Annotated in this window: 67 protein-coding genes, 1 tRNA gene and 2 pseudogenes (2 of these 70 running past the window's edge); 42 read left to right on the top strand and 28 right to left on the bottom strand. The window is 75.0% G+C overall.

The annotated features are described in order from the left end of the window. Nucleotides 1-85, top strand: partial view of a TetR-like C-terminal domain-containing protein gene (locus tag ACPC54_RS09580; protein WP_498963024.1) — the 3' end only. Its footprint begins 533 nt before the window's first position; 85 of the gene's 618 nt are visible here — the last part of the coding sequence; its start codon lies beyond the left edge, outside the window; its stop codon occupies nucleotides 83-85. 386 nt (nucleotides 86-471) lie between these two features. Here ACPC54_RS09580 and ACPC54_RS09575 read toward each other — a convergent pair whose 3' ends face one another. Both ACPC54_RS09575 and ACPC54_RS09570 read right to left on the bottom strand, forming a co-directional pair. Next, nucleotides 472-1,458, bottom strand: coding sequence for a S66 peptidase family protein (locus tag ACPC54_RS09575; RefSeq protein ID WP_498963022.1), 987 nt, complete (start codon nucleotides 1,456-1,458; stop codon nucleotides 472-474). Nucleotides 1,459-1,525: 67 nt separating this feature from the next. Further along, nucleotides 1,526-2,437 (bottom strand): S41 family peptidase, encoded by a 912-nt coding sequence (locus ACPC54_RS09570; RefSeq protein WP_498963020.1) that lies wholly within the window; start codon nucleotides 2,435-2,437, stop codon nucleotides 1,526-1,528. Nucleotides 2,438-2,494: 57 nt separating this feature from the next. On the opposite strand from ACPC54_RS09570, the gene ACPC54_RS09565 reads away from it, so the two are divergent. From ACPC54_RS09565 to ACPC54_RS09550, 4 genes are all read left to right on the top strand, one after another. Beyond that, nucleotides 2,495-3,001, top strand: coding sequence for an ArsR/SmtB family transcription factor (locus ACPC54_RS09565; RefSeq protein WP_498963019.1), 507 nt, complete (start codon nucleotides 2,495-2,497; stop codon nucleotides 2,999-3,001). A gap of 59 nt (nucleotides 3,002-3,060) precedes the next feature. Beyond that, the gene (locus ACPC54_RS09560) at nucleotides 3,061-3,789 is read left to right on the top strand and encodes a hypothetical protein (RefSeq protein ID WP_498963018.1); all 729 of its coding nucleotides are present in this window, start codon (nucleotides 3,061-3,063) and stop codon (nucleotides 3,787-3,789) included. Next, the gene (locus ACPC54_RS09555) at nucleotides 3,786-4,175 is read left to right on the top strand and encodes a winged helix-turn-helix domain-containing protein (RefSeq protein WP_498963016.1); all 390 of its coding nucleotides are present in this window, start codon (nucleotides 3,786-3,788) and stop codon (nucleotides 4,173-4,175) included. The genes ACPC54_RS09560 and ACPC54_RS09555 overlap by 4 nt, the downstream gene beginning before the upstream one ends. Before the next feature lie 162 nt (nucleotides 4,176-4,337). Next, on the top strand, nucleotides 4,338-5,732 hold the full coding sequence (locus ACPC54_RS09550; protein WP_498963014.1) for a pyridoxal phosphate-dependent decarboxylase family protein: 1,395 nt from the start codon (nucleotides 4,338-4,340) through the stop codon (nucleotides 5,730-5,732). A gap of 19 nt (nucleotides 5,733-5,751) precedes the next feature. Here the strand turns inward: ACPC54_RS09550 and ACPC54_RS09545 are convergent, their stop codons facing one another. Beyond that, nucleotides 5,752-6,582 carry a hypothetical protein gene (locus tag ACPC54_RS09545; protein ID WP_498963012.1) on the bottom strand — a complete coding sequence of 277 codons (831 nt, stop codon included), beginning with the start codon at nucleotides 6,580-6,582 and terminating at the stop codon, nucleotides 5,752-5,754. Nucleotides 6,583-6,671: 89 nt separating this feature from the next. Beyond that, entirely contained in the window at nucleotides 6,672-7,205 is a 534-nt protein-coding gene (locus ACPC54_RS09540) for a hypothetical protein (protein ID WP_498963010.1), read from the bottom strand. Nucleotides 7,206-7,396: 191 nt separating this feature from the next. Between ACPC54_RS09540 and ACPC54_RS09535 the strand changes: the two genes are divergently transcribed. Then, complete coding sequence (locus tag ACPC54_RS09535) at nucleotides 7,397-8,431, top strand: winged helix-turn-helix domain-containing protein (protein WP_498963007.1); 1,035 nt, start codon at nucleotides 7,397-7,399, stop codon at nucleotides 8,429-8,431. 31 nt (nucleotides 8,432-8,462) lie between these two features. On the opposite strand, the gene ACPC54_RS09530 is transcribed toward ACPC54_RS09535, so the two are convergent. Both ACPC54_RS09530 and ACPC54_RS09525 read right to left on the bottom strand, forming a co-directional pair. Further along, nucleotides 8,463-8,996: a hypothetical protein gene (locus tag ACPC54_RS09530; protein ID WP_498963005.1), complete on the bottom strand. Its 534-nt coding sequence runs from the start codon at nucleotides 8,994-8,996 to the stop codon at nucleotides 8,463-8,465. Nucleotides 8,997-9,115: 119 nt separating this feature from the next. Next, nucleotides 9,116-9,189 (bottom strand) — tRNA-Met (locus ACPC54_RS09525). Nucleotides 9,190-9,856: 667 nt separating this feature from the next. Between ACPC54_RS09525 and ACPC54_RS09520 the strand changes: the two genes are divergently transcribed. From ACPC54_RS09520 to ACPC54_RS09460, 13 genes and pseudogenes are all read left to right on the top strand, one after another. Further along, nucleotides 9,857-10,648: an AfsR/SARP family transcriptional regulator gene (locus ACPC54_RS09520; protein ID WP_498963003.1), complete on the top strand. Its 792-nt coding sequence runs from the start codon at nucleotides 9,857-9,859 to the stop codon at nucleotides 10,646-10,648. A gap of 475 nt (nucleotides 10,649-11,123) precedes the next feature. Beyond that, nucleotides 11,124-18,815 carry an SDR family NAD(P)-dependent oxidoreductase gene (locus tag ACPC54_RS09515; protein ID WP_498963001.1) on the top strand — a complete coding sequence of 2,564 codons (7,692 nt, stop codon included), beginning with the start codon at nucleotides 11,124-11,126 and terminating at the stop codon, nucleotides 18,813-18,815. A 142-nt stretch (nucleotides 18,816-18,957) separates the two neighbouring features. After that, nucleotides 18,958-29,019: a type I polyketide synthase gene (locus ACPC54_RS09510; RefSeq protein ID WP_498962999.1), complete on the top strand. Its 10,062-nt coding sequence runs from the start codon at nucleotides 18,958-18,960 to the stop codon at nucleotides 29,017-29,019. A 71-nt stretch (nucleotides 29,020-29,090) separates the two neighbouring features. Beyond that, complete coding sequence (locus ACPC54_RS09505; RefSeq protein WP_498962997.1) at nucleotides 29,091-34,307, top strand: type I polyketide synthase; 5,217 nt, start codon at nucleotides 29,091-29,093, stop codon at nucleotides 34,305-34,307. Nucleotides 34,308-34,359: 52 nt separating this feature from the next. Next, nucleotides 34,360-36,924 (top strand): annotated as a pseudogene (locus tag ACPC54_RS09500) (type I polyketide synthase); the annotation flags it as partial. Nucleotides 36,925-36,972: 48 nt separating this feature from the next. Continuing rightward, entirely contained in the window at nucleotides 36,973-40,866 is a 3,894-nt protein-coding gene (locus tag ACPC54_RS09495; protein WP_498963216.1) for an SDR family NAD(P)-dependent oxidoreductase, read from the top strand. 26 nt (nucleotides 40,867-40,892) lie between these two features. Next, the gene (locus ACPC54_RS09490) at nucleotides 40,893-46,427 is read left to right on the top strand and encodes an SDR family NAD(P)-dependent oxidoreductase (protein ID WP_498962995.1); all 5,535 of its coding nucleotides are present in this window, start codon (nucleotides 40,893-40,895) and stop codon (nucleotides 46,425-46,427) included. Nucleotides 46,428-46,521: 94 nt separating this feature from the next. Beyond that, a pseudogene (locus ACPC54_RS09485) lies at nucleotides 46,522-53,463 on the top strand (type I polyketide synthase); the annotation flags it as partial. 116 nt (nucleotides 53,464-53,579) lie between these two features. Then, nucleotides 53,580-54,272: a class I SAM-dependent methyltransferase gene (locus ACPC54_RS09480; RefSeq protein ID WP_498962993.1), complete on the top strand. Its 693-nt coding sequence runs from the start codon at nucleotides 53,580-53,582 to the stop codon at nucleotides 54,270-54,272. Between the two features lie 53 nt (nucleotides 54,273-54,325). After that, entirely contained in the window at nucleotides 54,326-54,838 is a 513-nt protein-coding gene (locus ACPC54_RS09475) for an SRPBCC family protein (protein WP_498962991.1), read from the top strand. 57 nt (nucleotides 54,839-54,895) lie between these two features. Continuing rightward, nucleotides 54,896-56,737, top strand: coding sequence for an asparagine synthase (glutamine-hydrolyzing) (gene asnB / locus ACPC54_RS09470; protein ID WP_498962989.1), 1,842 nt, complete (start codon nucleotides 54,896-54,898; stop codon nucleotides 56,735-56,737). A gap of 13 nt (nucleotides 56,738-56,750) precedes the next feature. Then, the gene (gene ubiG / locus ACPC54_RS09465; RefSeq protein WP_498962987.1) at nucleotides 56,751-57,518 is read left to right on the top strand and encodes a bifunctional 2-polyprenyl-6-hydroxyphenol methylase/3-demethylubiquinol 3-O-methyltransferase UbiG; all 768 of its coding nucleotides are present in this window, start codon (nucleotides 56,751-56,753) and stop codon (nucleotides 57,516-57,518) included. A 1-nt stretch (nucleotide 57,519) separates the two neighbouring features. Then, a complete protein-coding gene (locus tag ACPC54_RS09460) occupies nucleotides 57,520-59,280 on the top strand; it encodes an FAD-dependent monooxygenase (RefSeq protein WP_498962985.1) in 1,761 nt (586 codons plus the stop codon). Nucleotides 59,281-59,349: 69 nt separating this feature from the next. On the opposite strand, the gene ACPC54_RS09455 is transcribed toward ACPC54_RS09460, so the two are convergent. Both ACPC54_RS09455 and ACPC54_RS09450 read right to left on the bottom strand, forming a co-directional pair. Further along, nucleotides 59,350-60,576 (bottom strand): S53 family peptidase, encoded by a 1,227-nt coding sequence (locus ACPC54_RS09455; RefSeq protein WP_498962983.1) that lies wholly within the window; start codon nucleotides 60,574-60,576, stop codon nucleotides 59,350-59,352. Between the two features lie 247 nt (nucleotides 60,577-60,823). Then, on the bottom strand, nucleotides 60,824-64,273 hold the full coding sequence (locus ACPC54_RS09450; protein WP_498962981.1) for a caspase family protein: 3,450 nt from the start codon (nucleotides 64,271-64,273) through the stop codon (nucleotides 60,824-60,826). Between the two features lie 308 nt (nucleotides 64,274-64,581). Here ACPC54_RS09450 and ACPC54_RS09445 point away from each other — a divergent pair, with 308 nt between their 5' ends. The 6 genes from ACPC54_RS09445 to ACPC54_RS09420 all read left to right on the top strand — a co-directional run bounded on the left by ACPC54_RS09445 (nucleotide 64,582) and on the right by ACPC54_RS09420 (nucleotide 69,070). Next, on the top strand, nucleotides 64,582-64,905 hold the full coding sequence (locus ACPC54_RS09445) for a hypothetical protein (protein ID WP_498962979.1): 324 nt from the start codon (nucleotides 64,582-64,584) through the stop codon (nucleotides 64,903-64,905). Between the two features lies 1 nt (nucleotide 64,906). Continuing rightward, nucleotides 64,907-65,419 (top strand): DUF6879 family protein, encoded by a 513-nt coding sequence (locus tag ACPC54_RS09440; RefSeq protein WP_498962977.1) that lies wholly within the window; start codon nucleotides 64,907-64,909, stop codon nucleotides 65,417-65,419. A gap of 9 nt (nucleotides 65,420-65,428) precedes the next feature. Then, nucleotides 65,429-66,277 carry a helix-turn-helix domain-containing protein gene (locus tag ACPC54_RS09435; RefSeq protein ID WP_498962975.1) on the top strand — a complete coding sequence of 283 codons (849 nt, stop codon included), beginning with the start codon at nucleotides 65,429-65,431 and terminating at the stop codon, nucleotides 66,275-66,277. A gap of 285 nt (nucleotides 66,278-66,562) precedes the next feature. Continuing rightward, a complete protein-coding gene (locus ACPC54_RS09430; protein WP_498962973.1) occupies nucleotides 66,563-66,739 on the top strand; it encodes a hypothetical protein in 177 nt (58 codons plus the stop codon). Between the two features lie 123 nt (nucleotides 66,740-66,862). Beyond that, nucleotides 66,863-67,789, top strand: coding sequence for a hypothetical protein (locus ACPC54_RS09425; RefSeq protein ID WP_498962971.1), 927 nt, complete (start codon nucleotides 66,863-66,865; stop codon nucleotides 67,787-67,789). A gap of 36 nt (nucleotides 67,790-67,825) precedes the next feature. Next, nucleotides 67,826-69,070 (top strand): tetratricopeptide repeat protein, encoded by a 1,245-nt coding sequence (locus tag ACPC54_RS09420; RefSeq protein WP_498962969.1) that lies wholly within the window; start codon nucleotides 67,826-67,828, stop codon nucleotides 69,068-69,070. A gap of 54 nt (nucleotides 69,071-69,124) precedes the next feature. Here the strand turns inward: ACPC54_RS09420 and ACPC54_RS09415 are convergent, their stop codons facing one another. The 3 genes from ACPC54_RS09415 to ACPC54_RS09405 form a co-directional block, all read right to left on the bottom strand. After that, nucleotides 69,125-73,237, bottom strand: coding sequence for a caspase family protein (locus ACPC54_RS09415; RefSeq protein ID WP_498962967.1), 4,113 nt, complete (start codon nucleotides 73,235-73,237; stop codon nucleotides 69,125-69,127). Beyond that, complete coding sequence (locus tag ACPC54_RS09410; protein ID WP_498962964.1) at nucleotides 73,234-73,572, bottom strand: Pepco domain-containing protein; 339 nt, start codon at nucleotides 73,570-73,572, stop codon at nucleotides 73,234-73,236. The genes ACPC54_RS09415 and ACPC54_RS09410 overlap by 4 nt, the downstream gene beginning before the upstream one ends. 248 nt (nucleotides 73,573-73,820) lie before the next feature. Further along, the gene (locus tag ACPC54_RS09405) at nucleotides 73,821-74,648 is read right to left on the bottom strand and encodes a ThuA domain-containing protein (protein ID WP_498962962.1); all 828 of its coding nucleotides are present in this window, start codon (nucleotides 74,646-74,648) and stop codon (nucleotides 73,821-73,823) included. A 160-nt stretch (nucleotides 74,649-74,808) separates the two neighbouring features. Between ACPC54_RS09405 and ACPC54_RS09400 the strand changes: the two genes are divergently transcribed. Together ACPC54_RS09400 and ACPC54_RS09395 are read left to right on the top strand one after the other, a co-directional pair. After that, nucleotides 74,809-75,459 carry a hypothetical protein gene (locus ACPC54_RS09400; RefSeq protein WP_498962961.1) on the top strand — a complete coding sequence of 217 codons (651 nt, stop codon included), beginning with the start codon at nucleotides 74,809-74,811 and terminating at the stop codon, nucleotides 75,457-75,459. Between the two features lie 98 nt (nucleotides 75,460-75,557). After that, complete coding sequence (locus ACPC54_RS09395; RefSeq protein WP_498962959.1) at nucleotides 75,558-76,736, top strand: aminotransferase class V-fold PLP-dependent enzyme; 1,179 nt, start codon at nucleotides 75,558-75,560, stop codon at nucleotides 76,734-76,736. Between the two features lie 18 nt (nucleotides 76,737-76,754). Here ACPC54_RS09395 and ACPC54_RS09390 read toward each other — a convergent pair whose 3' ends face one another. Then, nucleotides 76,755-77,453, bottom strand: coding sequence for an ArsR/SmtB family transcription factor (locus ACPC54_RS09390; protein WP_498962957.1), 699 nt, complete (start codon nucleotides 77,451-77,453; stop codon nucleotides 76,755-76,757). A 65-nt stretch (nucleotides 77,454-77,518) separates the two neighbouring features. Between ACPC54_RS09390 and ACPC54_RS09385 the strand changes: the two genes are divergently transcribed. Continuing rightward, complete coding sequence (locus tag ACPC54_RS09385) at nucleotides 77,519-78,814, top strand: hypothetical protein (protein ID WP_498962955.1); 1,296 nt, start codon at nucleotides 77,519-77,521, stop codon at nucleotides 78,812-78,814. Continuing rightward, entirely contained in the window at nucleotides 78,811-79,626 is an 816-nt protein-coding gene (locus ACPC54_RS09380) for an isocitrate lyase/PEP mutase family protein (RefSeq protein WP_498962953.1), read from the top strand. Before ACPC54_RS09385 ends, ACPC54_RS09380 begins: the two co-directional genes overlap by 4 nt. A gap of 138 nt (nucleotides 79,627-79,764) precedes the next feature. Here ACPC54_RS09380 and ACPC54_RS09375 read toward each other — a convergent pair whose 3' ends face one another. Further along, nucleotides 79,765-80,379: a hypothetical protein gene (locus tag ACPC54_RS09375; protein ID WP_498962951.1), complete on the bottom strand. Its 615-nt coding sequence runs from the start codon at nucleotides 80,377-80,379 to the stop codon at nucleotides 79,765-79,767. 160 nt (nucleotides 80,380-80,539) lie between these two features. On the opposite strand from ACPC54_RS09375, the gene ACPC54_RS09370 reads away from it, so the two are divergent. Next, nucleotides 80,540-81,286 (top strand): SUKH-4 family immunity protein, encoded by a 747-nt coding sequence (locus ACPC54_RS09370; RefSeq protein ID WP_498962949.1) that lies wholly within the window; start codon nucleotides 80,540-80,542, stop codon nucleotides 81,284-81,286. A gap of 58 nt (nucleotides 81,287-81,344) precedes the next feature. Here ACPC54_RS09370 and ACPC54_RS09365 read toward each other — a convergent pair whose 3' ends face one another. Then, nucleotides 81,345-81,509: a hypothetical protein gene (locus ACPC54_RS09365; RefSeq protein ID WP_498962947.1), complete on the bottom strand. Its 165-nt coding sequence runs from the start codon at nucleotides 81,507-81,509 to the stop codon at nucleotides 81,345-81,347. 253 nt (nucleotides 81,510-81,762) lie between these two features. Between ACPC54_RS09365 and ACPC54_RS09360 the strand changes: the two genes are divergently transcribed. Beyond that, nucleotides 81,763-85,254, top strand: coding sequence for a hypothetical protein (locus ACPC54_RS09360; protein ID WP_498962946.1), 3,492 nt, complete (start codon nucleotides 81,763-81,765; stop codon nucleotides 85,252-85,254). Here the strand turns inward: ACPC54_RS09360 and ACPC54_RS09355 are convergent. The 3 genes from ACPC54_RS09355 to ACPC54_RS09345 all read right to left on the bottom strand — a co-directional run bounded on the left by ACPC54_RS09355 (nucleotide 85,206) and on the right by ACPC54_RS09345 (nucleotide 91,492). Next, entirely contained in the window at nucleotides 85,206-89,651 is a 4,446-nt protein-coding gene (locus ACPC54_RS09355) for a caspase family protein (RefSeq protein WP_498962944.1), read from the bottom strand. The two genes, ACPC54_RS09360 and ACPC54_RS09355, sit on opposite strands and share 49 nt — an antisense overlap. Before the next feature lie 18 nt (nucleotides 89,652-89,669). Then, nucleotides 89,670-90,023, bottom strand: coding sequence for a Pepco domain-containing protein (locus ACPC54_RS09350; protein ID WP_498962942.1), 354 nt, complete (start codon nucleotides 90,021-90,023; stop codon nucleotides 89,670-89,672). Between the two features lie 284 nt (nucleotides 90,024-90,307). After that, nucleotides 90,308-91,492, bottom strand: a complete 1,185-nt coding sequence (locus ACPC54_RS09345) for an MFS transporter (protein ID WP_498962940.1) — start codon at nucleotides 91,490-91,492, stop codon at nucleotides 90,308-90,310. A 74-nt stretch (nucleotides 91,493-91,566) separates the two neighbouring features. On the opposite strand from ACPC54_RS09345, the gene ACPC54_RS09340 reads away from it, so the two are divergent. After that, nucleotides 91,567-92,136, top strand: a complete 570-nt coding sequence (locus tag ACPC54_RS09340) for a CGNR zinc finger domain-containing protein (RefSeq protein WP_498962938.1) — start codon at nucleotides 91,567-91,569, stop codon at nucleotides 92,134-92,136. Between the two features lie 133 nt (nucleotides 92,137-92,269). On the opposite strand, the gene ACPC54_RS09335 is transcribed toward ACPC54_RS09340, so the two are convergent. Continuing rightward, nucleotides 92,270-96,748 (bottom strand): caspase family protein, encoded by a 4,479-nt coding sequence (locus ACPC54_RS09335; protein WP_498962936.1) that lies wholly within the window; start codon nucleotides 96,746-96,748, stop codon nucleotides 92,270-92,272. A 230-nt stretch (nucleotides 96,749-96,978) separates the two neighbouring features. Beyond that, the gene (locus ACPC54_RS09330) at nucleotides 96,979-98,361 is read right to left on the bottom strand and encodes a HEAT repeat domain-containing protein (RefSeq protein ID WP_498962934.1); all 1,383 of its coding nucleotides are present in this window, start codon (nucleotides 98,359-98,361) and stop codon (nucleotides 96,979-96,981) included. A 106-nt stretch (nucleotides 98,362-98,467) separates the two neighbouring features. Here ACPC54_RS09330 and ACPC54_RS09325 point away from each other — a divergent pair, with 106 nt between their 5' ends. After that, complete coding sequence (locus tag ACPC54_RS09325; protein WP_498962932.1) at nucleotides 98,468-98,980, top strand: hypothetical protein; 513 nt, start codon at nucleotides 98,468-98,470, stop codon at nucleotides 98,978-98,980. Between the two features lie 21 nt (nucleotides 98,981-99,001). On the opposite strand, the gene ACPC54_RS09320 is transcribed toward ACPC54_RS09325, so the two are convergent. Next, a complete protein-coding gene (locus tag ACPC54_RS09320; protein ID WP_498962929.1) occupies nucleotides 99,002-99,460 on the bottom strand; it encodes a DUF6210 family protein in 459 nt (152 codons plus the stop codon). Between the two features lie 157 nt (nucleotides 99,461-99,617). Here ACPC54_RS09320 and ACPC54_RS09315 point away from each other — a divergent pair, with 157 nt between their 5' ends. Next, nucleotides 99,618-101,180: a hypothetical protein gene (locus tag ACPC54_RS09315; RefSeq protein ID WP_498962927.1), complete on the top strand. Its 1,563-nt coding sequence runs from the start codon at nucleotides 99,618-99,620 to the stop codon at nucleotides 101,178-101,180. Between the two features lie 4 nt (nucleotides 101,181-101,184). On the opposite strand, the gene ACPC54_RS09310 is transcribed toward ACPC54_RS09315, so the two are convergent. After that, nucleotides 101,185-102,120 (bottom strand): LysR family transcriptional regulator, encoded by a 936-nt coding sequence (locus tag ACPC54_RS09310; RefSeq protein WP_498962925.1) that lies wholly within the window; start codon nucleotides 102,118-102,120, stop codon nucleotides 101,185-101,187. A 138-nt stretch (nucleotides 102,121-102,258) separates the two neighbouring features. Here ACPC54_RS09310 and ACPC54_RS09305 point away from each other — a divergent pair, with 138 nt between their 5' ends. From ACPC54_RS09305 to ACPC54_RS09285, 5 genes are all read left to right on the top strand, one after another. Beyond that, entirely contained in the window at nucleotides 102,259-103,515 is a 1,257-nt protein-coding gene (locus tag ACPC54_RS09305) for an MFS transporter (RefSeq protein ID WP_498962923.1), read from the top strand. A gap of 61 nt (nucleotides 103,516-103,576) precedes the next feature. Further along, nucleotides 103,577-104,149 carry a cysteine hydrolase family protein gene (locus tag ACPC54_RS09300; protein WP_498962921.1) on the top strand — a complete coding sequence of 191 codons (573 nt, stop codon included), beginning with the start codon at nucleotides 103,577-103,579 and terminating at the stop codon, nucleotides 104,147-104,149. A gap of 149 nt (nucleotides 104,150-104,298) precedes the next feature. Continuing rightward, entirely contained in the window at nucleotides 104,299-104,745 is a 447-nt protein-coding gene (locus tag ACPC54_RS09295) for an SRPBCC family protein (RefSeq protein WP_498962919.1), read from the top strand. Beyond that, nucleotides 104,742-105,248 (top strand): EVE domain-containing protein, encoded by a 507-nt coding sequence (locus ACPC54_RS09290; protein WP_498962917.1) that lies wholly within the window; start codon nucleotides 104,742-104,744, stop codon nucleotides 105,246-105,248. The genes ACPC54_RS09295 and ACPC54_RS09290 overlap by 4 nt, the downstream gene beginning before the upstream one ends. After that, a complete protein-coding gene (locus ACPC54_RS09285) occupies nucleotides 105,245-105,709 on the top strand; it encodes a MarR family winged helix-turn-helix transcriptional regulator (RefSeq protein WP_498962915.1) in 465 nt (154 codons plus the stop codon). Before ACPC54_RS09290 ends, ACPC54_RS09285 begins: the two co-directional genes overlap by 4 nt. Here ACPC54_RS09285 and ACPC54_RS09280 read toward each other — a convergent pair. From ACPC54_RS09280 to ACPC54_RS09265, 4 genes are all read right to left on the bottom strand, one after another. Then, nucleotides 105,706-106,473, bottom strand: coding sequence for a DUF6193 family natural product biosynthesis protein (locus ACPC54_RS09280; protein WP_498962913.1), 768 nt, complete (start codon nucleotides 106,471-106,473; stop codon nucleotides 105,706-105,708). The genes ACPC54_RS09285 and ACPC54_RS09280 overlap by 4 nt on opposite strands. A gap of 14 nt (nucleotides 106,474-106,487) precedes the next feature. Continuing rightward, nucleotides 106,488-107,198, bottom strand: coding sequence for a hypothetical protein (locus tag ACPC54_RS09275; RefSeq protein ID WP_498962911.1), 711 nt, complete (start codon nucleotides 107,196-107,198; stop codon nucleotides 106,488-106,490). Between the two features lie 100 nt (nucleotides 107,199-107,298). Continuing rightward, nucleotides 107,299-107,916 carry a TOPRIM nucleotidyl transferase/hydrolase domain-containing protein gene (locus ACPC54_RS09270; RefSeq protein ID WP_498962909.1) on the bottom strand — a complete coding sequence of 206 codons (618 nt, stop codon included), beginning with the start codon at nucleotides 107,914-107,916 and terminating at the stop codon, nucleotides 107,299-107,301. Nucleotides 107,917-108,021: 105 nt separating this feature from the next. Continuing rightward, nucleotides 108,022-110,016, bottom strand: coding sequence for a heavy metal translocating P-type ATPase (locus ACPC54_RS09265; protein ID WP_498962907.1), 1,995 nt, complete (start codon nucleotides 110,014-110,016; stop codon nucleotides 108,022-108,024). A 99-nt stretch (nucleotides 110,017-110,115) separates the two neighbouring features. Between ACPC54_RS09265 and ACPC54_RS09260 the strand changes: the two genes are divergently transcribed. After that, nucleotides 110,116-110,499 carry an ArsR/SmtB family transcription factor gene (locus tag ACPC54_RS09260; RefSeq protein ID WP_498962905.1) on the top strand — a complete coding sequence of 128 codons (384 nt, stop codon included), beginning with the start codon at nucleotides 110,116-110,118 and terminating at the stop codon, nucleotides 110,497-110,499. Between the two features lie 18 nt (nucleotides 110,500-110,517). Here the strand turns inward: ACPC54_RS09260 and ACPC54_RS09255 are convergent, their stop codons facing one another. The 3 genes from ACPC54_RS09255 to ACPC54_RS09245 all read right to left on the bottom strand — a co-directional run bounded on the left by ACPC54_RS09255 (nucleotide 110,518) and on the right by ACPC54_RS09245 (nucleotide 114,945). Then, nucleotides 110,518-111,420 carry a hypothetical protein gene (locus ACPC54_RS09255; protein WP_498962903.1) on the bottom strand — a complete coding sequence of 301 codons (903 nt, stop codon included), beginning with the start codon at nucleotides 111,418-111,420 and terminating at the stop codon, nucleotides 110,518-110,520. 169 nt (nucleotides 111,421-111,589) lie between these two features. Beyond that, complete coding sequence (locus ACPC54_RS09250; protein WP_498962901.1) at nucleotides 111,590-114,391, bottom strand: SdrD B-like domain-containing protein; 2,802 nt, start codon at nucleotides 114,389-114,391, stop codon at nucleotides 111,590-111,592. A gap of 8 nt (nucleotides 114,392-114,399) precedes the next feature. Further along, nucleotides 114,400-114,945, bottom strand: coding sequence for a TetR family transcriptional regulator C-terminal domain-containing protein (locus ACPC54_RS09245; RefSeq protein ID WP_498962900.1), 546 nt, complete (start codon nucleotides 114,943-114,945; stop codon nucleotides 114,400-114,402). A 13-nt stretch (nucleotides 114,946-114,958) separates the two neighbouring features. Here ACPC54_RS09245 and ACPC54_RS09240 point away from each other — a divergent pair, with 13 nt between their 5' ends. Next, nucleotides 114,959-115,153 carry a zinc ribbon domain-containing protein gene (locus ACPC54_RS09240; RefSeq protein ID WP_498962898.1) on the top strand — a complete coding sequence of 65 codons (195 nt, stop codon included), beginning with the start codon at nucleotides 114,959-114,961 and terminating at the stop codon, nucleotides 115,151-115,153. A gap of 165 nt (nucleotides 115,154-115,318) precedes the next feature. Continuing rightward, a protein-coding gene (locus ACPC54_RS09235; protein ID WP_498962896.1) for a DUF1349 domain-containing protein crosses the window boundary here: on the top strand, nucleotides 115,319-115,343 show its 5' end (the start). The gene runs 575 nt beyond the window's last position; only the first 25 of its 600 coding nucleotides appear in the window; its start codon is at nucleotides 115,319-115,321; its stop codon lies beyond the right edge, outside the window.

Here is a 115,343-nt window from a genome sequence, read left to right as displayed (position 1 = left end):
CCGGTCCACGACCGCCGCCGTCCTCCGCGGCTGGGCAACACCCGCCGCCTTCCCGGGCCTTCACCACCCGGACCCGGCGCCCTGAGGCGCGAACTCCCAGCGGCAGCGGGAGGTTCGGGCCGTCGCGACCGACCTTCGCGCCGCTCCTGCGCACCCCCACCGACACCGCCCCCGCTCCCCTCGGGCCTCGGGAGAGCGGGGGCACACCGTCCTGCCTTTCAGCGGAAGGGCAGCGCCTGGGTGCACGCGGTGCAGCCCCACCGGCCGTCCATCGTCCGGCAGGTGGCGCCCGATCCACAGACCGGGCAGACACGGGCACTCGGCTCACCGTCCCGCACCAGCAGCGTACTGGGCACCGCGCTCGCGGGCAGTTTCCGACCGCGGAACGCCGGGCCCGGTTCGGCACCGACTGCGCCCGCATGTGGCACCGTCCCGGCAACCCGGCCCGGACGTTCGCTGCCCTGCGGTGCCCTACACCCCCTCCACCGCCGGGTCGAGGAGGGACAGCGTCCGCCGCTGGGCGTCGAGGGCGGTGCGGATGCCGAGGGGCAGGGGGAGGTTGGGGCCGGCGTGGCCGAAGTCGGCGTTGCCCAGGACGGGGATGTCGCGGTCGGCGAGGGCGTCGAGGACGATGTCGCGCAGGGTGGGGGACGTGCCGGGTTCGAGGCCGGTGATGTCGCGGGGGACGCCGACGACCATGCCGGCGATCCGGTCGAGGATGCCGCTGTGGCGCAGCACCTGCAGGTAGCTCCAGACGTGCGAGGCCAGGCCGCCCATCTCCTCCCAGAAGAGCACCGCGCCGTCGAAGCGTTCGAGTGGCAGCGCGTAGCGGGTCGCCTGGGCCAGCACGATGCGGTTGATCACCCCGCCGAGCAGGGGGCCTTCGGCGCGGCCGGGGCGCCAGCACTCCCAGGACGGGCCCGTGGGCAGCGCGCCGAGCGGCTCCGGGCGGGTCAGCAGCCTGGTGTAGAGGGCTTCGAGTTCCGCGCGGCGCGGCGCGGGTGCGGACTGCCAGTGGCCGCCGAAGCCGGGGACGGCCATGTCGGCGTGGAAGCCGACCAGGCCCGTGCGGGCGTGGAGCACCAGGTGCAGCAGTGAGATGTCGCTGTAGCCGAGGATCGGCTTGGGGTCGGCCGTGATCGCGTCGGTGTCGATCAGGTCGAGGTAGCCGAGCGCCGTCTGGCCGCCGTCGCTCGCGACGATCGCGCGCACCTCGGGGTCGCGGAGGAGGCCGTTGAGCTCCGCGGCGATCTCCGCCGGGGTGGCCGCGCTCCACCAGTGGCGGCGCCCCGCCCGCAGCAGCGGAGCCCGCCGCGCGCGGAATCCCATCCGTTCGAGCACCTCCACCGTCCGCTCGACGTTGGGCTCGTACTCGGCCGGCAGCGGGCCGGACAGCGCGGCGATCACGACGAGGTCTCCGGGCTTCAGGGCGCGCGGTCGCAGCAGGTGACTGGTCATGGCGTCAGTGTCGCGGGTGCCCCGGGGCCGGGGCACGCGAGTTTCGCCGGACGGCCGGGAGGCCGGCCTAGGCCAGGCGCGCCACGGCCAGGGTGTGGGCGCGGTCGAGTGCCGTGTCGGCCTCGCACGGGACGTCGGGCCGGACGCCGGTGCCCTCCCAGTTGCTGCCGGAGACCGGGCTGACCCCGCGGGCGACGGGCACGCTGAGTTCCAGGTGCGGGTGCACCGTCCAGCCGTCGCGCGGGTGGGCGCCGCCGCGGGTGGTCTCCCCGACGACCTGGGCGCGGCCGAGCTGCTGCAGGTCGTAGGCCAGCTCCTCGCCCGCGGAGAAGGTCTTTCCGCTGGTCAGCACGTAGACCGGCTTGGTGCCGCCGAAGCGGGCGCCCGGGACGAACGGGGGTGTCCAGGACTGCTCGGCGACCTGTCCCTGCCGCGAGAGCATGGTCATGAGGTGGGTGCGGCCGTCGAGCAGGTAGCCGCAGACGAAGGCGACCGTGCCGGGGTCGCCACCGGTGTTGCGGCGCAGGTCCAGGATGAGGGCGCGGGCGGGGGCCACCAGGGTGAGCGCGGCGGTCAGCGGCTGCGCCGCCCAGTCGATCGGGAACATCTTGGGCCCGATCTCCAGGACGGCGACGCCGCCGTCGAGGAGTTCCACCCGGGGGACGCCGCCCAGGGAGGCGTCGAAGTCCCGCCGCATCGAGGCGAGTACGGCCGAGCCGCGGTCGGTCGGCACCGGCATCTCGTGGTGGGTGAGGGCCAGGTGCTGGTCGCCGTTGACGGAGCGCAGGTCCGCGGTGACCTGTTCGGCCAACTCCTGGGCGGATTCGGCCCGGTAGGAGCCTTCGGCGCTGCGGCGGCGCAGCAGGTCGGCCAGTTCCCGGGCGGTGTCGGGGAAGACGTAGTGCTCGCGGACCAGGTCGGCGATCGACTCGACGACGGCGAGGGTGTCCAGCGCTGGGGACGAGGTGGTGGAAGTCATGGGAGGGAGTAGACCAGCGGCTTGCCAAAGCGTCAAACGTACTTAACGCTTGATCTGGTGAGCCACCAATCAGACGACAGCGTCCAGCAGATCACCACATCCCTGCAGCACACCGCACTCGCCCACCCCATGCGCCAACGCCTGCTCTTCGCCCTGAGCAGCCGGCCGTCGACGATCAGCCGGCTCGCCGCACAGCTGGGCGCGAACAAGGGCAGCGTCTCCCACCACCTCCGGGTGTTGTGCGAAGCGGGGCTGGTCCAGGACGCGGGCACGCGGCGGGTGCGCGGCGGCACCGAGAAGTACTACCGGCGGACGGCGGAGCGGCTCCTCGTCGACGAGCCGCGGGCCGAGGGCACGGCCGCGCTGTTCGGCGCCGTCGCCCAGGAGTTGGACCGCTCCCCCGCCGACCACGTCCTGACGCTGCGCCACCTCCGGCTCGGTCCGGCCAAGGCGGCGCGGCTGGCCGAGGCGCTGACCGCGCTGGTCGACGGGACGGAGGAGGATCCGGAGGGCGAGCCGGTGCACGGCCTGCTGGTGACGCTCTACCAGCAGGCCGGGGCGTAGCGCGGCCCGAGGCGTCGGACTCTCTTGCCACAACAGGTTTGTGATGCAAAGCTGACTGCATGACAGACGCATCGCTGCCCTCGCCGGGCACCCCTCGTGAAGTCCTCGCCGGATTAGGCGACTTGACCCGCAAGGTCCGGGCCGCGCAGCGCGGCACCTGGTTCCCGCTCCTGCTGCTGGGCGCGCTCACGCTGGGCGGGATCCTGGTCGGCCGGCTGACCTTCAAGGTCGAGACCGCGCCCTGCCCGGCGGGCGACGGCTGCACGCTGGTCAGCCAGGGCTCGCCGGTCTACTGGCCGGTCGGGCTCGCCCTGGCCTACGCCGCGACGGCCTCCTTCTACCTCCGCCGCTCCCGACGCCGCGGCGTCGGCACGCCGGTCCGGCCGTACGTCGTCACCGGGGTCGTCCTGGTCGGCCTCGTGGCCGCCACCACGCTCTGGACCGTGCGCGACGGGATGCCGCGGCCCGGCGGCCCGGTCGACTTCTGGGGCCTGCACCTCGACCCCGCCGCCGGGTCGACCGAGTTCCTCGAACGGCTCACCGGGGGCGCCGTGGCCGTCGGGCTGCCGCTGCTGGTGCTGTCCTGGGTGGAACGCAGCCCCGCCCTGGCGCTGCTCACCGCCGCGTATCTGGCCATCGAGCTGGCGCCGCTCCCCACCGGCTGGGCCGGGATCGCCGCCACCTCCCCCTGGTCGGCGCTCCCCCGGTTCGCCGTCCCGGGCGCGCTCCTGCTGTTCGGCGCGCTCGGCTTCGGCCTCGCCCAACGGCCCCGGCGGCGCGCCACGTGACGACCGATCAGCACGACCCGCACCCGGCCACCGGCCTGGACGACGTCGTCCACCAGCGCGTCCGCCTCGGCATCCTCACCGTCGCCCACCAGGCCCGCCGGGCCGAGTTCGGCTTCCTGCGCACGACGCTCGGCCTCACCGCCGGGAACCTCAGCCAGCACCTGGCCGTCCTGGAGAAGGCCGGACTGGTCGAGATCGAGAAGGGCTACGAGGGCAGGCGTGCCCGCACCTGGCTCTCCCTCACCCCGGCCGGCGACCGCGCCCTCCGCGACGAGGTCGCCCAGCTCAAGCGGCTCATCCACCAGATCGAGCAGGGCGGTTCGGGGCAGGACGGTGTCGAGTGGGGTGGTGTCGAGCAGGGCGGCTCCGCGCACACCACCCGGTGATCCGGCGGCCGTGACCGCCACCGGCCCGGACGCCCGGGAGCCCGTTCGTACCCGGGCGGGCTCCCCGGACGGCCGAGCAGGCCAATCCGATCGAATTGGCCTGGGACGGCGCGGCCGTACCCCGATAGCCTCGGAGGCACCAACGATCAACGGAGAACCCTCATGCACGCCGAACTCGCCGCCGACCTCGACCAGTTGCCCGCCCTGCTGGAGCAGACCCGGCAGCAGGCGGTCGGCTTCCTCGCCGGGCTCGCGGACCGGCCCGTGGTGCCGCGGCAGCCCGACCGGCCGACTCCGGAGGCGCTGAGCACGGCGGGCGGCGGCCTGCGGGCGGCGCTGGCGGAGTTCGCCGAGCGCTGGCAGCCACGGCTGTCGGCGAGTGCCGGGCCGCGCTACTTCGGGTTCGTCACCGGCGGCGCGACACCGGCCGCGCTGGCCGGGGACTGGCTGACGGCCACCGCCGACCAGAACTCCAACTCCTCGCTGGATCCGGCCGGCCAGGACCTGGAGCGGGAGGCGGTCGGCTGGCTGCGCGAGCTGTTCGGGCTCTCCGACGCGCACTCCGGCACCTTCGTCAGCGGCGCGACCATGTCCAACACCGTCGGCCTGGCGGTCGGCCGCGAGTGGCTGGGCGAGCGGCTCGGGGTGGACGTGGCCGAGGCGGGGGTCGGCGCGCTGGGCCGGGTGCGGGTGCTGTCCGGCAGTGCGCATTCCAGCGTGGCCAAGGCGCTCTCCGTGCTGGGCCTGGGCCGCTCCGCGCTGACCGCGGTCGGCACGCTGCCCGACCGGGAGGCGGTGGACCTGGCCGCGCTGGAGCGGGCCCTGGCCGAGGCCGGGGGCCCGTGCATCGTGGTGGCGAACGCGGGCACCGTGAACACCGTCGACTTCGACGACCTGCGCGCGATCGCGAGGCTCCGGGACCGGTACGGGTTCTGGCTGCACGTCGACGCCGCCTTCGGCGCCTTCGCCGCGCTGTCGCCGGAACACGCCGAGCTGGTGGCCGGCCTGGACTTGGCCGACTCGGTCTGCGTGGACCTGCACAAGTGGCTCAACGTGCCCTACGACAGCGCCGTCCAGTTCACCCGCCGCCGCGACCTGCAGGCGAAGGTCTTCCAGAACGCGGCCGCCTACCTCGGACCCCTGGGCGAGCACCCCGACCTGGTCCACCTCACCCCGGAGAACTCGCACCGGCTGCGCGCGCTGGCCGCCTGGTTCACCCTGCGCGCCTACGGCCGGGACGGCCACCGGGAGATCGTCGAGCGCTGCGTCACCGGCGCCCGGGCCCTCGGCGAGGCCGTCACGGCGACCGAGGGGCTGCGCCTGCTCGCGCCGGTCCGGCTGAACGTGGTCTGCTTCACCCTCGCCGCCGACCCGACGCCCGAACGCCTCGCCGCCCTCACCGCCGAGCTGTCCGGGGACGCCTTCCTCACCCCCACCCGCTACGCCGGCCTGCCCGCCCTGCGCGCGGCCTTCAGCAACTGGCGCACCACCGAGGCGGACGTGCGCCGCACCGCGGACGCCCTCGCCGCGGCGGTCCGGAAGCTGGAGACGGTCTGACCCGACGGGCGACAGCGGATCACCCCCGGCCCTCCGACCCGATCGGCCCGATCGGCCCGCTGGGCCCGTCCGGCGACGGCCCGAGGGCTTCCTCGGCGGCCCGGCGGCCGGCGACGCCGAAGATCAGCTCGTTGGAGTCCACCTCGTGCCACCGGGCGTCGTGCAGCCGGACCCGGAAGGCCCGGACCGGCCGCCGCCCGTCGCCGTGGGCGTAGAGCCCCTCCCGCAGGCCGCGTTCGAAGGCCTCGGCGTAGGGCGTCGGGAGGCGGTCGTCGGGGACGTCGAGGACGAACTCGAAGAGCTCGTCCGCGTCGGCGGGCAGCGGGGTGAACTCGGCGGTGGCGACGGCGTAGTGGCCGCACATCCAGGGCTTGACCAGCCGGACGTGCACGTCCCGGCCGGGGGCGGTCGCGTCTTCCGCCCGCCGCCCGGTGAGCGGCAGGGTGACCAGTCGGCGCGGTCCGGTGCCCTCGGCGACGGACTCGTCGAACTCGTACACCGCCGCCTCCCCGGCCGCCGCGAAGCCCGCCGCCGTCGACTCCCCCGCCCGCCAGTGGGCCCGGCGCAGCCGCACCCGCAGCGCCCAGGGCAGCGTGCCGCCCCGGGACCAGGCCCGCAGCCGGGTCAGCACGCCCTCGCCGAAGGCGGCCCCGAACTCCGGCGGCAGCTCCGCGGCGGGCACCTCGTTGACGAACTCGAACGGCAGCTCGCGGTCCCGGCCGGGCGGAAGGGGTTCGAAGTCGGCCGAGGCGACGGCGAATGGGCGCAGTCCGCCGCGGCCGGACAGGTACGCCTGGACGTCCCTGATCGGGTGGTCGAGTTCCCTGGGGCGCTTGGGCTTTCCGGTCATGGGACCCGATCGTACGGGCCGTCGCCCCGGCCCCGGACGGTGGCCGGGGCACACCCGCCTCCCCGCGGCGGGCGGGCCCCGGCGGCCGGTCAGGCCAGGGTCTCGCAGAGGTTCTCCACCCGGTTCTGGACCAGCACCTCGACCTGGTGGTCCGGGTGATCCAGCAGCACCGCGCCGCCGCTGAACACGTAGGCGCCGGCCGGGTGGTACGGGTTGCCGGGATGGATCCTGGCGGAGATGTGCGAGTTCTTCGGGACGGTCCACAGCGTGCTGCCGTCCGGCCCGACGTACTCGGTCGCCTTGCCGCTCTGGTCGCGCTCGGCCTGGGCGCCGGTGTCCACGTTCGTGTAGCGCAGCACCAGCGGCCCCCGCCACAGCACCTTGGCGGGCGAGCCGTCCGGGTAGCGGGCGACGGTCTTGGTCTCCTCCTCGTCGGTCACGACGGTGATGTGCAGGTGGAACGGGCAGACCGCCCCGGCGGGCGCGTCGGTGTCGTGATTGCGGTAGGGCTGCCAGCCCTGGTCGTCGTCGGCCTGCGCGGCCGGGGCGGCCAGCAGCAGGACGGCCGCCGCGAGGGCGGCGGCGAGGGCGGCCGGTCGGGTACGGAACGTGGGTGTGCGCATCGGTCCTCCTGGGAGTCGGGCGGCCGGACGGGGGGGGCGTGCACGCCCCTGCCCTCCCGACCGCGCACTGGGTATCGTCGGACGGTGGCGGCGCCGGCGCGATGCTTTCGGCCGGGGCCGAAAGCATCGGAGCCGAAAGCCTGGGAGCAGACGGCGACGGGCGCCGAACGCACGGGGAGGGGTGGGGCGCGGTGCTGCGGATCCGCTTCACGGCCGAGGACCTGCTCGACACCCGGTTCGCGCCCGGGCCGGCACCGCTGATGGAGCTCGAACTGGCCGTCGCCATGCTGCAGCGGCGGGACGCGGAGTCACTGTCCGCCCGGCGGCACCGCGCCCCCGGCGGCCCGGCCGCCCGCTCCCTGGCACGGTCCGTCGCGCCGCTGACCGGGCTCGTCCCGCCGACCGGCGCCGGCCCGTTCTTCCTCGACCCGCTCAGCACCGACCTGGAGGGCGGCCTGGAGCTGGTGCGCTCCGCCACCAACACCCTGGTCCGCAGCGAACTCGCCCGCATCTGCCGCAACGGACTGCCCGTCACCCCGCTGATGCACGGCCTGGCGAACGAGGACCGGCAGGCCTGGCAGCACCTGGAGAGCAGCCTGCGCGCCTGCCACGCCGCGCTCGTCGACACCGTCTGGCCGCGGCTGCGCGCCGGCTTCGACACCGACCTCGCCTGGCGCGGGCAGGTGCAGCGCGAGCAGGGGCTGCGCGGCATGCTGGCGGGCCTCCACCCGGGCAGCCGGTGGCGCGGGGCCACCCTGGAGATCCCGATCGCCCGGGAGGCGGAGTACCGGCTGGAGGGCGGCGGCGTGCTCCTGCTGCCGTCCGCGCAGTGGACCGGGGAGCCGCTGTGCGGGACGCTGCCGGACGGCTCGCTGCTGCTGCTCTACCCGGCGCTGACCCCGCTGCCGCACCTCACCGGGGAGGCGCCGGCCCCGGGCGCGGACCCGGACGACCCGGCCGCGGCGCTGCTCGGGCGCACCCGCGCGGCCGTCCTGCGGGCGACACTGCGGGAGCCGACCACCAGCCGGCTCGCGCACGAGCTGGGCATCTCGGTGGCCAGCGCCTCCGAGCACGCCCGCGCGCTGCGACGGGCCGGGCTGGTGAGCACGGCGCGGGCCGGACGGGCGGTGCGGCACAGCTGCACGTCGCTCGGCCACCGGCTGCTCGTCGCGGCGCAGGCTCCGGCGCCGCCGGTGGCGGCCGCCCGCACCGGCGGGCGGGCCTGAGCGGCCCGCCCCCGCGGCGGCGCCGACCGCCTCAGCGGGTGCCGGAGTTGTCGACCCAGAACAGCAGGATCCGCTGCAGCGCGCCCGGGGCGCCGGCGCCGAAGGTGAGCACCATGGCCTGGCCGACCGCCACATCGGTGGGGTCGACGCCGGGCGACCAGGTCAGCTCGGCGTCGATGCCCGGGATGCCGCCGCCGGGCCCGTACGAGCGCAGGGTGCCGCGCGCGTGCCCGATGACCCGCTCGTCGCGCCGGAGTTCGGCCCGGCACAGCCCGGTCGGCCGCAGCTCGTAGCGGCGTCCGCCGACCAGGGCGGTGCGGGTGTTGGCCCGGCGCCTGGGGTCCCATTCGGTGTTGCCCTCGTGGGTGGGCACGGACTGTCCGCCGACGTTCAGCGCGCCGTGCTGCCGGTCGAGCGCCATGGTGACGGTGGGGATCCCGGCCCCGGTCATCCGCGCGACGGCCGCGGGCCAGCGGTCGTAGTCGATCCGGATCTGCCCGAACGGGCTCTCCAGCACGCGGTGTCGGGACAGCCGGACCTTGCTGCGCTTCGTGAACACGGACATGCCCGACCGGCCTCGGATCCTTCGGTGACAGACGACGTACAGACGACGTACAAACGACGTGAGGACACAACAAGAGAGCCGGGGCCGGCGCACGATGCGCCGACCCCGGCTCTCAGCAGTAGCGGGGACAGGATTTGAACCTGCGACCTCTGGGTTATGAGCCCAGCGAGCTACCGAGCTGCTCCACCCCGCGTCGGTGAACACCACAGTACGGGGAAGTCGCCGGGATGGGAAATCCGTTCCCCGGCGCACGACGGGCGGGCCGCCACCGGCCGCCGCCGCCGCACGCACCGGAGCACATGCGCCACCGCATGCGCCACCGCGCACGCCCGCCGGCGCGCCGGGGCACACCACGACGTACTCGATCTTCGGGCCGCGACCCGAGCACACCCATTCACCGAATCCACGGAGTCGAAACCCTGAATCACGGAAAATTCCCGCATCAAAACCCGCCGCCCGGATCGGGAATCGACCGAAAAACGCCCCCCGCCGACGCCCGCTCCGACCTGCGCCCGGGCCGGGAATTGGCCGGATTCCCGCTCCCCGAACCGGCGTTGGCCCGGCGGGCCCGGACCCCCGAACCGGAGGTCGTGCAGCGTTCAAACATCTCCCCGTCCCCGAGGGATGAGATCGCGTCACACCAGCCTCGGGACCGAGCGGTTGAACCACCCCGCCACACCTGCCCGTTCATCTGCCATACCAACGCAAGCCCCCGGTATCCAGACCTTCTCTCGCAACGTTTTGCAAGTACGCTGTCACCTACCGTGCGAGGACCTGTTCGACTCCCCGGGGCGTTGTCGGCACCGGGAGCGTTTCCGGTGCACGGTCGACCACGTTTCTTCGGTACTTGGGGGTGACTTGTGGCGGAGGTTCACGCAAACCAATTCAACGTGCTCGGTCCGCTGGGAGTTTGGGCCGACGGAATCCCGGTGAATCCGGGCTCGGCCCGGCAGCGGGCGGTTTTGACGGCCCTTCTGCTGACGCCCGGCCAGCCGGTCACGCCGGAACAGCTCAGCGAGGCCGTCTGGCCCCGGAATCCGCCCAACGACGTGATGGCGAACCTGCACAGCTACGTCTCCAACCTCCGGCGGATCCTGGAACCGAACCGGCAGCCGCGCAGCCGGGACACCGTGCTGCGCCGCGAACCGGCCGGCTACGTGCTCGCGGTGGAGGCGGACTGCATCGACGCGGTCTGCTTCGAGCGGCTGCTGTACCAGGGCCGCCGGCAGTTGCAGTCCGGGGCGCACCGGCAGGCGAGTCTGACGCTGGCCGGCGCGCTGGCCCTGTGGCGCGGCCCGGCGTTCCCCGAGGTGAGCGACTACGCGCTGGGTGCGCAGGCGGCGTCGCGGTTCGAGGAGCTGCGGCTCCTGGCGCTGGAGAGCCTGTGGGAGGCCGAACTGGCCGAGGAGCGCGACTTCTCGGTGATCGCGGCCGAACTTCCGGCGCTGACCAAGCGGTTCCCGACCCGGGAGCGGTTCAGCTGGCTCCTGATGAAGGCCCTGTACCGGTCCGGGCGGCGGGCCGAGGCGATCGAGGCCTACCACCGCACCCGCCGGACCCTGGCGGAGGAGTACGGCGTCGATCCCGGCGCCGAGTTGCAGCAGTTGTTCGGCACGATCCTGCGAGGAGAGCCGGTCGCCGGCCGGTGCTGATTCACAGGCCCGCCCGGTACGGGGGCCGGGGCGTGGCCGACCGTCGACCCTGAGGCGTCGAACGGTCGGCCGGGGCATGCGGCGGATCAGCCGCGGAAGCACGCGTTCACCGTGTCCTGTCCCGGCCATTGGATTGACATGAATATGCCAGTCAATCCCCCCGTCACTCTTTGGGGGCATTCGCATCCGCGCAGGTCGGCGCCGGTTTCCCAGAAGCCTCCAAGTCCCCTCCAAGCGGGCTCCAAGTCGCTTCCAAGTCGCCTCCAAGTCGGCGCCAAGAAGGCCCTGGCAGGGTGCTGCACGTCAAGCGGGGAGATCAACACGAGGCGGGCACCGCCACCTCACCGCACCGGGGACGAACGCACGCCGTACGCCCGGGAGGGCTCGGCGGGCGGGCGTGCGACGGCGCGCCGCCTCCGGCGGACCGGACGCAGGGCTCCACCGAATCCAGACGACGAGGAAGGCCGAGTACGCCGTGCCCCAGACGAGTTGCGAGGACGAACCGGTCGCCGTCGTCGGTGTGGCCCAGGGCCCCGGCAGCGGAGCGGAGGCCGCCTTCTTCGGCCCGACCGCGCCGGCGCGGACCGCGGAGCCGGTCGCCCCCGCCGCCCCCGCCGAATCGACCGGGGCCGACACCGCCGCCCCGCTCGCGCTGGAACTCGCCTGGACCGCGCTGGAGGACGCCGGGATCGTCCCCGCGACGCTGCGCGGCGGCCGGGTCGGCGTCTTCCTCGCCGCCCAGGACGACACCGCGGAGCAGGTCGCGACCGTCCTGGAGCTGGCCGGCCCCCGGGAAGCCGTCAGGACCGCCCCGGACGGCGCCCGCACCGCCGCCGCCGCGGCGGCCGAGAGCCTGCGGCGCGGCGACTGCGAACTCGCCCTCGCCGGCGCCCTCGGCCCCGACCCGGAGCAGGCCGTCCTCGCCGTGCTCCGCCCCCTGCCGCACGCCCTGCGGGACGGCGACCGGATCCACGGCCTGCTCACCGACCGGGTGCCGGACGGGCCGGACGCCCTCGCCCGCCTCGGCGCCCAGGCGCACCGGGCCGAACCGGCCGAGCCGCGGCCCGCCGCCCCCGCGACCGAACGCCCGCTGCTCGACACGCCGTTCGCCCCGCTGCCGTTCTCCGCCCGCGACGAGGCGGCGCTGCGCGCCCGGGCCCGCGACCTCGGCGCGCGCGTCGAGGCCGACCCGGCCCTGCGGCTCGCCGACCTCGGCCTCTCGCTGGCGACCACCCGCACGGCCTTCGAGCAGCGCGCCGTCCTGCTCACCGACCGCCGCGAGGAGGCGCTCGGCGCCCTGCGGGCCGTCGCCGACGGCGGCTTCGGCCCGCTGCTCGTCCGCGGCACCGTCCTCGCGGACGCCGGTGCCGGGCGCCCGGTGTTCGTCTTCCCCGGCCAGGGCACCCAGTGGCCGGGCATGGCGCTCGAACTGCTGGAGTCCTCGGCGGTGTTCCGGGAGCAGCTGGAGGCCTGCGCCGCCGCACTGGAACCGCACCTGCCCTGGCGGCTGGCGGACGTGCTGCGCGGCGCACCGGGCGCGCCCGCCCTGGTCGCGGTCGACGTCGTCCAGCCGGCCCTGTTCGCCGTGCTGGTGTCGCTGGCCGCGCTCTGGCGCGCCTGCGGCGTCGAGCCGGCCGCCGTGGTGGGCGCGAGCCTGGGCGAGTTCGCGGCGGCCCACGTGGCCGGGGCGCTCAGCCTGGAGGACGCCGCCCTGCTGGCGGTGCGGTGGAGCGAGGCGCAGGCCCGGGCGGGCGCGGTCGCGCCGGGCGACCTGGCCTCGGCGCTGCTGCCCCGGGAGGAGCTGGAGCCCCGCCTGGCCCGCTGGTCGGGGCGGCTGACCGTGGCCGGCAGCAACGGTTCGCGCTCCGTGCTGTTCTCCGGCGAGCGGGCGGCGGTGGAGGAGCTGCTGGCCGAGCTGGTGGCGGACGGCGTCAGGGCGCGCAAGCTCTCCAACGGCCTCGCCGCGCACTCCCCCTGGCTGCCGGTCGACCGCGACCGGATGCTGGCCGACATGGCCGGGGTGACGGCCCGCCCGTCCGCGGTGCCGTTCTACTCCTCGCTGACCGGCGGCCGGGTGGACACCGACGGGCTGGACGGCGACCACTGGTTCCGCAACCTCAGCTCCGAGATCCGCTTCGAGCAGGCCACCCGGGCGCTGCTGGCGGACGGCTACCGGACGTTCCTGGAGGTCGGCCCGCATCCCGGGCTGATCGGCGGGCTGCAGGAGACCCTGGAGGACGCCGGGCCGATCGGCCCCACCGCCGTCGTGGGCACGCTGCGGCGCGACCAGAGCGGGCCGCAGCGGCTGCTGACCTCGCTGGCGGAGCTGCACGTCCACGGGGTGACGGTGGACTGGCCGGCCGTGTTCGCCGGCACCGGCGCGCGCCGGGTGCCGCTGCCGACCTACCCGTTCGGGGCCTCGGGCACCCCGGCGCAGGACCGCTCCGAGAGCGAACTGCGCGACTGGATCCGCGAGCTGGTGCACGACCAGCTGGCCGCGCTGCGCGGCCCCGAGGTCGCCCGCGAGGCCGGCCCGGACCGTCCGTTCCGGGACCTCGGGGTCGACTCGGCCGTCGCGGTGGAGCTGCGCGGCCGGCTGGCCACGGCGACCGGGCTGCGGCTGCCGCTGACCCTGCTGTTCGACCACCCGACGCCCGGCTCGCTCGGCCGCCACCTGCTGGCCCGGCTCACCGGCGCGGCGGAGCCGGCGGACGCCGTCGACGACGCGGCCGGCGCCGCCCCGGCGGCGGGCGCGGACGAGCCGATCGCGATCGTCGCGATGGCCTGCCGCTTCCCCGGCGGGGTCCGCGACCCCGAGGCCCTCTGGCGGCTGGTCGCCGGGGGCACGGACGCGATCGGCGCCTTCCCCGACAACCGCGGCTGGGACGTCGAGGGCCTGTACGACCCCGAGCCGGGCCTGTCCGGCCGCACCTACACCCGGCAGGGCGGCTTCCTGCACGACGCGGACCGCTTCGACGCCGCGTTCTTCGGCATCTCGCCGCGCGAGGCGCTGGCCATGGACCCGCAGCAGCGGCTGCTGCTGGAGACGGCCTGGGAGGCCTTCGAGCGGGCCGGCCTCGACCCGGCGGCGCTGCGCGGCAGCCGCACCGGCGTGTTCGTCGGGGCGATGCAGCAGGACTACGGCGCCCGGATGCACCAGCCGAGCGGCGGCACCGAGGGCCACGTGCTGACGGGCACCACGGTGAGCGTGGCGTCCGGCCGGCTGTCGTACGTGTTCGGGCTGGAGGGCCCGGCGATCACCGTCGACACGGCCTGCTCCTCCTCGCTGGTGGCGCTCCACCTGGCCGTCCAGTCGCTGCGCCGCGGCGAGTGCGCGATGGCGCTCGCGGGCGGCGCGGCGGTGCTGTCCTCGCCCGGCCTGTTCGTCGAGTTCAGCCGCCAGCGCGGGCTCGCCCCGGACGGCCGTTGCAAGGCCTTCGCCGAGGCGGCGGACGGGACGGGCTGGGGCGAGGGCGTCGGCGTGCTGCTGGTCGAGCGGCTCTCGGACGCGCGGCGCAACGGACACCAGGTCCTCGCGGTGGTGCGCGGCTCGGCCCTCAACCAGGACGGCGCCTCCAACGGGCTCTCCGCGCCCAACGGGCCGTCCCAGCAGCGGGTGATCCGGGCCGCGCTGGCCGACGCGCGACTGACGGCCGACCAGGTCGACGCCGTCGAGGCGCACGGCACCGGCACCAAGCTCGGCGACCCGATCGAGGCGCAGGCCTTGCTGGCCACCTACGGGCAGCACCGCGAGGCCGAACAGCCGCTCTGGCTCGGCTCCTTGAAGTCCAACATCGGCCACACCCAGGCCGCCGCCGGGGTCGGCGGCGTGATCAAGATGGTGATGGCGCTGCGGAACGGGCTGCTGCCGCGCACCCTGCACGTGGACGAGCCGACCCCGCACGTCGACTGGGCCGAGGGCGCGGTCGCGCTGCTCACCGAGGAGCGGGACTGGCCGGCGGGCGAGCGGGTGCGGCGGGCCGCCGTGTCCTCGTTCGGGATCAGCGGCACCAACGCGCACGTCATCCTGGAGGAGGCGCCGGCGGCCGAGCCCGTGGTCGACGGACCGGCGGCCGAGCCCGCCGACGCGCCGTCGCCGGTGGTGCCGTGGGTGCTGTCCGCCCGGGACGAGCAGGCGCTGCGGGCGCACGCCGGGCAGCTGGCCGGCTACCTGCGGGAGCGCCCCGACGCCGATCTGCCGGGCGCGGCCCGGACGCTGGCCACCGGCCGGGCCGCGCTGGAGCGGCGCGCCGTGGTGCTCGGGCAGGACCGCGCGGAGCTGCTGGCCGGGCTCACCGCCCTCGCCGAGGGCACCGCCGCGCCCGGGGTCAGCACCGGCGGCGGCAGCTTCGAGCGGCCGGTGTTCGTGTTCCCCGGCCAGGGCTCGCAGTGGCTCGGCATGGGCGCCGAACTGCTGGACGCTTCCGAGGAGTTCGCCGCCTCGATCGCCGCCTGCGAGGCGGCGCTGAAGCCGCACGTGGACTGGTCACTCACCGAGGTGCTGCGCGGCGGCGACGACCTGACCCGGGTCGACGTCGTCCAGCCCGCGCTGTTCGCCATGATGGTCTCGCTGGCCGCCCTGTGGCGCTCGCTCGGCGTCGAACCCGCCGCCGTCATCGGCCACTCCCAGGGCGAGATCGCCGCCGCCACCGTCGCCGGGGCCCTGTCGCTGGAGGACGGCGCCCGGATCGCCGCGCTGCGCAGCCAGGCGATCGTGCGGATCAGCGGGCAGGGCGGGATGGCCTCGCTGCCGCTGCCGCGCGACCGGGCCGAGGAACTCGTCGCCCGCTGGGCGGGGCGGATCTCGGTCGCCGCGCTGAACGGTCCGACCGCGACCGTGGTCGCCGGGGACGGCGACGCGCTCGACGAACTCCTCGCCCACTGCGAGGCCGAGGAGATCCGGGCCCGCCGGATCGACGTGGACTACGCCTCGCACTCGGCGCACGTCGAGGCCATCGAGGAACGCCTCGCCGAAGCCCTCGCGGGCATCGCCCCGCGCAAGGCCGCCGTGCCGTTCTACTCGACCGTCACCGGCGAGCCGATCGACACCACCGAGCTGGGCGCCGGCTACTGGTACACCAACCTGCGCCAGACCGTGCGCTTCACCGACGCCGTCCACGTCGCGCTCGCCGCCGGGCACCGCGCCTTCGTCGAGGCCAGCCCGCACCCGGTGCTCACCGCCGCCGTCCAGGACGCCGCCGAGGACGCCGGGCCCGAGGCCGTCGCCGTGCTCGGCACCCTGCGCCGCGGCGAGGGCGGCCCGCGCCGCCTGCTCGCCTCGCTCGCCGAGGCCCACGTGCGCGGCGCCACCGTCGACTGGCCGGGCCTGCGCCCGGGCGGCGGGCCCCTCGACCTGCCCACCTACCCGTTCCAGCGCGAGCGCTTCTGGCTCACACCGGCCGCCACCGGGGACCCCCGCACGGCCGGCCTGGACGCCGCCGGGCACCCGCTGCTCGCCGCCGCCCTCGACCTGCCCGGGGACGAACTCGTCCTCACCGGCCGCCTCTCCGCGGCCGGCCACCCCTGGCTCGCCGACCACGCCGTCTGGGGCACCGTGCTGCTCCCCGGCACCGCGCTGGTCGAACTCGCCCTGCACGCCGGCCGCCGGCTGGACTGCCACCACCTCGACGAACTCACCCTGCAGGCACCGCTGCTGATCCCGGAGGAGGGGGCCGTCCGGGTCCAGGTCCGGGTCGGCGCCCCCGACGACACCGGCCGGCGCCCGGTCACCGTCCACTCCGGCCCCGGCACCGAGCAGGACTGGACGCAGCACGCGAGCGGCGTCCTGGCCGAGGACGGCCCGGCGGCGCCCGAGGACGCGCGGCGGCCCTGGGCGGGCGGGCTCGCCCCGGCCGGGGACCTGTACCCGCGGCTGGCCGGGGTCGGCTTCGACTACGGCCCGGCCTTCCAGGGCCTGACCGCCCTGGGCCGGCACGACGAGGAGATCCTGGCCGAGGTGGAGCTGCCGCAGGACCGGCACGGCGACGGCTTCGGCGTGCACCCGGCGCTGCTGGACGCGGCCCTGCACGCCTGCCTGCTGGAGGGCGCCGAGAAGGTGCGGCTGCCGTTCGCCTGGTCGGACGTCGCCCTGCACCCGGCCGCCGCCACCGCCACCGCGCTGCGCGTGCGGCTCACGCCGACCGGGCCGGACACCGTGGCGCTGACCGCGACCGACGAGACCGGCGAGCCGGTCGTCTCGGTCGGCTCGCTGACGCTGCGCGCCGTGACGCCCGGGCAGTTCAGCGCGGCCGCCGGCCGCTCCGGCGACGGCCTGTACCAGGTCGACTGGGTGCCGCTGCCGCCCGCCGCGCAGGCCGAGGCTGAGCAGCAGCCGCTCCGGCTGGGCCCGGACGCCGACCTGACCGGCCTGCTCGGCTCCGGCACCCCGGTGCCCGCGGCGGTCGTCGCCCCGTTCCTCCCCGCGCCGGACGCCGGACCGGACGGACCCGCCGGGTCGGACGGCCCGGTGGCCGCCGTGCACGCCGCCGCCGCCCGCGCCCTGGGCCTGGTGCGGGCCTGGCTGGCCGAGGAGCGCTTCGCCTCCTCCCGGCTGGTGCTGCTCACCCGGGGCGCCGTCGCGGTCGACCCGGCGGACGACGTCGCCGACCTCGTGCACGCCCCGCTCTGGGGCCTGCTGCGCTCGGCGCAGTCGGAGAACCCCGGCCGGCTGGTGCTGGCCGACGTCGACGAGCACCCCGACTCGCACCCGGCGCTGCTCCGCGCCCTGGCCTCGGGCGAGCCCCAACTGGCCGTCCGCGAGGGCCGGGTGAGCATCGCCCGGCTCGCCGCCGCGGCGCGCCCCGCCGAGGCCGGCCCCAACGCCTTCGAGGGCACCGGTGACGGCACCGTCCTGCTGACCGGCGGCACCGGCGGGCTCGGCGCCCTGCTGGCCCGCCACCTGGTCACCGAGCACGGCGTGCGGCACCTGCTGCTGGTCAGCCGGCGCGGGCCCGCCGCCGAGGGCGCGGACGAACTGCGCGAGGCCCTGACCGCGCTCGGTGCCCGGGTCACCGTCCGGGCCTGCGACGCGACCGACCGCACCGCGCTGGCCGCCGTGCTGGCCGAGGTGCCCGCCGAGCACCCGCTGACCGCCGTGGTGCACACCGCCGGCGTGCTGGACGACGGCGTGCTGACCGCGCTCACCCCCGAGCGGGTGGCCGCCGTGCTGCGCCCGAAGGTCGACGCGGCCTGGCACCTGCACGAGCTGACCCGCGAACTCCCGCTGAAGGCGTTCGTCCTGTTCTCCTCGGCCGCGGGCGTGCTCGGCCAGTCCGGCCAGTCCAGCTACGCGGCGGCCAACGCCTTCCTGGACGCCCTCGCCCAGCGCCGCCGCGCCCGGGGCCTGGCCGCCCGCTCCCTGGCCTGGGGCCTGTGGGCCGAGTCCAGCGGGATGACCAGCCACCTCGACGAGACCGACCTGCGCCGGCTGGGCCGCACCGGCCTCGCGCCGATGCCCTCCGACCAGGGCCTGGCCCTGTTCGACGCCGCCCTGGCCGAGGCCGGGCCGGGCGAGGGACGCGCCGTGCTGGTGCCCGCCCGGCTGGACACCGCGACCGTGCGCGGGCTGGCCGAGGTCCCGCCGCTGCTGCGCGGCCTGATCCGCGCCCCCCGGCGGGCCGCGACCGCCGCCACCGCGACCCTCCGGCAGCGGTTCGCGGACCTCCCGCCGGAGAAGCGCCACCGGGCGGTGCTGGACGTGGTCCGGGCGCACGTCGCGGCGGTGCTGGGCTACCCCGCGCCGAACCGGGTCGACCCCGACCGCGGGTTCCTGGACCTCGGCGTCGACTCGCTCACCGCGCTGGAGCTGCGCAACCGGCTCGGCGCCGAGAGCGGCAGCCGGCTGCCCGCCACGCTGATCTTCGACCACCCCAGCCCGGCCGCCGTCGCCCGCCACCTGGAGGCCGAGGCCTTCCCGGCGGAGGACCGGGGCACGGCCCCGGACGGGCCGGACGGCCTCGACGGGGTCGACGAGGCCGCCTTCCGCCGGGCACTCGCCGCCATCCCGCTGGACCGCTTCCAGGAAGCGGGACTGGTCGGCACCCTGCTCCGGCTCGCCGACACGGCGGCCGGGTCCGCACTCCCCGAGGAGAGCGGCGAGGAGCCCGGCAGCGCGCTCGACGACATGGACCTGGCCGACCTGGTCCGGGTCGCCCTCGGTGACAGCTGATGGCGCCGAGAACCTCCCACGCCCGTCTCCGGACCCCCGCCCGCGGGGGTCCGAGGACGAGCCGTAGGGCTCGCCCGGCGAGCCCCAGTGCCCACGACACCCGTCCCACCCGTCCCCACGGCTCGGAGTTCCGGAGTTCTCGATGACCACATCCAGTGAAGAAGTCGTCAAGGCGCTGCGAGCCTCCCTCAAGGAGGCCGAGCTGCTGCGGCAGCAGAACCGCCGGCTGACCGCCGCGGCCTCGGAGCCGATCGCGATCGTCGGCATGGCCTGCCGCTACCCGGGCGGCGTCGCCTCCCCCGAGGACCTGTGGCAGCTGGTGGCGACCGGCACGGACGCGATCAGCGCCTTCCCCGAGGACCGCGGCTGGGACGTCGACGGCCTGTACGACCCGGACCCGGACGCCACCGGGAAGACGTACACCCGGGCGGGCGGCTTCCTGCACGAGGCGCCGCTGTTCGACCCGGACTTCTTCGGCATCAGCCCGCGCGAGGCGGTCGCGATGCACCCCCAGCAGCGGCTGCTGCTGGAGGCGTCCTGGGAGGCCCTGGAGCGGGCCGGCATCGACCCGTCCTCGATGCGCGGCACCCGCACCGGCGTGTTCGCCGGCGTGATGCACCAGGACTACGCCGCCCGGCTGCGCGAGGCCCCCGAGGACCTTGAGGGCTACCTGATGACCGGCAGCCTCGGCAGCGTGGTGTCCGGCCGGGTGGCCTACACGCTGGGCCTGGAGGGGCCGGCCGTCACGGTGGACACGGCCTGCTCCTCCTCGCTGGTGGCCCTGCACCAGGCGGCGCAGTCGCTGCGCAGCGGCGAGTGCACGCTGGCGCTGGTCGGCGGCGTCACCGTGATGACCGGGCCGGGCGGTTTCGTCGAGTTCAGCCGCCAGCGCGCGCTCTCCGCGGACGGGCGCTGCCGGGCCTTCGCGGCCTCGGCGGACGGCACCGGCTGGGCGGAGGGCGTCGGCGTCCTGCTGGTCGAGAAGCTGTCGGACGCGCGGCGCAACGGGCACCGGGTCCTCGCGGTGGTGCGCGGCTCGGCCGTCAACCAGGACGGCAGCAGCAGCGGCTTCTCCGCGCCCAACGGGCCGGCCCAGCAGCGGGCGATCCGCGAGGCCCTGAAGAACGCCCAGCTGTCGGCCGAGCAGGTCGACGCCGTCGAGGCGCACGGCACCGGCACCAAGCTCGGCGACCCGATCGAGGCGCAGGCCCTGCTGGCCACCTACGGCAAGCAGCGGCCGGCCGAACGGCCGCTGTGGCTGGGCTCGTTGAAGTCCAACATCGGGCACGCGCAGGCGGCGGCCGGGGTCGGCGGCATCATCAAGATGGTGATGGCGCTGCGGCACGAGGTGCTGCCGCGCACCCTGCACGTGGACGCGCCGACGCCGCACGTGGACTGGTCGGGCGGCGGGGTGCGACTGCTGACCGAGGAGCGGGCCTGGCCGGCGGGCGAGCACGTCCGGCGGGCCGCCGTGTCCTCGTTCGGGATCAGCGGCACCAACGCGCACGTCATCCTGGAGGAGGCGCCGGCGGCCGACGAGCCGGCCGAGCGCGCCGACGCGCCGTCGCCGGTGGTGCCGTGGGTGCTGTCCACCCGGGACGAGCAGACGCTGCGGGCCCAGGCCGGGCAGCTGGCCGCCTTCCTGCGCGCCGACCCGGCCGCCGACCTGCGGGCGATCGGCCGCACCCTGCTGACCGGCCGCGCCTCGCTGGAGCAGCGCGCCGTCGTGCTCGGGCAGACCCGCGGCGAGCTGCTGACCGGGCTCACCGCGCTCACCGAAGGCGTCGCCGCGCCCGAACTCGTCACCGGCGGCGGCACGTTCGAGCGGCCGGTGTTCGTGTTCCCCGGCCAGGGCTCGCAGTGGCTCGGCATGGGCGCCGAACTCCTGGACTCCTCCGAGGTGTTCGCCGCCTCCATCGCGGCCTGCGAGGCCGCGCTGGCCCCGCACGTGGACTGGAACCTCACCGAGGTGCTGCGCGGCGGCGACCTCACCCGGGTCGACGTCGTCCAGCCCGCCCTGTTCGCCATGATGGTCTCGCTCGCCGAGGTCTGGAAGTCGCTCGGCGTCGAGCCCGCCGCCGTCATCGGCCACTCCCAGGGCGAGATCGCCGCCGCCACCGTCGCCGGCGCCCTGTCCCTGGAGGACGGCGCCCGGATCGCCGCGCTGCGCAGCCAGGCCATCACCGCCATCGCCGGGCAGGGCGGCATGGTCTCCGTGCCGCTGCCGCGCGACCGCGCCGAGGAGCTGCTGGGCGGCTGGGACGGCCGGGTCTTCGTGGCCGCCGTCAACGGCCCGTCCGCCACCGTCGTCGCCGGGGACCGCGACGCGCTCGACGAACTCCTCGCCCACTGCGAGGCCGAGGAGATCCGGGCCCGCCGGATCGACGTCGACTACGCCTCGCACACGCCGCACGTCGAGGCCATCGAGGCCCGGCTCGCCGAAGCCCTCGCCGGCATCGCGCCGCGCTCCGCGGACGTCCCGTTCTACTCGACCGTCACCGGCGGCCTGCTCGACACCGCCGCCCTGGACAGCGGTTACTGGTACACCAACCTGCGCCGGACCGTCCGCTTCACCGACGCCGTCAAGGCCGCCCGGGCGGACGGCCACGAGGTGTTCGTCGAGTCCAGCCCGCACCCCGTGCTCACCGCCGCCGTCGAGGACACGCTCGACGCCGCCGGGGCCGTGGTGGTCACCGGCACCCTGCGCCGCACCGAGGGCCACTGGACCAGGCTGCTCACCTCCGCCGCCCACCTGCACACCCACGGCGTGCCGGTCGACTGGACGGCGTTCCTGCCCGCCGGCGACCACGCCGACCTGCCGACCTACCCCTTCCGGCACCAGCACCTGTGGATCCGGGAGGCCGCCGCGGACGGGCCGGGCACGGCCGCGGCCGACGCGCCGGAGGCCGGGTTCTGGCAGGCCGTCGAGGAGCAGGACGTCGCCGCCGTGGCCGCCGCCCTGCGGGTCGAGGACGAGGAGCGGCGGCGGTCGCTGGACGCGCTGCTGCCCGTGCTGTCCTCCTGGCGCCGGGAGAGCCGGGAGCGCTCGGCCGTCGACGACTGGCGCTACCGGATCACCTGGAAGCCGCTCGCGGACCGCCCGGCGGCGGCCCTGACCGGCACCTGGCTGGTCGTCGTCCCGGCCGGCCGCGAGGAGGAGCGCTGGGTCGCCGAGGCCGTCCGGACCCTGGAGGGCGGCGGCGCGCGCACCGTGCTGCTGGAGACGACGGCCGCCGACGCGGACCGCGCCGTCCTCGCCGACCGGCTGCGCGAACTGCCCGAGCTCGCCGGCGTGCTGTCCTTCCTGGCGCTGGACGACAAGCGCCTCGACGGGCACCGCAGCCTCACCACCTGCGTGGCGCTGACCCTCACCCTGGTGCAGGCGATGGGCGACCTCGGCCTGCGCACCCCGCTGTGGTGCGCCACCCACCGCGCCGTGGCCACCGGCCTCTCCGACTCCCCCGCCGACCAGGTGCAGGCCCAGCTGTGGGGCCTCGGCCGGGTCGTCGCCCTGGAGCAGCCGCACCTGTGGGGCGGCCTGGTCGACCTGCCCGCGGAGCCGGACGCGCGGGCGCTCGGCCGGCTCGCCGGGGTCCTGGCCGGCGCCGGCGAGGAGGACCAGCTGGCGATACGCCCAGCCGGGCTGTTCGCCCGCCGGATGGCGCACGCCCCGCTCGGCGCGGCGCGGCCGGTCCGCGACTGGCGGCCGGGCGGCACGGTGATCGTCACCGGCGGCACCGGGAGCCTCGGCCCCCGGCTCGCCCGCTGGCTGGCCGAGCGCGGCGCCGAACACCTGGTGCTGGCCAGCCGTTCGGGCCCGGACGCCCCCGGGGCGGCGGACCTGGCGGCCGAGCTCACCGCGACCGGTGTGGACGTCACCCTGGCCGCCTGCGACGTCGCCGACCGGGACGCGGTGGCCGCGCTGCTGGACGGGCTGCGGGCCGAGGGCCGCACCGTCCGGGCCGTGCTGCACACCGCCGCGTTCATCGAGCTGCTGCCGGTGGACGGCACCCCGCTGGAGAGCCTGGACCAGGTGCTGGCCGCGAAGGTGGACGGCGCCCGGCACCTCGCCGAACTGCTGGACCCGGAGGCGCTGGACGCGTTCGTCCTGTTCTCCTCCATCGCCGGGTTCTGGGGCAGCGGCGACCACGCCGCCTACGCGGCCGCCAACGCCGCCCTCGACGCCCTGGCCGAGACGGGCCGCGCCCGCGGCCTGCCGATGACCTCCGTCGCCTGGGGCGTCTGGGAGGACGCCCTCAACACCTGGAAGAACCTCGGCGACCAGGACGTCGAGCGCACCCGCCGCAAGGTGCAGGCCCAGGGCCTTCCGCTGATGCGCCCCGAGCTGGCGATCGCCGGCCTGCAGCAGTCGCTGGACCACGACGACACCTTCGTCGCGATCGCCGACATCGACTGGGCGCGGTTCGTCCCGCTGTTCACGGCGCTGCGCCCGAGCCCGCTGCTCACCGAACTGCCCGGGGCGCGCGCGGCGCTGGCCGCCCCGGAGGCCGGCGCGGGCGCGCCAGGTGCCGGGAACGACTCCGAACTGCGGCGCACGCTCGTCGAGTTGTCCGAGGCCGACCAGCTCCGCACGCTGACCGAACTGGTGTCCGCGCACGCCGCCGCCGTCCTCGGGCGCACCGGCGCGGAGGCGATCAAGCCCGAACGGGCCTTCAAGGAGCTCGGGTTCGAGTCCCTGACGGCCGTCGAGCTGCGCAACCGGCTGAACGCCGCCACCGGGCTGCGGCTCCCGGCGACGCTGGTCTTCGACTACCCGACGCCCGCCGTGCTCGCCGCCGAACTTCGCCGCGAGGTCCTGGAGTTGGCGGCCACCGCGGCGCCCGTGGAGCAGGCCCCCGCCGGGGCCGGCGCGGACGAGCCGATCGCGATCGTCGGCATGGCCTGCCGCCTGCCCGGCGGGGTCACCACCCCCGAGGAGCTGTGGCGGCTGCTCGCCGCGGACGGCGACGCCGTCTCCGGCTTCCCGCCGGAGCGCGGCTGGGACCTGAGCGGGATCCACGGCCCCGGCGGCCGGGTCCGCGAGGGCGGCTTCGTGGCCGACGTGGACCGCTTCGACGCCGCGTTCTTCGGGATCAGCCCGCGCGAGGCGCTGGCCATGGACCCGCAGCAGCGGCAGCTGCTGGAGACCTCCTGGGAGGCCTTCGAGCGGGCCGGCATCGACCTCACCACCCTGCGCGGCAGCCGGACCGGCACCTTCGTCGGCGCCATGGACCAGGGCTACGGGGTGACCTCCGCCGACGCGCCGCCCGCGATCGAGGACTACGTCATCACCGGCAGCGTCACCAGCGTGATATCCGGCCGGGTCGCGTACGCGTTCGGCCTGGAGGGCCCGGCGATCACCGTCGACACGGCCTGCTCCTCCTCCCTGGTCGCGCTCCACCTGGCCGTCCGCTCGCTGCGCGGCGGCGAGTGCACGATGGCGCTGGCCGGCGGCTCGGTGGTGATGCCGGTACCGGACTCGTTCATCGGCTTCGACCGGATGGGCGCCCTGTCCGAGAGCGGCCGCTGCAAGGCCTTCTCCGACGACGCGGACGGCTTCGGCCTGTCCGAGGGCACCGGCGTCGTCCTGCTCGAACGGCTCTCCGACGCGCAGCGCCACGGGCACCCGGTGCTGGCCGTGATCCGCGGCTCCGCGCTCAACCAGGACGGCGCCTCCAACGGCCTGGCCGCCCCCAACGGGCCCTCGCAGCAGCGGGTGATCCGGGCGGCGCTCGCCGACGCCCGGCTGACCCCCGAGCAGATCGACGCGGTCGAGGCGCACGGCACCGGCACCCGGCTCGGCGACCCGATCGAGGCGCAGGCCCTGCTGGCCACCTACGGCCACCGGCGGGACACCGAACGGCCGCTGTGGCTGGGCGCGTTGAAGTCCAACATCGGCCACACCCAGGCGACCTCCGGGGTCGCGGGCGTCATCAAGATGGTGCTGGCGCTGCGCAACGAGGTGCTGCCGCGCACCCTGCACGTGACCGAGCCGACCACGCACGTGGACTGGTCCGGCGGCGGGGTGGCGCTACTCACCGAGCCGCGGGAATGGCCGCGCGAGGAGGGGCGTCCGCGCCGGGCCGGCGTGTCCGCGTTCGGCATCAGCGGCACCAACGCGCACCTGATCCTGGAGGAGGCGCCCGCCCCGGAGCCCGCCGGGGAGCCGGCCGAGCGCGCCGACTCGCCGTCGCCGGTGGTGCCGTGGGTGTTCTCCGCCCGCGACGAGCAGGCGCTGCGGGCCCGGGCCGGGCAGCTGGCCGCCTTCCTGCGCGAGCACCCGGAGGCCGACCCGCGCGCCGTCGGGCACACCCTGCTCACCGGGCGCGCCGCGCTGGAGCACCGCGCGGTGGTGCTCGGGCAGGACGTCGAGGAACTGCTGAACGGCCTCGCCGGGCTCGCCGAGGGAGCCGCCAAGCCGGCGGTCACCACGGGCGAGGGCGACCACGGGCGGCCGGTGTTCGTCTTCCCCGGCCAGGGCTCGCAGTGGCTCGGCATGGGCGCCGAACTCCTGGACTCCTCCGAGGTGTTCGCCCGCTCGATCGCCGACTGCGAGGCCGCGCTGGCCCCGTACGTCGACTGGTCGCTCACCGAGGTGCTGCGCGGCGGCGGCGACCTCCACCGGGTGGACGTCGTGCAGCCCGCGCTGTTCGCCATGATGGTCTCGCTGGCGGAGCTGTGGCGCTCGCTCGGCGTCGAGCCCGCCGCCGTCATCGGGCACTCGCAGGGCGAGATCGCCGCCGCCACCGTCGCCGGGGCGCTGTCCCTGGCGGACGGCGCCCGGGTCGCCGCGCTGCGCAGCCAGGCCATCACCGCCATCGCCGGGCAGGGCGGCATGGTCTCGCTCCCGCTGGCCCGCCAGGAGGCCACCGAGCTGCTGGCCCGCTGGGAGGGCCGGATCTCGGTCGCCGCCCTGAACGGCCCGACCGCCACCGTGGTCGCCGGGGACGTCGACGCGATCGAGGAACTCCTCGCGCTCTACAAGGACCAGGAGGTCCGGGCCCGCCGGATCGACGTCGACTACGCCTCGCACTCCCCGCACGTCGAGGCCATCGAGGCCCGGCTCGCCGAAGCCCTCGCGGGCATCACGCCGCGCTCCGCCGACGTCCCGTTCTACTCGACCGTCACCGGCGCGCTGCTGGACACCGCCGCCCTGGACGCCGGGTACTGGTACACCAACCTGCGCCAGACCGTGCGCTTCACCGACGCCGTCAAGGCCGCCCGTGCGGACGGCCTGGACGTCTTCGTCGAGTCCAGCCCGCACCCGGTGCTGACCCCGGCCATCGAGCAGGCCTTCGACGACACGCCGGCCCTGGTGACGGGCACGCTGCGCCGCACCGAGGGCGGCTGGACCAGGCTGCTCGCCTCCGCGGCCCACCTGCACACCCACGGGCTGCCCGTCGACTGGGCGCCGCTGCTGCCCGCCGGCGACCACGCCGAGCTGCCCACCTACCCGTTCCAGCGCGAGCGGTTCTGGCTCGCCCCGCCCGCCGCGGCCGACCCCCGCACCGCCGGGCTCGACGCCGCCGACCACCCGCTGCTGGCCGCCGCGCTGCCGCTGCCCGAGGACGACGGCGTGCTGCTCACCGGCCGCCTCTCCACGGCCACCCACCCGTGGCTGGCCGACCACGCCGTCTGGGGCACCGTGCTGGTCCCCGGCACCGGGCTGGTCGAACTCGCCCTGCAGGCCGGCCGGCAGCTCGACTGCCACCACCTCGACGAACTCACCCTGCAGGCACCGCTGCTGATCCCGGAGGAGGGGGCGGTCCGGGTCCAGGTCCGGGTCGGCGCCGCCGACGAGACCGGCCGCCGCCCGGTCACCGTCCACTCCAGCCCCGACGCCGAGCAGAACTGGACCCGCAACGCCGGCGGCGTGCTGGCCCCCGAGGGCCCGGCCGCCCGCTGGTCGCCCGAGCCGGTGTGGCCGCCGGCCGGCGCCGTGCCGGTCGGACTGGACGGCCTGTACGGCCGGCTCGCCGAGGACGGGCTGGTGTACGGCCCGGCCTTCCAGGGCCTGCGCGCGGCCTGGCGGCGCGGCGACGAGGTGTTCGCCGAGGTCCGGCTGGCCGAGGAGCAGCTCGCCGACACCGAGCGCTTCGGCGTCCACCCGGCGCTGCTGGACGCGGCCCTGCACACCACCCTGCTGGACGGTGCGGCCCAGGTCCGGCTGCCGTTCTCCTGGTCCGACGTCACCCTGCACGCGACGGCGGCCACCGCCCTGCGGGTGCGGCTGACGCCGACCGGGCCGGACGAACTGTCGCTGGACGTCGCCGACCAGACCGGCCAGCCGGTCGCCTCGGTCGACTCGCTCGCCGTCCGGCCGGTCTCCCGCACCCAGCTGGGCTCCGCCCGCTCCACCGCGGACGCGCTGTTCTGGGTGTCCTGGACCGAGGCCGCGGCCACCGCCGCCGGCCCGGCCCGGCTCGCCCTGCTGGGCGAGGACCGGCTCGGCCTCGCCGCCGCGCTGGCCGGGGCCGGGGCCGCGGCGAGCGCCCACCCGGACCTGGCCGCGCTCGGCGCCGCCGTCGCCGCCGGGGCGCCCGTGCCCGAGGCCGTCCTGCTGCCGTGGCTGCCCGGGCCGGGCACCGACACGCTCTCGGCGGACGCCGCCCGCGACGCCGTCGAGCGGGCGCTGGCCCTGCTTCAGGCCTGGGCCGCCGACGAGCGGTTCGCCGACTCCCGCCTGGTGCTGGTCACCCGGGGCGCCGTGGACACCCCCGACCCGGCCGGCTCGGCCGAGCCGGCCGACCTCGCGGCAGCCGCCGTCTGGGGCGCGGTGCGCTCCGCGCAGGCCGAGCACCCGAGCCGCTTCGTCCTGGTCGACCTCGACGGGCCCGACGCCGCCTCGCTGCGCGCCCTGCCCGCCCTGCTCGGCGGCGCCGAGCCGCAGTACGCCGTCCGGGCCGGCCGGGTCCTGGTGCCCCGGCTCGCCCGGCCCAACCCGGCCGACGCGGCCGACGGCGGGCCGCTGCTGGACCCGGAGGGCACGGTGCTGATCACCGGCGGCACCGGCACGCTCGGCGCGCTGGTCGCCCGGCACCTGGTCGAGACCCACGGCGCCCGGCACCTGCTGCTGGTCAGCCGCCAGGGCCGGCAGGCCGAGGGCGCCGAGGACCTGGTCGCCGCGCTCACCGAGGCCGGCGCCGCCGTCACCGTGGAGGCCTGCGACGCCGCCGACCGGGGCGCGCTGGCCGCGCTGCTGGCCGCCGTCCCGGCCGAGCACCCGCTGACCGGCGTGGTGCACGCCGCCGGGGTGCTGGACGACGGCACGCTCGCCTCGCTCACCCCGGAACGCACCCGCGCCGTCCTGCGGCCGAAGGTCGACGCCGCCTGGAACCTGCACGAACTGACCCTGGACGCCAAGCCCGCGCTGTTCGTCCTGTTCTCCGCCGCCGGCGGGGTGCTGGGCAACGCCGGGCAGGCCAACTACGCCGCCGCCAACGCCTACCTGGACGCGCTCGCCGCCCACCGCCGCACCCTCGGCCTGCCCGGGGTGTCGATGGCCTGGGGCCTGTGGGCCACCGTCAGCGCGATGACCGGACGGCTCAGCGAGGCCGACCGCTCCCGGATGCGGCGCGCCGGCGTGCTGCCGGTGTCCGCCGCGGACGGCCTGGCACTGTTCGACGCCGCGCTCGCCCAGGACCGCCCGCTGGTGCTGCCCGTCCGGCTCGACCTGCCCGCGCTGCGCGCCGGGGAGGCCGCCGAGCGGCCGCCGCTGCTGCGCGCCCTGCTGGGCACCGCGCCCCGCCGGGCGGCCCGCGCCGCGGCGGCCGGCAGCGCCGCCCCGGGCCTCGACCTGGCCGCCCTGCCGGCCGGCGAACAAGCCCACGCCCTGCTGGAACTGGTCCGGGCCCAGGTCGCCACCGTGCTCGGCTACAGCGATCCGGAGGCGGTCGGCACCGGGCGCGGCTTCCTGGAGTCCGGCTTCGACTCGCTGCGCGCCGTCGAGCTGCGCAACAGGCTGAACGCGGCCACCGGCCTGCGGCTGCCCGCCACGCTGGCCTTCGACCACCCGACCCCGGCCGCCGTCGCCGCCCACCTGGGCGAGCTGCTGCGGAGGCAGGCCGGGCCGGAGCCGGCGCCCGCCGCACCCGCGGCGGTTGCGCCCGAGCGGACCGAACCGGCCGTCGAGGACGACGAGTTGGCGGACGCCACGCTCGACGAACTGCTCGACATCGTCGACGACGAACTGCGCAGCTCTTGACCGCCGAACACCACCCGCACCCGAACCAGCCGAACCCGGACCACGTGTCGGACAGGAAGGCACACAGCGCAATGACCAGCGACGCGAAGGTCCTCGACACCCTCAAGCGGCTGACCCTCGACCTGCGCAGGACCCGCCGCCGTCTCCAGGAGGTCGAGGACGGCGCCCGCGAGCCGATCGCCGTCATCGGCATGGCCTGCCGCTACCCCGGCGGGGTCACCTCCCCCGAGGACCTGTGGCAGCTCGTCACCGAGGGGCGGGACGCCATCTCCCCGCTGCCGACCGACCGCGGCTGGGACGAGGACCTGTACCACCCGGACCCGGCCCGGCACGGCAGCGTGTACGTGCGCGACGGCGGATTCCTGGACGACGCCGCCGACTTCGACCCGGCGTTCTTCGGGATGAGCACCCGCGAGGCGCTGGCCACCGACCCGCAGCAGCGGCTGCTGCTGGAGACCTCCTGGGAGGCCTTCGAGCGGGCCGGCATCGACCCGGCCACCCTGCGCGGCTCCCGCACCGGCGTGTTCGCCGGGGTGATCTACCAGGACTACGCCTCCCGGCTGCGCCGGGTGCCGGGCGAGTTCGAGGGCTACGTCGGCAACGGCAGCACTGGCAGCGTCGCCTCCGGCCGGATCGCCTACACCTTCGGCCTGGAGGGGCCGGCCGTCACCCTCGACACCGCCTGCTCCTCCTCGCTGGTCGCCCTGCACCAGGCCGCCCAGTCGCTGCGCGCCGGGGACTGCTCGCTGGCGCTGGCCGGCGGCGTCACGGTGATGGCCTCGCCGCTGGCCCTGGTCGAGTTCAGCCGCCAGCGCGGCCTGGCCCCCGACGCCCGCTGCAAGGCCTTCTCGGCCGGCGCGGACGGCACCGGGCTGGGCGAGGGCGTCGGCATGCTGCTGCTGGAGCGGCTGTCCGACGCCCGGCGCAACGGGCGGCACGTGCTCGCCGTGATCCGCGGCAGCGCCGTCAACCAGGACGGCGCCAGCAGCGGGCTGACCGCGCCCAGCGGCCCGGCCCAGCAGCGGGTGATCCGGCAGGCACTGGCCTCGGCCGGGCTGTCCGCCCACGAGGTCGACGCCGTCGAGGCGCACGGGACGGGCACCACCCTGGGCGACCCGATCGAGGCGCAGGCGCTGATCGCCACCTACGGCCAGGACCGGCCCGCCGACCAGCCGCTCTGGCTCGGCTCGGTGAAGTCCAACATCGGGCACGCGCAGGCCGCGGCCGGCGTCGCCGGGGTGATCAAGACGGTGATGGCGATCCGGCACGGCGTGCTGCCGCGCACCCTGCACCTGGACGGCGGCAACCCGCTGGTGGACTGGGACGCGGGCGCCGTCGAGCTGCTCGCCGAACAGCGGGACTGGCCCGCGACCGGGCGGCCGCGCCGGGCCGGGGTGTCCTCCTTCGGGGTCAGCGGCACCAACGCGCACCTGATCCTGGAGGAGGACACGCCCGAGGAGACCTCGCCCGAGGAGGCCACGGCCGAGGAGGCCGCCGCCGTCGCCCCCGTGACCGTGCCGTGGGTGCTCTCCGGGCGGACCGAGGCCGCGCTGCACGCCCAGGCCGCCCGGCTGCTCGCCCGGCTGGACGAGCAGCCCGGCTTGACCGCCGTCGAGGTGGGCGCGGCGCTGGCCCGCACCCGCTCGGTGTTCGAGCACCGGGCCGTGCTGCTCGGCACCGACCTCGCCTCGCTGCGCTTCCAGCTGGCGGCGCTGGCGGACGGGTCGGCCACCCGGCGCGGGATCGCGGCGCAGGAGCGCCGGGTCGCGTTCGCGCTGCCCGAACAGGCCGAGGGGGCGGAGCAGGAGACCGGCGGACTCGACTGGGCCGCCCGCCTGCTGGAGACCTCGCCGGCCTTCGCCGCCCGCCTCGCCGCGTGCGACGCGGAACTGTCCCAGGTCGTCGGCTGGACGGCGACCGACGTGCTGCGCGGCGCCGCCGGCGCGCCCGACCCGGCGGCGGAGCCGGTCGCCCGGCCGCTGCGCTGGGCCGTGCTGGTGGCCCTGGCCGGCCTCTGGCAGGAGCACGGGGTGCGCCCGGCCGCCGTGATCGCCGCGGGCGCGGGCGCGCTCGCCGGGGCCACCGTCGCCGGGGCGCTGTCGCTGGCCCAAGGCGCAGCCGCAGCAGCCTCGGGCACCCCGGTCGACCTGACCAGCAGTCACATCCCGCTGTTCGCCGACCTGTCGGAGGCCGACAAGCGCCGCCACACCCTCGTCCTCGCCCTCGGCACCGACCCCGCGCCCGCCGCGGCCGGGCCGGGCCAGCGGGTGGTCGACGGCGGGCGCGACGCGGACGGCTTCCTCGCCGCACTGGCCGAACTCCACGTGCTCGGCGTCCCGGTGGACTGGTCGGCGGCCTTCCCCGCCACCGGCCTGCGCCGGGTCGAACTGCCCACCTACGCCTTCCAGCGCCGCCGCTACTGGCTGGAGGACGAGCCGCAGAGCCTCGACGTGGCGGCCGCCGGGCTGGCCCCCGCCGACCACCCGCTGCTGCACGCCGAGGTCGAACTCCCGGACGGCGGCGGTCTGCTGTTCACCGGCCGGCTCTCCCCGCGCGAGCAGGCCTGGCTGGCCGACCACGCCGTCCACGGGCGGGTGCTGCTCCCCGGCACGGCCGTGGTGGAGCTGGTCCGCTGGGCCGGCGAGCAGGCCGGCCGCCCGGGCGTGGGCGACCTGACGCTGCACGCCCCGCTGTTCCTCCCCGACCAGGGCACCCGCATCCGGCTCGCGGTCGGCGCGCCGGACACCGCCGGCCGTCGCCCGGTCGAACTGGCCTCCTGGGCCGCCACCGAGGACGGCGAGGGCACCTGGACCAGGCACGCCACCGGGACGCTCACCGCCGGGACGCCCGTCGACTCCTCCGACCTGGTCAGCTGGCCGCCGTCCGGCGCCGTGCCGTTCCCCGTCGACGGCTTCTACCCCCGCACCGAGGCGCTGGGCATCGCCTACGGCCCGGCCTTCCAGGGCCTGCGCGCGGCCTGGCGGCGCGGCGACGAGGTGTTCGCCGAGGTGGCGCTGCCCGCCGAGCTGCGCTCCGAGGCCGCCCGGTACGGCGTCCACCCGGCGCTGTTCGACGCGGCCCTGCAGGCCTTCGCCGCGGCCGGCCCCTCGGCCGGGGAGTCCGGGCCGGCCCTGGTGCCGTTCGCCTGGCAGGGCGTGTCGGTGCGGGCCGCCGGGCCCTCGACCCTGCGGGTGCGGCTCGCCCCGGCCGGGCCGGACGCGATGACCCTGGAGGCCGCCGACCAGGCGGGCGTGCCGGTGCTGTCCGTGGCGAGCCTGCACGCCCGGCCGATGGCGGCCGGCGACCAGGCCGCCGACGCCGACCGCAGCCGGCCGCTGTGGCGCACCCGCTGGCTGCCGGTGGCCGCGCCCGCGCCGGCCGCCGCCCCGCCCGCCGCCCCGCGCACGGCCGTCGTCGGCGCCGAGGCCGCCGGGTGGCCGACCGACGCCCGGTACCCGGACCTCGCCGCGCTGGCCGCCTCCGGCGACCCGGTGCCGGAGACCGTCCTGCTGCCGCTCGCGCCGGCCGGCCGGTCTCCGGTCGACCAGTCCCCCGCCGCCGTCCACGCGGCCACCGCCGCGGCGCTGCGCCTGGTCCAGGACTGGCTGGCCGAGCCCCGGTTCGCCGCCGCCCGCCTGGTGGTGGCCACCCGCGCGGCCCAGGCCGTCGAGGACGGCGACCCGGCCCCCGACCTCGCGGGCGCCGCCGTCTGGGGGCTGCTGCGCACCGCCCAGTCCGAACACCCGGGCCGCTTCGGCCTGGTGGACACCGACGGCATCCCGGCCGCGGAGCCGCTGGCGGCGGCGCTGGCCGCCCTGGCCGCCGACGAGCCTCAGTTGGCGGTCCGGCGCGGCAGTCTGTCGGCGCCGCGCCTGACCCGGAACACCACCCCCGCGAGCGGCGGGGCCGGGCTCGACCCGGAGGGCACCGTCCTGATCACCGGCGGCACCGGCACCCTCGGCGGCCTGCTCGCCCGCCACCTGGTCGAGGGCGGCGCCCGCCACCTGGTGCTCACCGGCCGGCGCGGCGACCGCACGCCCGGCGCGGCCGAGCTGGCGGCCGAACTGACCGCGCTCGGCGCCGAGGTGACCGTGGCCGCCTGCGACGCGGCCGACCGGGACGCCCTGGCCGCCCTGCTGGACTCGCTGCCCGCCGCGCACCCGCTGACGGCGGTGGTGCACGCGGCCGGGGTGACCGACGACGGCCTGCTGGCCGCGCTGACGCCCGAGCGGCTGGCCGCCGTGCTGCGGCCGAAGGTGGACGCCGCCTGGCACCTGCACGAGCTCACCCGGCACCTGGACCTGGCCGCGTTCGTGCTGTTCTCCTCCGCCTCGGGCGCCTTCGGCACCGCCGGCCAGGCCAACTACGCGGCCGCCAACGCCGGTCTGGACGCGCTCGCGCTGCGGCGCCGCGCCGAGGGCCTGCCCGCGCTCTCGCTGGCCTGGGGCCTGTGGGCCGAGCGCAGCGAGCTGACGGGCCGTCTGGACGGCGTCACCGCCGCCAGGTTGACCCGGGAGGGCGTCGGCGCACTCGACACCGCCGAAGCCCTTGATCTTTTCGACCGGGCCCGTAAGATCGACGAGCCGGTGCTGGTCCCCGTCCGGTTCGACCTCGGGCAGCTGCGCGAGCGGGCTGATCGGGACCGGATCCCGGCCCTGCTACGGGAGTTGGCGGCTCCGGCCCGGACTCCCGAGGCACCGGCGGCGGCCACCGCACCGAAGGCGTCCACCGCGCCGGAGGCCCCGGCGGCCGACCCGGCGACGGGCTTCGCGCAGCGCCTGCGGGCGATGCCGGAGGCCGACCGCCGGCGGGCCCTGCTCGACCTGGTCCGCAGCCACGCGGCCGTGGTCCTGGTCGAGGCGACGCCCGAGGACATCGACCCCGGTCAGGGCTTCGTCGACCTGGGCTTCGACTCCCTCGCCAACCTCGAACTGCAGGACCGGCTGAGCGACGCCACCGGGCTCAGCCTGCCGAGCACCCTGATCTTCGACTACCCGACCGCCCAGGCCCTGGCCGACCACCTCTGCGCCGAGTTCGGCACCGAGGAGGCCGTCGAGGTCGGGCCCGTCCTGGCCGAACTGGACCGGCTGGAGGCCTTCCTGGCCTCCTTCGACGCCAACCTCCAGGCCCGGCAGGCGATCACCCACCGGCTGAGGGACCTCCTCTCCCGCCGGGACGAGGACGCCCGCGACGGCACCGACAGCGACACCAGCACGGAACGACCCGATCTCGACTCCGCGACCGACGACGAGCTCTTCGACGTGCTCGACCAGTTGCGCGCCGGCTGACGGCGCGTACTCCCCAGGTCATCCCCGCACCGGCTATAGGAGCAGGCTCACAGTGGCAAATGAAGACAAGCTTCGCGAGCACCTCCGGTGGGCTGCCGCCGAACTCGGCGAGGCACGCCGCCGGGTGGCCGAGCTGGAGGCCGCCGAGCGCGACCCGATCGCCATCGTCGGGATGAGCTGCCGCTTCCCGGGCGGCGTCCGCACGCCGGAGGAGCTGTGGCGCCTGGCCGCCGAGGGCCGGCACGCGATCGGCGCGCCGCCGGCCGAACGCGGCTGGCGCGTCGAGGAGTTCTACGACCCGGACGGCGTGCGCCCGGGCACCTCGTACGTGTGCGAGGGCTCGTTCCTGGAGGGCGCGGACGCCTTCGACCCGGCCTTCTTCGACATCAGCCCGCGCGAGGCGCAGGCCATGGACCCGCAGCAGCGGCTGCTGCTGGAGACCTCCTGGGAGGCCTTCGAGCGGGCCGGCATCGACCCGTCCTCGATGCGCGGCGCCAAGGTCGGCGTGTACGCGGGCCTGATGTACCACGACTACGGCAGCCGGCTGACCTCGGTGGACGAGTCGATCGCGGGCTTCGTCGGCAGCGGCTCCTCCGGCAGCGTCGCCTCCGGCCGGATCGCCTACGTGCTCGGCCTGGAGGGCCCGGCGGTCACCGTGGACACCGCCTGCTCCTCCTCCCTGGTGGCCCTGCACCTGGCCGCCCAGGCCGTCCGGCGCGGCGACTGCACCATGGCGCTGGCCGGCGGCGTCACGGTGATGGCCACGCCCGACACCTTCGTCGAGTTCAGCCGCCAGGGCGGCCTGGCCCCGGACGGACGCTGCAAGTCCTTCGCGGCGGCCGCGGACGGCACCGCCTGGGGCGAGGGGGTGGGCATGCTGCTGGTGGAGCGGCTGTCCGACGCCCGCCGCCTCGGGCACCGCGTCCTCGCCGTGCTGCGCGGCTCCGCCGTCAACCAGGACGGCGCCAGCAGCAGCCTCTCCGCGCCCAACGGGCCGTCCCAGCAGCGGGTGATCCGGGCCGCGCTGGACGACGCCGGGCTCTCCCCCGACCTGGTCGACGCGGTCGAGGCGCACGGCACCGGCACCAAGCTCGGCGACCCGATCGAGGCGCAGGCCCTGCTGGCCACCTACGGGCAGCAGCGGCCGGCCGAACGGCCGCTGTGGCTGGGCTCGTTGAAGTCCAACCTGGGGCACACCCAGGCCGCCGCCGGGGTCGGCGGCGTGATCAAGATGGTGCTCGCGATGCGGCACGGCCTGCTGCCGCGCACCCTGCACGTGGACGAGCCGACCCCGCACGTCGACTGGGCCTCGGGCGCCGTCTCGCTGCTCACCGAGGAGCAGCCCTGGCCCGCGACCGGCCGCCCCCGCCGCTCCGCCGTGTCCTCCTTCGGGGTCAGCGGCACCAACGCGCACGTGATCCTGGAGGAGGCGCCCGCCGAGGAGGAGGCCGAGGAGCCGGCCGAGTCGGCCGACGTGCTGCCCTGGGTGGTCTCCGCGCGCACCGCCGACGCCCTGCGCGCCCAGGCCGGGCTGCTGCACGCCGCCGTCGACGCCCACCCCGAGTGGCGCCCGGCCGAGGTGGCCGCCGCGCTGGTCTCGCAGCGGACCGGCTTCGAGCAGCGCGCGGTGGTGGTCGGCGGCAGCCGCGAGGAGCTGCTCGGCGGCCTGGCCGCGCTCGCCGAGGGCGACGCCGCGCCCGGGCTGGTCATCGGCGCCGGCACGTTCGAGCGGCCGGTGTTCGTGTTCCCCGGCCAGGGCTCGCAGTGGCTCGGCATGGGCGCCGAACTGCTGGACTCCTCTGAGGTGTTCGCCGCCTCGATCGCGGCCTGCGAGGCCGCGCTGAAGCCGTACGTGGACTGGAACCTCACCGAGGTGCTGCGCGGCGGCGACCTCACCCGGGTCGACGTCGTCCAGCCCGCCCTGTTCGCCATGATGGTCTCGCTCGCCGAGGTCTGGAAGTCGCTCGGCGTCGAGCCCGCCGCCGTCATCGGCCACTCCCAGGGCGAGATCGCCGCCGCCACCGTCGCCGGCGCCCTGTCCCTGGAGGACGGCGCCCGGGTCGCCGCGCTGCGCAGCCAGGCGATCGTGCAGATCAGCGGGCAGGGCGGGATGGCCTCGCTGCCGCTGCCGCGCGACCGGGCCGAGGAGCTCGTCGCCCGCTGGGCGGGCCGGCTGTCCGTCGCCGCCGTCAACGGCCCCGCCAGCACGGTGGTCGCCGGGGACGGCGACGCGCTCGACGAACTCCTCGCCCACTGCGAGGCCGAGGAGATCCGGGCCCGCCGGATCGACGTCGACTACGCCTCGCACTCCCCGCACGTCGAGGCCATCGAGGCCCGGCTCGCCGAAGCCCTCGCCGGGATCAGCGCGAAGGCCGCCGAGATCCCCTTCTTCTCCACCGTCACCGGCGAACCGATCGACACCACCGAGCTGGGCGCCGGGTACTGGTACACCAACCTGCGCCGGACCGTCCGCTTCACCGACGCCACCCTGGCCGCGCTCGCCGCCGGGCACCACGCCTTCGTCGAGGCCAGCCCGCACCCGGTGCTCACCGCCGCCGTCCAGGACACCGCCGACAGCGCCGACCGCACCGCCGCCGTCGTCGGCACCCTGCGCCGCGGCGAGGGCGGCCCGCGCCGCCTGCTCACCTCGCTCGCCGAGGCGCGGGTGCAGGGCGCCACCGTCGCCTGGCCGGGCCTCGGTGCCGCCGGCCGCACCCTCGACCTGCCCACCTACGCCTTCCAGCGCGAGCGGTTCTGGCTCGACGCGCCGGCCACCGACGCCGACCCCCGGGCGGCCGGCCTCACCGCCACCGGCCACCCGCTGCTGACCGCCCTGCTGCCGCTGCCGGACGGCGACGAGCTCGTCCTCACCGGCCTGCTCTCGGTGGCCGGCCACCCCTGGCTCGCCGACCACGCCGTCTGGGGCACCGTCCTGCTCCCCGGCACCGCGCTGGTCGAACTCGCCGTCCACGCCGGCGACCAGGCCGGCTGCGACGTCCTCGACGAACTCACCCTGCAGGCGCCGCTGCTGCTGCCCGCGGACGGCTCCGTCCAGGTGCAGCTGCGGGTCGGCGCCCCGGACGGGACGGGCCGGCGCCCGCTCACCGTCCACTCCCGCCCCGACGCCGAGCGGCCCTGGACCAGGCACGCGACCGGCCTGCTGGCCGCCGGCGCCGAGCGGCCCGACTGGGACCTCACCGCCTGGCCGCCGGCCGGCGCGCAGCCGGTGGACGTCGACGGCCTGTACCCCCGCCTCGCCGAGGACGGCCTCGGCTACGGCCCCGCGTTCCAGGGCCTGACCGCGCTGTGGAAGCGCGGCGAGGAGCTGTTCGCCGAGGTCCGGCTGCCGCGCGAACTCCACGAGGACGCCGCCCGGTTCGGCCTGCACCCGGCCCTCCTGGACGCCGCCCTGCACGCGGCCGCGGCCGCCGGGCCGGGCCAGGTCCGGCTGCCGTTCTCCTGGGACCGGGTGACCCTGCACGCCACCGGCGCGACCGCCCTGCGGGTGCGGCTGGCCCCGGAGGGCGCGGAGGGCGTCTCCCTCCAGGTCGCCGACGGCGCCGGCGCCCCGGTGGCCCGGGTCGCGTCGCTGCTCAGCCGCCCGGTGGCCGAGGAACAGCTGCGGGCGGCCCGCGCCGGGGAAGCCGACCCGCTGCTGGCGGTGGAGTGGACCGAGTTGCCGGCCCCCGGCGCGGCCCCGGCCGCCACCCTGGTGCTGCTCGGCGACGACGCCGCGCCGCAGTTCCCCCGCTACCCCGACCTGGCCGCGCTGGCCGAGGCCGTCGACCGCGGCGCGACCGTCCCGGACGCCGTCCTGGTGCCGGCCGCCGTCACCGACCCGGAGCAGCCCGCCCCGGCGGCCGTCCGGGCGGCCACCGAAGGCCTCCTGACGCTCCTCCAGCAGTGGCTGGCCGACGAGCGGTTCGCCGCCGCCCGCCTGGTGCTGCTCACCCGGGGCGCGGTCGGCGCCGCCGAGGGCGAGGACGTGCGCGACCTCGTCCAGGCCCCGCTGTGGGGGCTGCTGCGCTCCGCCCAGACCGAGCACCCGGGCCGGTTCGTCCTGCTCGACCTGGACGGGCACAGCGCCTCGGCCGCCGCCGTGGCCGCCGCCCTGGCCACCGAGGAGGACCAACTGGCGCTGCGCGGCGGCCGGTTGCTCGCCCCCCGACTGGTCCGGGCGGCCACCGAGCGGCTGCTGCGGGCGCCGGCCGACGCCGAGCACTGGCGGCTGGACACCACCGGCAAGGGCACCCTGGAGAACATCGCCCTGCTGCCCCACCCCGACGCCGGCGCGCCGCTCGGCCCCGGCCAGGTGCGGGTCGCCGTCCGCGCCGCGGGCATGAACTTCCGCGACGTGCTGCTCGGCCTCGGCATGGTCAACCAGGACGTGATGGGCGGCGAGGCCGCCGGCCTGGTGCTCGACGTCGCCCCGGACGTCACCGGCTTCGCCCCCGGCGACCGGGTGATGGGCATGGTGCCCGGCTCCTTCGGCCCGGTCGCCGTGGTCGACCACCGGCTGCTCGTCCCGCTGCCCGCCGGCTGGAGCTTCACCGACGGCGCCACCGTGCCGATCGCCTTCCTCACCGCCTACTACGGCCTGGTCGACCTCGCCCACCTCTCGGCCGGCGAGTCGGTGCTGATCCATTCGGCCACCGGCGGCGTCGGCATGGCCGCCACCCAGCTCGCCCGCCACCTGGGCGCCGAGGTGTACACCACGGCCAGCCCCGCCAAGTGGGAGACCCTGCGCGCCCTCGGCGTCCCCGAGGACCGGATCGCCTCCTCCCGCAGCCTCGACTTCGAGCAGCGGGTCCGGGAGGCCACCGGCGGCCGGGGCGTGGACGTGGTGCTGAACTCGCTCGCCAACGAGTTCGTCGACGCCTCGCTGCGGCTGCTCCCCGAGGGCGGCCGGTTCGTCGAGATGGGCAAGACCGACATCCGCGACGCGGACGAGGTCACCGCCGCCCACCCCGGCACCAGCTACCTGTGGTTCGACCTGATCGAGGCCGGCTACGAGCGGATCGGCCGGATGATGGGCGAGCTGATGCCGCTCTTCGAACGCGGCGTGCTGCGGCCGCTGCCCGCCGCCACCTGGGACGTGCGGCGCGCGCTGGACGCGTTCCGGTTCATGAGCCAGGCCAGGCACACCGGCAAGGTCGTGCTCACCATGCCGACCGCGCTCGATCCGGACGGCACCGTGCTGATCACCGGCGGCACCGGCGTACTGGGCGGCCTGGTCGCCCGCCACCTGGTCGCCGAGCACGGCGTGCGCCACCTGCTGCTGCTCGGCCGCCGCGGCCCGGCCGCCGCCGGCGCCGAGGAGCTGCGCGCCGAACTCGCCGCACTCGGCGCCGAGGTGACCATCGCCGCCTGCGACACCGCCGACCGCGCCGCGCTCGCCGAGGTGCTCGCCGCCGTCCCCGCCGCGCACCCGCTGACCGGCGTCGTGCACGCGGCCGGCGTCCTGGACGACGCGGTGATCGCCTCGCTCACCCCCGCCCAGCTGGAGTCCGTGCTGCGCCCCAAGGTGGACGCCGCCTGGCACCTGCACGAGCTGACCCGGGACGCCGACCTCGCCGCCTTCGTCCTGTTCTCCTCCTCCGCCGCCGTGCTCGGCGGCCCCGGCCAGGGCAACTACGCGGCCGCCAACGCCTTCCTCGACGCGCTCGCCCAGCGCCGCCGGTCCGAGGGCACCAGCGGCCTCGCCGTCGCCTGGGGCCTGTGGGAGCAGGCCAGCGCGATGACCGGCCACCTGAACGCGGCCGACCTGACCCGGATGCGCCGCTCCGGGATCAGCCCGCTCGGCGACGCCGAGGGCCTGGCGCTGTTCAGCGCCGCGCTGCGCGCCGACCAGCCGCAGCTGGTCGCGATGAAGCTCGACGTCACGGCGGCCCGCGCCGCGTTCGCCACCGGCCCGGTGCCGCCGCTGCTGCGGCAGCTGGTCGGCGGCTCCACCCGGCGGGCGGTGGCGGCGGCCGGCGGCGACGGCGGCCGCTCGGCACTGGCCGGCCGGCTGGCCGGGCTGCCCGAGGCCGGCCGGGCCCGGGTGCTGCTGGACCTGGTGCGCGGCCATGCGGCCGTCGTGCTCGGCCACGCCACCGACGAGGCCATCCAGCCCGCCCAGGCGTTCAAGCAGCTCGGCTTCGACTCGCTGACCGCCGTCGAGCTGCGCAACCGGCTGAGCGCGGCCACCGGGCTGCGGCTGCCCGCCACGCTGGTCTTCGACCACCCGACGCCCGAGGCGCTGGGCCGCTTCCTGCTCACCGAACTGGCGCCCGCCCAGGGCGAGTCGGCGGACGGCGATCCGGCGGCGGACGCCGAGGTGGCCCGGCTGCTCGCCACCATCCCGCCGGCGAGGCTGCGCGCGGCCGGCCTGCTGGACGCGCTGCTGGCCCTGGCCGGCGGCCCGGGACCGGACGGGCCGCCCCCGGCCGGGGACGCCCGGGCCGAGGAGGAGGAGCTGGCCGAGGTCGACGACATGGACGTCGACGACCTGATCGGCCTGGCCCTCGGTACCGGCGACAGCGCCGGTGATCACGACACCGAGTCCACTGACTTCTGATCGCGTTCGGAGTGCGGAGACCAACGATGGCTGCATCACAGGACAAGGTGCTGGAGGCGCTGCGGGCCTCGGTCAAGGAGACCCGGCGGCTGGAGCAGCAGAACCGCCGGCTGACCGAGGCCCGGCACGAGCCGATCGCGATCGTCGGCATGGCCTGCCGCTTCCCCGGGGACGTCCGCTCCCCGGAGGACTTCTGGCGGCTGCTGGCCGACGGGCGTGACGCCGTGGCCGAGTTCCCCACCGAACGCGGCTGGGACACCGAGGAGTTGTACGACCCGGACCCGGACGCCGCGGGGAAGAGCTACGTCAAGCACGGCTGCTTCGTGCGGGGCGCGGAGCGCTTCGACGCCGCGTTCTTCGGGATCAGCCCGCGCGAGGCGGTGGCGATGGACCCGCAGCAGCGGCTGCTGCTGGAGACGTCCTGGGAGGCGTTCGAGCGGGCCGGCATCGACCCGTCCTCGGTGCGCGGCAGCCGCACCGGCGTGTTCGTCGGGGCGTCCCCGCTCGGCTACGCCGCCGGGCCGCACACCGCCGAGGGCGCCGAGGGCTACCTGCTGACCGGCACCACCGTCAGCGTCGCCTCCGGGCGGCTCTCGTACGCCTTCGGGCTGGAGGGCCCGGCGGTCACCGTGGACACCGCCTGCTCCTCCTCGCTGGTGGCCCTGCACCTGGCCGGCCGGGCGCTGCGCGACGGCGAGTGCACGATGGCGCTGGTCGGCGGCGCGGCCGTGATGGCGGCGCCGCACATGTTCATCGAGTTCAGCCGCCAGCGCGGCCTCGCCCCGGACGGCCGCTGCAAGGCCTTCGCCGGGGCGGCGGACGGCACCGCCTGGGGCGAGGGCGTCGGCGTGCTGCTGGTCGAGAAGCTGTCGGACGCGCGGGCCAACGGGCACCCGGTGCTCGCGGTGGTGCGCGGCTCGGCGATCAACCAGGACGGCGCCTCCAACGGCCTGACGGCGCCCAGCGGGCCGGCCCAGCAGCGGGTCATCCGGCAGGCGCTGGCCGACGCCCGGCTGACGGCCGACCAGGTCGACGCCGTCGAGGCGCACGGCACCGGCACCCGGCTCGGCGACCCGATCGAGGCGCAGGCCCTGCTGGCCACCTACGGCAAGGAGCGGCCCGCCGAACGGCCGCTGCAGCTCGGCTCGGTGAAGTCCAACATCGGCCACACCCAGCTCGCCGCCGGCGTCGCCGGGGTGATCAAGATGGTGCTGGCGATGCGGCACGGCGAGCTGCCCGCGACCCTGCACGTGGACGAGCCGACCCCGCAGGTCGACTGGTCGCGCGGCGCCGTCGAGCTGACCACCACGCGGCGGGCCTGGCCGGCCGCCGACCGGCCCCGGCGGGCGGCGGTGTCCTCGTTCGGGATCAGCGGCACCAACGCCCACGTGATCCTGGAGCAGGCCCCCGCCGAGGAGCCGTCGGCGTCGCCCGCCGAGCCGCCCGCCGCCACCCCGTGGCTGCTGTCCGCCCGCACCCCGCAGGCCCTGACAGCCCAGGCCGACCGGCTCGCCGCCGCCGTCGCCGCCCACCCCGACTGGCAGCCGGCCGACGTGGCCCGCACGCTGGTCACCGCCCGGGCGGACCTCGACCACCGGGCCGTGGTGCTCGGCGACGGCCGCGCCGCCCTGCTCGCCGGCCTGGACGCGCTGCGCACCGGCGCCGCCGCCCCGCAGCTGGTCCGCGCCGACGCGACCCGCCCCGGCAAGCTCGCCTTCCTGTTCACCGGCCAGGGCTCCCAGCGGGCCGGCGCCGGGCGTGAACTGCACGCCCGCTTCCCGGTGTTCGCCGCCGAGCTGGACAAGGTCTGCGCCCTGCTGGCGGAGCGCACCGGCCTGCCGGTGCGCGAGGCGCTGCTCGCCGAGGACGACGCGCTGCAGGGGAAACTGGACGAGACGGCGTTCACCCAGGCCGCGCTGTTCGCGCTGGAGGTGGCGCTGTACCGGCTGGCCGAATCCTGGGGCCTGACGCCCGACTTCCTGCTCGGCCACTCCATCGGCGAGCTGGCCGCCGCGCACGTCGCCGGGGTGTTCTCGCTGGAGGACGCCGTCACGGCGGTCGCCGCGCGCGGCCGGCTGATGCAGGAACTGCCCTCCGGCGGCGCCATGGTGGCCGTCGAGGCGGACGAGGCCGAGGTCGCCGCGCTGCTGGCCGGCAAGGAGGCGCTGGCGAGCATCGCCGCCGTCAACGGGCCGCGGGCGGTGGTGGTCTCCGGCGACGAGGCGACCGTCACCGAGCTGGCCGAGCGGCTGCGGGCCGAGGGCCGGCGCACCAAGCGGCTGACCGTCAGCCACGCCTTCCACTCCCCGCGGATGACGGGCATGCTCGACCGGTTCCGCGAGGTGCTGGCCGGCCTGACCCTGCGTGAGCCGGTGCTCCCGCTGGTCTCGAACCTCACCGGGCTGCCGGTGGACGGGGCCGAGATCCGCACCCCCGAGTACTGGGTGCGCCACGTCCGGGAGGCGGTGCGCTTCCACGACGGGGTGCGCCACCTGCTCGGCCAGGGCGTCACCACCCTCCTCGAGCTGGGCCCGGACGGCGTGCTGTCCGCGATGGCGCAGAACGGCGCGGGCGAGCGGGCCGCGGCGATCGCCGCCCTGCCGCTGCTGCGCAAGGGCCGCCCGGAGCCCGACACCGCGCTCGCCGCCCTCGCCGGGGCACACGCGCGCGGCGTCCCGGTCGACTGGTCGGCCGTCCTCGGCGGCCCGGCCGCCCACCCGGTCGACCTGCCGACCTACCCGTTCCAGGGCGAGCGCTACTGGCTGGACGCCGGCCACGCCGCCGCGGCCGAGCCCGCCGGCCTGGGCGTCGCGGCCGCCGGGCACCCGCTGCTGGGCGCCGCCGTCACCCCCGCCGACGGCGGCGGGCTGATCCTCACCGGGCGGCTGTCCGTCCGCTCGCACCGCTGGCTGGCCGACCACGTCGTGCTGGACACCGTGGTGGTGCCCGGCACCGCCTACCTGGACCTGGCGCTGCACGCCGCCCGGCTGACCGGCTGCACGGCCGTCGAGGAGCTGGACCAGGAGGCCCCGCTCGTCCTCACCGGCGCCGACGCCCGCCAACTGCAGCTGGTGGTCGGCCCCGACGACGGCACCGGCCGCCGGCCGATCGCCGTCTACTCCCGGCCCGACGACGGCGACGCACCCGCCCTGGAGGGCGCCGAGCCGCAGCCGTGGACCCGGCACGCCGGCGGCGTCCTCGCCGCGGGCGGCACCGACGAGCCGGCCTGGCGGGCGGACGGCGTCTGGCCGCCCGAGGGCGCCGAGCAGGTGTCCGTCGACGACTTCTACGAGGCCGTCGCCCGCGCCGGCTTCGCCTACGGCCCGTCGTTCCAGGGCCTGCGGGCGATGTGGCGGCGCGGCGAGGAGCTGTTCGGCGAGGTGACCGCGCCCGAGCAGGCCCGGGACGCCGGCTTCGGCGTGCACCCGGCGGTGCTGGACGCGGCGCTGCACACCGGCCTGGTCGGCACCACCGGCGAGCGGGTGCTGCTGCCGTTCGCCTGGAACAGCGTGCGCCTGCACCGGGCCGGCGCGACCGCGCTGCGGGTGCGCCTGGCCCCCGCCGGGCCGGACGCGATGTCCCTGCAGGTGGCCGACGAGAGCGGCGCGCCGGTCCTCGCGGTGGCCTCGCTGCGGGCCCGGCCGGTCTCGGTCGAGCAGCTGCGCGCGGCCTCCCGGGCCGGGGTCGGCGACGCGCTGTTCCGCGTCGACTGGACGCCCGCCGAGCCGGCCACCGGCGGCGTCGGCCGCTGGGCCGTCCTCGGGGACGGCGAGCTGGGCGCGGACGTCGCCCCCGAGCGCTACCCGGACCTCGCCGCGCTCACCGCCGCCGAGGCACCCGACACCGTCTTCCTGCTGCCGCGGCAGGCCCCGGACGGCGACCTGCCCGGCGCCGTGCGCGCCGCGCTGGAGCACACCGCCGCCACCCTGGTCGCCTGGGCCGAGGACGAGCGGTTCGCCGCCTCCCGCCTGGTCGTGCTGACCCGCGGCGCGGTCGCCGCCGGCGCCGACCAGGACGTGCCGGACCTCACCCAGGCCCCGCTGTGGGGCCTGGTCCGGGCCGCCCAGGCCGAGCACCCGGGCCGGTTCGTGGTGCTCGACCTCGACCCGGCCGGCGCCGACCCGGCCGCCGCCCTGCAGACCGCCGCCGTCACCGGGGAACCGCAGCTCGCCCAGCGGGCCGGGGGCGTCCTGACACCCCGGCTGGTCCGGGCCCGCGCCGCCGCGCCCGCCGCGCCCGCCGTCCTCGACCCCGAGGGCACCGTCCTGGTCACCGGCGGCACCGGCGCGCTCGGCGCCCTGCTCGCCCGCCACCTGGTCACCGAGCACGGCGCCCGCCACCTGCTGCTGCTCGGCCGTCAGGGCCCGGCCGCCGCCGGCGCCGCCGAACTGCGCGCCGAACTGGCCGCGCTCGGCGCCGAGGTGACCGTCACGGCCTGCGACGCGGGCGACCGCGCCGCGCTGGCCGAGGTGCTGGCCGCCGTCCCCGCCGCACACCCGCTGACCGCCGTCGTGCACGCGGCCGGCGTGACGGCGGACGGCGCGCTCGCCGCCCTCGACGCCGCGCACTTCGACGCCGCGCTGCGCCCGAAGGCCGACGCCGCCTGGCACCTGCACGAACTGACCGAGGGCAGCGACGCCGCCTTCGTCCTGTTCTCCTCGGCGACGGCCACCCTCGGCGGCGCCGGTCAGGGCGCCTACTCGGCGGCCAACGCCTTCCTGGACGCCCTCGCCCGGCACCGCACCGCCCAGGGCCGCCCCGCCCTCTCGCTGGCCTGGGGCCCGTGGGAGCAGCGCGACGGCATGGCCGGGGCACTCGACGAGGCGACGCTGGGCCGGATGCGCCGCGCCGGCGTCCGCTCGCTCACCGAGGCGGACGGCCTGGCGCTGTTCGACGCCGCGCTGACCGGCGGCGAGCCCGTGCTGCTGCCGGTGCGGCTCGACGCGGCGGCCCTGCGCGCCGCCGGCCCCGACCTGCCGCCGCTGCTGCACGGGCTGGCCGGCCCGGCCCGCCCCCGGGAGGCCGGGGCGGCCGACGAGCTGCGCCGCCGGCTCGCCGGGCTGGACGGGCCGGAGCGCGAACGCGCCCTGCTGGACCTGGTCCGGGCCCAGATCGCGGTGGTGCTCGGCCACGCCGACGCGACCGCGGTCGGCGCCGACCGTACCTTCGGCGACCTCGGCTTCGACTCGCTGACCGCCGTCGAACTGCGCAACCGGCTGACCGCCGCCAGCGGCCTGCGGCTGCCCGCCACGCTCGTCTTCGACTACCCGACGGCGGCCGAACTGGCCCGCTACCTGGACGGCGCGCTCCCCCGCGAGGGCACACCCGCGGCCGCCCCGCTGCTGGACGACCTCGACCGCCTCGACACCGCCCTCGCCCGACTCGCCGCCGACCACCCCGACCGGGCCCGGATCGGCGCCCGGCTGCGCGCCCTGGCCGCCCGCTGGAGCGACCAGCGCGCCACCGGGGAGAGCGAGAACCCGGACGGCGAGCTGGAGTTGGAGTCGGCCGACGACGACGAGGTGTTCGACTTCATCACCAATGAGCTCGGCATCTCCTGACCAGCCGTCCGCCTGTCCCACCGTCCAGTCCTCCTGAAGGGGTTGCGCCACCGTGGCGAACGAGACCGAGGAAAAGCTCCGCTACTTCCTCAAGCGGGTGACCGCCGATCTGCAGGAGACGCGCCGGCGTCTCCAGGAGCGGGAGTCCGTCGAGGGCGAGCCGATCGCGATCGTCGGCATGGCCTGCCGGTACCCCGGCGGCGTCGACTCCCCCGAGGCCCTGTGGCGGCTGGTCGCGGACGGCACCGACGCGGTCACCGGCTTCCCGACCGACCGCGGCTGGGACGTCGAGGGCCTGTACGACCCGGACCCGGACCGGATCGGGCACACCTACGCCCGCGAGGGCGGCTTCCTGGACGCCGCCGACCGCTTCGACGCCGCCTTCTTCGGCATCGGCCCGCGCGAGGCCCTGGCCATGGACCCGCAGCAGCGCCTGCTCCTGGAGGCCACCTGGGAGACCTTCGAGCGGGCCGGCATCGACCCGGCCACCCTGCGCGGCTCCCGCACCGGCGTGTTCATGGGCACCGGCCAGCAGGACTACGCGGCGCTCGCCCAGCGCGCCACCGAAAGCCTGGAGGGGTACCTGCTGGCGGGCGGCGCGGCCAGCGTCATCTCCGGCCGGCTGTCCTACACCTTCGGCCTGGAGGGCCCGGCGCTCACCGTCGACACGGCCTGCTCCTCCTCGCTGGTCTCGCTGCACCTGGCCGTCCAGTCGCTGCGCCGCGGCGAGTGCGCCACGGCGGTGGCGGGCGGCGCCGCGGTGATGGCCTCGCCCGGCATGTTCGTCGAGTTCAGCCGCCAGCGCGGCCTGTCCCCGGACGGCCGCTGCAAGGCCTTCGCCGCCGCCGCGGACGGAACGGGCTGGGGCGAGGGCGTCGGCGTGCTGCTGCTGGAACGGCTCTCGGACGCGCAGCGCCTGGGCCACCCGGTGCTCGCGGTGGTGCGCGGCTCGGCCGTCAACCAGGACGGCGCCTCCAACGGGCTGACCGCGCCCAACGGCCCCGCCCAGCAGCGGGTCATCCGGCAGGCGCTCGACAACGCCCGGCTGGCGGCGGGCGACGTCGACGCCGTCGAGGCGCACGGCACCGGCACCACCCTCGGCGACCCGATCGAGGCGCAGGCCCTGCTGGCCACCTACGGCCAGGACCGGCCCGCCGAACGGCCGCTGTACCTCGGCTCGGTGAAGTCCAACATCGGCCACACCCAGGCCGCCGCCGGCGTCGCCGGGGTGATCAAGACGGTGATGGCGCTGCGCAACGGCGTGCTGCCGCGCACCCTGCACGTGGACGAGCCCACGCCGCACGTCGACTGGTCGGCGGGCGCCGTCGAGCTGCTCACCGCGGAGCGCGCCTGGCCCGAGGTGGACGGGCGGCCGCGCCGGGCCGCGGTGTCGGCCTTCGGCGCGAGCGGCACCAACGCGCACGTCGTCCTGGAGCAGGCTCCGGACACCGAGTCGGCCGTCGAGGTCGTCGACCCGCCCTCCGCGGTGGTGCCGTGGGTGCTCTCCGCGCACAGCGAGCGCGCCCTGCGGGCCCGGGCCGGGCAGCTGTCGGCCTACCTGCTGGAGCACCCCGGCGCCGACCTGCGCGCGGTCGGCCGCACCCTGCTCACCGGCCGCGCCGCGCTGGAGCAGCGCGCCGTCGTGCTCGGCCGGAGCAGCGCGGAGCTGCTGAACGGCCTGGCCGCGCTCGCCGAGGGCACCAGCGCTCCCGAACTCGTCACCGGCGCCGGCGCGTTCGAGCGCCCGGTGTTCGTGTTCCCCGGCCAGGGCTCGCAGTGGCTCGGCATGGGCGCCGAACTCCTGGACTCCTCCGAGGTGTTCGCCCGCTCGATCGCCGTCTGCGAGGCCGCGCTGGCCCCGCACGTGGACTGGAACCTCACCGAGGTGCTGCGCGGCGGCGGCGACCTGACCCGGGTCGACGTCGTCCAGCCCGCCCTGTTCGCCATGATGGTCTCGCTGGCCGCCCTGTGGCGCTCGCTCGGCATCGAACCCGCCGCCGTCATCGGCCACTCCCAGGGCGAGATCGCCGCCGCCACCGTCGCCGGGGCGCTGTCGCTGGAGGACGGCGCCCGGATCGCCGCGCTGCGCAGCCAGGCCATCACCGCGATCAGTGGCCGGGGCGGCATGGCCTCGGTCTCGCTGCCGCGCGCCGAGGCCGAGGAGCTGCTGACCCGCTGGGCGGGCCGGATCTCGGTCGCCGCGCTGAACGGCCCCGCCAGCACCGTGGTCGCCGGGGACGGCGACGCCCTCGACGAACTCCTCGCCCACTGCGAGCAGTCCGAGATCCGGGCCCGCCGCATCGACGTGGACTACGCCTCGCACTCCCCGCACGTCGAGGCCATCGAGGCCCGGCTCGCCGAAGCCCTCGCCGGCATCGCGCCGCAGCGGGCCGCCGTCCCCTTCTATTCCACCGTCACCGGCGGCTGGCTCGACACCACGGCCCTGGACGCCGGCTACTGGTACACCAACCTGCGCCGGCCGGTGCTGCTCGAACCGGCCGTCCGCGACCTCGCCGCCCAGGGCCACGCCGCCTTCGTCGAGGTCAGCCCGCACCCGGTGCTGACCCCGGCCATCGAGGAGACCCTGGACACCGCCGACGCCCTGGTCACCGGCACGCTGCGCCGCACCGAGGGCCACTGGACCCGCGTCCTGGCCTCCGCGGCCCACCTGCACACCCACGGCCTGCCCGTCGACTGGGCGCCGTTCCTGCCCGCCGGCGCCCACCCCGACCTGCCCACCTACCCGTTCCAGCGCCGCCGCTACTGGGTCGAGACCGTCCCGGCCGCCGCCGGCCCCGCGGGCAGCGCGCCCGCCGCCGAGCCGGACGAGCGGGAGAGCGGCAGCGCCGGCTCCGAACTGCGCGCGCAGCTCGCCGCCCTATCCCAGCCCGACCGCGAGCGGCTGCTGCTCGACCTGGTGGCCACCCACGTCACCGCCGTCCTCGGCCTGGACGACCCGGTCGCCCCCGGCCGCCCCTTCCGCGACCTGGGCTTCGTCTCGCTCACCGCCGTCGAGCTGCGCAACCGGCTGATGGCCGCCACCGGCCTGCGGCTGCCCGCCGCCGTCGCCTTCGACCGCCCGACGCCCGAGGCGCTGGCCGGGTACCTGCTCGCCGAACTCACCGGCGCCCCGGGCACGGACGGCGGCGCCGCGCCCGTCCAGGCGGCCGCCGACGACGCCGAGCCGATCGCGATCGTCGCGATGGCCTGCCGCTACCCCGGCGAGGTCGCCGGCCCGGACGACCTGTGGCAGCTGGTCGCGGACGGCCGCGACGCCGTCACCCCGTTCCCGGAGAACCGCGGCTGGGACCTCGACGGCATCTACGACCCCGACCCGGACCGCCCCGGCCGCAGCTACGTCCGCGAGGGCGGCTTCCTGCACGACGCCGACCGCTTCGACGCCGCCTTCTTCGGCATCGGCCCGCGCGAGGCCCTGGCCATGGACCCGCAGCAGCGCCTGCTGCTGGAGACCGCCTGGGAGGCCGTCGAGAACGCCGGCATCGACCCGACCGCGCTGCGCGGCTCCCGCACCGGCGTGTTCGCCGGCTCCAGCGGCCAGGACTACCCGCTGCTCGCGCAGGGCGCGGGCGGCGGCGTCGAGGGCTACCTGCTGACCGGCAACGCGGCCAGCGTCATCTCGGGCCGGCTCGCCTACACCTTCGGCCTGGAGGGCCCGGCCGTCACCGTCGACACCGCCTGCTCGTCCTCCCTGGTCGCGATGCACCTGGCCTGCCAGTCGCTGCGCTCCGGGGAGAGCACGCTGGCCATCGCCGGCGCCGTCACCGTGCTGACCACGCCGCAGGCCTTCATCGGCTTCAGCCGTCAGCGCGGCCTCGCCCCGGACGGCCGCTGCAAGCCCTTCGCCGCGGCCGCGGACGGCACCGCCTGGGGCGAGGGCGCCGGCGTGCTGCTGCTGGAACGCCTCTCCGACGCCCGCCGCAACGGGCACCCGGTGCTCGCCGTCATCCGCGGCAGCGCGACCAACCAGGACGGCGCCAGCAACGGCCTGTCCGCCCCCAACGGCCCCGCCCAGCAGCGGGTGATCCGCCAGGCGCTCGCCAACGCCCGGCTCGCCCCCGGCGAGGTCGACGCGGTGGAGGCGCACGGCACCGGCACCCCGCTCGGCGACCCGATCGAGGCCGAGGCGCTGCTCGCCACCTACGGCCAGGACCGGCCGGACGGGCGGCCGCTGTGGCTCGGCTCGATCAAGTCCAACATCGGCCACACCGCCGCGGCCGCGGGCATGGCCGGGGTGATCAAGATGGTGCAGGCGATGCGGCACGGCATGCTGCCGCCCACCCTGCACACCGATGAGCCCACCCCGCACGTGGACTGGTCCGGCGGCGGCCTCGCGCTGCTCACCGAACCGGTCGAGTGGCCGGAGCACGGCCGCCCGCGCCGCGCGGGCGTGTCCGCCTTCGGCATCAGCGGCACCAACGCGCACGTCGTCCTGGAGCAGGCGCCCGCCGAGGCGCACCGGCCCGCACCGGCCCCGACCGAGCGCGCCCCGCTGCCGGTGCTGCCCTGGCCGGTGTCGGCCCGCGGGGAGGCCGCGCTGCGCGGCCAGGCCGAACGGCTGGCCGCGCACCTCAGCCGGTCGGACCGGTCGGACCGGCAGGACCCGGCCGCGATCGGCCGCTCGCTGGCGCTGACCCGGGCCGCGCTGCCGCACCGGGCCGTGCTGCTCGGCCGCGACCTGGACGAGCTGCGGGCCGGCCTGGCCGCGCTCGCGGCGGGCACGCCCGCCCCGGGCCTGGTGCGCGGCACCGCGGCCACCGGCGGCCGGGTCGGCTTCCTGTTCCCCGGTCAGGGCAGCCAGCGCCCGGGCATGGGCCGCGGCCTGTACGAGGCGTACCCGGTGTTCGCCCGCGCCCTGGACGAGGTGTGCGACCGGCTGGACGACCACCTGGCGGCCCCCGGCCGGCCCGCGCTGCGCGAGGTGCTGTTCGCCGACGAGGGCACCCCGGCCGCCGAGTCGCTGGACCAGACGGTGTTCACCCAGGCCGGGCTGTTCGCGGTCGGCCTGGCCTCCTTCCGCCTGCTGGAGTCCTGGGGGGTCACCCCGGACTGGGTCGGCGGCCACTCGATCGGCGAGCTGACGGCGGCCTGCGCGGCCGGCGTGCTGTCGCCGGACGACGCCTGCCGGCTGGTCGCGGCGCGCGGCCGCCTGATGCAGGCCTCGCCGGAGGGCGGCGCGATGACGGCCGTGGAGGCGGCCGAGGCGGAGGTGCTGCCGCTGCTGGCCGGCCGGGAGGACGTGGTCGGCGTCGCCGCCGTCAACGGGCCCCGGGCGACGGTCGTCTCCGGCCTGGCCGAGGCCGTCGAGGAGGTGGCGGCGGAGCTCGCCGCGCGCGGCTGCCGCACCAAGCGGCTGCGCGTCACCCGGGCCTTCCACTCGCCGCTGATGGACGGCGTGCTGGACGAGTTCCTGCAGGTGGCACAGGAGTTGGAGTACCGGCCGCCGCGCCTGCGGCTGCTGTCCAACCTGACCGGCGAGCCGGCCGTGACGGCGCAGGTGTGCACCCCCGAGTACTGGGTGCGGCACATCCGGGAGGCGGTCCGCTTCCACGACGGGGTGCGCGCGATGGCCGCGGACGGGGTGACGGCCTTCCTCGAACTCGGGCCCGGCGGCGTACTGTCGGCGCTGGTCCGGGACGCGCTGGCGGCCGAACCCGGGGCCACGGCCCCCGCCGCGGTGCCGCTGCTGCGGTCCGGCCGGCCGGAGGCGGAGAGCGCGCTCACCGCGCTGGCCCGCGCGCACGTGCACGGCGTGCCGGTCGACTGGGCGGCGGTGTTCGCCGGCGCCGGGTCGGAGCCGGTCGCCCTGCCCACCTACGCCTTCCAGCGCCGCCGGTTCTGGCCGGAGGGCGTCACGGCGGCGGCCACGGCCACGGCCACGGCCACGGCCACGGCCACCGTCGTCGAGCCCGTGGAATCCGTCGACACCGCCGCGCCGCCCCGGCTGCGCGAGCGGCTGGCCGGCCTCGACGCCACCGAACAGCACGCACTGCTGCGGGAGTTGGTGGCCGCCCAGGTGGCCGCCGCGCTCGGCCACGAGTCGACCGAGGAGGTCGAGTCGGGCCTCGGCCTGCCCGAGCTGGGCCTCGACTCGCTCGCCGCCACCGAACTGAGCGCCGCCCTGCAGGCCGCCACCGGCCTGCCGCTGCCGGCCACCGCCGTCTTCGACCACCCCACCCTGGACGCGCTCGCCGCGCACCTGCGGGCCGGGCTGGACGCCGCCCCCGCCGAGGCGGACGCCGCCACGGCCGGCGGCCTGCTGACCGCGCTCGCCCCGCGCGCCGCCGCCGAGGGCCGGTTCGCCGAGTTCGGCGAACTCCTTGCGGCCGCCGCCCGGTTCCGGGACACTTTCGACGCCCCGCCCGGTTCCGGGGAGCGCCCGGCACCCGTCCGGCTCGCCCAGGGACCGGCCGCGCCGCGCTTCTTCTGCTTCCCGTCCTTCGCCACCCGCTCGGGCGCCCAGCAGTACGCCCGGCTGGCCGCCGAGGTGCGGGGCCGGCACGAGCTGTGGGCACTGCCCGCCCCCGGCTTCACCGCCGGCGAGCGGCTGCCCGCCGACCTCGACGCGCTGGTGCGCCTGCACGCCGAGGACGTCGAACGCCTCGCAGACGGCGCGCCGTTCGTCCTGCTCGGCCACTCGGCGGGCGGCTGGATCGCGCACGCCGTCGCCGAGCGGCTGGAGAAGCAGGGCACCGCACCCGCCGCGCTGGTGCTGCTGGACAGCTACCGGCCCGGCAGCGAGATCCTCCCCCGCATCCAGGAGCGGATCGCCGGCTACCTGACGGACGACCAGACCTCCTGGGACGACGCCTGCCTGACCGCGATGGGCGGCTACGGCCGGCTCTTCGCCGACTGGCAGCCGCAGCCCCTGACCGCCCCCACCCTGCAGTTCCGGGCCGACCGGCCGCTCCCCGACTTCCCGGCCGCCGGGTGGCAGGCGGCCTGGCCCGTCCCGCACACCGAGGCCGAGGTGGCGGGCGACCACTTCACCCTGACCGGCGAGCACGCCGCCGCCACCATGCGGGCCGTCCTCGACCGGCTCGCCGAACCGACCGCGTGACCCCGGGGCCCCGTCCCGGACCGACTGCCCGACCCGCCGACCCGGCAGCCCGACCCGAACCGGAAGAGAGCACCATGACCAGCACCGACCACGACTACCGCCCCGGCGTCTCCCTGGAGCAGGCGGTCGACGACGGGCAGTCCCCCTACCACGGCCGCAACCTGGCCTTCTACGACTTCATGGTCTTCCGCGGCAGCGCCCCGCTGTTCTGGCGCGCCTCGCCGCGCGACTTCCTGAAGATGTACAACACCTGCCTCGGCGCCAAGCACCTGGAGATCGGCGTCGGCACCGGCTACCTGCTGGACCGGGCCCGCTTCCCCGTGTCGAACCCCGAGATCACGCTGGCCGACCTCAACCCCAGCACCCTCGACTTCGCCGCGCAGCGGCTCGCGCACTTCAAGACCACCAAGGTGGTCGCCAACTGCCTGGAGCCGATCCCCGTCCCCGAGGGCAGCCACGACTCGGCCTCGCTGAGCTTCCTGCTGCACTGCGTCCCCGGCAGCCTGCGCGAGAAGGGCGTGGCGATCAAGCACGCGGCCACCGCCGTCCGCTCCGGCGGCACCGTGTTCGGCCACACCATCCTCTCCTCCGGGGTGCCGGTCTCCGGCGCCGGCCGCTGGCTGATGAAGAACCTCAACCAGAAGGGCGTCTTCCACAACGACGAGGACGACCTGGCCGACCTGCGCGACCAGCTCAAGCAGAACTTCGACGAGTTCGACCTGGTGACGCGCGGCAGCGTCGCGCTCTTCCGCGGCCGCAAGCCGTAACCCCCGCCCCTCCGACGCACCGACCGTTCATCCCCGGGAAAGGACCCGTCCCCATGGCCCGCCGCTGGTATCCGATCGAGGAGGCCGACGACTCGCTGTTCGCCTCCGCCCCGCTGTACCACGCCCGTTCCGTCGAGGTTCCGTTCTCCGCCGAGGAGACCTGGGACGCCCTCGTCGGCGACGGCGTGTCGAGCTGGACCAAGGGCATGCGGCAGCTGACCTGGACCTCGCCGCGCCCGTTCGGCGTCGGCACCACCCGGGAGATCGAGATGAACAGCGGTCTCGTCCTGCGCGAGCGGTTCTACCGCTGGGAGGAGGGCACCCGCAAGACCTTCACCGCCACCGAGGGGACCAGCCCGATCTTCCGCAGCCTGGTCGAGGACTACGTCGTCGAACCCACCGAGGCCGGCGCCCGGTTCAGCTGGCGCTGGGCCGCCGAGCTGAACCGCCCGTACTCGTTCCTGGCGGGCGTGTTCGACCGCTTCTTCTTCGAGCCCACCGGGCGCTCGCACATCGACGGCCTGGCCACCTACATGGCCGGGCGGCAGCGCGACGCGCTGCGCTGACCCCTTCGGGGGCGTCCAGCCCCCGGCTCCCCCTCTCCCGAACGAAGGAACACGCGAATGTGCGGGATCGCCGGCTGGATCGACTTCCAGCTCGACCTCGAACGTGAACTGCCCGCCCTGCGGGCCATGACCGAGACCATGGTCTGCCGCGGCCCGGACGCCGGCGGCACCTGGGTGTCGCGCTGCGCCGCCCTGGGGCACCGCCGGCTCGCGGTGATCGACCTCGCGGGCGGCGTGCAGCCCATGGTGGTCGAGACGCCGGACGGCCCGGTCGCGCTGACGTACAGCGGCGAGGCCTACAACTTCACCGAGCTGCGCGACGAACTGCGCCGCCGCGGCCACGAGTTCCGCACCTCCAGCGACACCGAGGTGGTCCTGCGCGGCTACCTGGAGTGGGGCCTGGAGCTCGCCGACAAGCTCAACGGCATGTACGCCTTCGGCCTGTGGGACGGCCGGGTGGACCGGCTGGTGCTGGTGCGCGACCGGCTCGGCATCAAGCCGCTCTACTACCACCCCACCGAGCACGGCGTGCTGTTCGGCTCCGAGGCCAAGGTGCTGCTCGCCCACCCGGCGGTCTCGCCGGTGGTCGACACCGACGGCTTCCGCGAGCTGTTCGGCTTCGTCAAGGAGCCCGGCCGCTCGGTCTGGGCGGGCATGCACGAGGTCAAGCCGGGCACCATGGTGACCGTCGACCGCTCCGGCCTGCGCGAGCACGTGTACTGGCGGCTGGAGGTCGCCGAGCACCGCGACGACACCGAGACCACCGTGCGGCACGTCCGGGAGCTGCTGGAGGACAGCGTCGCCAAGCAGCTGGTCGCCGACGTCCCGCAGTGCGTGCTGCTCTCCGGCGGGCTCGACTCCAGCGCCCTCACCGCGCTGGCCGGCCGGAAGATGGCCACCTGGGGCGAGCGGGCCCGCACCTTCACCGTCGACTTCGAGCAGCCCGAGGCGTTCCGCCCGGACGACTGGCGCGGCTCGCAGGACGCGCCGTTCGCCCGCGCCGTCGTCGAGCACATCGGTACCGAGCACCACGACATCCGGCTCGACCACCAGGAGCTGGCCAACCCCGAGGTCCGCCGGGCCACCGTCACCGCGCGCGACCTGCCGTTCGGCTTCGGCGAGGCCGACAACTCGCTGTATCTGCTGTTCAAGGCGATCCGGCAGCACTCGACGGTCGCGCTGTCCGGCGAGTCCGCCGACGAGATCTTCGGCGGCTACCCGTGGTTCCACCTCCCGGCCGTCCAGGAAGTGGAGATGTTCCCCTGGGTGACCGCCTCCGGCCTCGTCCCCAAGTCCCACCCCACCAAGCTGATCAACCCGGACCTGCTGCTGCGCACCCTCGACGTGCCCGGCTACTGGGCGCAGCGCTACGCCGACACCGTCGCCGAACTCCCGGTCGTGCCGGGCGAGTCCGCGCACGAGCAGCGGATGCGCCGGTTCTGCTACGTGCACCTGACCAGCCTGCTCGGCCAGCTCCTGGACCGCAAGGACCGGATGAGCATGGCGGTCGGCCTGGAGGTGCGGGTGCCGTTCTGCGACCACCGGCTGGTGGAGTACGTCTTCAACACGCCGTGGGCGATGAAGACCTTCGACGGCCGCGAGAAGAGCCTGCTGCGCGCCGCCGTCTCGGACGTGCTGCCGCGCTCGGTGCTGGAGCGTCGGAAGGCGCTCTACCCGAACACCCAGGAGCTGCGCTACGTTGCCGAGTTGCAGCGCCAGGTCGGCGAGCTGCTGTCCGGCGACCACCAGGCGGTCGAGTTCTTCGACCGCACGGCACTCACCGGTGCCGCGCACTCCGCGGCCGAGGCCGTCAGCCGGGACGAGCGGGAGGCCTTCGAGCGCGTCCTCGACCTGGCCGTCTGGCTCGACCTCTACCGCCCGACCATCAAGCTCTCCTGAGGAGTTCGCGACCATGGCTGTCGACAACGACGTCTACAACAACCTCTCCTGGTGGAACGACGACCAGCCGTTCGCGACGCTGGAGGCGTTCACCCCGGCCCGGTTCCAGTACTTCCAGAAGGTGCTGACCCGGCTCGGGATCGACCCCAAGGGCCTGAAGGTGCTGGACATCGGCTGCGGCGGCGGCCTGCTGGCCGAGCTGTGGGCCGGCGTCGGCGCGCACGTCACCGGGATGGACCCGTCCGGCCCCTCGCTGGAGGCCGCGGCCGCGCACGCGAAGCAGTCCGGGCTGGAGATCACCTACCTGCAGGGCGTCGCCGAGGAACTGCCCTTCGAGGACGCCAGCTTCGACCTGGTGTACTGCTGCGACACGCTGGAGCACGTCACCTCGGTGGACAAGGCCGTCTCCGAGGCGGTCCGGGTGCTGAAGCCCGGCTCCTACTACCTCTACGACACGATCAACCGGACCTTCCAGTCCAAGCTCGCCATGATCAAGATGGCGCAGGACTGGAAGTCCACCAGCTTCGCGCCGAAGGACCTGCACGACTGGGCTGCCTTCATCAAGCCCGAGGAGCTGCACGCGGTCTTCCGCCGGCACGGGCTGGACAACAAGGACCTGGTCGGCTTCGCCTCCAACCGGTCGCAGTTCCAGGTCCTTCGCGACATTCGGCTGCGGGCCAAGGGCAAGATCACCTACGGTGAGCTGGGCCGCCGGTTCCAGCTCACCGAGCACAAGGACACCTCCGTGGTCTACGGCGGGTACGCAAGGAAGGCTTCCTAAGTTGAACGACCGCACCATCCCTGACGTCCGCGTCCCCGTCCTGATCGTCGGAGCCGGCCCCGCCGGCCTGGTCGCCTCGCTGGCGCTCTCCCGCTACGGCGTGCGCCACCTCGCGGTCGGCAAGTACCCGGGCACCGCGCACACCCCGCGCGCCCACCTGCTCAACCAGCGCACCGGCGAGATCTTCCGCGACCTCGGCGCCGAGCAGGCCGTGCTCGCCCAGGCCGCGCCGCGCGAACTCCTCGCCGACTTCGTCTTCATGACGACGTTCTCCGGCCCCGAGGTCAGCCGCCTCGGCGCCTACGGCAACGGCCCGGACCGGGTCGGCGACTACCAGGCCGCCAGCCCCAGCCTGATGTGCAACCTGCCGCAGCACCTGCTGGAGCCGCTGCTCGTGGACCAGGTCCGCGAGGCCGGCGTCGGCGAACTGCGCTTCGGCCACGAGTTCCTGAGCATGGAACAGGACGAGGACGGCGTCACCGCGGTGATAGCCGAGCGGCAGTCCGGCCTGACCTACACCGTGCGCGCCGACTACGTGATCGGCGCGGACGGCGCCCGCAGCAAGGTCATGGAGCAGGCCGGGCTGACCGTCGAGGGCGCCACCGGCCTGTCCAAGGTCGCGTCCATCTGGTTCGAGGCCGACCTCTCCCGCTACAGCGCCCACCGCCCCGGCATCCTGTACATCGGCGCCGTCCCCGGCAACCCGCCCGAGGACGGCCGGGTGTTCGTCAACGTCCGCCCGTGGAACGAGTGGATGTACCTGCGGTTCTTCAAGGACGGCGACTCCTTCGACCCGGAGGACCACGCCGAGATCGTCGACCACCTGCGGGAGAGCATCGGCGACCCGGTCGTGCCGATCACGGTCAAGCGGGTCTCCCCCTGGGAGGTCAACGCCACCGTCGCCCCGCGCTACGGCACCGGCCGGGTGTTCTGCGTCGGCGACGCCGTCCACCAGATGCCGCCCACCAACGGCCTCGGCCTCAACACGGCCGTCGCCGACTCCTTCAACCTCTGCTGGAAGCTCAAGCTGGTCCTGGACGGCACCGCCGACCCGAGCCTGCTCGACACCTACCAGGAGGAGCGGCAGCCGGTCGGCGGCCAGGTCGTCGACCGCGCGGTGCGCAGCATGATGGACTTCCTCGGCATCCCCGCCGCGCTGGGCTACACCGCCGAGCAGAGCGCCGCCGAGCAGTGGGAGCTGCTGCGCTCCCTCGGCGACGACGGCGAGGAGGCCGACGCCCGCCGCGCCGCCCTGGCCGCCGCCACCGACCGGATCAACTACCAGGCCAACGCCCACGGTGTGGAGATCGGCTACCGCTACCGCGGCGGCGCCCGGGTCGACGACGGCACCGCCGAGCCGGCCCCCGAGCGCGACCCCGAGCTGTACTACCAGGCCACCACCTGGCCCGGCGCCCGCGTGCCGCACGCCTGGCTGGAGGACGGCGGCCACCGCCGCTCCACCCTGGACATCACCGGCCGCGGCCGCTTCGTCCTGCTCACCGGCCGCGGCGGTGCCCCCTGGCACGACGCCGCCCGGGAGGCCGCGCGCCTCACCGGCGTCGAGGTCACCGTCCGGGTGATCGGCGCCACCGAGGGCCTGCGCGACCCGTACGGGCAGTGGGAGCGGCTGCGCGAGGTCGCGGCCGACGGCTGCGTGCTGGTCCGCCCGGACGGCCACGTCGCCTGGCGGGCCCAGACGGCCGAGACGGCCGCGGAGCTGCCGAAGGTCCTGGCGAGCGTGGTGCACTCCGCGCGGGTCTGACGTCCGAACGCCTGAGTGCCCGTCCCCCCTGCGTGGTGGGGGGACGGGCACTCGGTCCTTTTTACCTCATCAGCCGGTGAAGGCCGCAAGGCCGTTCGGGGTGCCGTTGCCGGTCGGGCCGTCGTAGCCGGTGCCCGCGGTGCACAGGTAGGACGGCGAGCAGGTGCCGTTCGAGCCGGTGGTGACGTCGTTCAGCGCCGAGGTGTGGCTGTAGCCGTCCGCCGCCGGAATGCTCGCGGCCGGGGTGCCGGCCAGCGCGTACACGCCCGCGATGATCGGCGAGGAGGCACTGGTGCCGCCGTACACCGACCAGCCCGAGCCGCCGTACGTCTGGTACACCGCGACGCCGGTGGCCGGGTCGGCGACGGCCGACACGTCCGAGACGGTGCGGTGGGAGCAGCCGGTGTCCTTCTGCCAGGTCGGCTTCGGCTCGTACGCCGAGCAGCCGGAGCCGGTGCCCTCGGTGGCGCTGGTGTTCCACACCGACTCGCTCCAGCCGCGGGCCGAGGAGTCGCGGTGCAGCGCGGTGCCGCCGACCGCCGTGACGTTCGGCGAGGAGGCGGGGTACTGCGCGCCGTACGCGCTGTCGCCGGCCGAGACGGTGATCGCGACGCCCGGGTGGTTGAAGTAGGTGTTGTCGTAGCTCAGGTCGGTGGAGGACTCGGCGCCGCCGTAGCTGTTGGACACGAACTTCGCGCCGAGCTTCACGGCCGTGTTGACGCTGGTGCCCAGGTCGGTCATGTTCGCGGTGCTCGCCTCGACCAGGATGACGTGCGCGTTCGGCGCGATGGCCGACACCATGTCCAGGTCGAGCGAGATCTCGCCGGCCCAGCTGCTGCTGGCCCGCGGGTACTTGGTGCCGCCGGTCTCGTTGACCTTCTTGAAGCAGCCGCTCGCGGTGGTGCAGGACGGCAGGCCGAACTGCGCGCGGTAGGCGTTCATGTCCGACTCGGCGTTCGGGTCGTCGTAGGCGTCGACGATCGCGATCGTCATCCCCGCCCCGCCGTTGGCCGGCAGGTTGTAGGCGCTCAGCAGGTCGCTCGGCCCGAACCCGGACGGCGTCGCGTTCGGGGTCAGCTGCTGGGGCGCGTTGACGACCTTCAACGCGTGGCAGGACACCGTGTCGCCCTTGGCGAGCGTGTCACAGGCCCGGACCCAGGACGTGCCGCCCTTGGAGTACACGGTCGGCGCGGCACCGGCCGGAGCGGCGGCGGCGAAGCTGGATATCGCGAGAGCGGCGGCACCGGCAACGGCGAGAACGGACTTGCGGGCGACTGCGGACGTGGGGGTACGCAAGGAACTGCCTCCTGTTGAGGGGGAACGGGGGGCACAACGGCTGATACCAGGTCAGACCGGCGAGATGCTTGGGTCCGCCGGTGCGCGACTGGAGGAAGCTGGCGCTGAAGTTAGCGAGGTCCCGACAACCCGAACAACAGGTGAACAGAAGATAAGACCAGTCCTTTACACAAGGCTGGTCGGATGTGGGGGCCACTTCATAAACAGAACATCAGGACGGAAAACAGGGCATGGCCTGAATCCGCCATCAGCCCTTCCGGCGGAACCAGCGCTTGGGCGACGATGCGTCGATCCGCCGCAGCGCGTTCTCGTCACCCAGCTCCGCCAGGGCAGACCTGATCGCGCCCAAATCCGCGCCGCGCAGCTCCCCGACCACCGCGATCGCCCGCTCGAAATCCGCGTCGAGTCGGGCGCCGCCGAGGTGGTGCAGGAACTCGGCCACCCTGCGCGGCTCCTCCGCGAGCACGGCGTCGACGATCCCGCGGACATCGTCATGCTGCTCGTGGAGCACCAGCGTCTCCAGCACCGAGACGAGTTCGCACACCGACCGAGCCACGGCCAGGACTCGCCACAGTTCCTCAAGGGCTGCCTGTTCGCCCGCCACGGCCACCCGGGCCAGCACCTCGACGACCTCCGGCGGCGGCCGGAACAGGACCGCCGCCGCCAGTGCGGACCTGCTCGGCGCGAGCCACATTCTGCTCAGCGGGACATCGGCCCCCGATGCCTCTTCCATCGCCGAGTGGTCGATCTCCACCGGGGTGGTGACCAAGTCCCGGTACCAGGCTCCGATGTTCACTTCACGTGGGGCCGAATCGAGCAGTCCGGCCGCGCGCTCGAACCGCCCCACGCTCTGCAGCCAAATCCACCCGGCGCAGGCGTTCTCCGACCGGGCGAGCGCCCGGATCAGGGAGTCGCAGATCCGGGGCGGGGCCCCGTGTCGGCCGAGATACTCGATCAGCTCGACCGTCAGGGGTGGGTACAGGGCCACAGCGACCCATGCACTCAGCAGCTCCACCTGACGGACTCCGTGCCGGTCCGCGTCGAGGAACAGAGCCGCCATCGGTCCCGTCACGCCGAGCCACGGGACGACGCTCAACACCTCCGAGGCCAGCCAGTCCTCCCCCCGATCGAGCAGCTCGCACAGCAGCTCCCGGCACCGGTCCTGTTCGACCGCCGGGCTGTACCACGAGGCGAAGCCACCGACTCCGCCCCCCAGCCCCGCGAAGGCGACCAGCACCTCGGCGACTTCCCTCGCCGCCCGACCGCCCAAGGCCCGGCAGGCCTCCGCGAAGTCACCCCGGGAGGCGGTCTGGAACGTCACCAGATACGAGGCCACCACGTCCGGTCGCTGCGAACGCACCGCCGTGTCCCGGACGAAGTTCGCCGTGCTCTGGCCGCCGGACATGCGCAGCCCTGCCAGAAGGCCCAGAAGCGCCGGCAGCACCACCGGTGTACCGCTCATCCACACGGCCAGCAGGCTCGCGGTGACGACCTCGGAACCACGCATCCGCTCGGCCGCGTGGAAGAGCACGGGGGCGTTCGCCCACACCACGTCGGAGACACGCAGGGCCACGAGGCTTCCGGGTCGAGCGCCCCGCAGCAGAATGATCCGGGCCGCGAAGTCCTCCGGCGCGCGGCCCGCCAGGTAGCAGTCGAGCAGCTGCCCAAGCAACGCCGGATCGCCGTGCGGCTCGGCGTCGAGCGCGAGCAACAGGTCCGCCGCCTGCTCCGGCGAGCACACGTCGACGGCACGGGACAGCAGGTACCCGGCGCCCCGAGCGATCGGCTGACTGCCCGTTCGCACACCCGTCGCTGCCAACCGCCGCCACAGCCAGACCAGATCGCCGGTCTGCCACCGCTGGGCCGCGTGGTCCAGGACGTCCTCTCCGAGCTGCGGTTGCGGACCGCTCAGCAACTCCTCGGCGAGCGCTCCCACACTCTCCGTGTCCCGCTCACCGCACGCACCGGTGATCAACGCCCTGGCCTGCCGCCCGTGGCCGTCCGCCTCCAACCCGACCACGAGAACGGCCTGCTGCAACGGCGTCCTGGTTCGGACGATCCGCGTGATCAGCAGGCACGATCCCGCTTCCCACCCCCGCGAACCGAGTTCGGCGAGCACGTCCTTCAGCACGGCGTCGTCGTACGCGCGGAGACCAACCGCAGCCCGACCGCCCAGGCGCTCGCGCAAGGCCGGGTGTCCGGGCATCTCGACGAGTTCGGCGAGATCTCCCGGCACGCGGCACGCCCTGACGAGCCAGTCCAGTAGTGCGGGCTGGGCCGCCTCCGGCATGTCCTCCAACATGGTCAGCAGGTCGGCCATCGGGCGGTGCTCGGCCGCGCGCTGCCAGAGATCGGCGTACACGCTGCGGCAGGAGCTGTCGTCGACCACCCTCGCGATCAGCAGGCTCAACTCCGCCACGGGACAGCTCGCCGCGAGCATCGACAGCAGGCTGCCCCCGCCATCCCCCTGCGCCGCCCGGAGGAAGTCCGCCACCTGATCGACATTCGCCGAGCAGAGTGCGGTGAACACGATCGGCAGCAGATCAGCCGGTCCGCGGTTCCCGAGCAGGGCCGCAAACCCGGCCGCCTCGTCCGGGCGCGCACCGACCACCGACTCGACGATCCGGTGCGCGAGGTCGGGCCGGCCGGCGCCGTGCAGGGCGCCCGTCAGCTCGACCAGCGATTCGATGTCGCGGCCTCGCACCGCCGCCGTCCACATCGCGTCCAGTGCCGGGCGCGGCATGGCCAGGCCGCTCAGCTCCAGCAGGCCCGCGGTGGAGCCCATGACGGCGAACTCCTCCAGAAACTCCGTTCGTCCGGAGGTGGCCACCTGGTGCAGGGCGTCCGCCATCAGCTTGGCCGGGTCCTTGACCACCGGCGCCGGCGGAACCTCCGGCGCTGCCCCGCTGTCGAGGACCGGCACCGGGCGCGTCCTCAACTCCCCCACGACCACGAAGTTCTTGTGCACCGCCTCCGTGAGCAGCCGGACCTCCTGCGCCCGGCCGGCCTTCCGGTGCTCGTGGTGCAGCGCATTGACCCGCCCGTGCACCTTCGCCCGCAGCTCGTCCAGGTTCAGCGGCCCCTCGTGCGAGAGCAGGACATCGCGGACCGCCCGCGAAAACAGGCTGAACGAACCGTCACCCGAGCTGGCCGTCGACTCCTCGACGGTCACGAACCGCGACAACTCCCCTGGTGCGCAGGCGTACAGCCGCGCGACCTTCCGATTCGCCACGGTGCGCATCCTGCTCGCAGACCACCCCCGCGGCGGCCCCATGCTGTCCCGGATGCCCTGCCGACAGGCGTCGATCAGGAACAGCACCTGGGTGGCGTCGGTCTCCTGCAGCTCCTGCTGCCAGCCGATCCTTATGCACCCCGAGCTGTACGGGCTCTGCCCCAGGTGGATGTCCTCGGGCACCAGGTAGTCATGCCCGTTCGCGTGTACGCCGTGCCCGCTCAGGCCGATCACCAGCCGGTCGCCCGGTTCGGCACGCGCGAGGAAGCTGCTCACCTCGCCGATGACGAAGTTCCGCGTGACCTGGGCGCCCTCCCGGGGTCGGGGCAGCTGGACGCCCACCCCTCGCGCTTCCAGGGCCTCGCCCAGGTGCTCCAAGTCCCGGGGCACAAACGGCAGGGGGTCCGTGACGTAGTCGGCGGCCCCGATCAGCAGCGCCGAGAATCTGCCCACCCGGTCGATCACTGACCGAAGACGAAAGCGATCCCCCGGGCCCCCCGGGTCTCGGACTCCGTACCACTCTCCGGCTCGCCCACCATTCCCCCAGCTCCCCCAACGATCATGCCTGCCAGCCGACTTGGAATATCGACCGCCGCCACAGAATATCCCCCCGAGCACCATCCCCGTCCGGCGTCAGGGTGTACCCCTGAAGCCGGAGGCCGGACGGTCGACCAACCCCCCGTGGGCGTGCTCGGTGACGGTGAACCCAAAGCCGACACCCACCGCGGAGCAGAAGTGGAAACGCCTGACAGGCCGGTCGTGCACGCGCCAGGATGAGCCCACCGATTGCGCAACTGCGCGGACCCAGAGTCACAGGGAGCATCGTGGAGCCTCTACAGTTCATCGGGATCATCTCCAACACGCCAGAGGTTGACTCGCCGACGATCTGGCGCGACCCGGAGAACGGTGACCTGCTCATCCAGTCCTACAAGGCCAGCGAAGGGGACTTGAGTCGCTGCAAGGAGGTCGGTTCGATCCCCGGGCACTCTACCGACGTGCCTGACCACGAGACCGTGATCCGTCTGCCGGAAGAAATGATCAAATTCATCGTGGACCTCGCCGCAAGGCTGGCCACTCAAGAGGACGAGAAGGAATAGCGTGGCCAACCCGATCGCCATGGCCATGGCCGAGGCCAAGTTCTCTGCCGTGCACCTGGAGATGCGCGACAACTACACGCCGAACGACCCGCAGTTCCGGCGCTATCGGGAGGGCCTTCGCTACAGCCCGGACGACCGGCCGGAGTGGTTCCAGAACTGGGCCAGGTTCGCCGGAGAGGTGATCAACCGTGGCGTGGTCTTGCGCCGGGCTCGGATCGTCTCCGAGCCGGTCACGGAGTACATCCGCTACGAGCACCACGTGACATTCCTCAACGTGGCCATCGGCGAGCAGGTTCGATGGCTTCCACGCCGGCTGGCGGCAAACATCGCCCTGCCCGGAACCGACCTGTGGATGTTCGATGACTCCAAGATCATGTTCACCTTCTTCTCGGGTGACGGGGATGTGGTGGACCGGCACTGGACGACCGAACCTGACGTCGTTCAGCTCGTGAAGAACGCCTTCGAGACCGTGTGGTACAGGGCGACTCCGCACGAGGACTACGTGCTCAAATAACCGAACGAGATGCGCACCTCTCGCTCATCGAGCGTTCAGCAGGCCCGGAAAGCCCTGGCCGAACGGCTCAAGGAGATCCGCAAGGACTCCGGGCTTACCGGGCCTGGTCTCGCCCTCGCGTGCGGTTGGAGCAAGTCGAAGTGCTCCCGTATCGAGAATGCGATCACCGCACCGTCCGAGCGGGACATCAGGGTTTGGTGCCGGGCCTGCGGAGCAGACGACCAGGCCGCAGACCTGGTGGCTTCCCTCCACTCGGTAGAGACCATGTTCACCGAGTGGCGACGCATGGAGCAGAGCGGTCTCAAGCGCGCCCAAGCGATGGTCCTGCCCTTGTACGAGCGAACCACGCGGTTCCGGGCGTACACACCCGGTATCCTGCACGGTCTCCTCCAGACCCGGGACTACACCCGCTCGGTACTCCAGGCCACCCAACGCCGTCGTGTTGCCGTGGACGACGTGGAAGAGGCCGTGCAGGTGCGTATGGAGCGACAGGAGATCCTGAGAGACCACGGGAAGACCTTCGCCTTCATCATCGAAGAGGCATGCCTGTATCACGGCCTTGGCGGCACGGAGGTAGCCGCCGGCCAGCTCGCGCACCTGATCGCTGTCGCATCCCTGGCGAACGTGAGCCTGGGAATCGTTCCGAGGGGCTATTCGCGTCACTCGATGCACGTCGAAGCGTTCTCGCTCTACGACTCGTCACAGGCCAACGTCGAACTCGTCTCCGGGTATCTCCAGATCACACAGCCTTCCGAAGTCGCCATGTACGTCAGCCGGTTCGGGGAGCTGTCCGCAGATGCCGTGCGCGGTGCCGCCGCTCGCACCCTGATCACAGAGGCAATTGACTCTCTCGGGTGACTGCTGTGCAACTGCGTGCAACTTGCTGGAGAGCGTCTCGCTGAAACCTCTACGGTCTATCACGAAGCCCCGCCACCAGGGCGACCAGGCCCCGAGCGAAGCGCAGCGCGCCTGGCAACGGCGCTGGTCGCATCCGGCCACCGCCTCCGACTCCCGCCTGCGCCAGCTGGACGCCCATAAGCCCCCGGCCTGCAGGAAAGGGTCTCCGTCCGGCCGGGCCGCACCACTCCACAAGACTGCCCGCCCGCACCCGGGCAGGCAGAGCCAACCCGATGGGAGAGGCACATGAGTACCGCCATCATCACGCCCGGTGACCCGGAGGTCACCAACCTGACCCGCCGCTTGGACCACTCCGTCCCGGACGGCGACTTCGCCCCGGCGGTGTCCGTCGCGTCCCTGACCCGCCGCTTGGACCACTCCGTCCCGGACGGCGACTTCGCCCCGGCGGACACCGAGGTCTGACCTCGGGTTCCGCACTGATGCCGCCTGGTTGACGGCATGGCGGGCCGACCCGGCTGGTCGGTCCGAGTCGGCCCGCCATGCCCTGATCCGCCATCCGCACGTTTCGCCCGAGGAGAGTCCATCGTGTCGACCACGATTGCCACCCGCGTCCCCGCCGGCTCCTTCTTCGACCTCGACCGGAAGGACCCGGATCTGATCCGGATCCGCGAGCAGGGCGCCGAGCCGGCTCTACCGTTCGTCCTGATGGAGCGCCTGGTGAAATCGGGCACCCCCTACGCGAAGCACGCCCGTTCCCTGCGCAGCGAGCCCGTGACCGTGGCCGGCGCGTCCTTCGACTGGTTCGACGCCACGCTTCCCGGGGAGATCGCCGACGAGATCAACCTGACGAACTACGAGATCGCCGAGCACACCGCCGAGCGCCGCACGGCGCTGACCCAGGCCCTGGACCGCCTGTCGCTGGTCCACCCCGACGGGTTCGCCCACCTGCGCGAATTCGTCCGCGGGCTGCTGTGGGTGGGCCTCAAGCCCGGCGTCCGCAGCTCCTCCTTGACCAGTTCCAGCGACCCGGCGCTCCCGTACGTCATCGTGTTCTCCGAGAAGGCCCGGCACCACATCCCGCCGAACACCGTCAGCCCCGAGCCGTCTCCCCTCTTCCTCGCCGAGAACCTGCTGCACGAGGGGACGCACCAGTCGATCAGTTTCCACATCCTCCAGCATCAGGTCTTCGCCGAGGGGTACTCGTCCCAGGAGTCCCCCAAGATCGAGATCGAGTGGCGCACCGGTCAGGGCATCGCGCGCAACCAGTTCTGGGAGGTGGACCGGGCCTTCCACGCGACCTGCGTGTACAACCAGCTGCTGCGGTTCCGCCGGACGGAACTCGACCGCCGCGACCTGACCGCCGACGAGCGTTCCTGCTTCCAGGCCGCCTACGACGAGGGGCTGCCGGCTGTCCGCTTCCTGATGCGCGAACTCGAACTCCTGAGTGACCAATTCTCCCCGCACGGGGTGGAGTTGCTCGCCGACCTCCGCCGGCAGACCGACCAGCTGTAGTGCCCCGCCGAGCTGAGCCGAACAAGGGAAGGTCCAGTGCTCCAGCACCTCATCACCCAGGACGATCACCTTCGGATGGTCCCCACCGACCGAAGCGAGCTCACCAGCGCGGTCAGCCGACTCCACCAGGAACTGCGGGACTTGCCGGAGGCCACCGACCCCGCTCGCACTCGGGTCCTGACCAGATGGATCGGCATCGGACAGCTGAGCCTGGGCAACCACGACGAGGCCCGTACGTTCCTTCGGCAGTCGCTCGACCTCGCTGCAGCGATCGGGAACACCCAGGCCGTCGTCGCCACCGGGCTCAACCTCGCCGACGCCCACCGCTACGCCGGGGACGCGGACGCTGCGGACGCGCTCTACCGCAGCGCGCTGAACACCGCGCGAAGCCGGCACCCGGAACTCGTCGACTTCGCCCTCCAGCACACCGGCAAGCACCTCATGGAGCGCGGCGACCTCGCGGACGCCCAGGGCCACCTCCAAGAGGCCCTGCGGCTGCGGATCGCCAAAGGGGACTCCGAGCTGGTCGAGTCCACGCAGGCCGCACTCGACCGGGTCGAGCTGCTGATCGGCCAGGCAGCCGCACCAGCGGCAGACGACGCGACACCGAGCCGGTGGAGCGGTCGGTGGACCTCCTGGCTTCGGTCCCGCACGACGGCCCGAACGCCGACCCGGTGGGAGGAGGACTTCCCGACCGTCCGGGACGCTGTGCGCGGTCTCAGCGGGCACCAGCGCGTACACCCGCGCCACCTGCGCGACCAGCCGTTCCCCGCCGAGCTGATCACCGCGATGGCGGAGGAGGCGGAGAGGGTCGTCGCCGCTGACGGATACCTCCACAACGGCAAGTGGAACGCCGCCGTCAGCGACGCCGCGAACCACTTCACCGAACAGGTCGATCTCGCCGCAGTCGTAGCGCGCTCCAGCGGACTGGCGGTCGAGCAGCCGCACACCGCCGTCTACATCGCCTACACGGAGGAAGGGCAGTACCTCGACTTCCACCTGGACGAGTTCGGCTTCGGTGACGCCAACCTGATCCTTTGCCTCAAACACGCGCGTCCCACCGGTGCTCCCCAGGTGAGCAACACCGTCTTCATCACCGCTGACGGCCACCTCGAATGCGATCTCGACCCGGGCGACTGCGTCGTGTTCGACGGCGCGCTCACGCCACACGGCCGGACACCCCTCAATGCCGGAGAACGTGTCACCCTCATCAGCTTCGGCTTCCGCGCGCGCGGCCGGGCCGCGCGCGCGATCACGGACCTCCCGCCGGCGCCGGCGTAGCGAGTGACCCCAACAGAACATCAGGACGGAAAACGGTCGGGTGCGCGGCGGGCGTCAGCCCTTCCGCCGGAACCAGCTCCTCGACGGCGCGGCTTCGGACCGCCGGCCACCGGTCACAGCCTCGATCCGCCGGGACACCTCCCCGTTGCCCATCCTCATCAGGAGCGAGCAGACCGCACCCGCCTGGCGCGTCCCGGCCACCGCCGCGACCGCCGTGTCGAGGTCCGCGTCGGCCCGGGCACGGTCGAGGTGGTGCAGGAGGTGGGCAACGGCCTCGTCCGGTCGGTGCTCGCAGAACCCCTCGGTCAGCCGGTCACGCACCTCGGGCGCCACCCCGGTCGCGGCGAGCCGCTGGATCAGGGCCGCCGCGCCCTTGGCGCCGGTCGCCGCGACCGCCAGCTGGTCGACCAGCCGTTCGACGGCGAAACCGTAGCCGGCGCCCGTCAGCGCGCGGATGAGCCGTGCCGTGGTCCCCGTCCGCATGGTCAGGTCGGCGACCACCCAGATCGCTCCCATCGGGCGTCCCGGCACGTGCCTCGGGGCGGTCTCCAGGATCTCGCCGACCCGAGCGGGCGACTCGTCCGCGAGGACGGCTTCGACGATCTGGGCGGCGTCGTCGCGCCGACCCAAATCCATCAGTCTGTCGATCACCGGGACGAGTTCGGGCACCGGACGCGCGACGCCCAGGATCCGCCGCAGCTCCGGCGCCGGTGCCACGGCCAGCAGGTCGGCGACCTCCGCCGGCGGCCGGAACAGGACCGCTGTCGCCTGGAGGGCCCTGTTCCGTCCCCACGAGGCCACGATCTCGGGAATCGGACGATTGGCTCTGAGCGCGCGCACCAGCGCCGATCGGTCCAGCTCCGTCGACGAGGCGAGCAGATCCCGGTACCAGGCCCCCACGTCCGTGGCCGCCGGGGCCAGGTCGAGCAGAGCCGCCGCACGAGCGAACCGACCCAGGGCCATCATGCCGGTCCAGATGGCGAAGGCGTCCTTCGCCTGCGCGAGTTCGCGGAGGAGGACCGCTGTCGTCAGGGGCGTTGCCCCACCCTGAGTGACGTGTTCGACCAGCTCGACCGCCCGCACCGGATCCAGCGCGGAGGCCAGGCCGTCCAGCGCCCCCACGCTCTGCGACGCCCCCCGCCGGTCCACGTCGAGGATCAGCCCGCCGACCCCCGCCATCCAGCGGGAATCCTCGACCGCGCCGGCCGTCCCGGCGAAACCGGCCAGCACCGCGGCGACCTCGCCCACCGGCCGATCGCCCATGACCTGGCAGGCCGCCACGAAGTCGTCCGGGTAGTTGGCCTGGCACATCGCCAGGAACGCGGCCACCGTCTCCGGCGGCTGCGAACGCACCGCGGTGTCCCGGACGAAGTCCGCCTCGCCCGCACTGCCCGAGCTGCGCAACTCCGTCAACAGGATCTCCAGTTCCAGCGGTCCGACCGGACCGCCGTCCCCGTACACGGCCAGCAGGCATTCGACGGCCTCCGCCGATGCGTCCCGCCCGGCCTCCCGGAACACCAGGGAGGCATGCGCCCGCACCCACGCGGAGACGCCGAGGGCCACGCGGCTCCCCGGGCTCGCGCCCCGCAGGAGCGCGATCCGGGGGACGGTCTTCGCCGCCGGGTCCGCCGTCAGGTAGTCGACGAGCAACTGGTCGACCGGTACCGGGCCCTGCTCCGGATCGGCGTCGACGGCGAGCAGGAGTTCCGCCGCCAGCTCCGCCGGCCGCACCTGCACGGCGAAGGTGAGCAGGAACGCGGCCCCTTCAACGGTCGCCACGCTCTCCCGTCGTGCGCCCACCTCTGCCAGACGCCGAGCCTGCCGGACCAGATCGCGGGTGGGCCACCCCCGCGCCGCCTCGGCCGCCACGTACAGGCCGAGCTTCGGCTGACCGCCGGCCAGCAGCTTCTCGGCCACCATGCTCTGGTGGGCCGTGCCCCGCTCCTCACAGATGCGGTCGAGCAGCGAACGGGCCTGCTCCCCGCTTCCGGTGCCCTGAAGCCACTCGGCGACTGCGGCCTGCTCCCGCGGGTTCCCATCGACGACGATCTGGCCGAGCAGCAGGCGGGCGCCCGCCGTCCAGTCCCGGTCGAGGAGTACGGCGAGCACGTCCTGCACTACCGTGTCGTCGCGGGCGAGGAGGCACGCCGCCACCTGGGGACCCGTCCGCCTGCGCAGCCGATGACGGCCCGGCATCTCGACGAGTTCGGCGAGCTCGCTCGGCGGCCGGTCACTCGACGCCAGCCGCTCCAGCACCGCGGACCGCCTTGCATCGCCCATGCGCTCCAGCATGACCAGCACGTCGGCCATGGGGCGCAGGTCGACCGCCCTCTGCCGAAAGGCGACGGCCATGGTGGGGAGGTGAACGCTCAGCCCCATAGCCAGCAGGTCGATCTCCGCGAGCGGATAGCGTTCCGCGAGCGCCGACAGCGCCTCGTCGACCAGGCCTGCCTCGTCCTTCGCGTCCCGGATGAAGTCCGCGATCTGGTCGACGTCCGCCCGGCACAGAGCCGTGAGTACGAGCGCGAGCAGATCCGCCGGTCCGTGTGCCCGGAGGAAGGCGGCCAGCTCGGCCACGGCCTCCGGGCGGAACGGCTCCAGGGCGCACCTCGTGACGGCCCTGCCGTCCTCGTCCGCGCCCACCTCACTCAGGCACACCAACAGAGAATGAAGCACCCGGAGTTCAAGCCGCCCCGCCTCCTCGTGGACCGTGGCCAGATGCCTGTCCTGACCGGTACGGCGCAGCTCGGTCAGCAGGAGGTGCCGGTCGTCCCGCTGGGCCACGGCGACGCGGAGCACGAACGCGGCGTCCTCCTCGGACCCCGATCGGGCCTCCCCGATCGCCAGCCACTCGACCAGCCGGGCCATCGACCCTGCGGCGATGGCCTCCAGCACGGCCGCGCGGTCCCGGTCCCGCCCGGCATCGGCCAGCACGGCGAGCAGGTGCTCCAGATCGGGCGGATCCCCGGCGGCGGCGACCGTCCGCACCGTTCCGTCCGCCTGAGCCTGGAGGCCCGCCGCCTCCAGCGCGTCGAGCAGCCCGGGCAGGTCCTCCCGTGGGCGAGCGGCGACCGCCAGGCCGAGCAGCCAGACCGCGCGTTCGATCTGATGCGCGCCGTGGAGGGCGACCGCCAGCTCGACCAGCGGTTCGACGGGTCGTCGCGTCGCCGCCGTCCACATCACGTCGACCGACGTGGCCAACTCCGCAAGTCCGCTCAGCTTCAGCACGTGGGCGGCGGGGGCGACGACGGCGAACTCTTCCAGGTACTCCGTCCGCCCGGTGGTCACGACCTGGTACAGGGCGTCCGCCATCAGCTTGGCCGGGTCCTTCACCACCGGCGGGACCGGCGCCGGTTCGCTCTCGACCGCGGCGACGACGCGCACGGTGGGTACGGCGGGCACGGCGGGTACCTTCAGCGCCCCCACGACCGCGAACTCCGCGTGCACGGCCTCCGTGAGGACGCGGACCTCCTGCGGCTTGCCCGCCTTCCGGTGCTCACGGTGCAGCGCGCTGACCCGCTCCTGCACGCCCGCCCGCAACTCGCCCAGGTCCAGCGGCCCCTCGTGCGAGAGCAGCACCTCCCGCACCGCGCGCGAGAACAGGCTGAACGAACCGTCGCCCGACGACGCCGTGGACTCCTCGGCCGGCACGAACCGCGCCAACTCCCCGGGGGCGCAGGCGTAGAGCCGCGCGACCTTCCGGCCTGCGACGGCCCGCATCTTGCTCGGCGACCACCCCGGCGGCGGCCCCATCGCGTCCCGGATCCCCTGCCGGCAGGCGTCGACCAGGAACAGCACCTGCGCGGCGGCGGTCTCCTGCAGCTCCTGCTTCCAGTCGATCGCGATGCACCCCGACCGGTAGGGCCGCAACTCCGGGTGGATGTCCTCCGGAACCAGGTAGTCCTGCCCGTCGACGTGCGTGCCGTGCCCGCTGAGGCTGATCAGCAGCCGCTCCCCCGGCTCGGCGCGCGCCAGGAAACCGACCACCTCACCGTTGACGAAGTTCGCGGTGACCTGCCGGCCGTCCCGAGGCCGGGGCGACTCGACCCGCACCCCGCGCCGCCGCAGCGCCTCGCCCAGCTTCTCCAGGTCGCGCGGGACGAAGCGCAGCGGCGCCTCGTCGTACGCACTGGCACCGATCAGCAGCGCCGAGAATCCGCCCGTCACTTGCCGAAGACGAAGGTGATTCCCCGAGTCCCCTTGACCTCGGACGTACCGACCAGTTGCACGCCGCCCTTGGCGGACACCTCGAAGCTCAACTGCACTTCCTTCAGCGGCAGCGGGCCGCCGCGCTCGGCGATCTTCTCGAACATCGCCTGCAGGGAGTCGACGGTCTGCTCCAGGTTGGTCCGCAGCGTCCCGACCGGAATCCGCCGCAGCACCGCCTCCCGGTCACGCCGGAACAGCCCCATGCTGTCGCCGTCCCCCGCCGACTCCTCCTCGCCCTCCGTCACCCAGAACACCAGCGACTCGGACTCCGCACCGATCTCCGGCTCGTCCATCGTTCCCCCACCCACCCCGACGTCAACGCTCGACCGCCGCCACAGAATAGCCCCTGCCCGCCTCCCGACGGCCAGGAGGGCGGCGCGGACCACGCCCCGAAGGACGCCTCGGTTCGGCCGGCGGTCAGGCCCGCGCGGATCAGCTCAGCGGAAGCCGCCCCCAGCACCACGATCCTCCGCGCGGGAAGTCGGCCGGGCCGACTTCCCGCACACCGTACGTCAACGCGCCTGCCCACGCTCGGCACCACTCACGAGCCCTCGTCCATCGGACCGGACGGGCTGCAGTCCGCGTCGGCCGCGCCGGCGGCCACGCGGATGCCGCCGAGGAGCATGGCGCGGAAGCCGGGGTCGGCGTAGGACTCCCGGGTGTGGCCCATGGCGGTGTACCAGGACCGGCCGCCGCCGTCGAGTTCCTGGCACCAGGTGATGGGGTGGTCGCCCATCCGGTCGGGGCCCGGGTCGTAGCTGGACTCGTCGACGGAGGCGAGGACGTGGACGGTGTTCCGGGGGTTGGTGCGGAAGTTGTACCACTCGTCCGACCGGATCCAACTGGCAGGCAGGTGCGCGGTGCTGGGATTGTCCCGGTCCTCGACGACCACCCGGGCCCGGAACTGCCCGTGCGGATGGCTCTTGAAGTAGGCGCCGACGACCCGGCCGTAGAAGGGCCAGTCGAACTCGGTGTCGGAGGCGGAGTGGATGCCCGCGTAGCCGCCACCGTCGCCGATGTACTCCTCGAAGGCGGCCTTCTCGGTGGCGTTGAGGATGTCGCCGCTGGTCGACGCGAAGACGACGGCCCGGTAGTCGGCGAGCCTGTCCGGCGTGAAGACCGTGTCGTCCTCGGTGGCGTCGACCGTGAACCCGTTCGCGGCGCCCAGGTCCTTGATGGCCTGGACCGCGGTGGGGATCGAGTCGTGCCGGTAGGCGCCGGTCTTGGAGAAGACGAGCACCTTGAACGCGGGCTCGGGAGCGGGCGCCGCCGCGGCGGCGCCCGCGGCACCCACGGAGGCGAACGGGATGAGGAGGGCGATCAGAGCGCCCAGGCCCGGCATCGGCCGGTGTGGACTGAGTCGGAACATTCGACCGAGTCTGCCGAACCCCGCGGCCGGCGCGGAGCACTCTCCGTGGGACCCACACGAACGGAAGACCGGACTGCGACGATTCCGAGACACCCGGGGCCTTGTCGGCCACCCCGCCGGAGCGGACCCTGGAACCACTGGTCGCTGACGGGGGTGAGCGATGAATCGCCTGGTGGGTGCGGTGTGTTCGGCGGCGGTCCTGGTCGCGGCGACCGCGTGCGGTCCCTTCGACGACGACGGCCCTCCGCGTCAGCTGGTGTTCCCCGAGCCGGCGTCGCGGTCCGCCCAGTGGATCGTGGACGCCGTGAGCCCGGAGGACGAGCGGCCGCCGCAGTGCCCGAGGCCGACGCTGTCGACCCTGGCCGTGCTCTCCGACGAAGGCTCCTGGGCACAGGCCTTCTGGGTCGTCGACGACGTCAATGTCTGCTCCGTGGTCATCGACAACGTCAACACCCACTGGAAGGGGGTCGAGTTCCAGCCGATCGACGGCCTGATCACCAGTAAGCCGGAAGCGTACAACTCGTCGTTCCCGACGCCGGATTCGTACATCTTCACCGTCTTCCACGGAGCGGTGCGGGGCCTCAGGGCGTCCGGTGGCACCGGGCACCTCGTCGGCTCCGTCCACGCGCGGACGGTCGTCCTCGGCTACGGCGAGGTCGTGACCTTCGTCGGACTCCACGTCCTGCTGCCCGGGCCCGGCGAGTCCGTCCCCCTGGACCTGTGCCCCGCGGACGGGCCGTGCCGCGCCGCGACCATCGACGGGGTCCCCGCGCACTTCGGGCCGGACCCCACACCCGGCGCAAGCGCATGACCGGCCGCGTGGCCGCGCCGGCATCCGGGTAGACAGACCGCGGAACCTCGGGCTGTCGGGCTGTCGGGCTGTCGGGCTCACGACACAGGGAGCGAAGCGTGCGGATCGACGTCGAGCGGGCACGTCAGGACACGGCCGGGTGCGCGAACGTCACCCACCTGAACAACGCCGGGGCCGCACTCCCGCTGCGCCCGGTGGTCGACGCCGTGGTCGCCCACCTGCGGCTGGAGGAGGAGATCGGCGGCTACGAGGCGGCGCTGCGGCAGGCCGAGCCGATCGAGCACGCCTACGACGCGCTGGCCCGGCTGGTCGGCGCCGCCCGGGAGGACATCGCGGTGGTGGAGAACGCCACCCGCGCCTGGGACATGGCCTTCTACTCCCTGCCCTGGAGCCCCGGCGACCGGATCCTCACCGCGCGTTCCGAGTACGCCAGCAACGCCATCGCCTACCTGCAGACCGCCCGCCGGCACGGCGTGCGCGTCGAGGTGGTGCCGGACGACGAGCACGGCCGGCTCGACGTCGACGCCCTGCGCGGGATGCTGGACGAGCGGGTCAGGCTGATCGCCGTCCCCCACGTGCCCGCGCACAACGGGCTGGTCAACCCGGCCGCCGAGATCGGGAAGGTGGCCCGCGCGGCCGGCGTGACCTACCTCCTGGACGCCTGCCAGTCCGTCGGCCAACTGGCCGTCGACGTCGGGGAGATCGGCTGCGACCTGCTCTCCGCGACCGGCCGCAAGTTCCTGCGCGGCCCGCGCGGCACCGGCTTCCTCTACTGCTGGCCGCGGATCCGGGCCGGCCTGGAGCCGCCCCTGCTGGACATGCACGCCGCCACCTGGACCGGGCCCCACGACTACCGGATCCGCCCGGACGCCCGCCGGTTCGAGACCTGGGAGACCAACCTCGCCGGCAAGATCGGCCTCGGCCTGGCCGCCGACTACGCCCTCGGCCTCGGGACGGACGCCATCGAGGAGCGCGTCACCCGACTCGCCGACACGCTCCGCCGCCGGCTGCGCGACCTGCCCGGGGTCCGCGTCCACGACCGCGGCACCCGGCTGTGCGGCATCGTCACCTTCACCGTCGACGGCCACGACAGCTTCCAGCTCGCCGACCAGCTGCGCGCGCAGCGGATCAACACCTGGGTCGCGTACACCGGCGCCGCACGGTGGGACTTCGAGTCGCGCGGCCTCACCTCCGTGGTCCGCGCCTCGGTGCACTACTACAACACCGAGGAGGAGCTCGACCGGCTCTGCGCGGCCCTGCCCGGCCGCCGGCCCTGAGCGCCGCCCGGGCAGCGCTCAGCCGAGGGTGATGCCGAACAGGCCCCGGAACGCGTCGGCGCCGGACGGGGTGACCCGGAGGGCGCGGCCGGTGCCGATGGGTTCGAGCCAGCCGGTGTCCATCGCGTGCGCGCGCAGCGCCTCGCCGAGGACGCCCGCGAGGTGGGGGCGGCGCTCGGTCCAGTCGAGGCAGCTGCGGACCAGCGGGCGGGAGCCGCGGCGCGGCTCGTCCAGGTCGATGCCGATGCCGGCCAGCCAGCTGCGGCCCGGGGCGGTCACGGCCAGGCCGCTGTCCTCCGTGACGACGCCGCGGGCCAGCAGGGCGTCCGCGAGGGCGACGCCGAGGGCGCCGGCGAGGTGGTCGTAGCAGGTCCGGGCGCGCGCCTCGGCGCTGCGCCGGACGCTCTCCCGCAGGTTGCGCGGCCGGGGTTCCGGTGGGGACGAGGCCGAGGCGAACGCGGCCAGCTCCTCGACCAGCGCGGCGGTGCCGGGCCCGGCGAGCCGCAGGTAGCGGTGACGGCCCTGGCGCTCCTCGACCAGCAGCCCTCCGGCGACCAGCCGGGTCAGCTGCTCGCTCGCGGTCGAGGCCACCACGCCCACGTGGTGGGCCAGTTCGCCCGCCGTCCAGGCGCGGCCGTCCAGCAGCGCGAGGCAGATCGCGGCACGGGTGGGGTCGGCCAGCAGCCCGGCGAGCCGGGCCAGAGGTTGCGCGGACATGGGTCCATCATGCCCCGGCCACGGTTCGGCGGGCGCCGAAGTCTCCCGCACCTAGCGTGGGCCGCATGACGATCTCCGACCCGTCCGGCTCCTCCCGCCGTGTCACCGGGTACGCCGACGCCCGTGCGGTGCTGGACGAACCGCTGCTGGTCCCCGAACCGGCCGCCGACGCGGCGGACGCCACCGCGGGCTCCCTGGCGTGGCTGCGCGCCACCGTCGCCCGCTTCACCGGCGACGGCCGGACGCACGCCCGCCGCCGCGCCCGTGCGGTGGCGGAGCTGGACCGCCTGGACCCGCGCGAACTGCGGTGGGCGGCCGCCGGCTCGGCGGTCGGCACGGACGACCGGCACACGGTCGTCCGCATCCTGGCCGAGCAGCTGGGCCTCCCCGGTCCGGACGCCGTGGCCGACGCCGTCCTGACCGTCTCCGCCGGATACTTCGGCGCCGACCTCGCGCCCGCCCGGGCCCGGGCCGCCGACGAGGCCGTCGCCGCGCTGCTCGCCGTCGCCGGGGAGCAGGACGACCCGCGGCCCGCGGAGGCCGCCGCGCAGCGGATCGGCCTGCTGGTGCAGGCGTGCGACGCGACCGCCCGGCTGGTCGAGCACGCCCGCCGCGCCGCGCCGGACGGGCTCCCGCCGGGCGGCGCGGACGCCCTCCTCGCCGAGGTGCTGCGACGGGACCCGCCGGTGACCGCGCTGCGCCGGCGAGCGGCCGCCGGCGTCCGGGTGGGCGCGCTGGACCTCCGCGCCGGGGAGGCGGTGCTGATCGACGTCACCGCCGCCGAGGCGGACGCCCCCGCCGGGCGCGCCGGTCTCGCCTTCGGCGCGGGGCCGCACCACTGCCCCGGCCGCGCCCAGGCCATGGCGCTCGCCGCCGGGCTGCTGGAGCGGGACGACCCGGCCCGGCAGATCACCGAAGCCGTCGCGCGGGTGCTGGACCTCGCCGCGACCTGGACCGCGTGGGACGGTCGACCGCTCGCCGTCGACGACCGCGTCTACACCCCGCACAAGGCGATCCGCCGGGTCGCCGACCACCTGGTCGACCACCTCGCCGAGTTGGAGGCCCGCCTGGCCGGCCAGGAACCGCAGCCCGACCACTGGCACGCCTCGGCGACCACCACCCCGGCCGACCTCGCCCCGTTCACCGCGGAGGACCTGGACGAGGCCCGCAGCCGGCTGGTCCGGCTCGACGGGATCTGGGCCGACCGCCTCCGGGCCCTGACCGAAGCCCAGTTGGACCGTTCGCCCGGCCGGGGCTGGCCGTTCCGGCAGCTCGCCGCACACGTCGCCGGCTCGCTGGACTACTACGCCGGGGCCATCGGCCGCCTCGGCGCCACCACCGACCCCGAGGAGCGGGCATGACCACCACCGACGCCGCCACCACCGCCGCCGACGCCGCCACCGCGTTCCGCGACCTGCACCACCGCCCCGACGCGCCGCTCCTGCTGCCGAACGCCTGGGACCACGCCTCCGCGGCCGCCCTGGCCGAGGCCGGCTTCGCCGCGATCGGCACCACCAGCCTCGGCGTCGCCGCCGCGGCCGGGCTGCCGGACGGAGCCGGACGCACCCGCGCCGAAACGCTCCGGCTCGCCCGCCGGATCGGCGGTCTGCCCGCCCTCCTCTCGGTCGACATCGAGGGCGGCTTCAGCGACGACCCGGCCGAGGTCGCCGCCCTCGCGGCGGAACTCGCCGAGGCGGGCGCGGTCGGCATCAACCTGGAGGACGGCCGCGCGGACGGCAGCCTCACCCCACCGCGCCTGCACGCCGCGAAGATCACCGCGGTCAAGTCGGCCGTGCCCCGGCTCTTCGTCAACGCCCGCACCGACACCCACTGGCTCCGCACCGGAGACGCCCGGGAGACGGCACTGCGCCTGGCGGCCTACCAGGACGCGGGCGCGGACGGCGTGTTCGTCCCGGGCCTGCCCGACCCGGCCGCCATCACGGCCGCGGTCGACACCACCGCCCTCCCGCTCAACGTCCTCGCCACCCCGGACGGCCCCTCGCTCCCCCGCCTCGCCGACCTCGGCGTGCGCCGCGTCAGCCTCGGCTCCCTCCTCTTCCGCCTCGCCCTCGGCGCCGCCGTGGACACCGCCACCCACCTGCGCACCCACGGCTCCCTCCCCCGGACGCCCACCCTCCCGGCCTACGCCGCGGTCCAGGCCCTGGCCGACTGATCGGCTGATCGATTGCTCGGCTGATCGGCTACCCCGTGCGGCACGCGACGTGCGGTACCGGGCGGCGACGGGCGCCTCCCCTCTTCCTCCGTCATGCGGGCGAGGCCACGCGGCCTGCCGGGCCCGGCTCGACCGACTTCACCCGGCGGCCGTCTGCGAGCGGCCCAGCAGGTCGAGCAACCACTGCTCGATCCAGTCGAGGAAGTGGACGGGGCCGCTCGCCGAGGCATCGTCCGGCTGGTGCGCGGCGGGGCGCCATTCGATCCGTTCGGCCCACTCGCCGTCCACGTCCCAGACGGTTCCGGCGAGTTCACCGGTCAACGCCAGGACCGTCCACCCGCCGCAGCCCCGCACGCAGATCCGCACCGCGCCGTCGAGCGGATGCGGCCGCAGCCGGAACGGTCGGACGCGGGCGTCGTGTGCCGTGATCGGGAACGGCGCGGCCGGATCGGGCGCCGGGACGCCGTCATCCGCGCAGTCGTCGCGGTCGAGCCGGACCTCGTAGCGGATCCTCTCCGGGGTCATCAGGCCGCCGTGCGGTCCGACTCCGAGCCCGATCTCCGTGAGGAACAGCGCGACCGCCTCCGGCAACGGCGTGCCCAGAAAGGCCTCCAGCTCCCTCACGACGGCCGTGTCGACCGGGCGCCCGAGCCGCCGGCGTCGCCTGTCCGGCTGCCCGGCGGCGAGCGCCGCCAGTTGCCGCCCGATGACCGCCACCCGGCGGGCCGGAGATCCTTCCGCAGTCCACGTCATGCGCCCAGCATGAGTCCTGACAGGAGCCGCCCGCCACGCCGATCCGGCCGAGGAGTGCGGGACGCCGGACCAAGCGCCGCCGCGCCTGGCCCGTGGCGCGCCGCCTCGTCGCACCACGGGGCTAGAGTGGCGCCGGAGTCACGACGGGGGGAGCGGCACGGTGGAGACGGAAGACGTCAGGGAGTTGACCCGGCGCGCGTTCGGGGAGTGGGCACTGCGCAGGGTCGACCCGGGGTGGGCCGCCGAGCGGATCGCCCACGAGCCCACCCGCCGCCTGGTGACCGAACTCGGGCTGCCGGTCCAGGGGCCGGGCTTCTTCTCCCCCCACCTGCACGAGGACCGGCACTGGCCCACCATCCGGGAACGCTTCGAGGCCTGCGCGCCCGAATCGCTCGGCACCCGGCTCTGCACCGAGTTCGGGCACTACCTCTACTTCTGCGACTTCAACGGCGAGGACATCCACCTCGACCCGGAGTCCGGCCGGCTCTACTGGTTCCGCGGGCTCCACGACACCGTGGAACGGCTCCTGGTCAACAGCGGTGTGGCCGAGTTCCTGACCTTCCTGGCCCTGATCGAGATCCACCGGGTCGTCGACGGCCGCCCCTTCGAGGACTTCCGCGAGGGCACCGAGGAGGAGTACGCGACGGCCCTGCGGTCCGTCCTCAAGGGCGTCGTCTTCGGCGTCCGCGACGTGGACCGGGCCGTCTTCCCGCCCAGGGGGGCCGCCGAGGGAGCCGAGCGATTCGAGTCCTTCTGGCACCCCTGGCTCATCGAGTACGCCGACGACGACCAGGCCTTCGACTCCTGGGCCTGGGACCGCCATTCCGCCGAGTACTTCGCCGCCCGCGGCATCCACGACCTCGCCGACCGCGAACCCCGGCACCCGGTGGACCTCTCGCTCGGCTGATCCGCACGCCGGGGCGGGCCGCGCCGGCGCGGGCTCCGGCGGGCGCGGGCTCCGGCGGCTACCGGCCACGGGTCCACAACTCCAGGAGGGCCAGCAACGCCGGGCCGCTCACCCCCGCGATGCCGAGCACGGCCCTGCGCCGCGCCTCCTCCCACAGCGACGCCCGAACGCCCCGCCGCCCCGGCCCGTCCTCCGGCGTGGGTGTCTCACGGTCGATCCGCATGCCAACCTCCCGACTGATCCGCGAACTTGCGGCCTCCTCCGGCGTGCCCGGCCGGCCGTGGCACCACCTTCCCGCCGTGCGGCGGCCGCGCCGGCCACTCCCGGGCGGGCCGGGCGGACGACGGGCTAGGGTGCCGGTCAGGGCCGTACGGAGCGCCTGCCCGCAGCGCCCGCTCCGGGCGAGCCGGGCGACAGGTCCGGGCGGGACGGACCGGGCTGGACGGGCTGGACGGGCTGGGGAGGGACGCGGACGGATGGGGCCGGCAGAACGGCGGGTGTGGGAGTTCCTGAGCGGACTGCGCGCCCGCGCCGAACGGCAGCGGAAGAAGGACGGACTGCCCACCGCGCAGCGGACGGTGGAGAGGGAGCTCCGGGCACGCCGACTGCCGTCCGGCGGCCGAGGGTTCTCCGGGCAGCGGATCAGCGAGTGGGCCGCCGAGAAGCCGTCCGGTTTCAGGCTGCCGCAGTCGCGCAACGACGACACGGTCGTCGCGCTCGCGTCCCTGTGGGCGGACTGGGCGGGCGAGCAGCCGCCCGGGCGAGGACTGCGCGACCTGCTGGAGAAGGCCCGCGACGAACGGGCCGAGGAGCGCCGTGAGGCCGGCCCGAAACCGGAGGCCGCAGGGGCCGGCACCGCTCTGGACCTCACGGCCCGGCAACTGGAGGTCCACGACGCCCCTCTTCCGGCACCCTACGACTGGGCGCTTCCCGAGCTCACCCCGTACCTGACCCGCGACCTCGACGGGAAGCTGCGGGAGCGGCTGGCCGCCGCGCTGGCCGGCGGAACATCGGTCCTTCTCGTCCTGACCGGGGAATCCTCCACCGGCAAGACCCGCGCGCTCTATGAGGCCGTCCGGGAACTGGCGCCGCACCGCCCGCTGCTGAGGCCGGCGACGGCCCATGACCTGCTCGCCCTGATCCGCGAGGGCGAGGTGCGGCACGGCCCGGTGCTGTGGCTGAACGAGTTCCAGCGCATCCTGCTCGACGGCGACGGGGAGCGGGCGGCGGCCGAACTCCGCGCCGTACTGGAACGGCGGCCGGGGGTGGCGGCGGTCGCCACCCTCTGGCAGCACCCGTACTGGCTGGAGCTGACCGCCCAGGGCCGGCTCCCCGACCCGCACCCGCAGGCCCGGGCCCTGCTGCTCGGCGCCCACACGCGCCGGATCCGGGTGGCGGGCCGGCTGACCGACGAAGAGCGCTCACGCTGGCGGCAGCTGACGACCAGCCATGGTGACACCCGCCTGCGGTACGCCCAGAACGCGGGAGGAGCGGACGGGCGCTTCGTCCAGCACCTGAGCGGTGGCCCGGAACTTCTCGACGCCTATCTGAGCGGTCCGGGCGACCACTTCACCCACCACGAACACGCGCTGATCAGCGCCGCACTCGATGCCCACCGGCTCGGCCACGAGACGCCGCTGCCCGCCGCCCTCCTCGCCGAGGCGGCGGATGCTTCGCTCGCCGCGCAGCACCGCGCGGCCTCCGCCGAGTGGGCCGGACCCGTGCTGGACGCGCTGAGCAGCGGCGTGCGGCCGGACGGCACGCGCACGGACATCCGCTGCAGCCTCGCGCCGCTCAGGGTGCGGCGCGAGGCGGCGGGAGACCGGCCGTTCTTCGAACCGACCGACTACCTCCGTCAGCACGTCAGGCGGTTCCGCGCCGACCGGGCCGGTTCCGCGGCCCTCTGGGAGGCGCTCGTCCGGCACACCCGGGACCTTCAGGATCTGCAGCGGTTGCAGGACGCCGCCTGGCGCCGCGGCCTCTTCCGGTACGCCGTGCGCTTCGACTGGAAAGCCGCCCTGTCCGGCGACGGCGAGTCCCTCGTCCGGCTGCTCCAGCGCCTGTCGAAGCAGCCGGACGTCGGAGCGGCTGCCCACTGGGTGGTCACGCACGTCGACATTCCCCCCGCCGCCCAGGTCGGACAGGTCCTCCGGGCGCTGCGCGCGGCGCAGGCGCAGGACGCCGTCGACGCGTTCGCCACTCGACTCGTCGAACGGGTCGACCCTCTCGACGTCGGGACCGCGGGCGCCCTCGCCAAGGAGCTGACGGAACAGGGCGTGTCCGCGGGGGTGATCGACCACCTCCTCGACTCGGTCGCGGCCCGTATCGATCAGATCGATCCCCGAGCGATCCCCGCCGCACTGCGCAGCCTCGCGGGCGTGCCCGACGGAGGCGTTGCCGACCTCCTGGCGCACCGCGCCGCCGCCGAACTCGATGTCACCGACCCGACGGCACCCTGGTTGGTCGCGACCCTGCACGCGGTCGGCTCGGACGACGCCCTGCGGCTCTTCGTCTCGCGCGTGGTGTCGCGGGCGTCGCACCTGCTGCCCGAGGCGTTGCCCTCCCTCATGGGGGAGTTGTGGGACGCCGGGGCCCACGAGGCCGCCCTCACCCTGATCGAGTCGGATCCGGCGGCCCGGATCGCTTGCGTCGACGCCGAGCAGGTGCTGCGCCTGCTCAACGTCCTCCTCGCCGCGGGAGCCGACGCCTCGGTGCGGACGCTCCTGAGCCGACGACCGGCCGCGATCGTCGACCTGGAGTCGGACGACTGCGAAGAGCCACACCACCTCTGTGAGCTGCTCCGAACCCTCAAGGAGATGGGCGCGTTCGAGGAGTTCGCCGCTCTGGCGCACCACGCCGCCGCGGAGATGGAACTGACGGACCCGTCCTCGGTCGCCGCACTGATCGACCTGCTCCAGGCGGAGGGCCGGCAGCGCGCCCTGCGGACGCTGCTGGATCGGGACCTCGCGTCCCGCGTCTCCTACTACGCGGCGGACGAACTCCGCCCCCTCCTCTCGGCACTTCAGCGGATCGGCGCATCCGCGCAGTTCGACGCCCTGAGCGCGGGGCTCATCGAGGGTCTGGAACTCAACGGGTCCGAGCACATCACGGAGGTGGCGGATCTCCTGCTGAGTCTCGGCGCCGAGCGTGCCGTCGACGACCTCGCGGCGTGGCTCGTCGTGAACTCGCCACCGGGCAGCAGGCTCCTCGCTGTCTCCGGCCTGGCCGAGGCCGGCGCCCAGGACGCCGCCAGGCGGGTCGCCGTGCACGTCGCCTCCCACGTCGAGGACCCCGATCTGGACGAGCTCGGCCTGCACGCCTGGTACTACCGGACCTCCGACGCGCCGGAGGCCGTCCGCGTCCTGGTCGACCGCGGGTTGGTCGACCGCGCCGATCCGGCCTCCGAGGTGGATGACGTCCCGCACGCGGAGATCCTGGAAGCCCTCTGCTTCGCCGGGGCGACGGCGGCGGCGTGGACCTTCGCCGAGCGCTGCGCCGCCGGGATCCACCTCGACGACACGCACGCCATCGGCGCGCTGCTGAAGTCCCTGACCACAGAGGGGATGTCCGACCACGCCGAGGCCCTCACCCGCAGGGCCGCCGCAGGCGCGGCCCTGAACCACGTGAACAGCGTCGCGACCCTGCTGGAAGCACTGCTGGAGGCCGGGAGGACCGATGCGGTGGATCAGATCCTCCGGCGGGATCCGGTGGCACAGCTCGACCTCACCCGCGCGTCGACAGGGCACAACGCGCGCCTCCTGGAGGTGCTCCGCAAGACCGGCTCCCCCCAGGCCGACGCCTTCGCCCGGCGTTCCCGGGCCGCCGGCGGCCTCCCCGTGGACGCGCTCCTGCCGTACGGCCTGGATCCTGACGGCAGCCCTGCCGCCCCGTGGTCCTGGGAACAGTGCTTCCCGTCTGATCAAGCCCGCCTCCGCCGGAACCAGCCCGACGGAGGGAGTTCGACGTAGACCTCCCCGGTCGCGGCCGCGATCCGCTTCAGCACGTCCTGGTCGCGCAGGTCGCGCAGGACCGACTTGATCCCGTCCACCTCCGTCCGACTCCTCCAGGTGGCCGTCACCGCGATCGCCTTCCCCAGGTCCGCGTCGAACCGGGAGCGGCCGAGGCCGTGCAGAAAGCAGGCGACGTCCTCGGCCGAACGGCGCCGGCAGAACCCCTCGGTCAAGCGGTCCCGCACCTCGGGCGGCGCACCGTTCGCGGCGAGTTGCTCGACGAGGCGCACCGCTTGCTCAGGGGTGCTGTGGGTCGTGTTCGCGAGTTCGTCCGCCAGCAGCTCGGCACCGCGCGGGCACCCGGCCTGCACCAGGGAGCGGATGAACCCGACGGAAATCCCCGTGCGCGCCGTCGATCGGGCGACCGCCCCGGCCGTTGCCCTGGTCTGCGTCCACGCGCCGGCCTCCAGGATTTCACCGGCCCGGGCGGGCGCCTCGCGGGAGATCAGCATCTCGATGATCCGATCGGCGTCGCCGACCTGACCGCATGTCGTCAACGTCTCGATCAGCAGGACGAGTTCGGACGCCGACCGGGCAGCGGCCAGCAGCCGCCACAGCTCGGTCAGGACGGGCTCGACGCCCGGCGAGTCCAGCGCGGCCAGCAGGGCGGCGACGTCCTGCGGCGGCCGGAAGAGGATCGCCGTCGCCCGGAGCGCACTGCTTCGCCCCAGCGACGCGACGATCTCGGAAATCGGACGGTCCGCCCCCACCGCCTCCAGGGCCGCCGCCCGGTCGATCTCCACCGGGGAGGTGGTCAGGCTCCGGTACCAGACCACGAGGTCCGTGGCCCATGGGGCCTGGTCGAGCAGGACGGCGGCGAGTCCGTACCGACCGAGGGCCTGGAGGCGCCTCCAGGCGACGACCGCGTTACTCGACTGCGCGAGCGAATACCCGAGGGCAGCGAACGTTCCGGAGGACGCCCCGAGCCGGGAGACGTGTTCGAGCAGTTCGACCACCTGCCCCGCGCCCAGGCCGGCCACCAGATCGCTCAGCGCCGCCACGGGCGGCAGTCCTCGCCTGTCCACGTCGATGAACAGGTCACCGACCGCCTGCATCGAGCGGGACCACCGCGAGGCGCCCAGCACCACCGCGGCCAACTCGCCCGCCCTACGAGCGAACAGCTCGCACGCGAGCGCCCGCCACCGGTCCTGGTCGGCCTCCTGCACGTACCGCACGGCGCAGGCCTCGAGCGCGCTCTTCGTACCCAGAGGGCTGGCCAGCACAGCGGCCACCTCCCCTGTCGGCCGCCCGGCCACGGCCGCGCAGGCCGCCGCGAAATCGTCCGAGGCTTCGCCGTGGAACAGCACCAGGAACTCGGCCACCGAGTCCGGCGGCTGCGAACGCACCGCCGTGTCCCGAACCCGGGCTGCGTCATCATGGCTGCCCGCCGTCCGCAGCTCCGCCAGCAGCCCCTGAAGCACGGCCGGCTGGACCGACCCGTCGCCGCCGCACGCGGTCAGCAGGCACTCGGTGGCCTCCTCGGACCCCGTCAGCCCGGCCGCCCGGAACAGCGCGGGAGCGTTCCTCCGCGCCACGTCGGAGACGCCCTTGGCCAATCGGCCCCCGGGCTGTGCGCCCCGCAGCCGGATGATCCGGGAGACGATCTCCGCGGGCGGGCAGCCCGTCAGGTAGCAGTCGAGCAGACGCTCCATCGACACCGGAATGCTCTGCGGTTCAGCGTCGACCGCGAGCAGCAGGTCCGCCGCCGACTCCGGGCGGCGCAGCTGGACGGCCCTGATGAGCAGGAAGGCGATGTGCTGAGCTGTTGTCTGTCTTTCCGTTCGCCCACAGGTCGCGGCCAGGTGCCGGGCCAACCGGACCAGGTCGCGGGCTCCCCACCGCCGGGCCGCCTGATTCAGTAATTGATCGCCGAGCCTCGGGTACGGGCCGGCCAGCAACCTCGCGGCCAGGTCTTCCAAGGCCGACGCTCCCCGCTCCCTGCACGCACCGGCGATCAGCGCTCGGGCTTGCTTGCCGTGGCCGTCCCGCTCCAACCGGACGGCGAGGTCGGCCTGCTGCGCCGGATCCCTGGTTCTGACGATCCGCCTGATCAGCAGCTCCGACCCGGCTTCCCACCCCCGCGCACCGAGTTCGGCGAGCACGTCCTTCAGCAATCCGTCGTCGTGGGCCCGGAGACCGACCGCGGCCCGATCGCCCAAGCGCTCGCGCAGCTCCGGGCGGCCGGGCATCTCGACGAGTTCGGCGAGATCCGCCGGCGACCGGCGGGGCGCGGTGATCCGATCGAGCAACGCCGGCTGGTCCGCCTCCTCCACACTCTCCAACAGGTCCAGCAGATCGGCCACCGGCCGGTCGCAGAGCGCCTTCTGCCAGAGAACGGAAGCCGATCCGCCGAACCGGCGGACGACCAACGTCTCTGCCAGCACGCTCAACTCCGCCACCGGGTAGCGCTCCACGAGCACCGACACGGCCTCACCGACCAGGCTGCCGTCGTCGTCCTGCGCCGCCTGGAGGAAGTCCGCCACCTGGTCGGCGCTCGCCCGACACAGCGCAGCGAAGACCAGCGGCAGCAGCTCGGCCGGCCCGTACTGCCGGAGCAGGAGCACGAGCCCGGCCACCTCGGCCGGGCGGAACGGCTCGACCGCACACTGCAGGACGGCCCTGGCGTCCTCCTCCGCTCCCTCCCGGCACAGGCGATCCAACAGCACTTGCAGTAGCGGCAGTTCGATGCGCACAGCTTCCTCGTGGGCCGTACGGACGTGCTCATCCTGTCCGGCGGAACGCAGCGCGATCAGGAGGACGTGCTGGTCCTCCCGATGGGCCATCGCGCGGCGGAGCACAAGCGCGGCGTCCTCGGCGAAGCCGGAGCGTGTTTCCCCGATCGCCAGCCACTCGATCAGCCTGTCCATCGGCCCGATGGCGGTCGCCGTCAGCACGACATCGCGGTCCCGATCCCGTCCAGACTGGCCCAGCAGGGCGCGCAGGCGCTCCAGTGTCCGCGGATCATCGGTGCCGGCGGCCTCCCACAGCAGTCGGCGCGCCTGACCTCGTAGGCCCGTCGCCTCGACCGCGTCCAGCAATTCGGGCAGGTCCTCCAGCCGCTGCGGCACCTTCAGCAACCGCACTGCCTGAGCGAAACGGTCGACGTCGTGCAGCCTGCACACGAACCCGACCGCCTCGGGTACGGACAGGCCGGCCACCACACGGACCATCGCCGCCTCCAGCGGCTCCGCCAGCTCCGCCCGCAGGTCATCCGCGACGAGCAGCGCCATTCGGTCGTCCGCCGGGCGGTCCTCGACGGCCACGTCCATGAGACGCACCGCGAGTTCGATACTCCCCGCGCCGCAGAGCCTGCCCGTCAGCTCGACCAGCGACTCGACGGGCCGTCGCCGCGCCGCCGCCGTCCACATCGCCTCGACCGCCGGGCCGAGCATCGCCAGACCGCTCAGCTTCAGCAGGTCGGCGGCGGAGCCCACGACGGCGAACTCCTCCAAATACTCCGTCCGCCCGGAGGTGACGACCTGGTGCAGCGCGTCCGCCATCAGCTTCGCCGGGTCCTTCGCCACCACGGCGTCCTGCTCGACGGCCGGAGCCACGGCGCTGTCGACAGGTGCGGCCGCGCGCGCCGTCCGCAACTCCCCGACGACCACGAAGTCCTCGTGCACCGCCTCGGTGAGCACCCGGACCTCCTGCGGCCAGCCGTCCTTCCGGTGGTCGCGGTGCAGCGCGTCGATCCGGCCCTGCACCCCGTCCCGCAACTGGCCGAGGTTCAACGGCCCCTCGTGCGACACCAGCACGTCCCGCACCGCCCGGGAGAACAGGCTGAACGAGCCATCGGCCGACGCCGCCACGGACTCCTCGGCCGTCACGAACCGCGCCACCTGCCCCGGCGCGCACGCGTACAGCCGCGCGACCTTCCGACTCGCCACGGCCCGCATCTTCTCGGCCGACCACCCGACTGGCTCCCCCATCGCGTCCTCGTCGAAGCCCTGCCGGCACGCGTCGATCAGGAACAGCACCTGGGCGGCCTTGGTCCGCTCCGCCTCATGCCGCCAGTCGATCGCGATGCACCCCGACTGGTACGGCACCACCCCCCGGTGCATGTCCTCGGGCACCAGGAAGTCCTGCCCGTCCGCATGCGCCCCGTGCCCGCTCAGGCAGACCAGCAGCCGGTCCCCCGCCCGGGCCCGCATCAGGAAGCTGCCCACCTCGCCGTTGACGAAGTTCGCCGTCACCTGCGTGCCCGCCCAGGGCCGGGACAGCCTGACCTCGACCCCGCGCGCCTCCAGTGCCTTGCCCAACCCCTGGAGGTCGCGGTGCACGAAGCGCAGCGGAGCCTTGCGGTAGTCGGCGGCACCGATCAGCAGCGCCGAGAATCTCCCCACCCGGTCGGTCACTTACCGATCACTCGCCGGTCACTTGCCGAAGACGAAGGTGATCCCCCGGGTCCCCTGGATCTCGGACGTACCGACCAGCTGCACGCCGCCCTTGGCGGACACCTCGAAGCTCAGCTGCACTTCCTTCAGCGGCAGCGGGCCGCCGCGGTCGGCGATCCGCTCGAACATCGCCTGCAGGGAGTCGACGGTCTGCTCCAGGTTGGTCCGCAGCGTCCCGATCGGGATCCGGCGCAGCACGGCCTCCCGGTCGCGCCGGAACAGCCCCATGCTGTCGCCGTCGCCCTCCGCCTCCTCCTCGGCCTCGGTCACCCAGAACACCAGCGACTCGGACTCCGCACCGATCTCCGGCTTGTCCACCATTCCCCCAGCCACCCCAACGATCTTGTCAGTGAGTCGACTTCGACGATCGACTGCGGCACAGGATAGCCCCTGCGCGCCCTCTGCCGGGGGCGTCGGACCGGAGCGCGCACGGTCTCACTCTCCTCCGCCGGGCGGCGGCCCGCCCCGATCCACGCCCTCGGTGCGACGCCCCCGGCGGAGGGCGTCGCGCACGGTGAGCGCGACGATGCCGAGGAGGCAGCCCGCCATCAGCCCGATGTAGAACTGCCCGACCGTCGAAGGCCCTTGAGCATGGCCGGCCCGGGTGCGGGCGGCCGTCAGGCCTCCCGAAGCGCGGCCGCCCGGCCCGGCGTCAGCCTGAGGTGCAGGGCGCCGAGGAGCAGGCACAGCGCGGCCATCGCGGACCAGAGCGCGGTCGTTCCGGCCCGGGCGAGGAGCTGGGTGCCGAGGACGGGTGCGAGCGTGGCGGCGACTCCCCAGCTGAGGCCGAAGACGGCCAGGTAGCGGCCGGTGCCGCCGGGGGGCGCGAGGTCGGTGACGAGGGCGTAGATGCGGCCCATCACGAGGAGGTCGCCGAGGCTCCACACGGCGGCGGAGGCGAGCAGGGCCGGCAGGCTGCGGGCGAGGGCGTAGCCGGTGAGGCCGGCGGCCAGGAGGAGGTGGGCGAGGGCGAGGGCGGCGGGTGTGGTGAGCCGGGCCGTCCTGGGCAGCCGGATCAGTGGCTGGGCGAGGACGGTGGTGGCCGCGGTGGCGGTGAACAGCAGTCCGGCGTCGGCGGCGGGCCGGCCCTGGTGGGCGAGGGCGAGCGGCAGGGTGAGGACGGTCTGCTGGTTGATCAGGGCGTAGGCGGTTCCGGTGGCCAGGGCGGCCAGCAGGGCCCGGTCGCGCAGGGGCCGTACGGCGGGCTCGCCCGGGCCCTTGGCGGTCGGCGTCGGACGGTCGCGGGGCAGGGCCAGCCGGATCAGCAGCGCGCAGGCCAGGCAGGTCGCGGCGTCGGCGACGAAGAGCCAGCGCAGGCCGTGGCCCGCGAGGAGGGCGGCGAGCAGTCCGGCGCCGATGCCGCCCGCCGCGAGGGCGGCGCTGAACAGGCTGAACGCGCGCACCCGGTGCCGGGCCGGGACGGCTTCGCCGATGATCGCCTGGCTCGGCGGTTCGTAGAGTTCGAAGGCCAGCCCGAGGAGGACGGCTCCGGCGATCGGCCAGGCCAGGGGCAGGGAGGTGGAGGCGGCGATCGCGAGTTGGGCGGCGGCGCAGCCGCAGAGTCCGAGCAGGATGGTGGTGCGGCGTCCGATCCGGTCGGCGAGGCGCCCGCCGGCGAGGCGCGAGGGGATGGTGGCGAGCCCGAAGGCGGCGCTGACCAGGCCGGCGACGGTCAGGCTCGCGCCGCGGCCGGTGGAGATCAGCGCGGCGAGGAAGGGCAGCGAGAAGGCTCCGAGCCGGTTGACGAAGCGGGCGAGTAACAGCAGCCGGACGGAGCGGGGCAGCGGTTCGGGGCGCGACACGGCGCCTCCCATCACTGGTGAATGGGCTAATGTCGGTGACGAACACCGTAGACAGGCGGAAGGTAACCGGTCAAGTGCTCTTCGACAGTCACATGCGCACCCTGCTCGACGCCGCGGTCGCGCTCGTCAACGCGCTCACCGACGGCGAAGCCCGCGGCCGCCGCTACCTCGCCCCCGAAGGCGCCGAGCGGGTGGGCGCCGTCCGCGCCGCGCTCGCCGCCGGAGCGGACCTGGACCCGGACCAGGCCGACCGGCTGGCCGCCACCGCCCGTACCCTGCGCACCGTCTTCGAGGGCGCCGCCGACGACCGCCTCGACGACGCGGCCCACGCCCTCAACACCCTGATCCGCGAGAGCGGCGCCCACCCCCAGCTCCACCGCGCCCCCGGCGAGCCGTGGCAGGTCCACTTCCACGGCTCCGACGACTCCTACGCCACGGGCTGGAGCGCCGGCTGCGCCACCGGCCTCACCATGGCCCTCGGCGGCGACTACGGCGGCCGCCTGGGCGTCTGCGCGGCCCCGCGCTGCGACCGCGTCTACGTCGACACCTCGCGCAACGCCGGCCGCCAGTTCTGCTCGACGGCCTGCCAGAACCGGGTCAAGGCGGCGGCGTTCCGTTCCCGGCGCGCGGGCGGCGAGGCCTGACCGCGCCGACCGGCTGTCAAACCTCGCTGTCACACCCCACTGTCACGCCCACCTGCTTAGATGCGCGCATGACGGAGCCTGCGGGGCGGACTTCCGCGTGGCCGACCAGGTGTGAGGTCGACGGCTCCCGGCCTCAGGACTTCCGCCAGAACCGTGACGGCTTCGGCGCCTCCCCGGCGGCCTTCCCGGTCGCAGCGTTGAGCCGCTTCCACACGTCCCGACTCCCCGGCCGGTCGACGGCGGCCCTGACCACCGGCAGCCGGCGCCCGGACGGGTCGGCGGCCAGGCCGGCCGCCGTCGCCGCGATCGCCGTCTCCAGGTCCGCCTCCAGTCCGACGGCGCGGTGCAGGTGGCGCAGGAACTCTCCGGTCTCCCAGCCCGAACGGCTCCGGCAGAAGCCATCGACCAGCCGACCGCGCGCGGCGGGCCCCACACCGCCGGTCGCCAGCTCGCCGACCAGGCGCACCGCCGCCTCGCTACCGCGTACCACGGCCGCGAGTTCGTCGATCAGCCGCTCGGTGGCCCGCCGGTGCCCCGCCTCATTCAGCTTGACGACCAGCCAGGACCCGCTCTCCCACTCCCGGGTCGTCATGGCGACCAGCGCCCCCGCGGCTCCCGGCGTCTGTCCGTACGTCCACGGCGTGGCCTCCAGGATCCCGGCGACGCGGGCCAGCGGCTCGACGTGGAGGAGCGAGCCGACGATCCGGAAGCACTCGTCGCGCCGACCACCGTTCATCAACAGCTCGACGATCCGGGCGAGTTCGTCCACCGGACGGGCGGCCGCCAGGACCTGGCACAGCTCGGCCGTACACATCGCGGCCTCGTCGCCGCCCAGCGCCGCCAGCGCGCCCAACAGCTCGACGGCTTCCTCGGACGGCCGGTAGAGGACGGCGGTCGCCAGGGCCACCCTGGCCCGGCCCGTCGCCACGCCGGCCTCGACGACGGGCGCGACGAGTTCGGGGACCGGACGGTCGGCCCCCGCCGCTCGCAGGACCGCCGGCCGGTCGAGTTCCGGGCAGTGTTCGGACAGCGCTCGGTACCAGGCCCCGAACTCGGTGGCCGGGGGCACCTGTTCGAGCAGAGCGACGGCATGCCCGAACCGGCCGAGCCGGTGCAGATCGATCCAGGCGGCGAAGGCGTTACTCGACGTGCCGAGGGTGCGAAAGACAGCGGCGACCAGAGCGGGCGACGCACCGCCCCGCACGACCTGTTCGATGAGCATGACCGTCTCTCCAGGAAACAGCTGCATGGCCCAGCCGAGGAGGACCTCCTGTCCGGACCGGTTTTGCCTGTCCACCGCGAGGAAGAGATCGCCGATCGCCCCTCCCGACCCGGACCACGGGGCGCCGCCCAGCACGTACCCGGCCAGCGATCCCTCCCCCCGGCTCACCAGCTCGACCAGCAGTGCCCGGCACCCCTCCTGGTCGATCGTGCGGCCGCACCAGTGCGCGAGGTTCCAGGCAGAGCCCTTCGTCCTGGCGAGACGGACCAGCACGTCGGCGGTCTCCCCCACCGGCCGCTCGGCCGCAGCCCGGCAGGCCGCCGTGAAGTCCTTCGAGCTGCCGCTCTGGAACAACGTCACGGCGGCGGCCGCCTGCTCGGTCGGCAGCCCGCGGAGCACCGCGTCACGGACCCGGTCCGCATCGGTCCCACAGCCGGACGCCCGAAGCCTCGGCAGTAGGTTCCAGAGCTCCACGGCGTCACCCGAGCGGCCGCCGTCGAGCACGGCCACCAGGCAGTCTGTGGCCTCGCCGGAGCCGGCCGCCCGAGCCTCGTGGAACAGTGCCGGAACGTCGGCCCACACCGCCTCCGCGAGGCAGAGAGCCACTGGACGCCCGGGAACCGCGGCCCGCAGGTGCCCGATCCGGGCCAGTGTCTCCGCGGGCGACCCGGTGTCCAGGTACGTCCCCACCACGCCGCCCAGGATCGGTGCCAGAGCCTCCTGCGGGGCGGCATCGAGCAGGAACAGCAGTTCCGCCGCCCACTCCGGTGCGCGCCGGACGACGGCCTCGGTCAGCAGGTACGCGGCGCCCTGGCGGGCCTCCTGATCGAACACCGCTCCGCCGGCCCGGGCCAGACGCCCGGCCAGCGCGGCGACCTCGGCGGCGAACCACTTCCCGGCGGCCTCCTCCAGCACGTATCTGCCCAGCCCCGGACTGGGACTCAGCAGCAGCGCCCTGGCAAGCCCTTCGACGGACACGGTGTCCCGCGCCTCGCAGACCTGTTCCAGCAGGGACCGGGCCTGCCGGCCGTGCCCCTCGCCGTCCAGCCAGACCGCGAACCCGGCCTGCCGTTCCACGCTCCCGCCCTCGGCGAGCTGCCCGATCAGCAGCCGGGCGCCCGCGTTCCAGTCCCGCGCGATGAGTTCGGCGAGCATGCCCCGTACCTCGTCGTCGCCGTGGGCGAGCAGGCCGGACGCCATCTGCGCGCCGGCCCTCCGGCGCAGCTCCTCGCGGCCCGGCATCTCCACGAGTTCGGCGTACGCCTCCGGCAGTCGGATCACCGCGGCCACCCGCTCCACCAGAGCGGGCCGGTCCTCGTCCCGCGCGCGCTCCACCATGGCCAGCAGGTCGGCCACCGGGCGGGCGACCTGGACGGCCCGCCGGAGGTCGACGAGTGCGACGCCGAGGTCGTACCGGTCCAATGCCTCGGCCAAGGCGTCGAGCTCGGTCAGCGAGGAGGACTCCGCCAGCATCACCAGCGCATCGTCGACCATGCGGCCGTTGTCCTCCGCTGCCCGCAGGAAGAGTGCCACCTGGTCCACGGGGGCCCGGCGCAGCACCGTCCAGAGGACGGCGAGCAGGTCGACCGGCCCGTGCGCCCACAGCAGGCCCGCCAGGTCCGCCACCTCGAACGGGCGGAAGGGCTCGGCCGAACACCCCAGGACGGCCCGGACGTCCTCCTCCGCTCCCGCCTCGTGCAGGCGCCGCAGCAGCCTGTGCAGTCGCGCCGGGGCGAGGCGCGCCGCCTCGGCGTACACGCTCCGCAGGTGGCCGCCAAGACCCCGTGCCCGCAGCGCGGCCGGGAGCAGCTGCGCGTCACCGCGCAGCGCGACGGCCAATCCCAGGACCCGCGCGGCGTCCTCCTCGCCCCCGGCCCGTTCTGCGGCGACCGCCAGCCACTCGACCAGCCGCTCCAGCGCCCCGGCCGCGATCGCGGCCAGCACGGCGCCCCGGTCCCGGTCCCGCCCGGACGCGGCCAGGACGGCCAACAGCTGCTCCACCGCCCGCAGATCACCGCCATCGGCCGCCTCCAGCACCAGCCGGTCGGCCTGGTTCCGCAGGCCTGCCGCCTCCAGCGCGGCCAGCATCCCCGGCAGGTCCGCCGCCAGCGGCCGCGCCGCCTTCAGCAGCAGCTCCGCCGTGGCGGCCCGGTCGGCGTCGTACAGGCTGCCGATGAACCCGACGAGGTCCGACGCGGGCAGGCCGCCCACCGCCCGGACCACCGCCGCCCGCAACGGCTCCCTCAGCTCGGGCGGCAGGCCGCCGTCCGCGCGCAGCAGCGACAGCAGGTCCTTCTGGGGACGGCCACTGGCAGCCGACTCCAGGAGCTGCCGCGCGAGTTCGGCCCGGTCTGCCCGGTGAAGGACCGCCGCCAGCTCGATCAACTGCTCGCTCGGGCGTCGGTGCGCGGCCACCGCCCACATCACTTCGACCGCCCAGTCCGGCAGCTGGTGGCTCAGTTCGAGCAGGCGGGAAGCCGGTCCCGCAGCAGCGAACTCCTCCAGGCACTCCGTCCGTTCGGAGGTGTAGACCTGATAGACGACATCCGCCGCCAGCTTCCGGTAGTCCGTGACAGCCGGCGCCTCCGGGGCCGGCTCGGGTTCATGCTGAGCCGGGGCGGCGGGTTGCTCCGCCATCCGCCGGGCTTCCACGACAACGAAGTCGGACCGGGCGACGTCGGTGAGGAGGCGGACCGTCTGCGAGGGTCCGCTCCGGCCGGTCTCCCGGTGGAGGTGTTCGACCCTCTGCTTGACCAGTCGGAACAGCCGGTCCAGGTCCAGCGCGCCGTCGTGCGCGACCAGCACATCCCGCACGGCGCGCGAGAACAGGCTGAACGAGCCGTCGTCCACCGTCCAGGACGGCTTCACCGCGGGGGCGAACCGCGCCAACTCCCCCGGTGAGCATGCGTACAGCTTCGCCAGCTTGCGCCCGGCAACCGCCCGCACCTCGCCCGTCGCCCAGCCCATCGGCCCGGCCATGTAGTCCCGGACGCCCTGCCGACACGCATCGATCATGAACAGCACCTGCGCGGCCGGGGTGCTCTGCAGCTGCTCCTTCCAGTCGATGGCGACGCACCCGGACTTGTACGGCAAGTCGGGGTGGATGTCCTCGGGCACCAGGAAGTCCTGCCCGTCGATGTGCGTGCCGTGTCCGCTCAGGCAGATCAGCAGGCGGCTGCCCGGCCGGGCCCGCCTCAGGAACCCGATCACCTCGCCTTTCACGAAGTTCCTCGTCACCTGGTGCCCCTCACGCGGCCGCGGGCGCACCACCTCCACCCCACGCTCCCGCAGCACCTCGCCCAGCTTCTCCAGGTCCCGGTGCACGAAATGCAGGGAATCGCTCTCCCCGTAGTCGGCGGCCCCGATCAGCAGCGCCGAGAATCTCCCCACCCGGGCCGTCCCCCACCCACCCCAACGATCTTGCCAGCGAGCCGACTTCCGTACTCGACCGTCGCCACAGAATAGCCCCGGACCGCTCCCGGCGGGCCCCGTACACGCTCCGCGCATCGCGCGCGCGAGCCGGCGCAGGCGCGGGAAGGACCGGGACAACGGTGTGCTGATCGTGACGGACCAGCGGCTGCTGTTCGTTCGCTCCGCCCGCCGCCCGACCCCCGTAGGCGTCAGACCGGCAGGGCGCCCGCCGGGTGGCCGTGCCGGCGGCCGCAGGCGGTGAGGGCGAGGACGCCGTGGCCGGTGACGGCGAGGTGCGGGCCCAGGCCGCCGGGGTCGACGGAGAGCCGGGCGGCGATCACGTTGGCGTCGCAGGTGTCGGGGATCCCCAGTTCCTCCTTCAGTTGCCGGTGCCGGGCGAGGAACGCCTCGGTGTCGCACGGGTCGACACCGTCGTAGGCGCCGGCGGGGAAGCCGTACTGGTGCGGCAGGAGGTAGCCGGCCTCGGCCGGGTGCCCGGGGGCGTCGTCGCCGGACTCGTCGCCGCCGTCCTCGTCGACGAGGTTCCAGTCGTAGTGGCGCACCACCTCGCCGTCCTCGGCGATGCACCAGGCCGTCCAGCCGTCGGCGCAGCTCGTCCCGTACCACTGGGCGGAGCCGAACCGGCGGCTGAGCTCCGCGCAGCGCTCCCGCACCACCGGCGGGAGGGCCGCCTCCGGGTCGTCGGCGTCGTCGACGCGGTGGGTGTCCTGGGCGGTGTCCCCGAAGACCAGCGTCCAGCCGTCCAGGCTGGGGCTGACGAAGACCCGGGCGCAGCGCTCGTGCGGGTGGCGGTCCACCCGGCCCTGGTCACCGATCCAGGCCGCCTCGCCGGTCCGGAGGGTCGCGGGTTCGGCGTCGGAGAGGTCGAAGGCGGCGAGGACGGCGTCCTGATCGGTGGTCGGCACGGCGTACCAGCACCCGGACGCGTGCATGGCCGCGGGCGGTTCGGCCGCCAGCCGGACGGCCGTCAGCCGACGCCAGGCGGCCCGGTCCCGGTCGTCGAGGGCGGCCGGTCCGCCGATGGCCGCGAGCGCCTCCAGCGCGCCGGCCCGCACCCGGGGCGCGGGCGCGGGGCTGCGGCGCACCCGCCGCAGTTCGGGGACGGCCGCGGTGCCGATCGCCCGGAAGGCCAGGACCGCCCGTTCCCGGACGGTGCCGTCCCGGTCCCCCAGCAGCGGGATCAGCCGGTCGGCGAACCCGGCCGCGGCCTCGCCGCGGCCCTTGAAGGCGGACAGCGCGCACGTCCGGACGCCCGTGTGCGGGTGGTCCAGCAGCGGCAGGTAGGCCGCGATGTCGGCGACCTCCACCCCGCTCAGCGTGAACGCCACCCGCCGTGCCGCTTCGCGCGATCCGGCGTTCTCGGCCGCCCGCACCAGGGGCCGCAGGGCCGGCTCGCCGACCCGGCGCAGCACGTCCGACGGGAGCAGCCAGTCGACCGGGGACGCCTCGTCGCAGAGCAGGCCCAGCACGGCCGGGACCACCGCCGCGCCCCGCGCCACCAGGGCGTCGCGGGCGGCCTGGGTCTCGTTCCAGGTGCCGGACAGTTCGCCGGTCAGCGTGCGCTCGTCCATGGCGCGCACCCTAGCCGGGCGCACTGACATCCGACTGGCGCCCGCGGCCGGCCGCCCGATCGGCCGATGCCGTAACCCGGTGCGCCGAAGGGGAGTTGGACAGGGCATGACGGATTCCCTTCCCGAGCCGCCCGCCTCGCCGAGCCCCGCCCGCCGGGCCCGGGCCGCCGCCGAGCGGGCGGACGCGGTGCGGCGCGAGCTCCGTGAGCTGGCCGGGAGCGCGGAGCCGGGCGCGCAGCGCCGGTTCGCCGTCCTGGTCGCGGTGGAGTCGGCGACGGCGGCGGCCGGTCGGGCGGCCGCCTGGGTGTTCGAACTCGCCGCCCGTACGGCCGACTTCGACCTGGCCGAGTTCGGCGCCGCCGTCCTCACCTGCGGCCAGGAGCTGGACCCGGCGGACCGCGACACCGGGGGCGTGTCGGCGGATGTCGCGCTGGTGCTGAACGGTTTCGTGCTGCCCGACGCCGGTCTCACCGCCGGGGAGCGGCGCGCGCTCACCGAACTCGGCGCGGCGGCGCTCGCGCTGAGCGGCGCCGTCGCCGGGGGCCGCGCCGCCGCCGACCTGCCGCCGCTCACGGCCCGGCTGGACCGGATCACCGGCGTCGGGCGCGCGGCCGCCTGAGGAAGCAGCCGCAGGCCCGGCTCAGTCCGAGTTCTCCCAGACCAGCACCCCCGGCCCGTCCGGGGTCAGGACCGGGAGCCAGGCCTCGGCGGCCTCGGCCAGGCGGGACTCGTCGAGCGTCAGCGACGGCGGGAAGGGCTCGTCGGTGCCCGCGGAACCGTAGATGCCGAAGTCCCGGACGGCGGCGCGGATCCGCTCCAGCGCCTCGGGCGACCACGCCCGGCCGCGGTGGCCCCAGCCCTTCAGCTCGCCGACGAAGATCCTGCGCAGTTCCTCGTCCGGGTCCGCCCCGTAGATCGGCACGAGGTACCCCTCCTGCTCGTACTGGGCGCAGCTGTAGCCGCCGCACTGGTTCTGGTAGACGACGCCGGTGGGCGCGGCCACGATGACGAACGTCCAGCCGCCGCCGCACCCGTCCGGGTCGAGGAAGACGTAGCGCTTCGGGGCGGCGGCGGTCGGCTGCGGGCCGGCAGAAGGCACGGCGGGCACGGGGGCCACGGAGGGCACGGACGGCGTGGAAGGCACGGACGGCGTGGAAGGCATGGGAGGTATGCAACTCCGGCCGGGCACCGCCGGGCCACCGGATTTCCGCACATCCGCCGCCACCCGACGCGCCGGGCCCTGCGATGATGGCCCGATGCCCACCACCCCCCTCGCCGAGGCCCTGCTGCGCGGCGTGGCCGCCAATCCGGCCGCGCCGTCCGCGGTCCTGCTGCGCCTGCTGGCTCCGGCCGGGCGGCCCGTCTGGTCCGCGCTGTGCGGGCGGCGCGCCCTGCCGGCGGACGTGGTCGAGGCGGTGCTGACGCACCCGGAGCCGGCGGTGCGGCGGGCCTTCGCCCGGAACCGGTCCGCCGCGCCGGAGCAGCGCGGCCGGCTGGTCGGCGACCCGGACGCCTTCGTGCGGATCAGCCTGGCCGCCGGTCCGCGACCCCGGCTGGGGACGGCCGATCCGCTGCCGGACGCCGTCCTGGCGGCGCTGCTGACGGCCCGTGACGGGGACCACCCGGGCGAGCAGCGGTTCACGGCGGGCGAGATCGCGCAGGAGCTGGAGTTCTCCGGGCAGATCCCGCAGTCGTTCCGCCGCGCACTGCCCACCCAACCGGACCCGGCCCTGCGCACCATCGCCACCGGCCTGTGGCTGTGGCTGAACCCCGAGCAGCGCGCCGCGCTGCTGGCCGACCCGGACGAGGCCGTCGCGGCGGCGGCCCGGCAGCACGACCGAGTGTTGGACCCGTCCGCGATGGAGGCCGAACTGCCGGAGCGCGACTGCCACCACCGGAGCCTGCTGCTCGTCAACTACGCCATCTCGCACGCCGTGGCCGAGCGCTGCCTCGCCGAGCGGCGCGGCCTGTGGGCGCTCGCCGCCAACCCGCACACGCCCGCCGACATCGTCGCCCGCCTCGCCCGCGACCCCGACCCGCAGGTGCGCGAGCGGGTCGCCGCGCGGGCCGACCTCGACGCGCCGCTGCTGGCGGAGCTGGCCGAGGACCCGGACGGGACGGTCCGGCTCCGCGCCCGGCTCCAGCCGCTGCCCCGCACCTGGCCGCAGCGCGCCGCCATCGACCGGGTGCGCGGCTGCGGCCCCGAGTGCCGGGTCCGGTCCGCCGCGGAGTGCATCGGCCCGGTCGGGGAGATGGTCCGCGAACCGGAGACGGACTGGTACGCGGCCTGCGCCGACTCCCCGCACCCGCTGCTGCGCCGGGTCGCCGCGACCTGCCGGCTGCTGCCCGGTGAGCTGGTGCGACGGCTGGCCGCCGACCCCGACCCGGACGTGCGCCACCTGCTGGCGCTGAACCACCCGCTGGCGCCGCCCACCACCGTCCTCGACGCCTTCCTCGCCCTGCCCGGGCAGCGCCCGTACCTGCTCACCCTGGCGCGCCTGCCCCGCACCGGGCTGGCGCACCTGCTCGACCACGAGGACCCGGAGGTCCGCGCCCTGGCCGCCGCCGACCCGGCCCTCCCCGCGCCGCCCACCGCGCTGCTCACCGACCCGGACGGGCCCGTGCGGCGCGCCGCCGCGGCCAACCCGCTGCTCCCGCCCGCCGTGCGCGACGCGCTCCTCGACGGCCCGGACCCGGACACCTCCGAGGGCGCGGCCGCCAACCCGGCGCTGCCCGCGGCCCGCCTGCACGCCCTCCTCGACCAGTGCGGCCTCGACCAGTGCGGCTTCGACCCGTGCGGCGTCACGGCGGCGGGCTGAGCCCTCAGTCCGGCAGCACCCACCCCGGCCGCCAGGTCCCGGCGGCGTCGTGCCCGCCGCCGACCGCGGCCAGGTGGGCGCGGAGGGTGGCCAGGGCCGGGTGGGGGTTGTCGCGGTGCCACAGCAGGGAGTGCGGGTAGACCAGTGCGGGACCGGTCACCGGGATGCGCCGCAGGTCGTGGCCGGCGGGCCAGACCAGGCGGGTCCGCTCGCTCATGAAGGTGGCCAGGGCCGGGGTGTCGGCGATGGTGTCGAGCAGCACGTCGGAGCCGAAGTTGGGGCCGGTCGCCTCGATGGTGAGGCCGAACTCGGCGATCAGGTCGTCGTAGTAGGCGGCCCATTCGGTGCCGGGGACGATGCCGGGCATCCAGATCCGGTGCCCGACCAGCTCGGCCGGGGTGACCGACCGCGCGCCCGCCAGCGCGTGCCCGGGGCCGGTGAGGAGTTGCAGCGGCTCGTCGAGCACCCGGACGGACGCGATGTCCTCGGGCAGCGGCCGGCCGGGCGCGCGGACCGCGCGGAAGGACGCGTCGACGGCGCCGGAGCGGATCGCGGTGACGGCCGCCTCGACGTCGAACAGCATCACCACGTCGAGGTCGATCTCGGGGTGCGCGCCGTGGAAGCCGCGCATCAGGCTCGCCCCCGCGCCGCGCGAGGCGATCACGTCGACGCGCAGCGGCCGCCGCCCGGCCCGCACGGATCCGACCGCCCGTTCGGCGACGCGCAGCAGTTCGCGCGCGTGCGGCAGGAACGCCTGTCCGTCGATGGTGAGTTCGGCGCCGCGCGGCGTGCGGGTGAACAGCCGCACGCCGAGGTCGCGTTCCAGTGCGGCGATGCGTTTGGAGACGGCCTGCTGGGTGAGCGAGAGGTCGGCGGCGGCCTTCTGGAACTGGCCCGCTCCGGCGACGGCGGCGAAGGTGCGTACGGCTTCGAGGTCCACGCCCACCGACCCTAGTGCACAACGATCGGTTGTGGTTCGCGGCCGTGGCGGTTGTTTGACCTGCGGTTGTGTCGACCGCTTGGCTCTCTCCGGTCAACGTCGGTTTGTTCGGAACAGAGATCGAGGGGCGCGCGGAGCATGGTGGGCAGGAGGCCGTTGGGCCGGCAGTTCGGCTGGCTGTGGGCGGCGTACGCGGTGAGCGCGTACGGGTCCGGGCTGGGATTCGGGGCGTTACCGCTGATCGCCGTGCTGGCGCTGGACGCCGGCCCGGCGCAGGTGTCGGCGCTGTCCGCGGTGGGGCCGGCGGTGGGCGCGCTGATCGCGGTGCCGCTGGCGCCGTGGGTGGAGTTCCGGCGCAAGCGCCCGGTGATGATCGCGATGGACCTGGTGCGGTTCGCGGCCATGGCGTCGGTCCCGGTGGCCTACGCCCTCGGGTGGCTCGGATTCGCCCAGCTGCTGGCGGTCTCGGCGGTGGTGGCCGCGGCCAGGATCGCGTTCGGCGCGGCCAGCGGCGCCCACCTCAAGGCCCTGGTCCGGCCGGAGGACCTACTGGTGGCCAACTCCCGCTTCGAGTCGACCAACTGGAGCTCGATCGCGATCGGCCCGCCGCTCGGCGGCGCGGCGATCGGCCTGTTCGGGCCGGTCACCACGGTGATCGCGGACGCGCTCAGCTACCTGCTGTCCGCGCTCGGCATCACCGCGATCCGCGGCCGGGAGGAGCCGCCGCCGCGCCCGACCGGCCCGGCGCGGGCCCGGGCCGCCGGTCTGCTGGACGGCTGGCGGCACATCCTCGGAGACCCCGGCCTGCGGCCGCTCTACCTCAACCAGCTGCTCGTCTCCGGCCTGATCATGGCCACCGAGCCGGTGCTGGCCGTCCTCCTGCTGCGCCGGCTGCACTTCCCGCCCTGGCAGTACGGGCTCGCGTTCGCCGTCCCCTGCCTCGGCGGACTGGTCGGCTCCCGGCTCGCCCCGCGCGCCGTGGCCCGCTTCGGCCGTCGGTGGGTCTTCCGGACGGTCGGCACCCTGCGCGCCGTCTGGCTGGTCGGCCTGGCCTTCGTCCGCCCCGGCGTCGTCGGCCTGGTCACCGTGATGGCCGTCGAGCTGGCGATCATCGTGCACATGAGCCTGCACACCCCGGTGGTCGCCACCTACCGGCTCGAACGCACGCCGAAGCACCTCCTCGCCCGCACCCTCACGGCCTGGTCGATCGGCTCGCAGGTGTCGATCGCCGTCTGCACCGCGCTGGGCGGGCTGCTCGCCGGCGCGACGGGCCCGCGCACCGCGCTGCTGGTCGCGGGGCTGCTCATCCTGGCCAGCCCGCTGCTGCTCCCCCGCGGCGACGAGCCGGCGCCGCTGCCGCAGCCGGATGCGCAGCCGTCCGGCAGCCCCGCATGACGACGATGACGACGATGACGCCGATGACACCAATGCCGACGCCCCCCTGGAGGACACCCGCATGACCACCGCCCTGCTCGTCCTGGACTGCCAGCCCGCGGTGCTGGCCGCCCTCCCCGACGACGCCGACCGCGCGGCCCTGCTCGACCGTCTCGCCCGGGCCGCCGACGAGGTCCGGGCGGCCGGCGGCACCGTCGTCCATGTGCGCGTCGGCTTCACCGAGGCCGACTGGGACGCCGTCCCGGCCGCCAACCCCGCCTTCGCCCCGGTCGCCGCGCACCGGGCCCTGCACCACGAGGACCCGGCCACCGCCGTCCACGAGCGGCTGGCGCCCCGGGACGGCGACCTGGTCGTACGCAAAACCCGCTTCGGCGCGCTGTCCACCACCGGCCTGGACCGGCGGCTGCGCGAGCGCGGCATCACCGCCCTGGTCGTCGCCGGGCTCAGCACCGGCGGCGCCGTGCTGTCGACCGTCCTCGACGCGGCGGACCGCGACTACCGGGTGTCGGTGCTGTCGGACGGCATCACCGATCCGGACGCGGAGGTCCACGACGTGCTGCTCCGCCGGGTGCTCCCCACCCGGGCGCGGGTCATCGCGAGCGCCGAGCTGCCCGCCCTGCTCGGCCGGAGCTGACCACACCCGGCCGCGAACACCCGGTCGCGAACACACGGTCTCGAACACCCGCTCACGACCACCCGGCCGCCGCACCCGCCCGGTGCGGCGGCCGGTGCGGCGGCCGGCGTGCGCTTGACCGCGATTCACTAAGCGCGCATACTACTTCCATGATGATCCTCGGTACCGCCCAGATCTCCTCCACCGCCGCACCCGCCGCCTTCTTCGCCCGCTGGGCCGACACCGCGACCTGGCCCCGGTGGAGCCACGACACCGCGTGGGTCCGCCTCGACGGCCCGTTCGCCGAGGGCGCCACCGGCGTCCTCAAGCCCAAGGGCGGCCCCAGGACGCGGTTCGTCGTCACCACGCTCACCGACCGCGAGTTCACCGACGTCTCGCTGCTGCCCGGCGCCGAACTGACCTTCCGCCACCTGGTCGACGTCGACGGCTCCGGCGCCACCGTCGTCACCGTGACCGCGAGCCTGGCCGGCCCGCTGGCCCGGCTCTGGCGGAAGATCCTCGGGCGGGGCATCGCCACCACCGTCCCCCGCGACCTCGCCGGCCTCAAGGCCGCCGCCGAGGCCGCTCACCCCGCGAACGCGCGGGTCGCGGCATGAAGCACTGGCTCGGCGTCGTCTGCCGCGAACACGTCCGGCGCGGCAGGAGCCTGGGCATCGCCCAGCTCGGACACGGCAAGCGGGCCCCGCTGGAACGGCTGCGCCCCGGCGACCACCTGGTCTACTACTCGCCGCGCACCCGCCTGCGCGACGGCGACCCGCTCCAGGCCTTCACCGCGCTCGCCGAGGTCGCCGACGAGACCGTCTGGCAGGCCGACGAGGGCGCGTTCAAGCCCTGGCGCCGCCGCATGCGCTACCTCGACACCACCGACACGCCCATCGCCGACCTGCGCGACCGGCTCGACCTCACCGCCGGCCCGAACTGGGGCTACCAGCTGCGCCGTGGTCTGATCGAGCTGACCGAGCACGACTTCGCCCTCATCCGCGCGGCCATGACCTCGACGCCGATCGACCCGGCCGGCGTCGCCCCACGAGCCGTCGCGCCACGAGGTGTCGCCCGACAGGGCGTCGCCCCACGACAGGAAGGACTCTTCGACCGATGACCGGACGCGAGCTGGCCACCGCCTTCGACGACGCCGAGGAGAGCCCCGGCCTGCTCCTCTGGCAGATCACCAACCGCTGGCAGGCCGCCCAACGGGCCGCCCTCAAACCGTACGGCCTCACCCACGTGCAGTTCGTCCTGCTCGCCGCCCTCACCTGGCTGGGCGGCGACGGCCCGATCACCCAGAAGCAGCTGGCCGACCACACCGCCACCGACCCGATGATGACCTCCCAGGTGCTGCGCGCCCTGGAGTCGGCCGGCCTGGTCGAACGCCTCCCCCACCCCACGGACAAGCGCGCCCGCGCCCTCCAGGTCACCGCGGCCGGCCGCGACCTCGCCAACCGCACGATCACCGTCGTCGAGGACTGCGACCGCCGCTTCTTCGAGCCGCTCGGCGACCTCGCCACGCCGTTCACCCGCTCCCTCCAGCGGCTCAAGGCCGGGAGCGGCGGGGCGCGTTAGTCCCCCGTCGCCGACCCCGTCCCGACCTCCGCCGCGACCTCGGCCGCGACCTCCCCCGCGAACTCCGCCGTGATCAGCTCGACGGCGGTCGCGACCGCCTCGGCGGCGGTGGCCACCCGGGTTTCGGCCGAACCCGGCACGCCCCACTCCCCGACCCCGAAGTCGCCTCCGTTCCGCGAGGCCCACAGGGTGGGCGAGGCCGCCTGGAACGGGCGCGGCACCCGGGAGAACCGCAGCGCCCAGTGGCTGGTGAACGGGTAGAACCGCCGCAACCGCGGCTCCGCGAAAGCGGCTTCGACCAGCTCCAGGTGCTCGGGCCAGTCGGCGTCCCGGGCCTCCTTCAGCCGGTACTGCCACTCGGCGGCGATCACGTCGACGGCGTTGCCGTCCGGCACCTCGAAGCGGCCGGTCAGCACGTCGAAGCCGGCGAGCCGCCCGATCTCCTCGACCGCCGCGCCCCGGGCCCACGCCGCCAGCACGGCCGGGACCAGGTGGAGTTCGTCGGTGACCCCCGAGAGCACCGTCCCGTTGGTCGCGGACGCGCTGACCCACCACCGCCGTTCGTGCACCCAGGCGGAGACGGTCGCCGCCTCCCGGTGCGGCAGCACGGACGCGGCCGTGGCGTGCCGCAGCGGGTCCGAGTCGGTGACGACGGCGTCGAGCGTCAGGCCCCGCTCGGCCGCCAGGGCCGCCAGCGCGGCGGCGAGACTGCCGTGCTCCGCGATCTCCGGGTACAGGACGGCCGGATCGGGCTCTTCGCGCATCGTGGGGTCGTTTCCTAACGTCCGGGCGGCAAAGAGGAGATGATAGCGGCCGGGTACGGGGTCCGCTTGCTCTCCGTGAGCAGCCGCCGGTGGAACCCGTCCAGGACGAGGACGGACCGGGCGTGCCGGTCGAGGATCGCGGCGAGGTCGGCCGGGAGGTCGGCGGGCCCGCGGCCGGCCGCCCGGTCGCGCAGCAGGGCGTCCGGGTCGGTGCCGGGCGGCAGGCGGTCGAGCAGGTGGTACCGGATCAGGTGGCTCGCGGTGTGGTGGTGGTCGTAGCCGAGGTGGTCGGTGAGGAACTGCCGTTCAGCGGCGTCGAGTTCGAACTCGGTGCTGAGCGCGAGACCGAAGTCCGCGAAGTGGATCCGCCGGCCGTCGGTGAGCAGGTTGCGCAGGTGGGCGTCGAAGTGGACGAGGCTGTGGGCGCTCATGAACGCGGCGCCGCGCGCCAGTTCGTACTGGTAGAACATCGGCAGCCCGAACAGGTTGGCCGTCGACCGGACGTGCTCGGGGCGCAGTTCGAGGTCCGTCAGCGGCACCCGCTTGACGAAGACCGGCGTGCCGTCGACCTCCAGTTCCGCGCACCGGCCGCCGACCCCCGCGCCGGCGGGGGCGGCGGCGGCCACCAGCTCGGCGAGCCGGCGGTCGCTGAGCAGGGCGAGCCGGGTGGCCACCCGCGCGTGGGCGGCGACCCGTTCGGTGTGTTCGACGGGCGGCTGGCGCATCGGGGCCTCTCGGGTGCCGGGCGGGCGAACGCGGACAGGCCGGCACCCTATCCGCCCGGGTGACGGCCCCGTCCGGGTCCGGGCCGCGTCGTGCGGCCCGTCACAGCCCGGCGAGCAGCGCGTTCAACGGGGTCGGCGGGTGGTCGGGAGTGAGGGCCTCGGTCAGCACGCAGCCGTAGCGGATCTTGCGGCCGGACTTGGTGCCGAGGAAGCGCCGCAGCTGCTGCTGGAGGCTGCGGCCCTGCGGGGCGGGCTGTCGCCGGAAGACCCGCAGGGCGCGCAGGGCGCCCTCGGCCTCGACGAGTTCGCACACCCGGGCCGTGCCGAGGGCGCGGATGAGTTCGTCCTCCAGGTCGGCCGCGCACACGTGGACGTCGCGCGGCTCGGCGCCGGCCAGCTGCCAGCCGCGCTCGAAGTAGCCGCGCTCGCCCTCGTCGCACAGGCCGGTCAGCCGCAGGCCCAGCCCGTCCCGGCCGAGGCGGCGGGCGTAGCGGGCGACGTTCATCGCGCCGCCCATCGGCAGCACGCAGACGCCCTCGGCGGCGAGGTCCCGGCCGTGCCGGGCGGCGAGGGCGTCGAGCGCGGCCGCGTCGCTGAGGCCTTCGAGCAGGACGGCGGTGCGGGCGCCGAGTTCGGCGGCGAGCCGGCGGGCCGGCTCGCCCGGGCCGTCGAACACCCAGGCGGAGACGGCGGATTGGAACGGCGTCGGGTCGGCCATACGGCCCATCCAAGCACGGAAGTCACCGGCGACGGCCCCGGCAGGGGACCGGATCGAGGAGTTCGGCGGGCGCGCCGGAACCCCCGCCCCGCCGGACCCGCCGGATCACCCGGCGGCGGCGTCGGCGCGAGCCCGCCGCCAGGCGGATTCGCGCAGCAGGCGCAGCCCGTTGAGGCCGACGATGACGGTGGAGCCCTCGTGGCCGAGGACGCCGAACGGCAGCGGCAGGGTGGCGACCAGGTCCCAGACGACCAGGGCGGTGATGAACACCGAGGCGATCACCAGGTTCTGCACGACGAAGGAGCGGGCCCGCCGGGAGAGCGCCACGACGGTCGGGACGGTGGCGAGTTCGTCGCGCACGACGACGGCGTCGGCGGTCTCCAGGGCGAGGTCCGAGCCGGCCCGGCCCATCGCGACGCCGGTGTGGGCGGCGGCGAGGGCGGGCGCGTCGTTGACGCCGTCGCCGACGACCAGCACCTTGCGCCCGGCGGCCTCCTGTTCGCGGACGGCGTCGACCTTGTCCTTCGGCAGCAGTCCGGCGCGCACGTCGGTGATGCCGACCTCGGCCGCGAGGCGGGCGGCGGCGCGCGGGTTGTCGCCGGTGAGCAGCGCCGGGGTGCGGCCGGTGAGGCCGGCCAGGGCGGCGACGGTCGCGGCGGCGTCGGGGCGCAGCCGGTCGGCGATGCCGAGCACGCCGACCGGGACGCCGTCCGCCTCGACCAGGACGGCGGTGCGGCCGGCCTCCTCCAGTTCGGCGGCGATGACGGCGGCGCGGGCGGCGGCCCCGTCCGTCCGGCCGTTGATCAGCCGGGTGGGCGTGCCGACCGCGACGATGCGGCCGTCGACGGAGGCGGTGACGCCGACGCCGGGGGTGGAGGCGAAGTCCTCGGCCGGGGCGAGGGTCAGGCGGCGGGTGCGGGCGGCGTCCACGACGGCGCGGGCGAGCGGGTGCTCGCTGGGGTGCTCGGCGGCCGCGGCCAGGGCGAGGAGTCCGTCCTCGGTGAGGCCGGAGCCCTTGAGGGGGCGCAGGTCGGTGACCCGCGGGGTGCCCTCGGTGAGGGTGCCGGTCTTGTCGAGCGCGACGGCGTCGGTCTGGCCGAGGCGTTCCATCACCACGGCGGACTTGACGAGCACGCCGTGCCGTCCGGCGTTGGCGATCGCGGAGAGCAGCGGCGGCATGGTGGCGAGCACGACGGCGCACGGCGAGGCGACGATCATGAAGGTCATGGCGCGCAGCAGCGAGCCGGTGAACGCGGCGCCGAAGGCCAGCGGCACGGCGAACACGGCGAGGGTCGCGGCGACCATGCCGAGCGAGTAGCGCTGTTCGACCTTCTCGATGAACAGCTGGGTGGGCGCCTTGGTCTCGGAGGCCTCCTCGACCATCGCCACGATCCGGGCGATCACCGTGTCGGAGGCGTCCCGCTCGACCTTCACCCGCAGGGCGCCGGTGCCGTTGAGGGTGCCGGCGAAGACCTCGTCGCCGGCCCGCTTGGCGACGGGCAGCGGCTCGCCGGTGATGGTGGCCTGGTCGACCTCGGTGGCGCCGTCCAGCACCCGCCCGTCCGCGCCGATCCGCTCGCCGGGCCGCACCAGGACCGTGTCGCCGACTGCGAGCCGCTCGGTCGGCACGCTCTCCTCGGTGCCGTCGTCCAGCAGCCGGGTGGCGGTGGCCGGGGCGAGGTCGAGCAGGCCGCGCACCGAGTCGGCGGTCCGGGCGGTGGCCAGCGCCTCCAGCGCGCCGGAGGTGGCGAAGATGACGATCAGCAGCGCGCCGTCCATGACCTGGCCGACCGCGGCGGCGCCGAGGGCGGCGACGATCATCAGCAGGTCGACGTCGAGGGTCTTCTCGCGCAGCGCCTGGAGGCCGGCCCAGGCGGGCTCCCAGCCGCCGGCGGCGTAGGCGAGGGCGTAGAGCGGGCCCCAGGCCCAGGCGGGGGCGCCGGTGAGCTGCAGCGGCAGGGCGAGCAGGAAGAGCACGGTCGCGGCGGCGGCCCAGCGGGCCTCGGGGAGGGCGAGGACCCGGGTGCGGCGGCGGGGGGTCTGGTCCGGGCGGGGTGCGACCGGGGGTGCGGGGTGCACGGCCAGGGCGGAGGAGGACATGAGCGAGGAAACCCTTCAGGGCATGGCGGGGCCGACGTCTCATCCACCATACATGAACATATGAACGCTCCTTCATGCATGAGTTGTAGTATTGGCGACATGGGTCATGGAGCCGCCCCCTCGATCGCCGTCCCGCACACCCGCCTGGACGCCGCCAGTGCCGCCCGGGTGGCCACCACCCTGCAGGCCCTGGCCACGCCCTCGCGCCTGCTGATCCTCTCCCGGCTGCGCGAAGGGCCCTGCGCCGCCACCGAACTGGCCGCCGAGGTCGGCCTGGAGCAGTCCGCCTGCTCGCACCAGCTGCGGCTGCTGCGCAACCTCGGCCTGGTCGTCGGGCAGCGCAACGGCCGTTCGGTCGTCTACGCGCTGTACGACAACCACGTGGCGGCGCTGCTCGACCAGGCCGTCTACCACATCGAGCACCTGCGGCTGGGGCTCAGCGACGCCGTCGACGAGGCGGGCGAGGACGAACTGACAGGCTGAGCGCGGGCCGTCCGCCGGTCAGCCCGCCACCCACGGCGCCTCGGGGAGCTTCGCGGCGGCGTCGCGCCCGCCGAAGTCGATCGTGGTCGGGGTGCCCAGGCCCGCCATCCGCATGGTCACCCGGCGCAGGCCGCCGTCGCCGTCCAGCCAGTAGGTGAGCGGGGAGCGGCCGCCGTCCGGGGCCGAGCCCTGGGCGCGCGGGCCCGCGAAGCGGTCGTAGTCGCGCCCGTCGATCCGGTCCCGGCCGAGCCAGCGGGCGCCGGACTGGGCGAGCAGCAGCGGGTTGTCGGGCCGGTCCGCGCCGAGCTGGACGAGCAGTTGGAGGCCCGCGTCGAGCGGGTCCGTGGTGTAGGAGCGCGGGGACCAGCCGGGCCGGGGGACGTGCTCGGCCTGCTCCCAGGGCTGCCCCGACGCGCCGGCGGGCGCGGGGGCCAGGCCGAGGCCGTCGGTGTCCCAGACGATCAGGCCCTGGTCGGTGCGCGGGCCGGCCGTCGGCCCGGCCGACGGTCCGGCGGGCCGGGCGGGCGGGGTGGCGCCGCCGGGGCCGGTGGTCCGGTAGCCGCCGACGCCGTGGTGGGTGCGGTAGTCCAGCACGCCCGTCACCTCGATCCGCACCCCGCTGCCCTCGTCCGCGGTGAGCGTGACGGTCACCGGACTGGCCTGGTAGAGGTTCAGCCGGGACAGCGCGAGCCGGGAGGCCTCGTCGACGGTGACCGGGCGTTCGCCGGCGTCGTCCGCCGAAGCCGCCCGGTAGACGGCCAGGCCGCCCACCGCGCCGCCGCACACCGCGACCGCGAGCAGCGCCCCGAGCCAGCGGCGGCGCCGCGGCCGGGCCCGGCCGGTGCTCGGCGTCGGGTTCTGCTTCTGCGTCTCCTCCGCGCTCGGGCGCTGCTTCGCGCCCGGCTTCGGGGGCTTGGCCATGACGTGCCTCTCCTCGGGGGTCGTACGGGATGCGGCGTTCGTGCCGGGCGCGGTCGCGCACAGCAGTCGGGCGGGTTCCCGGACCGGTGGTCCGGGAACCCGCCCGAGCGGAGCCGGTCGGAGCCGGTCAGCCCCGATCAGCCTTCATCGGGTCCGACCGTCCGCCCGTTCAGCGGCGCTGGGACCGGCGCCTGCGGGACACCGCCAGCAGCACCGTGCCGAGGCCGGTGAAGGCCACGGCGCCCGCCAGCGCCATCGGGACCTCTTCGCCCGCCCCGGTCCTGGGCAGGCTCCCACCCGGCGCGGGTGCCTCCGGCGCCGGTTCGACCGGGGGCGCCGGGCTGGTCGGTGCCGGCGTCGCGGTCGGCGTCGGCGTCGGCGTCGGCGTCGGCGTGGGGGTCGGGGTCGGCGTGGGCGTGGGGATCAGCCGGTTGACGGCCGTCACCGAGACCCCGTCCGCGAGGTTGTCCGGCGTCAGCACCAGCGGCCCGAAGACCGTGGAGTCCGGCGCCGAGTACCCCTCGGGCGGGCTCAACTCCTGCCAGTAGTACGTCCCCGGCAGCCCGCTGCCCTGGCAGAGGCCGTCCGCCCCCGTGGTGCAGGGGTCACCGACCTTGGTGTCGGGCTTGTCGCCGGTCGGCTGGAGGCCGTCCGTCCCGTTGGTGTCCTTCCACAGCTGGAACTTCGCCCCGGCCAGCGGCTTGCCGTCCTGGTCGTGCTTCAGCAGGCGGAGGACGCCCTCCTGCTGCCGGAAGCCGAAGTCGTAGGTGTGGTCGTTCTCGCCGGGCCCGCCGGTGGTCAGCGCCTTCTCCGGGTACTTCCCACCGGCCGGTACGACGCCCTTGGAGTCGACGAAGTGGTTGTCACCGACGTTCGCCTCCGTGGGCACCCACTGGTACAGCGGCCCGCCCTTGGCGTAGTCGGCCGGATTGTCCAGCTTGACGGTGTACTTGGTCCTCGGCTTGAGTCCGCCGTCGACGTCGGTGTCGTCGAAGTAGTACTCGCCGCGGGCCGTCGTCTTCGTCGTACCGACCAGCTTGCCCGACTCGTCGTAGAGGTGGACGGTCGCGCCCTCCACCGGGCGCTGGCTCGGGCTCTGCAGGCCCTTGCGCTCGGGGTCGTACCAGACCCGGTTGCCGATCTGCAACGGCGCCTGGTCGCACAGCACTTCGAGGTCGCCCATCGAGGCGCCCTTGCCGAACGGCGGGTACGTCCCCGTCTGGTACGGCGGGTTCAGCTGCAGCCCGTACTTCGGATCCCGCTTGCCGTCCCGCTGAACGAACATGGTCCCGTAGCCCCAGGCCGCGTTGTTCGGGTCGAAGCCCGAGAGCGCGATGGTGTTCTCCACCTTGGAGAGCGCCATCCCGGCCATGCCGGCGTTGCGGTGGCCGACCAGGCTGCTGGTGTCGAAGAACCGGCCGGGCCCACCGGGCAGCGCGCAGCCGCCGTTGGTGTCCAGCACGTACGAACCGTTCACCGGGCAGGCCTTGTTCAGGTCACCGCCGGGCAGCACCCGGGCCATCGAGGCCCCGGTCGGGTCGGCGGCCGACATGTCGCCGAAGCGGTCCCGGAAGGCGACCAGCATCGAGCCGTCGGTCTCGAACCCGATCTCGCCGATCTGCGGTTCGGGGTTGGCGATGTAGCCGGTGGCACAGCTCGTGCCGTTCTGGGTGGCCGGGAAGGTGTCCTGCCACGGGAACCAGCCGGCGCCGTCGCAGGGGTTGCCCGCGCCGGTGGTGGAGCCGCGCTTGTAGTCCAGCTTCTCGTTCAGCACGGCCTTCTGGAACACACCGGTGGCCAGATCGAAGGGCAGCACGACCGCCCGCAGGTCGGAGGTCCGGCCCGTCGACTCGCCCGAGCAGACCCCGCCCAGGTAGCCGACGCCGTCCTGCAGGCCGAGGCCGAACGGACGCCAGTCCCCCGCCGCCGGGCAGCCCGGGTCCGGGATCGGGTACGAGGCCTTCGGTGCGGCCGCAGTCGCCGCGCCGGCGTCGTAGCGGTACAGCTTCCGGTCGTTGAGGTTGACGACGAACAGGTCCTTGCCGTCGTCGGTGACCTTGATCCCGCCCAGGCTCTCCTTGCCGGGCGCGGCGAGGAAGCCCTCGTCGGTGCCCGAACCGTGCGCCGTGGTACCGGCGTTGGGGACGGTCGCCCACAGCGCGGTGGTCTTCTTGACCGGGTCGGTGACGTAGATCGCGCCGGGCCCGCCCGAGCCGTAGTTCGTGGTGCGCTTGGCCTCGGCGGCGGAGAACACCCGCTTGTCGGCCCGGTTCCACGCGATGCCGAACAGGTTGCCGGTCTCCGCGTCCGTCGCGATGTTCGTGACGTGGGCGTCGACGCCGTCCTGGCCGCGCGTGTCGTACGGGAAGGAGACCAGCGAGCGCGCCGATCCGCCCTCGCGGGGCGGATGCTGACAGGTCGTCATCAGCGGGGCGTTCTTCTGGCAGTAGTCCCCGGGGCTCCACAGGCCGGTGGTGTACGCCACGTCCTTGCCGCCGGAGAGGTCGACGAACTCCTCGTTGCTGGACAGCTGGTAGGGCGCACCGGCCAGCCCCTGGCGGGAGGCGAAGGCCGGGAACAGCACCCCGGGCTTCGGGTTCATGACCTGCACCCGGTACTTGCCGCCGGAGAGCTTCGACCCGGCCGGCGACAGCTTCACCGTGCCATCGGCCGCCGTCACCCCCTCGATCCCCGCCCCGGCGTCATCCGTGAGGGCCACCTTCACGCCCCCCATGCCCGGCTCCAGCCCGGGCGTCCACACTCCGCTGGCGTCCACGGCCCGCACCACCTTGACCGTGACCGCGCCGTCGCCGCTCTGCGAGTAGGCCGCCGGGGCCACCGCGAGCGAGCAGCCGGCTATGCCGACCGCGAGCGCCGCCACCCCGGCCGCCGCGCGGCGGCCGGGTAAACCCGCCCGCCGCCGGTCCGGCCGGCGCGCGGCGCCGTGCTCCTGTTCGTTCGTTGTCGTCATCCCTGCTCTCATGACCGCGTTGGGCCTACCGCCCGGAGCCCGCAAAGGAGTTCGCGAAGTGGCGGAAAGCCGCCGTTGATTAAGGGAAGCTTAAAGGCATTGCCCACAACTTCGCGCCCGAATCGGGAACTTCGACGGATCGTCGGACGTCGCAGGAAGGGGCCGTTCCGGTCACGCGGAACCGCCCGGGCAGCCGTCCAGCCCGCGCCGAGCGCGGGCCTGATCCAGCGCCCGGCCTCGGCGGATGCCGCCGTCACGCCGAAGGCCTCCGGGGCCGTCGCGGCCTGCACCACGAGGCCCTTGAGCAGGCCGACGAAGGCGAACGCGAAGGCGTGCGGATCAGGGCCGGGGCGCAGTTCGCCGCCCGCGCGCCCCTGCCGGACCGACTCGGCCGCCCACGCCCGGGTGAGCGCGTCCAGCTCGGCGACGGCGGCGGTCGACTCCGAGGAGCCGGCCGGCGCCTCGGCACCCGGCACGACGAACGCCCGGCCGAGGTCGGCCGGACCGCGGACGCCTTCGAGACAGCCCCGCGCAAAGGCGCACAGCTCCTCCACCGCTCCCGCACCGGTGCGCCCGGGCGGCGGCCGACTCGAAGTCGCCGACCGCTGGTTCCCCAGCTCCAAGACGTGTTCCCGCTGCCAGGCGGTGAAACCCAAGCTGCCTCTGCGCGTACGTACCTTCAGGTGTGGACACTGCGGGCTGGTCGTCGACCGCGACGAGAACGCCGCGCTCAACCTCGCCCAGAAATGGGCGAATCCTTGAGATTCATCGCTCCCTCAAGGAACGGCAGCCCGATCCGGCTGGTACTCAAGCCCTGACACCTGATCCCGCCGACAGGGCTTCCGCGCAGGCGGGAGCGGGTGCTTGGATGCCTTTCGGAATCTTGCAGCAAATTGCAGCACGGTCCACCGCCCGAAAGGACCGCCGATGGCGCACCCGCTCCGCGACCTCC

The sequence above is a fragment of the Kitasatospora sp. NPDC094028 genome, from assembly GCF_049543595.1.
Lineage (GTDB): Bacteria > Actinomycetota > Actinomycetes > Streptomycetales > Streptomycetaceae > Kitasatospora.
The sequence above is the reverse complement of the archived record's forward strand: the minus strand, read 5'-3'. Positions and strand labels throughout refer to the sequence as shown.

What these genes read in the sequence shown, in the direction of transcription:
- ACPC54_RS09480 (WP_498962993.1), top strand. Translation starts at nt 53,580, where the DNA reads ATGACCAGCACCGACCACGACTACCGCCCCGGCGTCTCCCTGGAGCAG.
- ACPC54_RS09545 (WP_498963012.1), bottom strand. Translation starts at nt 6,582, where the DNA reads ATGACCGGAAAGCCCAAGCGCCCCAGGGAACTCGACCACCCGATCAGG.
- ACPC54_RS09305 (WP_498962923.1), top strand. Translation starts at nt 102,259, where the DNA reads ATGGTGGGCAGGAGGCCGTTGGGCCGGCAGTTCGGCTGGCTGTGGGCG.
- ACPC54_RS09505 (WP_498962997.1), top strand. Translation starts at nt 29,091, where the DNA reads ATGACCAGCGACGCGAAGGTCCTCGACACCCTCAAGCGGCTGACCCTC.
- ACPC54_RS09290 (WP_498962917.1), top strand. Translation starts at nt 104,742, where the DNA reads ATGAAGCACTGGCTCGGCGTCGTCTGCCGCGAACACGTCCGGCGCGGC.
- ACPC54_RS09315 (WP_498962927.1), top strand. Translation starts at nt 99,618, where the DNA reads ATGCCCACCACCCCCCTCGCCGAGGCCCTGCTGCGCGGCGTGGCCGCC.
- ACPC54_RS09375 (WP_498962951.1), bottom strand. Translation starts at nt 80,379, where the DNA reads ATGACGTGGACTGCGGAAGGATCTCCGGCCCGCCGGGTGGCGGTCATC.
- ACPC54_RS09510 (WP_498962999.1), top strand. Translation starts at nt 18,958, where the DNA reads ATGACCACATCCAGTGAAGAAGTCGTCAAGGCGCTGCGAGCCTCCCTC.
- ACPC54_RS09490 (WP_498962995.1), top strand. Translation starts at nt 40,893, where the DNA reads ATGGCTGCATCACAGGACAAGGTGCTGGAGGCGCTGCGGGCCTCGGTC.
- ACPC54_RS09405 (WP_498962962.1), bottom strand. Translation starts at nt 74,648, where the DNA reads ATGTTCCGACTCAGTCCACACCGGCCGATGCCGGGCCTGGGCGCTCTG.
- ACPC54_RS09560 (WP_498963018.1), top strand. Translation starts at nt 3,061, where the DNA reads ATGACAGACGCATCGCTGCCCTCGCCGGGCACCCCTCGTGAAGTCCTC.
- ACPC54_RS09285 (WP_498962915.1), top strand. Translation starts at nt 105,245, where the DNA reads ATGACCGGACGCGAGCTGGCCACCGCCTTCGACGACGCCGAGGAGAGC.
- asnB (WP_498962989.1), top strand. Translation starts at nt 54,896, where the DNA reads ATGTGCGGGATCGCCGGCTGGATCGACTTCCAGCTCGACCTCGAACGT.
- ACPC54_RS09255 (WP_498962903.1), bottom strand. Translation starts at nt 111,420, where the DNA reads ATGGCCAAGCCCCCGAAGCCGGGCGCGAAGCAGCGCCCGAGCGCGGAG.
- ACPC54_RS09365 (WP_498962947.1), bottom strand. Translation starts at nt 81,509, where the DNA reads ATGCGGATCGACCGTGAGACACCCACGCCGGAGGACGGGCCGGGGCGG.
- ACPC54_RS09380 (WP_498962953.1), top strand. Translation starts at nt 78,811, where the DNA reads ATGACCACCACCGACGCCGCCACCACCGCCGCCGACGCCGCCACCGCG.
- ACPC54_RS09325 (WP_498962932.1), top strand. Translation starts at nt 98,468, where the DNA reads ATGACGGATTCCCTTCCCGAGCCGCCCGCCTCGCCGAGCCCCGCCCGC.
- ACPC54_RS09260 (WP_498962905.1), top strand. Translation starts at nt 110,116, where the DNA reads ATGGGTCATGGAGCCGCCCCCTCGATCGCCGTCCCGCACACCCGCCTG.
- ACPC54_RS09550 (WP_498963014.1), top strand. Translation starts at nt 4,338, where the DNA reads ATGCACGCCGAACTCGCCGCCGACCTCGACCAGTTGCCCGCCCTGCTG.
- ACPC54_RS09540 (WP_498963010.1), bottom strand. Translation starts at nt 7,205, where the DNA reads ATGCGCACACCCACGTTCCGTACCCGACCGGCCGCCCTCGCCGCCGCC.
- ubiG (WP_498962987.1), top strand. Translation starts at nt 56,751, where the DNA reads ATGGCTGTCGACAACGACGTCTACAACAACCTCTCCTGGTGGAACGAC.
- ACPC54_RS09330 (WP_498962934.1), bottom strand. Translation starts at nt 98,361, where the DNA reads ATGGACGAGCGCACGCTGACCGGCGAACTGTCCGGCACCTGGAACGAG.
- ACPC54_RS09295 (WP_498962919.1), top strand. Translation starts at nt 104,299, where the DNA reads ATGATGATCCTCGGTACCGCCCAGATCTCCTCCACCGCCGCACCCGCC.
- ACPC54_RS09250 (WP_498962901.1), bottom strand. Translation starts at nt 114,391, where the DNA reads ATGACGACAACGAACGAACAGGAGCACGGCGCCGCGCGCCGGCCGGAC.
- ACPC54_RS09475 (WP_498962991.1), top strand. Translation starts at nt 54,326, where the DNA reads ATGGCCCGCCGCTGGTATCCGATCGAGGAGGCCGACGACTCGCTGTTC.
- ACPC54_RS09300 (WP_498962921.1), top strand. Translation starts at nt 103,577, where the DNA reads ATGACCACCGCCCTGCTCGTCCTGGACTGCCAGCCCGCGGTGCTGGCC.
- ACPC54_RS09400 (WP_498962961.1), top strand. Translation starts at nt 74,809, where the DNA reads ATGAATCGCCTGGTGGGTGCGGTGTGTTCGGCGGCGGTCCTGGTCGCG.
- ACPC54_RS09570 (WP_498963020.1), bottom strand. Translation starts at nt 2,437, where the DNA reads ATGACTTCCACCACCTCGTCCCCAGCGCTGGACACCCTCGCCGTCGTC.
- ACPC54_RS09360 (WP_498962946.1), top strand. Translation starts at nt 81,763, where the DNA reads ATGGGGCCGGCAGAACGGCGGGTGTGGGAGTTCCTGAGCGGACTGCGC.
- ACPC54_RS09390 (WP_498962957.1), bottom strand. Translation starts at nt 77,453, where the DNA reads ATGTCCGCGCAACCTCTGGCCCGGCTCGCCGGGCTGCTGGCCGACCCC.
- ACPC54_RS09435 (WP_498962975.1), top strand. Translation starts at nt 65,429, where the DNA reads ATGCGCACCTCTCGCTCATCGAGCGTTCAGCAGGCCCGGAAAGCCCTG.
- ACPC54_RS09275 (WP_498962911.1), bottom strand. Translation starts at nt 107,198, where the DNA reads ATGCGCCAGCCGCCCGTCGAACACACCGAACGGGTCGCCGCCCACGCG.
- ACPC54_RS09270 (WP_498962909.1), bottom strand. Translation starts at nt 107,916, where the DNA reads ATGGCCGACCCGACGCCGTTCCAATCCGCCGTCTCCGCCTGGGTGTTC.
- ACPC54_RS09385 (WP_498962955.1), top strand. Translation starts at nt 77,519, where the DNA reads ATGACGATCTCCGACCCGTCCGGCTCCTCCCGCCGTGTCACCGGGTAC.
- ACPC54_RS09410 (WP_498962964.1), bottom strand. Translation starts at nt 73,572, where the DNA reads ATGGACGAGCCGGAGATCGGTGCGGAGTCCGAGTCGCTGGTGTTCTGG.
- ACPC54_RS09530 (WP_498963005.1), bottom strand. Translation starts at nt 8,996, where the DNA reads ATGTCCGTGTTCACGAAGCGCAGCAAGGTCCGGCTGTCCCGACACCGC.
- ACPC54_RS09430 (WP_498962973.1), top strand. Translation starts at nt 66,563, where the DNA reads ATGAGTACCGCCATCATCACGCCCGGTGACCCGGAGGTCACCAACCTG.
- ACPC54_RS09265 (WP_498962907.1), bottom strand. Translation starts at nt 110,016, where the DNA reads ATGTCCTCCTCCGCCCTGGCCGTGCACCCCGCACCCCCGGTCGCACCC.
- ACPC54_RS09445 (WP_498962979.1), top strand. Translation starts at nt 64,582, where the DNA reads ATGAGCCCACCGATTGCGCAACTGCGCGGACCCAGAGTCACAGGGAGC.
- ACPC54_RS09280 (WP_498962913.1), bottom strand. Translation starts at nt 106,473, where the DNA reads ATGCGCGAAGAGCCCGATCCGGCCGTCCTGTACCCGGAGATCGCGGAG.
- ACPC54_RS09575 (WP_498963022.1), bottom strand. Translation starts at nt 1,458, where the DNA reads ATGACCAGTCACCTGCTGCGACCGCGCGCCCTGAAGCCCGGAGACCTC.